The following is a 113,991-nucleotide window of genomic DNA, read 5'->3' as shown; positions in this document are numbered from 1 at the left end:
ACGACCGGCTCTTCGGGAGCGGCCTCGACCGGGGCTTCTTCCACGACGGGCTCTTCATTCAGGGCCTCGCCGGCAGCCTCTTCCAGCTTCTCGCGGAGCAGGTCGCCCAGGGTGGAACCGGCGTCAATGCCGCCACCGCCGAAGGACTTGGACTTGCCGCCGCCGGCGCGGGCAGGCTCTTCCTTGGTCTGCTTGATGGACAGGCCGAGACGGCGCTCGTCCGCGGACACGTGGATGACCTTGGCTTCGATGGAGTCGCCTTCCTTGAACAGCTCGGAGGGGGACTTGATCTTCTTGCGGCTGATCTCGGAGACGTGGACCAACCCTTCGATGCCCTCTTCCACTTCCACGAACAGACCGAAGTCGGTGATGTTGGTGACGGTGCCGGTGACCTTCTGGCCCACGGGGTACTTGGCGGGAACCTGGGACCAGGGGTCTTCGGTCAGCTGCTTGACGCCCAGGGTGAACTTCTCGTTCTCCTTGTCCACGGTGAGGACCTTGGCCTGGACGGAGTCACCGGCCTTGTAGACCTCGGAGGGGTGGCGGATCTTCTTGGTCCAGGAGATGTCGGACACGTGGATCAGGCCGTCGATGCCTTCCTCGATGCCGATGAACACGCCGAATTCGGTGATGTTCTTGATGGCGCCTTCGAGCACGGTACCCTCGGGGTACTTCTCGGCGACCACATCCCACGGGTTCGGGGAGATCTGCTTCATGCCCAGGGAGATGCGCTTCTTCTCGGGATCGACGCCGAGCACGATGACTTCGACTTCGTCGCCGACCTTGACCATCTGGGAGGGGTGGCGGAGCTTGCGGGTCCAGGACATCTCGGAGATGTGAACCAGACCTTCAACGCCGTTTTCCAGCTCAACGAACGCGCCGTAGTCGGCGAGATTGGTGATGGTGCCGGTGAAGCGGGATTCCTCGGGGTACTTCTCGGCGATGTTTTCCCACGGATCGGGAACGAGCTGCTTGAGGCCCAGGGAGACCTTCTGGCCTTCGCGGTCGAAGTTGAGGATCTTGAGCTGCAGGTCGTCGCCCAGGTTGACCATCTCCTTGGGGTGCTTGATGCGCTTCCAGGACATGTCGGTGATGTGGAGCAGGCCGTCGAGGCCGCCCAGGTCGATGAACACGCCGTATTCGGTGACGTTCTTGACCTTGCCTTCCACCACCTGGCCTTCTTCCAGGGTATCGAGCAGCTTGTCGCGCTGTTCGCTGCGCATCTCTTCCAGCAGCACGCGGCGGGAGACGATGACGTTGGAGCGGCGGCGATTGATCTTGAGAATCTTGAAATCGAACTCCTGGTTGACCAGGGCGTCCATGTCCGGGACCGGGCGCAGGTCGACGTGGGAGCCGGGCAGGAATGCTTCGACGCCGCCGAGATCGACGGTGTAACCGCCCTTGATGCGGCGGATGATGCGGCCGACGACTTCGCCGTCCTTTTCCTGAAGCTCTTCCAGTTTATCGAAAAGCTGCATCCGCTTGGCCTTGTCGCGGGACAAGTAGATGGTGCCTTCGGCTTCGTTCTTGCGGGCGACGTAGACGTCGACCTTCTCACCGATCTCGACGGTCACAGTGCCGTCGGCTTCGGTGAATTCGGACACGGGGATCTGTCCTTCGGACTTGAAATTGACGTCGACAAGCACGAAGTCCTTGTCGACCTTGACGACTTCACCGGCAACGATAGTGCCTTCGTCCAGATCGCCGAAATCAGAATTCAGATACTCGTCAAGAGCATCGGCAAAATTCATTTCCATGTCGGCCATTTCAACAGATTCGTTAGTTTTTTCCATGGGTTACCTCCACAACGGACCTCGGTCAAAGTAGATTTACGTATATTTTCAGAATGAGGATACCAGCGCTTCCGGGTCATCGTTTCCGAGGCAGGCGAGCCCCGAACGCGCGGTCGGCCATATCGGCCGGACTCCAAATCCTTACGCTCCTTTTAAGGAAGACCAGCTATTTTCGCCGGTTACGGCAAAGCTGTTCTCCCATATTATGAAGAGTCATGTACGTAGCGGAAATCGGGAGGGCTGTAAACCCTTTTCTAACAAGGGTTGCCGACGATTATCGGCGCCCCCGGGCGCAAGGGATGTTTTGATAATCGCGTCGGAGTCGTGTACCCTCTGCCCATCGTTTCGCAACCCAGTCCATGACGGAGGCTCCCCATGGCTGAAAACCGCTTTGAGATATATTTGACCGAGGCCCGCGCCGGGTGGCTCGACGCCCGGTTGGTGGACGGCGGTTCGCACTACGACCTGAGCGTGAATTCCAATTTTTCCGAACCCATAAAAGACCTTTTCCGATGCCTGTGCGACGCCCGCGGGCTGGACGCGCCGCCGGACATGGAGCGGGACTATCGCCACCTGGAGTTCGAATGGGGCGGCGAGGGCTGGCTCTATTACTGGACCGTGATCCCGAAGCCGGGCGGCGAGCTCGACCTGATCGTGGACTTCAAGGGCAAACGCGAGGTGGGCGGCGTGGAATACCCGGTCTGGAAGATCGAGACCACCACCACCTGGCGCAACCTGGCCGAACAGGTCTTCACCCAGGCCTCCGAAATGCTCTGGCAGTACGGCTTCACCGGCTACTACGACCGCTGGCAGAAGGACTTTCCCACCGGGACCATGATGCGGCTCGGGCACCTGCTCCACGGCATGCCCGCCGACACCGACGACTTTTCCCGCGAGCTGGGCTACCTGGCCGAGACGAGGTAGGCTCCTCAACACCCAAGGCAGGCCGTATGCGATTATGGACCGTGCACCCCAGGTATCTGGACGCCAAAGGCCTCACCGCCCTCTGGCGCGAGGGGCTGCTGGCGCGCAAGGTCCTGCACGGCCTGACCAAGGGGTACAAGAATCACCCTCAGCTCATTCGATTTCGCGAGCACCCGGAACCGCTGGCGGCCATCGACGCCTATCTCTCGGAAGTGTTGGCGGAATCCCGCGACAGGGGGTACAACTTCGATGCGTCGAAGATTGACGAGGCTGCCGAGGCTGCCCCCATTGACGAGACGCGCGGGCAGTTGGAATACGAGTGGGGCCACCTGTTGGGGAAGCTGGAAAGACGTGACCCGAAACGGTGGCGTCGATTGAAGAACGAACAACCCCGGGCCCACCGGTTATTCACCATCCGCGACGGTGAAATACGCGAGTGGGAACACATCTGAGCAAAAAGGGCTTCCCGCCAACGGGAAGCCCTTTCATGTTCATTGCCGCAAGCACTCTCGTCAGGCTGAAAATTTCCTTCGCAGGCCGCACAGGCCAAGGAGCCCCGTGCCGAGGAGCCAGACTGCGCCCGGAATCGGGGTGGCTGTCATGGACTTCATGGCAAGGCCCGTCAGGTCCATGTCGGCCAGCTCCTGCGTGAACTCGACCAGCTGCATGTTGTTGACCGAGTACTGGGCCCACACCTCCTGACCGCCATCCAACCACGTGATGCGTTGAATGAGCCTGAATATGCTGCCCAAGTCTTCATACTTGTGCCAATTCGCAACATTGGGCGGGTTTGTCCCCATACTCCAATCCGTGCTTACACTAATCCAGTTCGACGCCGTTTCCGTTTTTAAGGCGCCACTGCGTTCACTGCTGGACCCGTTTTTCAAATCCGCTGCGTAATTGTATTCCCACGTATCGTCACCATCCAGCGATGCCTTGAGACCGTTGTCGTAATGCAGAATGGCGTCGCCACCCAGATATTCGGCAAAATATGTGCGTTCGACATTAATGCCGGATACGTTTTCCGTGTCACCATCCACCTGAGTGGTATATCCTTCGGAAGCGCCGTCTATGCGAAACACAAAGGTGACGGAATTGCCCACACTGTAGCCCGGAGCCAGGGAACCCTGGTTCCAGACGTAAGAAATATCGCCCGTGAATTTGTAGAACCCGGCAAATGCCGTGGAACTCATAAGAAAAAAGGCTGCCGTTGCAACCAGGCATATTACCGAACGAACATTCCGCATGACAGCCTCCGAAACTGACGGGAACTGAAATTTACTCAACTGGACATCGCCGCAAGAAATGAGTTGAGATGCACATATCAATCCACCTTCGTTAATTCGCATGGTTATGCCCTCGGGATGCCGAACAACGGGAGTTTTCCGTTTTTTCCGGAACCATTTCATCCCCCGGTTCCGCCATGGCAGAGGGTTGCCGGCCAACCCCAAGCACGGCGACTTCCCGAAGAATGCGCTAATGTGCTAATGAGCCTCGAAACACGCCAAGAGAGGGCACCATGAAATCATACCGCAAGGAACTCTTCTTCGAAATCCCGACCCGGCGGGCGTTCATCAACATCACGGACGACTGCGAGCAGGCCCTGCGCGAGTCGGGCATCCGGGACGGGCTGATGCTGGTCAACGCCATGCACATCACGGCCTCGGTGTTCATCAACGACGACGAGTCCGGGCTGCACCACGACTACGAGGTCTGGCTGGAGAAGCTCGCCCCGCACGAGCCGGTGGGCCAGTACCGGCACAACGGGTACGAGGACAACGCGGACGCCCACATGAAGCGGCAGGTCATGGGCCGCGAGGTGGTGGTGGCCGTCACGGACGGGCGGCTCGACTTCGGCACCTGGGAGCGCATCTTTTACGGCGAATTCGACGGCAGACGGCGAAAACGGGTCCTGGTCAAGATCATCGGCGAATGACCGCACCGGAATATCCTTGACCAGAGCTCGCCCACTCTATTATCAGGAGAACCCAGCGCGCCAGTAGCTCAGTTGGATAGAGCATCGGCCTTCTAAGCCGACGGCCGGGGGTTCGAATCCTCCCTGGCGCGCCAATAGAAAAAGCAAATGGTTCAGGCACCACGCCTGAACCATTTGCTTTTTTTACCAGGCAGCTCAACTCCTGATTGAAGGTTTCCCGAGCTTGAAGGGGCATGCCTCCGCAGACCTGCCGTTTTGCCCCTCCTTCATGGCTGTAGTTTCCCGAGGCCCTCTCCCCCCCCCTTTGAAATTCTACAACACCAGGGTGAGACATACCCCCAACAACCTGTTATTAAATTCAAAATGGTATGATTAGTCGGCTTGATCCATGGAGGGAGGGGGACGTGGGCAGGTTTCTGAAACTCTTTGCATCCCGAAGCTTCACCATACTCCTGTTCCACTTGGGGCTGTTCTACTTCGTGGTGTTGTTCATCCTCGCCCGGTGGGTTGAAGGCAACACCATCGCCAGCCGGAAGATTTCCGGGAGCCCGATCACCTACGGGCTGTCCATTGCGCTCTTCTGCACCTCCCGGACCTTCTACGGCAGCGTCGGCAAGGCCGCCTCCTCCGGGATGCTCTACTCCACGGTCTACATAGGGCCGACCATCACCTTCATCCTGCTGTGGCAGGTCATGCGCAGGACCGTCCGGATCAAGCAACGGTACCGCCTGCTCACGGGCTACGCTCTCATAAACCGGGATTTTGCCGACGAACTGACCGGGGTGGTCGTGGATGTGGTCGGCAGGAACGCCGCGTGACGGAAGCCGACGATTTCGCCATGAACGAGAAGGCCGATCCCCCTCCGGGCGGGATCGGCCTTTTCCGTTCGGGTGAAGAAGGTGTTCAGTATCGTTCGAATTCGCCGTGCTCGTCGGCCATGTCCATGTCAAAACCGCCGGTCGGCCCGGCAGGAAGGGATTTCCTGGCCGTACGGGCGGCAACCACGGATTTTCTGGTCGGGCCATGGCCGTGGCCGTTCGAGTTCACACGGAAGAAGGTCATTGCCTGGGCCAGCATCTGGGCCTGGGCGGACAGTTCCTCGGACGTGGAGGCCATCTCCTCGGAGGCCGAGGCGTTGCTCTGGGTGACCTGGTCGAGCTGGCTGATGGCGGTGCTGATCTCGGTCACGCCCTTGTCCTGCTCAAGGCAGCTGGACGCGATTTCCTGAACCAGCTCGGCGGTCTTGCCGATCTGGGGCATCAGTTCGGACAGCATCCGGCCTGCGCGGTCGGCCACGCCCATGGAGGTCTCGGACAGCCCGCTGATCTCCTCTGCAGCCTGGCCGCTGCGTTCCGCCAGCTTGCGGACCTCGGCTGCGACCACGGCAAAACCCTTGCCGTGCTCACCCGCCCGGGCGGCCTCGATGGCGGCGTTGAGCGCCAGCAGGTTCGTCTGGCGGGCGATTTCCTGGATGATGGTAATCCGTTCGGCAATGGATCTGAGCGCATCCATGGCCTCGGTAACCGCCAGCCCGCTGTCCTTGGCCCCGGTGGCCGCCTGGCTGGCGATGGACTCGGTCTCCCTGGCGTTGTCGGCGTTGAGGCGGACGCTGGAGGTCATCTGCTCCATGGCGGCGGATATCTGCTCGATGGAAGCGGCCTGCTGGGTCACGGACTGGGAAAGGGACTGGGCCGAAGCGGACAACTCCTCGCTGCCCGCGGACACGCTGTCCGTGGCGGAATTGACCTCGCCGACCACTCCCTTGAGCTTTTCCGCCATGCCGGTCAGGGATCGTGCCAGTTGCCCGACCTCGTCGTTCTGGTCGAGGTCCACCACGGCGGTCAGGTCGCCCGTGGCCACGACGGAGGCGAAATCCATGCCCTTGCGCAGCGGCTCAATTATGCCCCTGGCAATGATCCAGGCAAGCAGGACGCCTATGACGACGGACGCCGCGCTGATGATCATGACGCCGGTCAGGGTGTTGTCGGCGGCGGAGAGCATCTGCTCGTCGGTCATGATGTTGGCGGTGATTTCCGCCGAAGACTCGTTGAGAAGTGCCTGGACCGAGGACAGCGCCTTGGTCGTGACGGTCGAGTACACGCTCTTGGCCGCGTCGTATCCTTCCTGGCGTTGGTCGTTGAGGGCGATGACCCCGTCTATGGCGGCCAGGGTCTCCTCGGCCAGGTCTTGGGTGATGTCGCGGAACCGCGCCTGCGCTCCCCTCCTATCACCACTGGCCACCAGCCTCCCTATCTCCTCTGCGGATTCATGCAGGGCCTTGTGCGGTTCGAAAATATTCTTGAGCACCGCTCCGAATTGGGGATCATCGGCCGCCTGCCGCTTCACTTCATCGGAATAAAGCCATTTGCCCAGCGCACAGTTTTCCGGGTCGGTCTGAACGCTCAGGACCCGGATCGCCGGATCAAGGAGCACGTCCTTGATGGCTCCCATCCAATTGAGATGGTCAAGCTTCTTGTCCCGCAGGAAGGAGCCGAGCTGCACGTCGGCGGGTGCATACTTCTCACCGATCTCGATGGCCGACTCATGCAGGGCGTTGTGGTGCTGTTCGATCTCCGCCAGCAACGGCTTGAGGGACGGGACCAGTTCCTCGGCCCGGGTACGGGCGTCGCTGTAGTACCACTTGCCGAAGGCGCACTTCTTGGGGTCGGTCTGCACGTCCAGGGTGTGGACGTGGGAATCCGTGAGCAACTGGTTGACCTTCTCGGCCCACTTGAGGTGGTCCACCACCTTCTGGGTGAAATTTCCCTTGAGACGATTGCCCTCGATCACCTCTTCGGCGTTGCCCACGATGCCATCTATGCCGAACGTGGACCATAGGCCGACGGCCAGCAGGAGCAACAATACGGCCCCGAATCCGATGCCGAACTTTAAACATAATTTACAATTTTTCCAGCCCATATCCCTTCTCCTCCCTCACGAGAAAACACTCCTCTCAGATTGCCGCCACATCTGCAGTTATACTCACCCCCCGTAATCCTTCCATTATATTCTCCATTATGATGGACTTCACCCGCCGGACGGGGTGGAAGTAAACCCGCCCACCTGATATAAGGGGTGCCATGACTCAAAAAATCCGCACCTCCACGCACTACCTGGCGGCCATGATCCTGCTGACCGTATACGGCGGCCAGGTCTGCCCTCTCATCGATACCCTGACCCTCGCCCACTGGGGAACGCTGGTGGCCGCCGCCTTCATCCCCATGGCCCTGCTCCGGATGTGGCTCCTGCCCCGTCTCCTGAACAGGGTCGCCATCTACGACCAGCCCGGACGGCAGTTCTTTTTCGACCTCGGCCTGTTCCTGCTGTTCGGGTCCGGACTGGCCGTCTACAACACCGTGCATCTGGGGTTCTCCGTGTTCGAGAGCGGCCCCAAGGTCCTGCTCGGCTTCCTGATCTTCGGATTCTTCTCCGGCCTGGACCTGGCCCTGGAGCGGGAACGGGCCAACGGGCTGACGATCATCCGGGAAAACATCTCCCCTCCGGAGACCGTGCGCTACACCTCCCTGACCCGGAAGTTCTCCGGCTTCGCCCTGGCCACGGTCTTCCTGGCGGGCACCGTGCTCATCCTGACCGTGGTCAAGGACGTGTACTGGCTGACCGACGTGAACTTCGCCATGGAGGGCTCCAGGGCCCAGCTCCTCATCGTGGCCGAGATCGGTTTCATCATGCTCGTGCTCAGCGGCTACATCCTGCTCATCATCGCCTCCTACACCCGGAACATCCGGCTCTTCTTCGGCAACGAGACCTCGGTGCTGCGCAAGGTCCGGGAGGGCGACCTGACCCGCAGGGTGCCCCGGTTGACCGCCGACGAGTTCGGCGAGATAGCCGGCCACACCAACATCATGATCGACGGGCTGATCGAGCGCGACCGGATCAAGAACGTGTTCGGCAAGACCGTCAGCCCGGCAATAGCCGGACGGCTCATGGACCGGGAAAAGCAGGGGCTTTCCCTTGGCGGCTCCATCCAGCCCCTGGCCATCCTCATGTGCGACATCCGGGACTTCACCGCACGCGCTGAAGGAAATCCGCCCGAACAGGTCATCGAGGACCTCAACCGCTGGTTCACCGAGGCGGTGGAGGCAACCAACAGTCACGGCGGCGTGGTGGACAAGTTCATCGGCGACGGCATCCTGGCCCTCTTCGGCCTGGACGGGGAGATGGACGCCTGCGAAAAGGCCGTGGCCTGCGCCAGGGACATGCTGGCCCGCCTGGACCGCCTCAACCAAAGCCTGGACACTCCCATTTCCGTCGGCATCGGCATCCACAAGGGAGAAGTCCTGGCAGGCATTGTCGGCTCCCCCGAACGGCTGGAATTCACGGTGGTGGGCGACCCGGTCAACACCGCCGCCCGCATAGAACGGATGACCCGGCGGCTCGATGCGGACATCCTCGTGTCCGCGGCGGCCCACAGCGACCTGCCCGAAGGCCGGGAATGGCGGGATTTCGGGGAACAGTCGTTCAAGGGAAAATCCCAAAAAATCCGGCTGTACGGCCTCTGACCCCCATCACTCCATGCCCGCATCAAATATTTCCCCCGATTCGCCCGCAACAGGCCGCCGCACCCTCCGGCTCGCCCTGGCCGGCCTGGCCCTCGTCGCCCTGCTCCTCGCCGCGACAGTCCCGGCCCACGCCCAACGGGCGGGCTACCCGGAATGGCAAAAGCCCAAACGTCTGGTCTTCGGCATGCCGTACATCGGCAACGTGATCGGCCCGGACGAGACCGGGTTGATCACCACCGTGCTCAAGGAGATATTCACGAGCAACGACCTGGACTTCGAACACCGTAACCTGCCCTACGACCGCGCCCTGGCCGGGCTGCAACAGGGCACCGTCCACTGCTCCCTGGTCCTCAAGGGCCATCGCGACATGAAAATCCAGGGGGAGGCGACCATCATAATCTACAATCTGGCCGTGGCCTACCGGACAAAGGACGGCTTCCACGGGGTGGAGGCCATGGAGGGAGAACGGGTGGCCTCCATGTACGGATTCGAACTGCAAAAGCTGCTGCCGGTAGAGGTCCTCGTGCAGACCGGGTACGACCTGACCTCCATCCTGCACCTGCTCGACCGGGGCCACGTCAAATACGTGCTCGACGAAAGTCGGCTGCTCCGGGAAGGCCTGCTGGAAGCCCAACTGCCCACCAACGAATTCGGCATACACACGCTCAGGTCGCTGGAAGTGCATCCCGTTTTCGCCCCCACCGACGAAGGCAGGGAATTCAAGGCGCTGTACGACCGACGGATGAAGGAGATGGCCGAGTCGGGTCGACTCAGGGAAATATACCGAGCACACGGCTTGAGCGAGGACAAAATAGACCACCTCTTCAAGGTCAACGGATACTAGCCGCATGGACGAGTACCAACGATTCGCCCTGCTCTACGACCCGCTGATCGGGGCCGCCCTGCGACCGATTTACCGGGAGCTGGCCGACCGGCTCAAGGGGCACGGCTGCACGTCCATGGCCGACCTGTGCTGCGGCACCGGCATGTTGGCGGGCCTGGCCGACCGGGAAGGCATGACCGCTTTGGGCATAGACCTGTCCCCGGCCATGCTCGGCGTGGCCGTCCGAAAGCACTCCGCCCGCTTCATCCTGGCGGACGCCGCCGCCCTCCCCCTCGACGACGATTCCCTGGACGGTGCCGCCCTCAGCTTCTCCCTGCACGAAAAACCCCGGGACACAGCCCGGACCATTTTGTCCGAGGCACGGCGCATCGTCCGGCCCGGAGGCGTCGTCATGGTGGCCGACTACAGGGCAAGGCCCGGCAACGGGTGGTGGACCGGGCACATGATCGCCACGGTGGAACGCCTGGCCGGCACGGCGCACCACGGGCACTTCAGGGAATACATGGACAGGGGCGGGACGGACGGGTTCCTGCGCGCGGCAGGGCTCGCGGGACGGTGCGAACAGACCTTTTTCAGCGGCTGGGCCGGGGTGTACTCGATCCCGGTCCCCGAATGATCCCGGTTGCCCCGATCAGGACGGCGCCTTCTTGCGCCGGGCCTTCTTCATGCGCAGGTTGAGGAACTCGACGAACAGGGAAAAGGCCATGGCGAAATAGATGTAGCCCCGGTCGATGTGCTTGTGGAGCCCCTCGGCCACCAGGAAGACGCCCACCAGGAGCAGGAAGGAAAAGGCGAGCATCTGCACGGTGGGGTGGTCGGACACGAAGTCCGACACCGGCCCGGAGAACAGGAGCATGACCAGGACGGCGATGACGATGGCCGCGATCATGATCTCCACATGCCGGGCCATGCCCACGGCGGTGATGACCGAATCCAGCGAAAAGACGAGGTCGAGGAGCAGGATCTGGATGATGGCCCCGGCATAGGAGTACTTGGCGTGCACGCGGCCCACCCCGTCGCCCGGTCCCTCCAGCTTGTCGTGAATCTCGTGGGTCGCCTTGGCCAGCAGGAACAGCCCGCCCGTGAGCAGTACCAGATCGCGGCCCGAGACCACGTGCTCGAACACGGTGAACAGCGGCGCGGTCAGCCCCATGATGGCCGAGATGACGAGCAGAAGCGCGATGCGCGTGACCATTGCCAGGCCGATGCCCATTTTCCGGGCCAGGTCGCGGGAGGCCTCGGGCAGCTTGTTGGTGACCACCACCACGAACACGATGTTGTCGATGCCGAGCACGATCTCCAGGCTCGCCAGGGTGACCAGGGCTATCATACTCTCGAGGGTAAACAGTCCTTCCAGCATGGGTGATTCTCCTTGGTGTGCTTGCAGGAGTATAGGGAAAGCCCCCGGTTTATGGAAGGCGCAATACAGCGACGTTGTCAGCACCAAACCAAGCTTCCCGATAACTCTTTGCCCCCCCTTCCACACCAAAGCCGGTATACCTCTCAAAGACGAACAATGGGCAAGCGGGACTTAGAGCCTGTCCAAGGCGGCGCAACGCAGCCCGAAAAGCGTTCGTTCACGAATCTTCTTTTCGGGCAGTGAAGCCGCCTACAGGCTCTTGGTCCCGCTTGCCGGAGCACAGCCCCAAAAGCGCTTTTTGCTTCCTTTTTGCCGCTCAGCAAAAAGCAAGTCGCCGTAAAGGCGAAACACTCTTTCAGGATGGCGAGTGGTTCCCCGCCGCGCATGCGCTACGGACAAAAAAAAGCCGGGAAAAGCAACGCTTCTCCCGGCTCCCATCTTCTTGGTACGGTATAACCTAAATGACCTTGTTCAGCGGGTACTCGATGATGCCCTCGGCACCGAACTCCACGAGCCTGGGGATCAGGTTGCGGACGATCTTTTCCTCGACCATGACCTCCACGGACAGCCAGTTGGGGTCCTGCAGCTCGGCCACGGTGGGGGAGTTGAGGCTGGGCAGGGTGCCGTTGAGCTCGGCCAGCTTGTCCTTGGGCAGGTTCATCTTCAGCCCGACCATCTTGCCGGCGCGCAGCGCGCCCTGCAGGAGCAGGTTGATCTCCTCGATGAGCCTGCGCTTCTCGGGATCGGCCCAGGCGTCCTTGTTGGCGATGATCTGGGTGTTGGTCTGCATCAACTCGGCAATGATCCGCAGCCCGTTGGCCCGGATGGTGGTGCCGGTCTCGGTGATCTCCACGATGCCGTCGCACAGCCCCTCGACCACCTTGGCCTCGGTGGTGCCCCACGAAAAGGACACGTCCACGTTGACGCCCAAAGACTGGAAGTACTCCTTGGTGAAGCCGACCAGTTCGGTGGAAATCTTCTTGCCGTCCAGGTCCTCGGGCCGCTTGTACGGGGAGTCGCCCTTGACGCACAGCACCCAGCGGGCCTTGCGGTTGCTGACCTTGGAGTAGATCAGGTCATCCACCACGACCACGTCGGACTTGTTTTCCTTGATCCAGTCCATGCCGGTCAGGCCGACATCGAAGGTGCCGTTCTCCACGTACATGGACATTTCCTGAGCCCGGGCCAGGGAGCACTTGATACGGTCGTCGTCGATGTCCGGGAAGTAGTTGCGGTTGTGCAGCTTGATCTTCCATCCCGCCTTTTCAAACAGCTTGATGGTCGCTTCCTGGAGAGAGCCCTTGGGGACGCCGAGTCGGAGAATCTGTTCACTCATTTTTTATATACCTCTTTGGGGTCGAAGACGTAGGGCGAGCATTCGCCGACCTCGCCGTCTTTCAATTCGCGATAAAAACAGGAGCGGTAGCCCTTGTGGCAGGCCGCGCCGCCGATCTGCTCGATGAGAATGACCAAGGTGTCGTCGTCGCAGTCGATGCGGATGGACTTCACCTTCTGAGTATGGCCCGAGGTACCGCCCTTATGCCATAACTCCTGTCGGCTGCGGCTCCAGTAATGGACCTCGCCGGTCTCCAGGGTTTTGTCCCAGGATGCTTCGTTCATGTAGGCCATCATCAGGACTTCGCCGGTCTCGGCGTCCTGTGCGATGGCGGGGACAAGTCCGTCCATTTTCTCGAAATCTGGTCTGATCACTTGCGGTACCTCGTATCAGATGATTATTGCGGTCCGGGATTGGGCCGGATGGGGTATATAGCCAATCACGATGGGAAGCGCAACTCCACCCTGCAACCGTATCCTGATTGTCACCTGCCGCCGCGCAGGTCAAGGGCCGACGGGCCGGGCCCGGAGGGGGCAACAGGGTTATTGTTATTCAAACAACCATTTGATAAAGAATATGATCCTGGCCACGAAACATATCCCCGGGCGGCACCTACGATGTACCAGAAACCTGAACAGCAGCCGGAAGTCGACGGCCTTGGCAGGCTGTCCGATCCCCAGGCCGAAAAGGATTTTCAGCGAGCCAAGCTGCCGCACACCAGACGGCGGTTGCGCTTCGTCTGTGCCATCACGGCGCTGGCCTACCTCGGAGCCGCGTACGCCGACTCCCTGGAAATCTCCGGCCCCGATCTCAACCTGCTCCTCGCGGCCCGGTGCCTGACCGCCCTGGCCGGGCTCGTCCCGTTCATCCTCACCTTCAGGGAAAAGACCGGCTCCGGCGACATGGGCATGGCCGCCGGCGTATACATGGCGATCCTGATGGCCACCGAGAGCCTGGAGCTGTACCTCAAGGCCGACGTATTCATCATGGGGGGGACGCCGATAACGGCCTTCATCGTCCTGACGTTCTATCTCTTCCAGCCGCCCCAGATATGGCAGTCGATCATCAGCGGCGGCCTGGGTTCGGTGGCCTATCTCGCGACCCTCGCCCTCTTCACCGACGCCCCGCCCGGCTATGTCGCCAACTCCTTCCTGGTCTTCGCCCTGGCCAACGGTTTCGGGCTCTATTTCTGCATCCGGTTCGGGGCGGCGCAGCGGCGGGAGCATGTGGCTCTGACCGAACTCAAACGCAAGGCCGAGACCGACGCCCTCACCGGGCTCCTCAACCGGAGGCGGGTCACGGAACTGTGCGAACGGGAATTCGAGGCCGCCAAGCGCTACGGGCACCCGTGCTCCCTGCTCCTCATGGATATCGACCATTTCAAGGACGTCAATGATTCGTCAGGACACGCAGCAGGGGACGCGGTGCTGGTCGCCCTGTCCGAACGGATATCCCGCATCCTCCGCGTGGTCGACATCTTCGGCCGGATAGGCGGCGAGGAATTTGCGATCCTCATGCCCCACGCCACAAGGGAACAGGCCCTGTCGGCGGCGGAACGCATCCGCAAGACCGTCGGCGACCTGCCGTTCGAGTTCGACGGGGTTTCCCTGAATGTCACCATCAGCATCGGGGTTTCCTCCCTGATCTCGGAAGCCGACACAATGGATTTATTGTACCGGCAGGCGGACGACGCCCTGTATGCCGCCAAGCGATGCGGCCGCAACGGCGTGCACTTCTGACCACGACCGGCCCCCCGCAATTCCCGTCCGGACAGCCGCCAACCACCGTTTACCCCCCAGCATTTATCTGCTAAATCTCGCCACACGAAACCTCTAAAAGGAGCAAACGGACATGCCTGTTCGTAGCAAGGATAATTTCCTCGTCTTCGGTGCGCCCCGCATCGAGCAGGACGAAATTGACGAAGTGGTCGCCTCCATGAAAACCGGCTGGCTCGGCACCGGCCCCAAGGTGGCCCGGTTCGAAGCCGATTTCGCCGCCTACGTGGGCGGCAGGCACGCCGCGGCCTGCAACTCGTGCACGGCGGCCCTGCATCTCTCCCTGGTGGCACTGGGCCTCAAGCCCGGCGACGAGGTCATCACCACGCCGCTGACCTTCTGCGCTTCGGTCAACGCCATCATCCACGCCGGGTGTACCCCGGTCTTGGCCGACGTGGACCCGGTCACCCAGAACATCGACCCGGACCGCATCCGCGAAAAGATCACAGACCGCACCCGGGCCATCCTGCCCGTGCATTTCGCGGGCCGCCCCTGCGACATGGACGGGATCATGGCCCTTGCCGACGAGTTCGGCCTCAAGGTGGTGGAGGACTGCGCCCACGCCATCGAGACCACCTACAAGGGACGCCACGCCGGGACCTTCGGCGACTTCGGCTGCTTTTCCTTCTACGTCACCAAGAACGTCTGCACCGGCGAGGGCGGCATGATCATCGCCCACGACGAGGCGGACATCAAGAACGTCAAGATACTCGGCCTGCACGGCATGTCCGCAGACGCCTGGAAACGGTTCTCCGACGAAGGCTACAAGCACTACGCCGTGGTCCACGCCGGGTTCAAATACAACATGATGGACATCCAGGCCGCCATCGGCATCCACCAGCTCAAGCGGGTGGAAGACTACTTCGTCCGCCGCTGCGAGATATGGGACACGTACCAGGAGGCCTTCAAGGACATGGCCGTGGGCACCCCCGCGCCCGAAGAGCCGGGCACCCGCCACGCCCGGCACCTGTACACCCTGATGGTGGACCCGGTGTACTCCGGCATCGACCGCGACCAGCTGCTGATGCGGCTGACCAAGGAAGGCATCGGCGCAGGCGTGCACTATCTGGCCGTGCCCGAGCACCCCTACTACCAGGAACGCTTCGGCTGGAAGCTCGAGGACACGCCCCATGCCGTCGCCCTGGGCCGACAGACCATCAGCCTGCCGCTCTCCGCCAAACTGACCGATGAGGACGTGGCCGATGTGATCAAGGCCGTCAAACTCTCGCTGGAGGACTAGCTGAAGGCCGTTCGTCGCCTCACCTGATTCCCGATTCCCGACCCTGCGAGGCCGCACCCCGGCTGACCCGACCATGAGGCGGGAAAGAGCCTCCAGCCATGAACAACCCGAAGACAAAGGCCCGGCGGAACCATTCCGCCGGGCCTTTGCCATGGATTTGAGAACGAACCGTGCGACTCAACAGTCGTGAAAGTCCTTGTTGATGTAAAAACAGAGATCGAACAGGTTCTGGACCATCTCGTCAACGATCTCCTCGGAGTCCGCGTCTGGAGTCTCCACGCTCATGGTCTTGTTCACGATCTTGGAAAAAAGCATGCCGATGAGCTGGTCGTCGTACAGTGTCCAATATTTGCTGCCAGAGGGAAATTTCTTGTCGAATCCGTGATAATACATATTTCGCTCGCTCCGGGATGAAAGGCGGTTATTGCGGGTGTTACCTACCCTATCGGCACGCCGGGCAAAGCTCTTTATGGCTGAAAACGGATTATTTTCATTCATCATATCAGCCGGTTGCAAACGGCTCACCCGCCACCCCGAAACGACTCCCCCGAGTGCCGGGAAAGGGGTCCCGCAGGTGGGAACCAACCGGCAATGTTGAAAAATTGTTACCCATATGTAACACTCATTGTTACAGAGTTCATGTATAGCGGACCCGAAACACTCAAAGGAGCTTCAACGTGTCAGCACAAAAAGTTCTGGTGGTCGAAGACCATAGAGATACCCGGGAACTGCTCAAATACAACCTCACCGCAGCCGGTTTCGATGTGGCCGCCGCAGAGGACGGCCAGTTCGGCATGGAACTCGCCCAGGCGTTCAAGCCGGACATCATCCTGCTCGATCTCATGATGCCGGGCGTGGACGGCCTGGAAGTCTGCCGCCAGCTCAAGGGCGACCCCACCCTGGCCCGCATCCCCATCATCATGCTCACGGCCAAGGGCGAGGAGGTGGACAAGATCGTCGGCCTCGAACTCGGTGCCGACGACTACGTGGTCAAGCCGTTTTCCCCGCGTGAACTCGTGCTCCGCATCAAGGCCATCCTGCGCCGCTACGGCGCACCGGAGCCCAACGCGCCCAAGCTCTGGGAACGCGAGGGCCTCAGGGTGGACTTCGAGGCGCACCAGATCGAGATCGACTCCGAGCCCACGGCCCTGACGGCAACGGAGTTCAAACTCCTCACGGTGCTCATCTCCGGTGCGGGCAAGGTCCAGACCCGCGACAACCTCCTGGACACCGTCTGGGACACCCATTTCGAAGGCTACTCCCGGACCGTGGACACCCACGTGCGCAGGCTGCGACAGAAACTCGGCCCCTACGCCGCCTGGATAGAAACCATCCGGGGCGTGGGCTACCGCTTCAAGGCATAGACGGAGACGACCGAACAACCCGGCCCGCCAGAATCCCCAGTGGGCCGGGTTTTTTGTTGCCCGTCCACTGCCGGGCGCGTGGATTCGCCCCCCTGACACCAACCAAGCGGTTCAAGAACGCGGGTCCGCCGCCTCACGAATAAAATGAAACAAATCCACACCCTTCATTGACATAACTTAACACTGCAAGGCGTGGATTTTGCTCGACAATTCAAAACAACCGAATTGGAGGGCAGATTCTGACATGGAAAATCCAAGCGCCGAAAAGGCAATCCAAATCATCGACGACCTTGTCAACAAGACCCTGAACACGCAGGGAGCCTTTGAAAGGGCGATCGAAAAGCTCCTTGTCGAGGCCGAGCGCATACGGGACAACGTGGAAGATGTTTCCCTGCCCCTGTCCGACTATCAGACCAAGCAGGTCCTGCTCAATGTGTCCTACATCATTCGAGAGCTCGGGATGATTGAAAAGGGTTTCGGCCCGACCACCGCCAAAACGCCGCACCCGCAGCTGACATACGAGGTCGAGTCGGAAGCCGTGAAGCAATGATGCGGACAACGGGAGAGGGGCCGAACGTTCACAGGCGGCCTGCTGTTGCAAGCCGCCCACGTCAAAAAAAATCCGCTCCCGCTGAAAGCGGTTAGTCGGTGCCGAGCGTGATCTGGAAAGCCACCGCGTAAAGATGGTCGAAGAAATCGACATATTCCACGGGGATGTGCTTCGGTACGTTGATCCTGGAAGGCGCGAAGTTGATGATGCCCTTGATGTTGGCGTCCACCAGATGGTTGGCGGCGCGTTGGGCGCGGTCGGGGGGCGTGGCGATGAGACCGATCTCGAGGTTCAGTTCCGGGGCCTGTTCCTTGAGGTGGGTGGGACAGACGATTTCCATGCCCTCGAACTCGAGACCGATCTTGTCCGGGTCGCAGTCAAAGGCCGCGCAGATCTTGAAGCCGCGCTTTTCGAAGTCGTGGTGCCGCAAAAGCGCGCTGCCCATGTTGCCCACGCCGATAAGGGCGCACTTCCAGACCCTGTCGATGCCGAGAGACAGCTTGATGGAGGTGATCAGCTCCTGCACGTAGTAACCCACGCCGCGCACGCCGAATTCACCGAAATAAGCGAGATCCTTTCTGATTTGGGAGGAGTTGACCGAACAGGCTCGGGCGAGCTTCTCCGACGAGATGACTTCGTTGCCATCCCGAAGCAGGTTTTCGAGCACCTGGATGTAGACTGCCAGCCTGCCTATGGTCGCTTTGGGGATGTGTTCGCTTTTCAATGTAACTGCCTCTTAAACAAGGAAAAAAAGCCCTATCCATGTGAAAATTTTAACAAGAAAAAGCCGGAAAAGGGGAGGCCGAAGCCTCCCCCCCAATATGCATTCGTTAGTCTGAAACTAGACGACGAAGAGCAGGATCAGGTTGACGACCAGGGCGTAAATGGCCAGGGATTCGATGAAGGCCAGGCCGAGGATCAGAGTGGTGGACAGCTGGCCACCGGCTTCGGGGTTGCGAGCGATGCCTTCACAAGCGCCCTTGACGCCCATGCCCTGACCGATGCCGCAGAGGCCGGCAGCGATGCCCATGCCGATGGCGGTGGCGTATGCTTTGGCGGACATGACGGGATCGGCGCCTTCGGAAGCGAAAGCAACGGAAGCAACCAGAACCATAGCCAGGGTGGTGAACAGAATTTTAGCGGTTTTCATTGTAAATCCTCCAAATGGATTACGTAATATGTTGTGGTCCAAGGACCATTTCCCCATTGATTGGTGCGGCAGGCTCTTAGTGAGCGTGCTCGGTGGCACCCTGCAGATAGAGCATCGTCAGCATGAAGAAGATGAATGCCTGGATGGTCTTTGCAAGGATGAACAGGAAGTACATGGGCAGGGAACCGACCAGCGGCGCCAGCATGAACATCAGGATCAGAACGATTTCCTCGCCGCGGATGTTGCCGAAGAGACGAAGCGTCAGGCTCAGCGGGCGGGCGAGATGCGAAACCGGTTCCAGGATGAGCATGAGCGGAGCCAGTGCGGGGACCGGGCCCATGAAGTGCTTGATGTAGCCTGCGCCCCACTTCTTGATACCCACATACTGGTAGTACAGGAACACGATGATGGCCATGGCGGCCGGGGTGTTGATGTTCGCGGTGGGAGCATCACAGCCCGGAACCAGACCGATCCAGTTCATGCCCAGGATGAAGATGAAGATGGTGCACAGAAGCGGCATGAACTGACGGCCTTCCTGGCCGACGTTTGCCACGACGAAATCTTCCAGACCGCCGATAATGGTCTCGAAAACGTTCTGGAGGCCGCCGGGAACCAACTGAAGGCGGCTGCGGACGATCAGGCCGAGAGAAAGAATGATGGCCATGACCAGCCACATGTACAGCACATGGTTGATGGACTGCACGCCGAGTGCATGTTCAACCGTTGCGCCCCAATGGCCGATGCTTTTCAGCATGTCCATGTAAAGAAGAGGGTGAGCTAATCCACCTGAAAAACCCATATCCGAGCCTCCTTGAAAGCAGCTAGGCTATTTTTTCCCCAACTGAACCAGGCCGGTTGCGGTGATGTTTACCACCACGGTTCCGAGACCTGCTATCAGCCCCCAGTGGGGAACTCGTTCGACTCCGATCAGCCACCAGAGGACCAGCCCGCTCAGAGTCATTTTACCCATGAATATAACAAACAGGAGATACGGTCCCTTGCTCCGGTCGTGAACCAAAGACTGGACTACGCGGGCGAGAGTCCAGAAATTGACCAGGGCAAGCATTGCCCCTGCCAGATACGCAAAAGACCATCGGGAAAAAAGTGTTACCAGCATGATCACTAGAGAGGTCCCCAGCGACACATAAATCTGATTGCGGACAACGATGCGTACGTCGGGCTTGTCGAATCCGCCCCAAACGAGCAAACGCTCAAGCCTTTGGTTCATCCTGCCCAGCACCTTCTTCTCCATCCTGTTTCAAAGAACTTGCTTTTCGCGCCTCTTCCCGTCGTTGCAGCTTCCGGAAATCCTCGAAGACCATCTTGAACCCGGCCACGACCCCCACGATGAAGAAGATCATGATCATCCAAGGCTTGGTCCCGAAGTAATCATCCAGGAAGTACCCTATGACGAGTCCGACGATGATGGCGGAAACGAGGTGTAATCCCAACGTTCCTGCAGTGCCGCCCAGTTGCGTTATCTGCACCCATCGTCCGTCTTTAGAAAAGAGCATGTTCACACCTTGTGAGAGTGGTTACACGGGTCCCGGGAAAATGCGCCCCCGGAAGGCAACTCGTGCAATCCTTCACAAGTGGAGGAGGAGTAGCACAGGCTGTCATTTCCCGTCAATGCATTTTTCCGAAAAACCGCCCTGTTCGGAACTTTGTCCCGCAGCGGGGAAAGCTTTGCTTGCCAAGGCTTCCGCCCCGATTCTGCCGCTGCATGTGAAATTACCCCCAAAATTCTTTTTTCGCCACAAAAAAGCGGGAGAACCATGTGGTTCTCCCGCCGGTAATTCCGTTTTCGGACAGGGTTATTGGGGGTCGCCGACGTCCACCACCTTGACCATGAATTCCTTGACTCCGGTCGGAGGCTGGAAAAACACGGCCATGAACGGCGTGGACGCGCCGGGCCGGATAAAGGTGTTGTTGGACAGGATGCCGACTTCGCTGTCCAGGCCGTCCCTGATCTCCTTCTCGGTCTGCACCTGAAGCTGGAATTGAGAGAGCACGTTGCCGCACAGGAAGGACTGGGAGGTCAGAACGTTGTTGGTATCGTCGTACAGGATGACCTCGACCTTGATCCGCTCCTTGGGCTTGGCGAACTTGTTGACCGCCTTGCCCTCGACCACGAACAGGTTGCCCGCCTTCTCGTTGGCCACATAGTACTGCTTGACGTTCTTCAGCTCGATCTTGCGCACCCGCTCGGCCGGGGACTCGCCGGGATCGGTCTCTTCGCCGCCGCCGGTCTCCTCCATGAACATCTGGCCCACGAACGGTACGTTCTTGAGCATGTCGCCCAGGTTGATGCCCATGTAGGTCCAGACCTTGAAGTAGATGGCCGCGCCCAGTCCCAGGGCAATGACGAGCATGACGATCAGGCAGCCCAGGGACTTGCGGCTCCCCTTGCCCTTGTCGTCGTCCAGCTCGAGGGAGTCGCCGAACACGTCGCCGCCCTCGTCGTTCTCGTCCTCGTCCTCCTCGACGCCGCCGTCCTCGAAGGGATCCTCGTCATCGTCCTCGAACAGGTCGTCGTCGGAGTCGTCGCCGGTGTCGGCAAAAATATCTTCCTCGACGGACGCTTCCTCGTCCTCGTCGTCATCATCGTCGAACAGGTCGCCGCCGAGATCGTCGTCCTCGTCCCCGGACAGGTCTTCGTCCGCCTCGGGCATATCGTCCGCAGATTCGTCGAACAGGTCGTCGGCGTCAGGCGTTTCTTCGGTCTCGGGCAGGTCCTCGTCCGGTCCCTCGGGGGACCCGTCGTCGAGCTCCGCGCCCTCTTCTTCATCGTCGCCGAACAGGTCGTCGTCCAAGCCGCCATCCCCGGCAGGCTCGTCCTCCGGCTCCTCTATCTCGTCGCCGCCCGCTCCGGCCCCTGCGGCCACGTCTTCGAAAGTCTCGTCGAAATCGTCACCCGCCTGGGTGTCGCCGCCGGCGCTTTCCTCTTCCAGCAGGGCCTCGACTTCCTCCTCCGGGGTCTCCGGAGGCAACTCGGCCTTGAACACCTGGCCGCACTTGGAGCATTTGACCTTGGCGCCCCCGGCCGGGATTTTCTCGTCAGGAAGGTTGTAGCGGGTGTCGCAATTCGGACAGGTGAGGATCATAGTTCGATCTCCAGGGAATCCGGGTTATTATTCTTACGCTTCCGTGGACAGCTCATAGATGCCGCCCAGTTCGCGGTACCGTTCGGCATAGTCCAGGCCATAGCCCACAATGAATCCTTCAGTGAGCTTGAATCCGGCAAAATCGACCTGGATCTTCTTTTCCCGTCGTTCATGCTTATCAATAAGTGCACAAATTTTCAAACTCTTTGGATTTCTCATCCGCAGGACCCGAAGGAGGAAATCCATGGAATGGCCGGTATCGACGATATCCTCGATCACGAGCACGTCCTTGCCCTCGATGGAAATCTCCAGATCCTTGGAAAAGACTATGTCCTCGGACCGGGACGTGGCCGTGCCGTAGCTGGCCAGGCGGACGAAATCCACCTCGATGTCGCGGTCGATCTGCCGGACGATGTCGGAGTAGAAGAGAAACGCGCCCTTGAGCACGCAGATGCAGACCAGGGGTTCGCCGCCGTCGTAGCTCTTGGTGATCTCCTGCCCCAGTGCCTTGTTCCGTTCCGCTATCTGCTCCGCGGTGATGAAGGGTGTGAGTTTATGTGCCATTTTTCCGAATGGTTACAGGTTGATGGTCATGGCGACCTCGTTGCAGAGATCCGGGAACCTCGGACAGTTGAGACAGTCCAGGAATATTTTTTGATTGAGGGACTCCATGCCTTCCTCCACAAAGCCCAGGCGGGCGAAGAAGCCGGCCACCTCGGTCAGGGTATACACCCTGTATATGCCCAATGTCACGGCTTCGCTCAGGCAGGCCTCCACCAGCTTGCGGCCCAGGTGCTTGCCCCGGTGTTTCGGGGAAACCACCAGGGAGCGAATCTCGGCCAGATCTTCCCAGATCAGGCTCAGGGCGCAGCAGCCGATGACCTCGCCGTCCTCCACGGCCACCACGAAATCGCGCAGGTGCGAATACAACTGGCTGAAGGAGCGCGGCAGGACCAGCCCGTCATGCTCCTCGGTGTGCATGAGCAGACCGTGAATCGCCCTGACATCCTTGATGCGTGCCTTGCGGATCATGCGGCTACCCATTCACCAGCTTGTCGGCCATGGCTCCGAGCATGGATGCGGGGAACACGCCGGGCTGGCCGAAGATCTTCTTGCCGGACTTGTCGAAGATGAGCAGCGTGGGGATGGCCTCCACGTTGTGATCCCGGGCGATCTGCTGGTCGCCCCAGGCCACCGTCAGGGCCATGGGCTTCTTTTCCAGGTAGCGCTCCAGCGCCTTCCTGTTCTCGTCCACGGACAGGGCGATGATGTTGACCGTGTCGCCGTGGGTTTTTTCCAGCTGCTCCAGTTCGGGAATCTGCTGCTTGCAGGACGGGCACCAGGTGGCCCAGAGCATGACCAGGGTGGGCCTGCCCGTGTTGGCGGCCAGATAGTCCTTCAGCCCGGTCGAGTCCAGCTCGAGGATGTCGCCGCCGTCCGTGGCTGCGGCCTTGACCGCCTTGGCCGGGGCCGCTGCCTTGAAGTCGGGCTCCTGCGCCTTGTCCCCGGACGGCTCCTCAGCCCCCGAGCAGGCCGCCAGGGCCACCAAAAGCAATGATATTATCGTAATATACCGGAATATATGCATGGGTCTCCTCTTGTTCGTTGAATACGCGACGATACCAGAGAAGCCGGTCAAATAAAAGAGCTGGAAAGGAGAGTATTTCCGAACCGCCCGGAAGACCTGCACCGCATCGAAACAACGCCGAAAAGATTTGGGAAAAGGGAGGGATGGGGGGCCGGGGGAAGGGGAGGAAAGGACCCTTTCCAAAGGGTTTTTCCTCCCCTTCCCCCGGGAATATCTATTGCGTCAACCGCTGGGCCAGCTTGACGGCGGCCACCGCGTCGGTGGACCAGCCGTCCGCGCCGATGGCGGTGCAGAACTTTTCCGTCACCACCGCGCCGCCGATGATGACCTTGGCGTCCAGGCCGCGTTCGGCCACCAGCTTCACGGTGTCTTCCATGCGCACCATGGTGGTGGTCATGAGCGCGGACAGCCCGATGACGGCCGCGTTGTGCTCGGCGGCGGCGGCCACGATCTTTTCGGCAGGCACGTCCTTGCCCAGGTCCACCACCTCGAAGCCGTAGTTCTTGAGCATCAGGCAGACGATGTTCTTGCCGATGTCGTGGATGTCGCCCTCCACGGTGGCCATGACCACCACGGGCTTTTCGCCTGCGGAGCCGTCCTCTTCCAGGAGCGGCTGGAGACGCTGGAAGGCGGTCTGCATGGTCTCTGCGCTCTGCAGGAGCTGGGGCAGGAAGTATTCCTTTTTCTCGTACTTGTCGCCCACGGCCAGGATGCCGGGAATGAGCAGGTCGTTGACGATGTTCATGGCCGCCATGCCGTTGGCCAGTTCGGTCTCCACCAGGGCGACGACCCCGTCCTTGTCTCCCTTGATCACGGCGGCCTGCACAGGCGGCAGCCCGGCCGTGTCGCCTCCCTTGGAAGCGGCGGACGACGGAGCGGAAGCGGCTGACGAACCGCCGGTCCAATCGGAGTATTTGTCGATGTAGCGCTCGGCCTGGGGGTCGCGGTTGAGCAGCACCTCGGCGGCGTGCAGCGACTCCTGGATGCGCGCTGAGTTGGGGTTGGCGATGAACGAGCAGAGCCCGGACGCCATGGACAGGGTCAGGAAGGTGGAGTTGAGCAGCTCGCGGGCGGGCAGGCCGAAGGAGATATTGGACAGCCCGATGGTGGTGGGCAGGTTCCACTCGTCCCGGCAGTGGCGCATGACCTCCATGGAATGGCGCGCGGCCTCGGGCTTGGAGGAGACGGTCAGGGCCAGGGCGTCCACCATGATCAGACGGCGCGGGATGCCCAGGGCGTCGGCCTTGGACAGGAGGCCCTCGATGACCTCGATCCGCTCCGCAGCCGTGACCGGCAGCTTGTTGCCCACGATGGGCAGGAGGATGAACGGCGCGCCGAAGAGCTTGCACAGGGGGCCGAGTTCCTCCATCTTGCCGGGCTCGCCGGAGATGGAGTTGACCAGCGGCGAGCCTGGGTAGCCCCACAGCCCGGCCTCAACGGCCTTGGCGTCGTTGGAATCGATGGACAGGGGCGCGGTGAACCGGCCCGTCAGGGAGATGGCCAGCTCGGGCAGGAGCGCCACCTCGTCCACCATGGGCGCGCCCACGTTGACATCGAGCACCGGAGCGCCCTGCTCCACCTGCTCGGCCGCGAACCGATGGGCCTCGGTGAACACGGATTCCTGGAGTTCTGCGGTCAGCTGCTTCTTGCCCGTGGGGTTGATGCGCTCGCCGATGATCACGCCGGGATGGTCGAACCCGATGGGCACGGAAACCGACCGGGAGGTCAGCACCAGCTGCGCGTTGTCGGTCTTTTGCGGGCGGACCCAGGTTGCGTCGCCCACCTTGGCGCGCAGGGCGCGGATGTGGTCGGGCGTGGTGCCGCAGCAGCCGCCGATGAACTTGGCCCCCAGCTCCACGAACCCGGCGGCCTGTTCGGCGAACGGCTCGGGCGGCAGCCGGAACGAGGTGTTGCCGTCGGCGTCCAGCACGGGCAGCCCGGCATTGGCCTCGGCAAAGGTCGGCGTTTCCAGCCGGGGGGCCCAGGCGCGCAGGGTATCGTGCATCTGCTCGGGCCCGGCGGAACAGTTGGTGCCGATGAGTTCCACGCCCATGTTCTGCATGGTGTCCACGAAAGTCTGGGGCGAGGTGCCGGTCAGGGAGGCCGGTCCCTCAAAGGTCATGGAGACGGCCACGGGCAGGTCGCAGACCAGGCGGGCGGCGACGACCACTGCCTTGGCCTCGGCCAGGTCGAAATGGGTCTCGCCCAGGATGAGGTCGGCTCCGCCGTCCACGCACCCCTTGATCTGCTCCTTGTAGATGTCCACCAGCTCACGGAAGGTCAGGTCGCCCAGCGGCTTGACAAAATGGCCGGTGGGGCCGATGGAGGCGGCGACGAAGGCCCGGTCCCCGGCCACCTGGCGGGCCAGGGCGGTCATGGCCTTGTTCAGTTCGTAGGGATCGGCGTCCAGTCCGAGCTTGGGCCGGGACCCGCCGAAGGTGTTTGTGGTCAGGATATCCGCCCCGGCGTCCAGGTAGTCCTGATGAACGCCGCGGATGACCTCGGGCGCCTTGAGCCCCCAGAGTTCGGGCGACAACCCGGCGGGCAGCCCCCTGCTCTGCAGAAGCGTGCCGTAGCCGCCGTCGAAATAGTAGATTCTGTCGTCGTCGAGTATGGACCTGAAATCGGGCACTGTATCCTCCCTGGAACGGGCCGCAAAGGGCTGCCGAATCGCGTATTCTTATATCAAGATGTCTTGATATAGACCCGGAGACGCCAGAAATCAAGGCTTTTTTCGCACCCTTCGTCTGGAGCCTGGTTTGCATGGGCATGTTTTTGCACAAACTTGGCCCAAGTGAAAATCATTGCCTAGGGTAGCCAAAATCTATAGTGTCAATTTCTTGCTCTTAATATTAAGTATTGAACCGGGCGCACGCCGCCCACCCAAGCATACAATGATATCGAACGACGAAACAACCGTGATCGAACCGGAAATCGTTGAACCCGGCGAAGATGATCTCGACCTTGACGGGCCCAACGCGATTCCCGTCAATCCCCCGGCCAAGGCCGGCAGTGCGGAGGAGAAGCTCCCGGCGCTCAACCTCACCCCCTCTTCCAAGGCGGTGCAGGTCCGCGACCCGCTGCAGCTCTACCTCAAGGAGATCGCCCGGTTCCCCATGCTGGAGCCGGAAGAGGAATACGAACTGGCCAAGCGGGTTCAGGAGGAGAACGACCAGGACGCGGCCTTCAAGATCATATCCTCCCACCTGCGCCTGGTGGTCAAGATCGCCATGGACTTTCAGCGTCGCTGGATGCAGAACGGACTGGACCTGATCCAGGAGGGCAACGTCGGGCTGCTCAAGGCCGTGACCAAGTTCGACCCGGAAAAGGGGATCAAGTTCTCCTATTACGCGGCCTTCTGGATCAAGGCGTACATCCTGAAGTACATCATGGACAACTGGCGCATGGTCAAGATCGGGACCACCCAGACCCAGCGCAAGCTCTTTTACAACCTGAACAAGGAAAGGCAGCGGCTCCAGACCCTGGGCTTCGACCCGTCCACCGAGGTCCTGAGCGAGCGGCTCGGGGTGTCCGAGGCCGAGATCGAGGAGATGGACCAGCGGCTTTCCAAGAACGACATGTCCCTGAACGCGCCCCTGGGCGACGACTCCGACACCACCAAGATGGATTTCCTGCCGTCTCTGGCCCCTGGCGTGGAGGAGTCCATCGCCAACGGCCAGATCGTGGACCTGCTGCTCGACAATATCAGGGAGATTCGGCCCACCCTGAACGAGAAGGAAGAGGCCATCCTCGACCGGCGGCTCCTGTCCGAGGACCCCGTGACCCTGCGCGAGATCGGCGAGGAATTCGGGGTGACCAGGGAGCGGGTGCGCCAGATCGAGGCCCGGCTGCTGGCCAAGATTCGCGAGCACATGGCCGGGCGGGTCAAGGGCTTCTCCAAGGAATGGGTCCTGGAACACGATTAGGCATTTCACTCAAACGGAAGAACGGATGCAGAGAACACACCGGTTTTACAGACGCGCAACAATGGCGGCCATGATCCTCATGGCGGGCCTGGTCCTGACGGGCTGCGCCTCCGGACGGGGGGCCGCACCGAAGTACCGGGCCTACCCCATGACGCCCGAGGCGCAGGTGAACTACGACTACCTCGTCTATCTGGACCGGTTGCAGCAGATCCAGCGCGAACTCAGCCGCGGCGACCGCAGCACCATGAAGCTGAAAGAGGCCCGGCAGCTGCAGGACGCCACGGTCGAGGCCCTGGACAAGGTCATCGCCGTGGCGCCCTCTCCCCAGCTCTACGTCGAAAAGGCCGGGCTGTTCTGGAATCACAGCGAGGGCACGGCCCGATCCCGGGCCATCCTCAAGGAAGGCCTGGCCAAGTTCCCCGGCGACCGGCTGCTGACCGTGTACCTGGCCAACTCCTACGTGGCCGACGACCGGGTGGACGACGCCATCGCGATCATGGACGAATTCCTGAAGGACAACCCCGACGACATCCAGTCCCGCGAGAAGCTGGGCCAGATGTTCATGGACGCGGGACGCGACGCCGAGGCCCTGGACGTGCTCAAGGGCATCCCCGAGGCGGAGCGGGGGCCCGACGCCCTCTACTCCATGGGCCGGGTCCAGGGGAACCTGGGCATGCGCAAGGCGGCCATCGCCAACCTCAAAAAGGCCGTCAAGATGGACCCGGAGTTCACCGAGGCCCAGGTGGAGCTGGCCTACCAGTATGAACTGGCCAAGGACTACGCGTCCGCCGAGGCCATCTACACCGCCATCCTGGAGCAGAACGAGTCCTTCCCCGAGGCCCGGCTGCGGCTGATCAACCTCGACCTCAAGCTGAACAACCCGGACAAGGCCCTTAAGCTCGCCCTGGACGGCCCGCCCACCAAGGATTTCGTCCTGGACGCGGTCCTGACCTTCATCAACGACGGGTTCTACGCCCAGGGGTCCACGGTGCTGGACATGCTAACCTCGGACGGCTCGGTCCCGGCAGAGTACTACTTCTACAAGGCCGTCATCGCCAACGAGGGCGAAAACGACATGGAAAAGGCGCTCGGCTTCCTGGGCATGGTCGACAAGACCGACCGCCTCTACCCGCACGCCCTGCGCTTCCGGGCCCAGATTCTCAGCGCCCAGGGCAAGGCCGAAGAGGCCCTGAACATCGCCGTGGACGGCAAGAAGCTCTACCCGAACGCCCCCATTTTCTACATCCTCGAGGCCTCCCTGCTCAAGCAGGAGGAGGACTTCCGGGGAGCCGAACGCACCCTGAAGGAAGGGCTCAAGCGGCTGCCGAACAACCCGGAGCTGACCTACGAGCTGGCCCTGGTCTACGAGGTCCTGGACCGGCGCGACGAGGGGCTGGCCCTGATGGAGAGCGTCATCCGCGCCCATCCGGATCACGCCAACGCCCTGAACTACGTGGGCTACACCCTGGCCGAGGAAGGCAGGGAGCTTGAACGGGCCCTGGTCCTGGTGACCAAGGCGTCCTCCCTGGAGCCCGAGAGCGGCTACATCCTCGACTCCGTGGCCTGGGTCCACTTCAAGATGCAGGACCTCAACAAGGCCTGGGAATACATCCGCCACGCCATCGACCTGGTGGACACCGACCCCACCATCTGGGAACATTACGGCGACATCGCCGCCGCTCTGGGCAAGAAGGCCGAGGCGCGCAGGGGATACAACCTCTCCCTGAAATTCCACGCTGCCGATCCCGAAGCGGTGCGGAGCAAACTCGGAAATCTGTAATGACCCGACCCCGGCCGACTTCCCTGCCCGCCCTGCTGGCCGCCCTGCTCCTGCTGGCCGTGGCAGGCTGCACGCCCAAGACGCCGCCCGGCACGGTGCTGCACGCCCCCAAGGCGGCCTGGAAGTCCTTCCGCGCCAACTACTGCGTCCGGCCCGAGGCGCCCGCCGTGAAGGTCAAGGCGTCCCTCTATTATTCGCAGATCCGGCCCCGCAAGCGGACCAACCGCACCCTGACCACCCTGTGGGGCGACTTCGGCGGGGCCATGCGCATGGACGTGTCCGCCTCCATCGGCAAACTGCTGGCCCACATCCGCGAGAACGGCGACGGCCTGCTCGTCTTCTATCCCTCGGACAACGAGGCCTACACCCACGTCAACCCGGTGCTCGGCGCGACCCGGCTGGGCATGCCCTTTCCCTTCTCGCTCAAGGTGCTGGCCGCCGTACTGGCGGGCGACTTCTCCGACCTGGCCGCCAGGGGTTACGCCGCAGCCCGGCAGATCGACGGCAACAACCCCGGCTTCGTCTTCGACCTGAAGGACGGCCTGGTCACCCGGATCACCCTGGACGTGGTCGGCCGCCCGGTGCTCGTCGAGGGCCTCACCTCCAAATCCTATGCCGGGGCCAGGACATGGCGGCTGGAGATCAACCGCTACCAGGAACCCGAGGGCAAAAAGGCCCCCCTGCCGAACAAGGTGACGCTGGCCCTGGACAACGGGGAGAAGGGCGTCTTGCACATAAAGTCCCGGGAGCTTATGCTGAAACCCTGGCCTGCCGAGTCCCTGGACCTCGCCCTGCCCGACGGTGTCGAGCCCGTCCGGCTGGACAACGGCTACAACCACGAATCCACAGGGGAAATCCCCGTGATCTACGAGGACAAATAATGGACGCTCAGCCCCAAAAAGAAACGGTCATGGACATCTTTCTGCTCGGTCTGAAGACCTGGCTGGCCGAAATGAAATGGCTGACCCGGGCCCAGCTCGGGAAGTTCGAGATATCGAGACTTGAAAAAGAACTCGATCGAGAATATGGCATCCTCGGGCGTATCGCGGAAGCGCCGCGGGGCCGCAAGGAGGAAAAGGAACTCTGCCTCAAGCAGATCGCCTTCCTCAAAGAGGAGATCGCCACCCTGCGGGACGAGCTGGCAGGAGACCGCGAAGAACGGATGAAGAACGTCCGCAACTCTTAACACGATGGAATCGGGGGATCATATCGTGAGCAAAACCATTGTCATCGGCTCCGACCACGGGGGCTACAATCTCAAATCCGTGTTCATCGCAAAGCTCAAGGAGTGGGGCTACGCCGTGGAGGACGAAGGCCCGGACTGCCTCGACTCCTGCGACTACCCGCTTTTCGCGGCCAAGGTCTGCAACAATCTTGCGAAAGACGAATCCAAGCTCGGCGTGCTCATCTGCGGCACCGGCCTGGGCATGTCCATGACCGCCAACCGGATGGGCATCCGCGCCGCCCTGTGCAGCAACGAATTTCACGCCCGCATGGCCCGCGAGCACAACGATGCCCGCATCCTGTGCATGGGCGAGCGCGTCACCGGCCAGGGACTGGCCCTGGAAATTCTCAAGGTTTTTCTCGAAACCGAATTCGGGGGCGATCGGCACCAGCGGCGCATCGACCTCATCGACACCGTCTCAAAATAACCAACCTTCAAAAGGAAACCATCATCATGAGCACCATGACGGACAAGACTGTTGCCGTGGTCAAGGGACTGATCATGGACGGCGTTGCCAAAGCCAATTCCGGCCATCCGGGCGGCGCCATGTCCTCCGCCGATTTCGCCACCATCCTTTTTTCCGAATTCCTGAATACCAACCCGGACGACACTGACTGGTTCAACCGCGACCGCTTCGTCCTGGCCGCAGGACACGAGTCCATGCTGCTGTACAGCCTGCTCCATCTGAAGGGGCTGCTCTCCGCGGACGATCTCAAGTCCTTCCGCCAGCTCGGCTCCCTGACCCCCGGTCACCCGGAAGTGGACATGACCCCCGGCGTGGAAGCCACCTCCGGCCCCCTGGGCCAGGGCTTCGCCGTTTCCGTCGGCTTTGCCGCAGCCGAGGCGTTCCTGGGCGACAAGCTCGGAAGCGACGTCATGGACCACTATACCTACGCCCTGTCCTGCGACGGCGACATCCAGGAGCCCGTGGCCCTGGGCGCGGCCTCCCTGGCTGGCCTGTGGGGCCTAGGCAAGCTCATCGTCTACTACGACTCCAACAAGATTCAGCTGGCCGGGCCGTGCTGCAAGGTCGACTGCACCGACCACCGCAAGGTCTTCGAAGGGCTGTGCTGGCAGGTGCTCGAAGTGGACGGCCACAACCATGACGAAATCCGCAAGGCCATCAAGGACGCCCAGCTCGAGACGAGCAAGCCGACCCTGATCATCGGCCACACCACCATGGCCAAGGGCGCGGCCACCATGGAAGGCAGCCACAAGACCCACGGTTCCCCCCTGTCCGCCGAAGAGATCACGGCCACCAAGGAAAAACTCGGCCTGCCCGCCGAAGACTTTTACGTTCCCGAGGACGTCATCGCCCATTTCCGCTCCCGCGACGACGGCCTGCGCCAGAACGCAGCCGAGTGGAAGGCCATGGTCGAGTCCAAGATGAGCGACGCCAAGTTCGCCGAATTCTGGGGGCACGTGACCAAGCCGCGCGCGGAACTGTCCATCGACTGGCCCGAGTTCACGCCGGGCGAGACCATGGCCACCCGCAAGGCCTGGGGCGCGTGCCTGAACACCGTGTCCGCATCCCTGCCCACCCTGGTGGGCGGCTCCGCCGACCTCGACCCGTCCAACCAGACACAGGTCTTCCGCGACACCTACGGCGACTTCGGCGTGGACGGCTACGGTTCCCGCAACCTGGCCTTCGGCGTGCGCGAGTTCCCCATGGCCGCCATCATGAACGGGTTGCAGCTGCACGGCGGCGTCATGCCCTTCGGCGCGACCTTCCTGACCTTTGCCGATTACTGCCGCAACGCCATCCGCATGTCCGCCCTGCAGGAACTGCCCGTGCTGTACGTGTTCACCCACGACTCCTTCTGGGTGGGCGAAGACGGCCCGACCCACCAGCCCATCGAGCACATCAGCTCGCTGCGGCTGATCCCGGACCTCATCGACCTGCGCCCGGCCGACGCCAACGAGACTGCGGTCTGCCTGGACATCGCCCTGAAGCAGGAAAAGCACCCGTCCACCATCTTCCTGACCCGCCAGGGGCTGCCGGTCCTCGATCCGGCCGAGTACCCGGCCCTGCCCGAGGGCCCGCGCAAGGGCGCATACGTGCTCAAGGACTGCGACGGCACCCCGGACCTGATCCTCATAGGCTCCGGCTCCGAGGTCTCGCTCTGCCTGGAAACCGCCAAGCTCTTCAAACGCAAGGTGCGGGTGGTCTCCATGCCGTCGGCCAAACTGTTTGACGACCAGCCGGATTCATATAAAAATGAAGTATTGCCGCCGGAAGTCACGGCCCGCGCCGCTGCCGAGGCAGGCCGCACAGGCCTGTGGTACAAGTACGTCGGCCTGAACGGCGTGGTCCTGGGCCTCGACCACTTCGGTGCGAGCGCCCCCGGCAAGGTCCTGTCCGACAAATACGGCTTCACGCCGGAGAACTTTGCCCGGATGATCCGGGAAAAATACTAGGAGTCAGCCATGGAAGCACCACAGAAAAATCTCGCCCTGGACCTGGTCCGCGTCACCGAGGCCGCAGCGCTTGCCTGCGCCCGCTGGCTCGGCAAAGGCGACAAGATCTCCGCCGACCAGGCGGCTGTCGACGCCATGCGCCTGAGCTTCAACACCCTGGAAATCGAAGGCCAGATCATGATCGGCGAAGGCGAGAAGGACGACGCCCCCATGCTTTACGCCGGTGAAAAACTCGGCCTGGGCCATGGCCCCAAGGTGGACATCGCAGTGGACCCGCTGGAGGGCACCAACCTGCTGGCCAACGGCCGCCCCAACGCCATCTCCGTGGTGGGCGTGGCCCCGGCGGGCGCCATGTTCGATCCGGGCCCGTCCTACTACATGCAGAAGCTGGTGGTCCCGTCCAAGGCCAAGGACGTGGTGGACATCGAAGCGCCCACCGGCCACAACCTCAAGCTCATCGCCCGCGCCCTGGACAAGGACGTGGACGACCTGGTGGTCTTCGTCCTGGACAAGCCCCGCCACAAGAAGCTCATCTCCGAAATCCGCGAGGCGGGCGCACGCATCCAGCTGCACACCGACGGCGACATCACCGGTTCGCTCATGGCCATCGACCCGCGCTGCGAAGTGGACGTCATGATGGGCACCGGCGGCACCCCCGAGGGCGTGCTCTCGGCCATCGCCATCCGCATCATGGGCGGCGAGATGTTCGCCAAGCTCGACCCCCAGAAGCAGAAGGAAAAGAACGCCCTGTCCGAATTCGGCATGGATATCCGCCGGGTCCTGACCGTGTCCGACCTGGTCAAGTCCGACGACCTGTTCTTCGCGGCCACCGGCATCTCCGGCGGCACCTTCCTCAAGGGCGTCACCTACCACGGCCACGGCGCGGAGACCTCCTCCCTGGTCATGCGCGGCAAGACCGGCACCATCCGCTACGTTGAAGCCATCCACAACTGGGAAACCCTGATGCGCATCTCCGCCGTGGAATACGACTAGACCGCCGAACCACTCGAATCAAAAAAGGGCCGGGATGCTTGTGCATCCCGGCCCTTTTTTGCCTCCGGCGGCCGGGGGAAGGGAGGGAAAAACCCTTTGAAAAGGTTTTTTCCCTCCCTTCCCCCGGACCCCCATCCCTCCCTTTTCCTAAACTTTTTGTGGCGCATTCGCGCAGCATGGTGGAGGCGGTTGAGCGTGCTGCCGGGCGGGCGGATATGGATCGGGCGGCAGGGCCGGGGGGAGGCTTTTTTCATCTGCCCGACTGTGCTATGCTGGCCATGGAGGAAAACGCCATGTCCGATGAAAAACGCCGCTCCACCCGCATCGATGCCGGATTCGAGGCCTATGTGACCATAGGCGACGTGGTCATCCCCGTATCCACCCGCAACCTGAGCCTCAAGGGGGCCCTGCTCAAAGGGTGCGAAGACTGCAAAAGCGGCACCCTGTGCGAACTGCACCTGCCCCTGTCCCCGGGCATCCGCATCGTGGTGGAAGGCGAGATCATCCGCCGCGGGGGCGGCTACGCGGCCATGGCCTTCAAGGAGATGGACGAACTGAGCTTCACCTTCCTGCACCGGCTGGTCACCCTCAACGCCGACGACCCCGACGAAGTGGATGAAGAGCTTCTGCACGTATTCGAAAAGATGTGAGGAGTCAGCCTGCGGCTGATTCGGAAGCCCGCTCTTTCAGGCCGCTGCGCCCCAGGAGCAGAACGCCGAAGACGATGAGCGCCCCGCCCCCGATGGTCCACATGTCCGGGACCTCGCCCAGAAACATCATGCCCCACGTTGCCGCGAACACGATCTCCAGGCAGGAGACGCCGCTGATCCGGGCGGCGGACTCGATGGCATACCCCTTGGTCATGTAATACTGCCCCGCGTTCATGAACAGCGCCACGCCGAGCACCGCCAGCCATTCTTCCGGGGTGGGCATCAGCCAGCCCTCGGCGAACAGGGGGGCGAACAGGGCGATGAACAAAGGCGGGTAGACCATGACCACGGCCGGGTGCTCGGTTTTGGCCAGGGCCCGGACAGTGAGCACTGCGGCGGAAATCAGGATGATGGCTGCAAAGGCCACGGCCAGGGCAACGGGATCGAGCGACGCCGTTGCCGTCCCGAACAGCATGGCCGGACGGCAGACCAGGAGCACCCCGACCAAGGTGGCGAGAATGGACAACAGCGCACCGGCGGACAGCTTCTCGCCCAGCAGTATCCAGGCGAACAGGGCCACCACCATGGGGTGGGAGAAAAGCAGCACGAGGGCATCGGCCAGGGGGAGATGGACGATGGTGTAAAATTCGGCGAACAGGGCCGCGAACCCGAGCAGCCCGCGCATGAACAGCAGGAACTTCCGCTGTCCGAACATGCCCGCCCCGGCACGGCGCAGGATGTACCAGCACAGGGCCACGCCCACCACGCCGCGCACGAACAGAATCTCCATGGAGGGAAGGCGGACGCCCGCCACCTTCACCAGCAGCGAGCCGATGGAAAAGAGAAAGGTTCCGAGCAGCATGAGCCGCATGCCGGGAGTGAGGAGGTTCATGGCCGGGAGACTATGCCATTCCTTTCGGGAGTCAAGGCCAATGTGGGGGACGCTATTGCGGCAGGGAGATTTTGCACGGCATCACGTGCATGGTCTTGAACACGGCAACGGCCTCTTCCAGAAGCGCGTCCAGCCTCCCCTCATCCCGCATCTGCCGCAGGACATTGTCGATGGCGGGCACAAGGTCCGCATGCTTCTTGTGGAGATAGTGGTACATCGGGGTGCTGGCCAGGGGCGGGGAAAGCAGGCGGATGCCCCCGAGGTCGACGTCCCGCAGGCTCGGCAGAGCGTCCAGGTAGGCGACCACGGCCACGTCCAGACGGTCGTTCTCGAGCATGGCGAAGAGCTGGCCGTAACAGGAGACAAGGACGCGGTCGTAGGCGCTCGTCTTCTTTTCCACGAACTTGTACCCGAGAAGGGACCCTACACGGTAAGGGGCAAGCACGTCCCACCCCCGGGCGGGGTCTATGTCCGTTTTCTTGGAATAGGCGACCACGGTATTGACGTACAGGGCGGTGGGCACCCGAACGAGGTTGGGGCACGACTCCTCGACGACCGGAGCCCGGGCGTCCATGCCGTCGCAGTGCCCCTGGTTGGCCAGGACCAGGCCGCGCTCGGCCGGGGCCTTCAGGACTTCAACGTCAACGCCGATCCGCCCGTAGGCTTCGACCAGGATTTGCCTGAACAGCACCCCCATGCCGTCGCTCGGAAAGGTGGTGAAGACGAGCTTGGGCCGACTGCCCTGGCCACGGGCCGCACACGGAGAATCCAATGGCCCGGCCAACACGGCCAGACAAAGGGCAATGACCGCCACAGTCCTCATGCATGCATGCATTTCCGACACTCCCTCAAGAGTTCGACCGCGCACACTCATACACCAATGAACGGTATTTGGCTAGTTCAACTTCTATAACGCGAAGACGAATGGGAACGCCACGGCCTACAGGCCGAAGAACCGGCGCGCGTTGTCGCCGGTGATGCGCCAGACGTCTTCCAGGGAGCGGCCCTTGATCTGGGCCACGCGCCGGGCGGTGAACACGGCCAGGGCCGGATGGTTGCGCTTGCCGCGCCACGGCTCGGGCGCAAGGTAGGGGCAGTCGGTCTCGATCATGAGCCGGTCGAACGGGATGCGGGCCACGGCGGCCTGGACGTCGTCGCTCTTCTTGCGGAAGGTGACCGTGCCGGGGATGGAGACGTGCCAGCCGTTGGCAACCACGGTCTCGGCCAGGTCCATGCCCGCGCCGAAGCAGTGCCACAGGACCGGGTAGTCCCTGAACCCCTGTTCTTCGAGGACGGCCACGGTGTCGGCGTTGGCGTCGCGGGAATGGATGACCACCGGCAGGGAAAGCTCCCGGGCCAGGTCGAGCTGTTTGATGAAGGCACTCTTCTGCACGTCGTGCGGAACGCGCTCCCAATAGTAGTCCAGCCCCACTTCGCCCACGCCCTTGAGGCGCGGGTCCGCCTTGAAGTGGACCCGCATGCGGTCGAGCACGTCGTCGGTCAGCTGGTCCGCGTCGTTGGGGTGCACGGCCATGAGAAAGGAAATCTGCGGGTGGGAATCGAACAGCCCCCGGTTTTTCTCGTAGGCGTCCGGACCGAGAAAGACGTTCATGATCTGGCTGAACCCGGAGGCCGTGGCCCGCTCTATGATCGCCTCGCGGTCCTCGTCGAAGTCGTCCAGGTCGAGATGGGCATGGGAGTCCACCCCGGCCAGAGGCAACTCCAGGGATTCGGGTTCAGGACGTTTGGATTTGGACATGCGGCTTCTATCCTACAACTCGTCCCACAATGCCAGGACGGCGTTTTTCTGTTCTTCCAGCGAGTAGGCGTCGGCGGTCTCCCGGCACGCATCCAGGCCGGCCCGGAGGGGGAGGCCGCCCTCCTCGACCATCTGCGCGGCCTCTTCCAGGCACAGGGCCGCGTCGAGCACGTCGCCGTCCGCGCACCACAGGCCGTTGCCCGACCAGGAACATTCCCGCAGGGTCATCCACGGCGTGTACCGGGGCTCCCGCTGAAGCTGGCGCATGTAGTCCCATCCGCCGATGCCGGTGAAGCCCACCGGCAGGCAGCCGCAGGCCATGGCCTCCAGCGGCGGCAGTGGGCATCCCTCGGGGAATCCGGTGGCCAGGAAAATGTGGGCCGAGCGCAGGGTGTCGGCCACCTGGCGGGCGTCCATGCCCTCGATGGGCAGCCAGTTGACGCGGTCAGGGCCGCACCGGTGGAGCTGGATGGCCCTGATCTGAGCGGCCAGGGCCTTGTTCTTGCGCGGCATGTAGGCCACGTTGATCCTTCCCGAGGGCTTGGCGTCGGGCGCGAAAAAAATGGACCGGTCAATGCCGGGCCGAAGGACGGTCGCGTCCTTGAAGGTCGTTTCCTTGATGAATCGAGAGACCGGGTCGGACACGGCGAGGAACTCCACGGGCAGGGTGTGCCAGTTCACGCCCTCGGGCAGTGCGGAAAAAAGATAGGCCCAGTTCTGCACGTAATTGAAACAGGTCGCCCCCGCCTCCAGCCCCGGAGCCAGGGCGTTGACCCACCCCTCGGGCACCAGCCAGACATCGGAACCGGTCAGCTTCATGTCCGCCCACTGGATGACGGGCGCGGCGTCGGCCAACCCTTCGGGCTTCCATCCGCCCTGTTCACGGGCCACCAGAAAGGCCTCGTGCCCGGCCTGGTGCAGGATGTCGGCCATCTGCCGCAATACGGTGACGCCCCCGGTCGGTTTCTTGACCGGCGGCAGGAAGATGTATGTTTTCATGCTCTTCTTCTGGAAACCATAAACCGGCAGGTTTGGCAAGGCGGCTGACGACCGTGCACTGATCGATCGGCCCGCCCGGGAGAGAGCGGGACGGGCTTGGAGATGGGGAGGCCCGCCCCGCTCGCCGGAGGGAAGGAGTTCTGTGCTTGTTCCGTCTGCGGGCAGACTACGCTCCGGCGGGCGTGGAATCTTTTCGGCTTCGTGGAGGATGTGCGACGAATGGGCAACGGATCGAATCGGCCTGCCTTGCCAAAGCAGATGGCGTTGGCTTTTATGACAAAGGTCTGATAGAGTAATCGTCCTATGACCCTCGAAGCATTGCAACCTTTTCTGAAGGAACTGGACGCCTGGCAAAAGGCGGGCCGGACCGTTGAACTGTGGTGGCGGGACGACAACGCCACCGTACCCACCGTGGAGCTGGACCGGCTGATAAGCGTTTCCAACCGGCACGAGATTCCCTGCGGCCTGGCCGCCATCCCTGCCGGGGCGGGCGAACCGCTGCGCAAGGCGGTCTCGGACGCGGCCCATGTCTGGGTCCTTCAGCACGGCTTCTCCCATGCCGATCACTCGCCCGACGGCAGCGAGCACTTCGAGCTGGGCCTTCACCGGCCCAAGTCCGTGGTCCTCGACGAACTGCGCCAGGGCATGCTCAAGTTCAACCAGCTTTTCAAGGTCCGTTTCGTTCCGGTCCTGGTGCCGCCGTGGAGCCACATCGACTCCCAGCTCCTGCCCTACCTGCCGGTCATGGGTTTCCGGGGACTCTCCTGCGTCCACCGCGAACAACGCCCTGTCCCGCCGGACGATCTGCGCATGGTCAACGTGCACTGCGACGTCCTTGCCTGGTCCGAGAAGGGAGACGCCGGATTTGCCGGTGCCGACGCCTGCGTGAAGGACATGGTCGACCACCTGCGGGCCAAACGCACGGGCGAGGCCGACGAGACCGAGCCCACGGGCATGCGCACCCATCACCTGGACATGGAAGCCGACGCATGGGAGTTCGTGGAGACGCTGTTCGAGCTGACCCGCGACCACCCGGCCGTCCGGTGGCTGTCTCCCGCCGGAATCTGGCCACTGCCCGAATAGACGTTCTTGCCCAAAACGTTCAGGAGGGGTACCACCTGCCTATGACTGAAGAACAATCCTTTCCCGTGGCCCTGGACGCTCCCGACGCCGACGTCGCTCCCATGACCCTGAAAATGGTGGGCCAGTTGCTCGCCATGTCCCGCGAGAGCCCCCGCCTGCGCATGCTGCAAAAGATTCACAAATCGCACGACAGCGGCGTGCAGCGCATGTTCAACGCACTCCAGCCGGGCACCTACATCATGCCCCACCGGCACCTGCACCCGCGCAAGGAGGAGACCGTCATGGTGGTGGCCGGGTCCCTGCTCTTCGTCGAATTTTCGGACCAAGGCGTGGTCACGAACACGCTCCTGCTCCAGCCCGGCACCGAGAATTTCGGCGTGGACGTGGCCCCCCACGTCTATCACACCTACATCCCCCTCAAGCCCGACACCCTGATGTTCGAGATCAAGGACGGCCCCTATTCGGCCACCGACGACAAGGACGTGCCCGGCTGGGCCCCGCGCGAAGGGGCTCCCGAGGCCGAGCCCTACCTGCTCAACCTGATCAAGGACTTGGCCGAACGGGCCAACACCGCCGCCGAAGAGGCCAAGGCGGCAGAAGCGGCAGGCACCGCCGAATAATCCCGCCCGGTCCTTGCGGCTGCAGGACGAATGCAGTAAACGGGATGATCTTTATCAGGGAGATCACATCTTGCATTCACGCACACTTCGGGCCGATGTCCTGCTCTTCGTCACCGCCGCCATCTGGGGGCTTGCCTTCGTGGCCCAACGGGTGGGCATGGACCATGTGGGGCCGCTGACCTTCAACGGCATCCGCTTCGCCCTGGGCGCCCTGGCCCTGGTCCCGCTCATCCTGTCCCTGGAAAAAAAGCGCGGCTTCGTCACCGAAAACGCCGACAAGAAGCGCATGGCAGTGGGCGGCGGGCTGCTCGGCATCGCCCTGTTCGCGGGCGCGTCCCTGCAGCAGATCGGCCTGGCCGGTCCGCAACTGGCCGAACTCGGCCTCGAAGCTTCCACTGCGGGCAAGGCGGGCTTCATCACCGGACTGTACGTGGTCTTCGTGCCCATCTTCGGCCTGGCCCTGGCCCAACGCCCCGGCTGGGGAACCTGGCTGGGCGCGGGCATGGCCGTCATCGGCATGTACCTGCTCTCGGTCACGGCCGACCTGACCATCTCCTTCGGCGACCTGCTCATCCTCATCGGCGCGCTCTTCTGGGCGGGCCACGTCCTGCTCATCGGCAAGCTGTCTCCGGGCATGGACGCGGTGGACGCCATCAAGCTGTCCACCATCCAGTTCGCGGCCTGCGCCGTCCTCTCCCTGATCGGGGCCGTGATCACCGAAGAGATCACCCTGCCCGGCGTCATGGGCGCGGCCCCGGCCATCGCCTACGGCGGCCTCATGTCCGTGGGCGTGGCCTACACCCTGCAGGTCATTGCCCAGCGCGACGCGCAACCCGCCCACGCGGCCATCATCCTGAGCCTCGAAGCCGTCTTCGCCGCCCTCGGCGGCTGGCTCATGCTGGGAGAGGTGCTTTCCGTGCGCGCCCTGATCGGCTGCGGATTGATGCTGACCGGCATGGTTCTGAGCCAGCTCAAACCGTAGAGAGTGCCCCGGCTTTCGATAGCGGCGCATCTGACCCACTCTCGAAAGCCTCACGCCGTTGTTGCCGAGCGCGGAAAGCTCTTCGTTGACGAATGCCCTCTGTTCGGGGCAGTGGACGGCAACCCGTCGATCCGATTAGCTGGATAGGCTCTATTGGAGATGGTTAAAGACCCATCTCAAATCACCCGATCATCGGAACCTCTTCAAATAAACAGCCAAAGCGACTCGGGTGCCAAGGGCACCCGACAGCGGGTCACCGCGCACCGCACCTTACGAAGCAATTCCAACTTCGAAGGTCGTACCCCCATAACGCGATGAGGCTTTCGAGAGTGGTGCAGATGTGCATTTTCTCCGGCGTAGACGCCCCGCAGTCGTAGCCTAGCTACGGCGAGGACGCGGCTCGCCGGAAAAATGTGCAGATGCGCCGCTATCGGAAGCCGGGTCACTTTCCTGGCTGGCCAAGCATGAAGATGCCGAACGTGGCGAACAGGTTGGGCAGGAAGGTGATGACCGTGCCCTTCTCGTCGTGGTGATGCGTGGATATGGCGACCTCCTTGACGATGGGGACGCGCATGTTGGCACAGAAGCGGCGGAAGTCGATGATCGGCACGACCCGGATGTTGGGCGTGTTGTACCACTCGTAAGGCAGCTCCTTGGACATGGGCGCACGCCCGGTGAAGAGCATCTGGAGCCGGTTCCTGTAGTGGGTGAAGTTGGGGAACGAGACCACGCAGAGCCTGCCCACGCGGAGCATCTCGCGGATCAGGGTCTCGGGATCCATGACCTGCATGAGCGCCTGGGACAGGATGACGTAATCAAAGGCGTTGTCCGGGTAGTCCTCGATCTCCTCGTAGATGTCGCCGTGGATCACGGACAACCCCTTGGCAATGGCCTCGCCCGCATGCCCCTCGTCGATCTCGATGCCGGTGCCGCGAATGGACTTGTGCTCGGTCAGGTAGGCGAGCAGCGAGCCGGTGCGGCAGCCGAGGTCGAGCACCTTGGAGCCGGGCTCGATCCAGGAGGCGATGACCTGCAGATCAAAGCGCATGTTCCCCCCCGATGTTGCAGCCTGTGCAGATGCGGTCCAGGAATCCCCGGATCAGGCCGTTGAACCGCTCGTTGGGCAGCAGGAACGCATCGTGCCCCCAGGGGGCCTCGATCTCGCAAAACGAAACGTCCAGCCCGTTCTTCTTCATGCCCTTGACCATGGCCTTGGACTGGTAGGTCGGATAGAGCCAGTCCGAGGTGAAGGAGATGACCAGGTACTTGCAGGACGCCCGGGAAAAGGCGGCCACCAGCGAGCCGTCGCCGTACTGGTTCTCCAGGTTGAAGTAATCGGCGGCCTTGGTCAGGTAGAGAAAGGAGTTGGCGTCGAACCGCTCCACGAACTTGTTGCCCTGGTAACGCAGGTAGGATTCCACCTGGAAGTCGGCCTCGAAATCAAAGGACAGCTCCACCCGGTCCTGAAGGCGGCGGTCGAACTTGTGGCGCATGGACTCGTCGGAAAGATAGGTGATGTGGCCGATCATGCGGGCCACGGCCAGCCCGTGCTCCGGCCTTCCGGTCTCGTAGTAGTCGCCCCGGTTCCAGGTGGGGTCGGCCATGATGGCCTGGCGGGCCACCTCGTTGAAGGCGATGGCCTGGGCCGAATGCTTGGTGGTGGTGGCCAGCGGGATGGCCGCGTGCACCCGGTCGGGATAGCGCACCGACCACTCCAGCACCTGCATGCCGCCCACGGACCCGCCGACCACGGCCAGCAGCGTGTCGATGCCCAGATGGTCCACCAGGCGGCGCTGGCAGCGGACCATGTCGCCGATGGTCACCACCGGGAATTTCGCCCCATACGGCTGGTTGGTCTCCGGGTTGCGGGACACGGGCCCGGTGGAGCCCATGCAGCCGCCGATGACGTTGGAGCAGATGATGAAGAACTTGTCCGTGTCCAGCGGCTTGCCCGGCCCGACCATGAGGTCCCACCAGCCCGGCTTGGGATCGTCCTCGGAATAGTACCCGGCAACGTGCGAATCCCCGGTCAGGGCGTGGCAGATCAGGATGGCGTTGGTCCTGTCGGCATTGAGCGTGCCGCAGGTCTCATAGGCCAGGGTCACCGGGGCCAGGGTGCGCCCGCTGTCCAGGACCAGGCCCTGCCCGGACTCGCCGAAGGTGAACGCCTGCTTCCGGACCAGCCCCACGGACCGGCCGGTGTCGTCGTGGTCAATATACTCGCTCATGCCCGGAAAGGTAAGACACGGCGCAAGGGCGGTCAATAAGAGATAGCCTCCGGCGGCCCCTTCGGGGAGAGCAGGGCGCTGCCCTGGACCCCTATGTCGCCTGCGGCGAGAGGCGCGCCGGGGCGGAGGGGACGCTCGGGATGGGAGGAACGGAATGTCCCGAAGTCTTCGCGTTCAAGGGCAAGCGGAACGCCGCCTTGCCCTTGAACGCGAAGACTTCGGGACAGTGCCCACGCCACAAGCGTCTCCTTTCGTCATCGAAAAATACGTGTGGTGGCGTGTTGGAAAGAGTTTTGAAAAGAGGCTTGCCCGATCTCAACCCCAACCCGCGCGGATGCGCATAAAAAAGTTTAGGAAGGGAGAGGGGTTGGGGGTCCGGGGGAGGCATCCCCCCTAAAACTCGCGGTTCATGACGGTCAGGCAGCGCAGGAAGGCCTCGCGGTCCTCCTCCGGGCAGGCGGAAATGAGTTCTTCGGTCAGGCGGTGGTGGAGGCGGTCGTGTTCCTCGAACAGCTCAGCCCCCTTGGCGGTCAGCTCCACGTTGATGGACCGGCGGTCGGACTCGTGGGGCACGCGGCGCACGCAGCCCCTGTCCTCCAGGCGGTCCACCTGCACGGTCAGGGTGCCGGTGGTCACGCCCATGGCCTCGGCCAGCTCCTTCATGCGCATGGAGCCGTGGATGCCGAGCACCTCCAGAGTGTGCATCTGGGGCAGGGTCATGCCCTTTTCGCGCACCACGTCGTGCTCCCAGGACGACAGTTTTTCAAAGAATTCGACTATGGCGTGGTTGATCTTTCCGATCATGATTCCTCCCCTCTAGAGAGACGTATACAGGGCGTAGCCTGCAAAGCCAATGGTCATCACCCCGGCGATGCGCATGACCAGCGGTTCCACCCATTCCTGGCTCAGGGTGCGCACGAAGCCGGCCGCCTTGTAGATGGCGTAGATCACGCCCGCCAGGGCGATGGCCGTGCCCAGGGCATAGGAGGCGAAGACCATGGTCCCCTTGTACACGGACCCGGAATCCAGGGCATAGCTGTACATGATGGCCAGGGTCGGGCAGGGCACGATCATGTTCAGGAACCCGATGGTAAACAACCCCCAGAAGGTCACGGACCGGGCAGCGGACCTGGGCTGGTCGTGACTGTGGCAGCCGCACCGGCCGCCTTCATGGCCGTGGTCGTCGTGCGCATGGTCGTGATGATCGTGGTCGTGATGGTGATGATCGTGATCATGGTCGTGGTCATGATGATGGTCGTGGTCGTGGCTGTGCAGCAACTCCGGCTTGACGATCAGGGTCAGGCCCAGGGCCAGCAGGATCACGAAGGTGATGACGTCCACGTAGAAATTGAAGGACGGCGGGATGGCCAGGGAGATGGACCCCAGGGTCAGCCCGATGCCCAAACAGGCAAGGGTGGTGCCGAGGATGAAGGCCGCAGTCAGGGAAAAAACGCGCCTGCCCCGCTTCTCACCGTAGACGAACGGGGCCAGCACCAGCCAGGAATGGCCGCACGGGTTCACCCCGTGCACCAGCCCGAGGATGAGGCTGGACTGAAGGGCCACCCAGAAGATCGATTCGAATTCCATTGCGTTCTCAACTTTGTTTGAATGAGGTATTGTTTGAAGTTCAAACTTTCTAATGGCAGCTTAGTTTGATTGTCAAGATAAATTTTCGGACCACTGCGGACGGACGGCGGAAACCCGTCCCGGGTCAGGCCAGCAGGGAGCCGAGGGTATCGATGAAGCCGCGCAGGTCGCCCTCGTCGATGGTCAGGGCCGGGTCGATGCGCAGTACGTCGGAACCGGGACGAAGGGCGCAGATGAACCCGCTGTGCACCAGGCTCTCGTGGAGGGAGGCCGCATCGGCCGGGTCCATGCCCAGCTCCATGGCCGCCATCAGGCCCCGGCCCCGCACGGTGACGGTGCGCGGGGAGGTTTCGGCAATGGCCTGCAGGCCGGAGAGCAGGATATCGGACAGGTCGGCGGCCCGCTCGAGGAGGCGCTTTTCCTCGAACTCGCCGATCACCGCCCGGACTACTGCCGCGCCCAGCGGGTCGTTGAGGTGGGACTGGCCGTAGGGGATGGGCTTGCCGCCGAGACGCGAGACCACGTCCGCATTCAGGGACGAGACCGACACGGGGTAGCCGTTGCCCACGCCCTTGCCCAGGGCCGCGATGTCAGGGCGCACGTCGTAGTGCTGATGGCCGAACCACCTGCCGGTCCTTCCCATGCCAGTGGTCACCTCGTTGACCATGAACAGGCCGCCCTTTTCCTTCAGGGCCCTGTTGATGGACTCGATGAGCCTGGCGGGCGGGAACCGGACGAACCCGGACGAACTGCCCGGCTCGAAAAGAAAGCCGCCGATCTGGTCAAGGGGGATGAACGCCCACCGGGGGCAGTCGGCAGTGCAGGCCTCCCGCCCGCACCCCTCACAGCCGAACCAGTCGAAGACGAACCAGCCGTCCCTGCGACTGGCCGCGTCGCCGTAAGCGCCGAAATAGGAGTCGGCCATGGTCATGATCCCGGCCCCGTCCAGCACGGCCCGCATGGCGCGCACGCCGTATTCCACGGCCTCGCTGCCGGAACAAAGAAAGGCGCACCGCCCGCCTTCGTGGCCGAGCAGCCCCTGCACGGCCCCGGCGGCCTCCTCGACCACGCTTGAGCCGTAGCAGAACCCCACATGGGCCACGGCGTCCAGCTGTTCGGAGATGGCCGCCTTCACGGCCGGGTTCCCGTGGCCCGCCGGAGTGCACCACACCCCGGATTCCAGGTCCACGTAGCGGTTGCCCGCGGCATCGAACAGGGAGCAGTTGTCGGCCCGCACGATTTCGGGCAGGAGCATGGCGTGTCCGGGAAAGGGAAAGGTCTTCATGGCTGTTCCTCGCGGGAGAAGGCGGCATAGCTTTTCAGGCGCTCGATCATTTTCCCGACTCTGTATCGCCGCCGGTCAGTTTCCAGGCGAGCATGCCCCAGGTCAGGTTGCGCACGTCGGTGTAGCCGCCCTTTTGGAGTTGGCGGGCAACGGGCGGTGAGCGGTGGCCGGTCATGCAGACCACGACCACGGGTTTGGTCGGGTCGGGAGAGACTGCGGCCAACTCGGCCAGGGAGACGGGATAGGGCAGATTGACCGCGCCCCGGATATGAAAGAAGTCGTATTCCGCCGGGGTTCGCACGTCGATGACGGTGGGGGGATCATCCCGCCGAAGAGCCTCCCGCAGGGCAAAGGGACTCAGGGGCGGTACGCCGAAGCCCAGCCACCACCCCAGGTCCCACAGGGCCAGGACGGCCAGGAGGACGAGGATGGGGGCGAGGAAGCGCACGGGCTACTCCCCGCCGTCCTTCTCGATCTTCACGGCGATGGCCGAATCCGGCTTGATGTGCACGTCGCGTTGCGGGAACGGGAACTCGATGCCGTTCTCGTGAAAAAGACGCCAGATATTCAGCATGACCTCGCTTCGCACGTTGGTCACGCCTTTGTCCGCGTCCGCGATCCAAATACGCAACTCCAGATCCACAGAGCTGTCGCCGAAACCGACCATACAGGCAAGGGGAGCCGGAGACCGCAGGACACGGGACACGCCCTCGATTGCGGACGGAAGGACCGCCAGAGCCTTCTCCACGTCCGACCCGTAGGATATGCCCACAGGCACCTTGAGGCGGACGTTGGTGTCGGAATACGTCCAGTTGACCACTTCGTTGGACACGAGCTGCTGGTTGGGAATGAGATACTCCGTCCCGTCACGGGTCAGGACCGATGCGTACCGCCCGAACATGCCGCGCACCACGCCGTACACGCTTCCCACCTCAATGGTATCGCCCGGCTTGATGGACCGGTCCATAAGCAGGATGACACCTGCCACGTAATTGGAAATGATGGTCTGAAGGCCGAAGCCTATGCCCACGCCCAACGCACTGGAGAAGATGGCCAGGCTGGTCAGATCAATACCCACGCTGGACATGGCGGCCAGGACCGCGGCGGTGAAAAGCACCACCTTCACAGCTTTGATCATCAGCACCCGAAGCGACGGGGACAAATCCCTGATCCGCTGGATGCGCCTATCCGCGAACTGTCCGGTGATGGCGGCGGCTTGAAGAAACACGGCGGCCAGGGCCAGCCCCTTGACGGCTTCCAGGGCGTTGAAGGAATTGTCGCCGACGGAAAAACTCAAACCGGCCAGGAAATCGGTGATCGGGGAAAGCAGGCCGAACACGTTGAGCGCAGCCACGGCCCAGACCAGGGCGGCCACCCCGCGTGCCAGGGCCCGGTTGGGCATCATGCTCGTCACCAGCCGGATAACGATCCAGGCCACGGCCAGATCGCTGGCCGCATCGATGACGCGGGGCACATACTCCATGACCCGGAAAACTGACGCGCAAATCTGCATGAACAGGATGAACACGGCCACGTTCCCCACGTCCACCAGGGCGCGGAGTAGCGACCGACCCAGGCCGGTCTCGAATTTTTCGTCTACCCGGGCGAACAGCCGCCGCTCCAGGCCGCGCCACAACAGCGCGGTCACCAGGTACGCACCCACAACGCAGGACCACTGGACGGCGGTGTTCCAGGTCAGGACGTTGGCTTTGAGCCAATCGGTCAGGAATGCGATGGCGAAGTCGATCTTTTCTTGCATGATCCCCTCAATACCCGATTCAGCTCCCCACGGCCAGATCGATGACCACGGCTATGAACAGGGCCACGGAGATGACGCCGTTCATGGTGAAAAAGGCAACATTGACCCGGCTCATGTCGTCCGCGCTGACCAGCAGATGCTCGGCCATGAGGATCACGCCCACGGCCAGGGCGGCCACGAAGTACACGCCGCCCAGCCCTGCGGCCCAACCGGCCAGCAGGAAGAACGCGGCCGTGGCCATGTGGCTGACCGTGGAAATGCCGAGCGCCGCCCGGATGCCCAGCCGCGCCGGGATGGAATGCAGCCCGCGCTTGCGGTCGAACTCCGCGTCCTGGCTGGCGTAGAGCAGGTCGAACCCGGCCACCCACATGGTCACGCCGCAGAAGAGCAGGACTGCGGGCAGAGTGAACGTCGGGTCCACGCACAGCCAGCCCGCCACCGGGGCCAGGCCCAGCACCGCGCCGAGCACGAAGTGGCACCATTTGGTGAACCGCTTGCAGAAGGAATAGAAGGCGGAAAGGCCCAAAGCCAGGGGCGACAGCATCAGGCAGAGCGGATTCATCAGCCCGCAGGCAACGATGAAGACCACGGCCGTGCCGATGATGAAGCCCAGGGTGAACCCGGTGGACAGTTCGCCGGTGACCAGCTCGCGTTTCTGCGTGCGCGGGTTTTCCCGGTCGATGTCCAGGTCCGCGTAGCGGTTGAAGGCCATGGCAAAGGAACGGACCGCGACCATGGCCACGGTCAGGGCCAGCAGGTTCCACAGGCCGGGCCAGCCCCCGGCGGCCAGGAAGGCCCCCATATAGGCGAACGGCAGGGCGAAGATCGAGTGCTCGATCTTGATCATCCTGCAGACTGTCTTGAAATTATTGATGAAGCTCACGAAAAACCCACTCAATATTTGTTGATCAACATGGCCCCGACAATGAGGAGCACCACGCCCGCCACCCTGGGCCAGGAGACCTGATGCACGTCATAACCGACCAACCCGAAATGGTCGAGGACCAAGGCGGCCAGGAACTGGCCCGCCAGGAGCCAGGCCATGGAGGACGTGGCCCCGAGCTGTCCGGCCAGGACGATGATGGCAAAGACGAAGAACGCGCCGAGCATGCCGCCCGTCCACGACCACCACGGGGCGCTCGAGACCATGGCCATGGACGGTGCCGACCGCAGGGCGAAACCGTAGATGCCGAGTACCACGGCTCCCACGGCAAAGGACACGAAGGCCGCGAACACGGGGTCGCCGAGGGACTCGCGCAGCCGCAGGTTGACGCCCGCCTGGACCGGCATGGTCATCCCGGCCACGAGCCCGAAGAGTATATAAATCCATTTCATGTCCGCAGGATACCCGGCTTTCTCCCCATCGTCCACGGGTTTGCCCCCCGACATCGCCGAATTGTCTACATGTTGTCACCGCAACGCCACCCTCCCGCATGCGGGAAGGCATAAACAGGAAATCGAACAATCCTTAAAGGGAGGCACTCCATGACTGAACATCAGCTCAAAGAGATAAAGACCCACCTGATCCGGGGACTCGGCTCGATGACCGGACAGGAGCCCGTGGAAATCATGGCCGTGGAAGGCTGCCCGGACGAGACCGACTTCGCGTCCCAGCTCGTCCAGCAGGGCATCAACATCGCCATGCACCGCCGTCAGGTGGCCCGCATGCACGAACTGGAGACCGCGCTCAGGAGGCTGTCCGAGACCGACTACGGCATCTGCGAGGAGTGCGGCGAAGAGATCGGCGTGGCCCGGCTCAAGGCCAACCCCTCGGCCCGGCTCTGCGTGTGCTGCCAGTCCGACCTCGAAGACGGCCTGCTCCACTGCGCCTAACCCCCACCCGGAGACGAAAATGGCTGACTTCAGGTTCAAGGTGGACATGCACGTCCACTCCCGGTTTTCCACCCGCCCCTCGCAGTGGATACTGCAAAAGATCGGCTGCCCCGAAAGCTTCACCGAACCGATCGACCTCTACAACATCGCCCGTGCCCGCGGCATGGACATGGTCACCATCACCGACCACAACACCATCGACGGCGCGCTGGAGATCGCGGACCTGCCGAACACGTTCATCAGCGAAGAGATCACCACCTACTTCCCGGAAGACCGGTGCAAGCTCCACGTCCTGGCCTACCACATCTCCGAGGCGCACCACGAGGAGATACAGCGACACAGGGAGAACGTCTTCGACCTCGTCCCCTACCTCCGGGACCAGGGCATCGCGCATGTCCTGGCCCACCCGCTGTTCGCCGTCAACGACCGCCTGACGCCTGCCCACTTCGAGCAGGCGTTGCTGCTTTTCGACGTGTTCGAGGAAAACGGCACCCGCGACGCCCGCCAGAACCAGACCCTGCGCGACATCCTGACCCGGCTCACGCCCATGGACATCGAGCGGCTGGCCAACACCCACGACATCGAACCGTATGGCGACGCGCCGTGGGAAAAGGGCATGACCGGCGGGTCCGACGACCACAGCTCCCTGAACATCGCGCGCATGCACACCCGGTTCAGGGGCCGCGCCTGCGTGGCCAACGTGCTCACGGGCATCCACGGGCACACCACCAGGCCCGCAGGCTCCCCGGCCACGCCCCGGACCATGGCCCACAACCTGTACGGCATCGCCTACCAGTTCTACCGCTCGCGAACGGGGTCCATGTCCCCCGAGGTGTCCGAACACCTCTGCTTCCGCTTCCTCAAGTCCGCGCTCGCGCCCGGCAGGGAGGAGAAGCCCACGGTCGCCAACTTCTTCCAGCGGCTCATCGGCCGGGGCAAGGCCACCCTGCACCGGGAATACGGCCCCGACGACTCGGTCCAGGACATGCTGCTCAAGGAGGCGTCCGACATCATCGCCCACGACCCCACGCTGATGAAGATCGCGCGAGGACAGGTGGACGACGTCACGACCCTGGAAAAGGAATGGGCGCGCTTCGTGTCCCTGGCCGCCAACCGCGTGCTGTCCCAGTTCGCGGACCGGACCCTCAACTCCGTGCTCGGCGCAAATCTCTTCGACGTGTTCCACTCCATCGGCTCGGCGGGCTCGCTGTACGCCCTGCTCGCGCCCTACTTCGTGGGCTACGACCTCTTCTCCACGGAGCGCAGGTTCTCCCGCGACTGCCTGGCCCGGTTCCGGCACAGGCAAAAGGGGAAATCCGGCGGCGACCTCAAAATCGCCCACTTCACCGACACCTTCGACGAGATCAACGGCGTGGCCCGCACCATCCGCCAGCAGCTCGAAATGGTCGCCCGGCACGGCAAGGACATGACGGTCATCACCTGCGGGGCCTCGGCCGACGTGCCCGGCGCGGTCTCGTTCGAGCCGGTGGGCCGGTTCGCCATCCCGGAGTACCCGGAGATAACCCTGGCCTACCCGCCGTTCCTGGATATGCTGACCCACTGCTTCGAGCAGGAATACGACTGCATCCTCGCGGCCACGCCCGGGCCGGTGGGACTGGCCGCCCTGGCCATCTCCAGGATACTGAAGCTGCCCTTCCACGGCACCTACCACACGGCCTTCCCGGAATACGTGGGTGCCTTCACCGAGGACGCGGCCCTGGAAGAGGGATGCTGGCGGTACATGAGCTGGTTCTACAACCAGATGCAGGTCATCTACGCCCCGTCAGAGGCCACCCGGTTCGAACTGGCCGAGCGGGGCATCGACCCCGGCAAGATCGTCACCTACCCGCGCGGCGTGGACACGGACCGGTTCCACCCGGACAAGCGCAACGGCTTCTACTCCAGATTCGACGTGGGCTCGCGCACCAAGCTCCTGTACGTGGGCCGGGTGTCGCAGGAAAAGGGGCTGGACGTGCTCACCGAGGCCTTTCGCCAGGCCGCGAAGATGCGCGACTCCCTCCAGCTCATCGTGGTCGGCGACGGCCCCTATCTCGCGGAGATGAAACGCAGGTTGCGCAACGCGCCGGTCACCTTCACCGGCGTGCTCAAGGGCGACGACCTGGCCCAGGCATACGCCTCTGCCGACCTCTTCGTGTTCCCGTCGGCCACGGACACCTTCGGCAACGTGGTCCTGGAAGCCCAGGCCTCGGGCCTCCCGGTCATTGTCACCGACAAGGGCGGCCCGGCGGAAAACGTCCTGCCCAACGAGACCGGCCTGATCGTCCCGGCAAACAACCCCGACTCCCTGCTCCGGGCCATCATCCACATGGTCGACACCCCCGAGCGCATCCAATACATGCGCCTCAAGGCCAGGGCGCATGTGGAGACGCGCACCTTCGATTCCACCTTTTTGAAAACGTGGGAAATCTTCGGGAGCCACGTGGCTGCGTAGCCTTCCTCCGAGGGGGAATAGCGGATTAGCCCGGCTATTAGACGAGGACTGCTCCGATTCTTTGTTCCTTCGAGAACGCAGGCTCTTCCTCGCTGCTTAAGCGAAGCGGAAAGCAGCCTTACTCGCAACACCGCGAGGCTTTCGAGAGTGGGTCGAATGTGCATTTTCTCCGGCGAAAATCACCGCAGGCGTAGCCGTCTACGGTGAGGATGGTTTTCACCGGAAAAATGTGCAGGCGGCCCGCTATCGGAAGCCGGGTCCCCCTCTACTCGCTGAGAATGGGGATGATCCGCTCCAGCGCCCAATCGATGTTGTCCTTTGTGATCACCAGCGGCGGGGCGAAGCGGATGATGGTCTCGTGCGTCTCCTTGCACAGCAGCCCGGCGTCCTTGAGCCTCTCGCAGTACTGACGGGCGCCGCCCGCGTCGTCGGAGAATTCCACGGCCAGGAGCAGGCCGCGTCCGCGCACCTCTTTGATCTTGGGGTTGTCTATCTTCTTGAGCCCTTCCTTGAAGTACTCGCCCAGGGTGGCGGCGTTCTCGATGAGCCCGTCCTCCTTGAGCACCTTGAGGGCGGCGCGGGCCACGGCGCAGGCCAGCGGGTTGCCGCCGAAGGTGGAGCCGTGCTCGCCGGGCTTGAGCACGCCCAGGACCTCGGTGTTGGAGAGCACTGCGGAGACCGGGTAGAAGCCGCCGGACAGGGCCTTGCCTATGAGGGTCAGGTCGGCCTCGATGCCTTCGTGTTCCTCGGCCAGCAGCTTGCCCGTGCGGCCCAGGCCGGTCTGGATCTCGTCCAGGATAAGGACCACGTTGTGCTCGTCGCAGATGCGGCGGACGTCCTTGAGGTAGCCCTTGGGCGGGATGACGACCCCGGCCTCGCCCTGGATGGGCTCCACCAGGAAGGCCACGGTATTTTTCGTGATGGCCGCCTCCAGGGCTGCGGCGTCGCCGAAGTCGATGACCTTGAAGCCGGGGGTGAACGGGCCGAACCCGGCGGTGGAGGTGGGGTCGGTGGAAAAGGAGACGATGGTGATGGTCCTGCCGTGGAAGTTGTTGCGGCAGACGATGATCTCGGCCTTGTCCTCGGGCACCCCCTTGACCTGGTACCCCCACTTGCGCACGGCCTTGATGGCGGTCTCCACGGCCTCGGCCCCGGAGTTCATGGGCAGGACCTTGTGGGAGTTGGTCAGCTCGCACAACTCCTTGTACAGCGGCCCGAGCTGGTCGTTGCGAAAGGCGCGGGAGGTCAGGGTGAGCCGCCTGGCCTGCTCGAACATGGCGGCCATGATCTTCGGGTTGCAGTGGCCCTGGTTCACGGCGGAATAGGCGGACAGGCAGTCCATGTATTTCCTGCCGTCCACGTCCCAGACCCATACGCCCTCGCCGCGCTCGATGACCACGTCCAGCGGCTTGTAGTTATGTGCTCCGTACTCGTCTTCCAGCAGGATGAATTGATCCGATTTCATGATTTCCCCGGCAAGGTTTGAGTTGGCCGACGGCGAGTCGGTGATGTGTACTTCCGAATGTACCTGTCGGAATGGGATTCCTCAAGGTTCGACTTGGGAAAATAGCCCTTTATTTGTGGAAAAAAAAACTGCTCTCACCTATTGTGACAAAAACCAAACATCCCGGAACAGACTCATGACCAACCACGGCTCGCGAAAAAACACACCCGCTCCCACCGAAGATTTCCGGTCGGGCCGCGATGCCGATTTCGCCATGAGCCGCGAGTGCTTCACGGGCATGTACACTTCCATCAAGGAAGGCATGGCCTACACGGACCCCGTGGGCACCATCGTCCGCGCCAACCCCGCCTTTTGCGACCTGCTCGGGTACACCGAAAAGGAACTGGTCGGCAGGACCATGTTGAGCATCACTCCCGAAGGTGAGCGCGAGGAAGAAGCGAAAACCATACTCGCATTCATCAACGGAGGCGCCACCTCGGGAGAACTGGAAAAAGAGTTCATACATCACGACGGACACACCGTTCCCGTGCGGGTGAACTTCTGGCTCAACCGCAACGATTCAGGGGAGCCGCTCGGGATGTGGGGGCTGGTCTACGACCTGTCGGGACAGCGCGAGTTCGAGAAGCAGGTCTCCATGACCATGGAACAATACCGGTTCCTGGCCGACAACTCCGAAGACGTGATCTGGGCCCTGAACGGCCGGTTGGAATACATCTACGTCAGCCCTTCCGTGGAACGGCTCAGGGGTTATGTCCCGGAAGAACTCCTTGGCGCCAGCATCGCCGAATCCATGACGCCGGAATCCTTCAGTGCCGTCCAAAAGGCCATAGGGAACACTCAAAACCGATCTTCCACTGACCGCGATATCCTTGCCGACCAGTTGGTCCTGCAGTTCAAGCACAAGGACGGCAGCTCCTTCTGGGCCGAAGTCATGGCCAAGGGTATGCGGGACAAAGAGGGAAACTGGTTGGGCGTGGTCGGCTCCACCCGCGACATCACCGCACGCAAGAAGGTCGAGGAAAAGCTCAAGACCAACGAGGAATACCTCAACGCGCTGGTCAGCGCCACCAACGACTCGGTCGGGCTCTACACGCCGGAGGGCACCATCCTGACCGTCAACGCCAGGCTGGCCAAGACCCTGGATTCGGACCCCGAAGAGGTGGCCGGCCAGTCCGTGTTCGATTTCGTGCCCGGCGAATACGAGGCCCAGGCCCGCGACCTGTTCGCCGAAGCCGTGTCCACGAAGAAACCCGTGAACAGGGAAGTGGTCTGGGCGGGCCGTCTCATGGAGGCGAACATCTATCCCATCGTGGGCGAGGGCGGCTCGGTTTCCGCCCTGGCCTCCTACATGCGGGACGTCACGGACGTGCGCATGGCCGAAAGGGAGCGAAGAAAAACCCAGGAACAATACCGGCTCATCGTGGAAACGGCCAACGAGGGCATCCTCGGCCTGGACGCCAACCAGCGCATCACCTACGCCAACGACATCATCGCCGACCTCTTCGGCTACGACGTCAGCGAAATCATCGGCCGACCCATCACCGATTTCATCGAGCCGAGCGAACTCGAAGAGAACAACAAACGCCTGGCCCAGCGCAAACAGGGGGACAAAGACCGGTACGAACGGCAGTTCGTGCGCAAGGACGGCTCCCATGTCTGGGGACTGGTGTCGGCCTCTCCGCTGATCGGCGACGACGGCAGCTTCCTGGGCGTCTTCGCCATGATCGCCGACATCACCGAGGTCAAACAGGCCCATGAACGGATGCTGACGATCCTCAACGGCATGGACGCCGACATCTACGTCTCGGACCTGGACACCCACGACATCCTGTTCATGAACGACCACATGCGGGACAAATACGGATCTTTCGAACCCGGCGCCAAATGCCACAAGCATCTCCGAAAACTTGACGAGCCGTGCCCGTTCTGCCGGAAGCCCGAACTCCTGGACGAGCATGGACGCCCTGTGGGCACCGTGATGGACGAACGCTATCACGAGGGCGTCAAGCGCTGGCACCTGACCCATGACCGGGCCATCGAGTGGCTGGAAGGCAAGATCGTGCACATGTACCTGGCGGCGGACATCACCGAACTCAAGAACATGGAAGACGAGCTGAAACAGGCCATCATCGAGGCCGAGGCCGCCAACCTGTCCAAGAACGAGTTCCTGGCCAACATGAGCCACGAAATCCGCACCCCTCTCAACGGGCTTCTCGGCATGCTGCAGCTCATGGAGCTGACCAGCCTGGAGCCGTTGCAGCGGGAGTATCTGACCACGGCCCACGAGTCGGGGCGCAATCTGCTCAAGATCCTCAACGACATCCTGGACCTGTCCAAGGTGGAGTCCGGCAAGCTGGAGCTGGAGGAATCCGACTTCGAACTGGGACAGCTGCTCGACTCGGTCCTGTCCGTCTTCCGCCACCAGGCAAAAATGCGCGGCATCTCCATGTCGTGGACCATCGACGAATCCCTGCAACGGTATTTCGTGGCGGACAAGGGGCGGCTCCGGCAGATTCTCTTCAACCTGGTGGGCAACGCCGCCAAGTTCACCCAGTCCGGGTCCATCGCGGTGGAGGCCTACCCCCTTGAATCGGGACGCAGGCCGGACTCCGAACTCATCCTCTTCGTGGTCCAGGACACCGGCATCGGCATCCCGCACGACAAGATCGATTCCGTGTTCGACCCCTTCACCCAGGTGGACGGCTCCCTGACCCGCAAATACCAGGGCACGGGCCTGGGCCTGGGCATCGTGCACCGGCTGGTCCAGCTCATGAACGGCACCATCACCATTTCCTCCAAGGAAGGAGCGGGGACCACCATCGCCTTCACCATACGGGCGAAACCCTTACGGGGAAAAAAGCCCGGAGAGACCACTCCGCTCTACAAGGCGGGGGGAACGAGCCTGCGCATCCTCGTGGCCGAGGACGAGCGGGTCAACCGCGTCGTCATCGACCGCATCCTGACCAAGCTGGGACACGAGACCACCTGCGTGGCAAGCGGCGAGGAGGCCCTGGACATCCTCAAGGGACACTCCTTCGACCTGATCATGACCGACATCCAGATGCCGGGGTTGGACGGCGTGGACACCGCCCTCGCCATCCGGAATCAGCTCGACATCGACACGCCGATCATCGCCCTGACCGCCCACGCCATGAAGAACGACAGGGACCGGTTCCTCAAATCGGGCATGGACGGATACATCGCCAAGCCCTTCGAGCTCAATGAACTGCAGGCCGAGATCGACAGGGTCATGGTCCAGGCGTCCGAAAAAGATATTTCCTAAACTATGAACAGGGCGGGACGCCCTTGTTCGCGGGCATGGGCCGTGCCCACGTGCGCGGGCTGGTCGCCCGCGTCCTCGAGCATGCTCATGGCCTGGTCGAGCTGGCCCGGCTTGACCGCCAGGAGCAGCCCGCCCGAGGTCTGGGCGTCGAACATCAGGTCCAGCCGGATGGGATCGAGGCCGTCGGCCGCCTCGGCGTGGGGCAGGTAGTGGTTGCGGTTGCAGATGGACCCTGCGGGAAGCATGCCCATGGACGCCATGTCCAGGGCTCCCGGCAGCAGCGGCACGTCGTGCATGCGCAATTCGATGCGCACCCCGCTCGCTCCGGCCAGTTCGAGCAGATGCCCGCCCAGGCCGAACCCCGTGATATCCGTGGCCCCGGTCACCCCGAGTTCGCGAATGACCGCTCCGCCCGCCTTGTTCAACCGTCCGCAGGTCCTGAAAATCAGCTCCTCGATCTCTTCAAAGCCCGGCATCTCGCCCTTGACCGCCGTTGCCAGCACGCCCGTGCCGATGGGTTTGGTCAGGATGAGCTCGTCGCCGGGTTCAACGCCCCGGTTGGAGGCGAACCTGCCCGGATCGACCAGGCCGGACACGGACAGCCCGTACTTGATCTCGTCGTCCTCCACGCTGTGCCCGCCGCTGGGGATGGCCCCGGCCTCGGCCACGGCATCCGCGCCGCCGCGCAGGATCTCGGTCAGGACCTCCATGGGCAGCTTCTTGGCCGGAAAGCAGACGATGTTCATGGCCGCCCACGGCTCCCCGCCCATGGCATAGACGTCGGACAGGGCGTTGGCCGCCGCAATGCGCCCGAACCGGTAGGGATCATTGACCATCGGGGTGAAGAAATCCACGGTCTGCACCAGGGCCTTGCCCGCGGGAAAAGACACGATCGCAGCGTCCTCGTTGTCGCCGGGCCCCCCGGCCAGCACGCGGTCGTCAAGCTGGGTCTTCAGCCCCGAAAGTGCGCTCTCCAGGTCCCCTGGAGCGATCTTGGCCGCTCAACCGGCGGCTTTGACCATCTGCGCGAGCTTGTACTCTTTCATGTCTTCTCCTCGGCCTTTCCCACTATCAGAATCCATACGCGCAGGCAAAGGCCATCTCAATATAGCCATGCGGCAGCGCACGAAAAAAGCGGGCCGGAAAACCGGCCCGCTCAAATGTCATTTGCCTTCAGTCACACCTGAAGGCTTGGGAGAGTGGGGCAGCTGTGCATTTTTCGGGTGCCGACCGACCGGAGGCGTAGCAGCGCTACGGTGAGGATCGGACGGTGGCCGAAAAATGTGCAGATGGCCCGCCATCACAAGCCGTCGCTACGCGCCGACGTGCATCTTGAACGCCTCGAGGGTATTGACCATCAACTGGGCGATGGTCATGGGGCCGACGCCGCCCGGGACCGGGGTGATGGCGTGAACCTTGTCCTTGAGCGCATCGAAATCGCAGTCGCCCGCCAGACCCTCGTCCGTGCGGTTGATGCCCACGTCCACGACAACGGCGCCCTCCTTGACCATGTCGGCGGTCACGAAGTTGGGCTGGCCGATGGCGGCGAAGATGTAGTCCGCTTCCAGGCACTCGGCCTTGAGGTCCGCAGTGCGGGAGTGGCACAGGGTGACCGTGGCGTTGGCGCAGGGGCCGCTTTGGGAGAGCATCATGGCCAGGGGCTTGCCCACGATGTTGGACCGGCCGATGACCACTGCCTTCTTGCAGGCCGGGTCCAGGCCGTAGCGCTTGAGCAGGTTGATGACGCCCGCCGGGGTGCACGGCTTGAAGCCGGGCAGGCCGAGGGACATCTTGCCCACGTTGACCGGGTGGAAGCCGTCCACGTCCTTGTCGGGGTCGATGAGATCGAGGATCTTCTGGGAGTCGAGCCCCTTGGGCAGGGGAAGCTGGACCAGGATGCCGTCCACGCTCACGTCGCGGTTCAGTTCCTGGATCAGCCCTTCCAGTTCCAGCTGGCTGGCCGTCTCCAGCCGGTGCGGGATGGACCGGATGCCGCAGTCCTCGCAGGCCCGTTCCTTGTTGCGCACGTAGACCTGGCTGGCCGGGTCCTCGCCCACCAGCACCACGGCCAGGCCGGGCGTGCGCCCGTACTTGGCCTCAAGGCCGACCACCTCTTCCTTGATCTCGGCGCGAATGGTCGCCGCCGTTTCCTTGCCGTCGAGAAGAATCATCTTTGTTGCCTCCGGCTTCCGGGAAGAGGTTCGCAAATAACGGACCCCGCCCCGGACTCACCTTCCAAAACGTTTTGTATAAAACGGTGACGGGCCCTCCGCCCTCAAAAAAAGTGACACACCGTTTTGGGGTGAAACGCATAAAATCCCTTTCATGCCCGCAAGAACACCCTCGCCATTGCCTGTCGCGTTGCCCGCTACCTAAAGAAAAAGGCCGATATATGCAACCCGCATATACCGGCCCGACAATGTTGACTCATTCCCCCGAAAAGCGGCCCCGCCCCCCCAACTGTCGTGCACCCGCGCGAATGCGCATGCAAAAAGTTTGGGAAGGGGGTCCAGGGGGGAACCCTTTTCAAAGGGTTCCCCCCTGGCCGCCGGAGGCACTCTCTATTCGCCGAAGAAGGATTCGCCCAGGACCGGACCGTAGTAGATGCCGTCCTCGTCGAGTTCCTCTTCAATGCGCAGCAGCTGGTTGTACTTTTCCAGCCGGTCGGACCGGCACAGGGAGCCGGTCTTGATCTGGCCCGCGTTGACCGCCACTGCCAGGTCGGCGATGAAGTTGTCGCCGGTCTCGCCGGACCGGTGGGAGACCACGTTGGTGTAGCTGGCGCACTTGGCCAGTTCGATGGTGTCCAGGGTCTCGGACACGGTGCCGATCTGGTTGAGCTTGATCAGGATGGAGTTGCAGATGCCCCGGTCGATGCCTTCGGCCAGGATGTCCGGGTTGGTGACGAACAGGTCGTCGCCCACCAGTTGGATGCGCTCGCCCATCTTGTCGGTCTGGAGGGCCCAGCCGTCCCAGTCGGCCTCGGCCAGCCCGTCCTCGATGGAGATGAGGGGGAACCTGGAGCAGAGGTCGTCGTAGAAGTCGATCAGCTCGGCGGCGGACAGGGTCTTGCCCTCGCCTGCCAGCACGTACTTGCCGTCCTTGTAGAACTCGCTCGCCGCGGCGTCGATGGCGAAACCGATGTCCTTGCCCGGCTCGTAGCCGGCGGCCTCGCAGGCGCGGGTGATGTACTGGAAGGCCTCGGCATGGGACTTGAGGTTCGGGGCGAACCCGCCTTCGTCGCCCACGCTCGTGACGTGGCCGTCCTTGTGCAGGATCTTCTTCAGGTTGTGGAAGATCTCGGCACCCATGCGCAGGGCCTCGGCAAAAGTGTCCGCGCCCACGGGCATGATCATGAATTCCTGGATGTCCAGGTTGTTGGGCGCGTGCTCGCCGCCGTTGATGATGTTCATGAGCGGCACGGGCAGCACCTTGGCGTTGGTGCCGCCGAGGTACTGGTAGAGCGGCAGGCCCAGGAAGCTGGCGGCGGCGCGGGCCGTGGCCATGGACACGCCGAGCAGGGCGTTGGCGCCCAGCCGGTCCTTGTTGTCGGTGCCGTCGAGGTCGATGAGGGCGTTGTCCACGGAGACCTGGCGCAGGGCGTCCATGCCGATGACTGCCCCGGCGATCTCGCCGCGCACGTTCTCCACGGCCTGGAGCACGCCTTTGCCCATGTAGCGGTCTTCCTTGTCGCGCAGTTCCAGGGCCTCGCGGGACCCGGTGGACGCGCCGGACGGCACGGCGGCGCGGCCGATGTCGCCGGACTCCAGCAGGACTTCGCATTCAACGGTGGGGTTGCCGCGGGAATCGAGAATTTCGCGCGCCCATACGCCGGTGATGATACTCATGATCGCATCTCCTTTATAATCAGGTAAAAAATGACGGTTTGAACGCGGGAAGTGTAAACGAATTCCCCGCGATGCTCAATTCTATAAACTAGGTGGCGCGGGAAGCGCAGTTATTATTTGGTTCCGGTCCGTTTCTTCACGATAAAGACGGCAAGAGAACCCATAAGCGAGGCGATGACAAAAGAAAAAAATACGATCGGCCCAACGCCTGTGAACGAATTCAAAACCCCACTCACTGCCGAAAGCGACTCCGGAACAGCGAGTTCGGGATTGATCACCAGGGAATCGGCAATAGCCCTGACTTGTTCGTGAGAACTCTCGCAGCCGGCCTTGTTGTACCCAAGGACCTGGATAAAACCGTTTCGCACATAGTACGCAGTATAGCCGAAAAGGGTAAATCCGTCGCTAATGGGGAGCTCGAAACGCAAAGTGCCGGAGGCCTCATCGAACACATGGCTGAATTCACCATATTGCCCCGCCATAGCCCGGACACTCTCTGCCGCCATCCCAGCCAAACCACCCTTGTCTATGTCTTTTGTCACTATTCTCTGGATGACGACTAGAGGTAATTCGTAAGGCTGGTCAGGGGTGGTGCTGAACCCCATCTGCCATGGGATGCCTTCACCGGAAACATTTTGCGTCATCTCATTAAGCGCGTCCGGGGTCATTTCAGACCAACCGTCTGGCAGGATAAGGGAAAATTCATCAGCCTTATACTGTGACGAGGCCAGCGCCTGCTGAAAGGACAGGGCAAAGACAAGAATAACCGCAAAGAGAAGTTGTTTCATTTGCTTCCTAGCGATTGAAATACGCCATCCACAGCCCTTCCATGACCAGGTCGGGGCGGAGTTCGTCGATGGTCTCGGACACCTGGGCGATGGTCCGGGCAAGGCCGCCGGTGGCCACCACAAAGGGGTTGTCGAGGTGCCGGGACAATTTTTCGACCAGGCCGTCGACCATTGATGCAAAGCCGAATACAAAGCCTTGATTGAGGCACTCATCAGTGGAAGTTCCCCATACGAGGGCGTCGGACTTGACCGTGAGGTCCACTTTGGGGAGCTTTGCCGTGCCCCCGGCCAGTGCGCTTGCCGAGGACAGGACGCCGGGGCAGATGAGGCCGCCCTTGAAGGCCGTGCCCTGGACGCAGGCCAGGGTGGTGGCCGTGCCGAAATCGATGACTATGAGGTTCTCCTCGTCGTAGGTCATGCGGGCGGAAAAGCAGCCGGCCAGGATGTCCGCGCCCACCTGCTCGGGCCGGGCGTACTCGTTTTCCAGGTCCAGGGGCAGGTCGCGGGGGACAAAGACCGCCTCGCAGCCCAGGAAGCGGTCGGCCATGCCTTTGATGAGCGGGTCCAGGGGCGGCACCACCGAAGAGATGACGCACGCCTCGACCTCCTGCGGGTCTACCTCCTCGCGGCGGAGGATGGACGCGATCTTGAGCCCCCAGTCGTCTGCGGTGTTGGCCGGGCGGGTGGGCAGGGTATAGGCCTCTCCCAACCCCTGGTCGTCGGCCAGGCAGAGCTTGGTGTTGGTGTTGCCCGCATCAAAAAGCAGAATCGTGGACATCGTGATCTCCTTACCCGGCGTTTTTCCCCTTTTTTCAAACAAAAGACAAGGCCCGCACCGTGACGATGCGGGCCTGTGATTCATGATTGATCGCGCCTAGAACCGCTCGAAGTCCTCGTCGGGACCGCCCATGTCCAGGTCCATCCCGCCTTCCGGCCCCTCGGGTCCGGCCTCGGGCAACGGCTTGGGGGCGCTCCTTTTCACGGTGGCGACATGCCTGCCCGCTCCGCCGAGCCTGAAGTAGCCGATGGTCTCCTGCAGTTGCGCGGCGTGGCTGGCCAGGGTCTCCGAAGAAGCGGCCACCTCCTCGGATTCGGCGGCGTTCTGCTGGACGACCCGGTCCAGTTCGAGGATGGCGCTCTTGATCTGGCCGGAGCCGGAGGCCTGCTCGTCGCTGGCGACGGAAATCTCCTGGACCAGCTCCGCCGTCCTGGTGATGTCGGGGACCATCTTGTCGAGCATCTTGCCCGCCTCCTCGGCGATATCCACGGATTGGCCGGACAGCCCGCTGATCTCGGCGGCGGCCACCCCGCTGCGCTCGGCCAGCTTGCGCACTTCGGAGGCCACGACGGCGAAACCCTTGCCGTGCTCGCCCGCACGGGCCGCTTCGATGGCCGCGTTCAGGGCCAGCAGGTTGGTCTGCCGGGCGATCTCCTCGACGATGGCGATCTTGTCCGCGATCTGGCGCATGGCCGCCACGGTCCTGACCACGGAATCCCCGCCCTTCTCGGCATCGCCGGCGGCCTGCCGGGCGATCTTCTCGGTCTGCTGGGCGTTGTCCGTGTTCTGTTCGATGTTGGCGGTCATCTCCTCCATGGAGGAAGAGACCTCTTCCACCGCGCTGGCCTGATTGGCCGCGCCGTCCGCCAGGGATTGGGAGGTGTTGGCCAACTCGGCGCTGCCGTTGGTCACGCTCATGGCCGCGGCCTGGACGCCCGCAACGACGTGGCGCAGCCGTTCTCCCATGGAGTTGACCGACTCGCCGAGATCGTCCATCTCGTCGCGGAAACGATTCCTGACCACAGGCAACTGCGGCACGTCCAGGTTGCCGTCGTTGATTTCGGACAGAACGCTCACGGCCTTGCCGATGGCTCCGCTCAACCTCCTGGCGAACCAGAAGAAGACCAGGACGCTGAGCACGAGCATGATCGCGCCGATGGCCATGGTCCACCACTGGATGGATTGCAGGGCGCTGTCGGCGGCCCGCTGGCCCGCCATGAACTCCTCGAGATTGCCCCGGCCGAGGATCACCCAGTCCCAGGGCTTGAAATAGACACCGCTCAGGATGGTCTTCCCGCTTCCCGACGCCCCGCCCAGCAGGGCCTCGACGGTGACGGGCCTGCCGCCCGCACCCTTGGCCTGCTCGATGACGTCCCGGTACACGGGCTTGCCTCCAACGTCTTTTTCATCAAGGACGCTGGTCCCTTCCTTTGCGGCGTCCTTGTGAATCTTGATCACGCCTTCGTTTGCGCCGGAACCGCCCAACACGGACAGATACCCCGTTTCACCGAGCACCACCGACTTGAAGCCCTCGCGCAACTGCTGCACGCCCTCCTGGAGGATGCCCACGTACAGACAGCCGATGACCGCGCCGCTCGCGTCCTTGATGGGGCGGTACTGGGTCAGGTACCAGGCGTTGACCACGTAGGCCGTGCCCCGGAAGGTCTCACCGGATTTGACGGTCCTGGCCACGACGGAAGAGTTGGGGATGAACGTGCCCACGGCGCGCTGCCCGTCCGTCTTGAGGATGTTGGTGGCCACGCGCAACAGGTCGCCCTGCGCGTTCATGGTCTGGAACACGGTACAGGTGGTGCCGGTCAGTTTCATGAGTGCGTCCACCATGGGCGTGGGCGTGCCCGGATCGGCGTTCTGGCCGAACCAGGTGTCGCCGAGAGCCATCTTCGACAGGGCCACGGTGGACTGCTCCTTGGTGATCTGATTGACCGCCGACCAATCCACCGTCTCGTCCATCAGGCGGAACCCGCCGCCGCGCTCCACGATATCGAGCGCCACCTGCATGTCGTTTTCCAACTGCTTGGTCAGGGTGGCGTGCTGGGTCGCCAGCAGGTTCTTGGCGTCCTCAACGGCCAGCTCGACCTCGTGCCGGGCCTGCTTGTCGAAATTTTTCTCCAGCATCAAAGCCAGGTTGGAGCTTTGCCACAACATTATTCCAAGCACACAGAGCGTGGTCAACCCAATCAACAGCACACCGAGAATCGTTAATTTGGCTCCTATCTTCATCAGCGTCACCTCGCGATAAGGCTATTGGAATATCCCCGGACCAGAATGACCGGATCAAAAGAGTAACCGGGACGCCCACTTTCACGCCATTATATTCCGTCAACCATGCAGTGCCTGTTTTGGGCAATGAACGTAGTGTTGTACAGTCTGCCCAATTTACCTATAAGGGCACAGAAGAAACCGTGAAAGATGAAGGAGAAGGAGGAGTCCATGAATCCCGCAGCATTGATACCGGTTGCCGAACCGTTGCCCATCCATTGGGTCTGGTTCGACATCCTGCTCATCGTAACGCTGACCGCCCACCTGTTGTTCATGAACGCGCTGGTCGGTTCGGCCGCCATCGGGCTGATCCAGTCCGTGCGCGGCAAACGGGACGTCCTCAGGCAGGTCGGCATGAAGCTGCCCCCGCTGCTCGCCCTGACCATCAACATGGGCGTGGCCCCGCTCCTCTTCCTCCAGGTCAACTACGGCAACTTCGACTACGTCAGCTCCGTGCTCATGGGCGGCTGGTGGTTCGCCATAGTGGCCGTGCTCCTGGCCTCCTACTACGGTTTCTACTACTGCAAGTTCCAGTACGACAGCACGGCCCCGGGCCTGCGCACGCTGCTCTTCGCCGCCTCGCTGGCAGGCTGCCTCTACGTGGGCTTCATGTTCACCAACAACATGACCCTCATGCTCCACCCCGAATACTGGCCCGAATACTTCACGGCAAAGGGCGGGTTCCTCAACTTCGCCGACGCCACCCTGGTTTCCCGCTACCTGCACGCCATGGTCGGGGCGCTGGCCCTGGGCGGGCTGTTCATCGCCCTGCTCGGCCAGGCGCGCGACAACCGGGAGTTCGTTGATCTCGGCATGACCTGGTTCACCCGGGCCACCCTGGCCAATCTGGCCGTGGGCATCTGGTTCCTGTTCGCCCAGCCTTCGGCCATCCTCAAGGCCTTCATGGGCGGCAACGTCCCGGCCACGGCCACCCTGGTCGCCTCCCTGGCAGCCATGGCCGTCATGCTCCTGGCCGGATTCAAGAAACAACCCAAGCAGGCCGCAGTCTGGGGGACCATCACCATGTTCCTCATGGTCTGCAACCGCCACTGGCTGCGGACCCTGTCCCTTGAGCCGTGGTTCGACATCTCCACCACGCCCGTCACCAACCAGTACGGCTCCTTCTTCCTCTTCCTCGGCTTCCTGGTGGTCGGACTCGCCGCCATCGGCTACATGCTCAAACTCTATTTCACGGCACGCGGGCGGGGGGTGTAACTCATGGAATATCCAATCTGGCAACTGACAACCCTGGCCGGCGGCTTCTGGATCGCCTTCATCGCCACCGTGCACGTGTACGTGGCCCACTTCGCCGTGGGCGGCGGGATATTCCTGGTGCTCGCCGAACAGATGGCCTACCGCACCAACAACATCCACCTGCTCAACTGGGTCAAGAAACACTCCCGCTTCTTCCTGCTCCTGACCATGGCCTTCGGCGGCGTGACCGGCGTGGGCATCTGGATCACCGTGGCCCTCATCGCGCCGGAGGCGACCATCACGCTCATCCACCAGTTCGTGTTCGGCTGGTCGGCCGAGTGGGTCTGCTTCCTGGGCGAGATCGTGGCCCTGATCATCTACTACTACAACTGGGACACCATGAACCGGCGCGACCACATCATCGTGGGCTGTCTCTATTTCGTGTTCGGCTGGTTCTCCCTGTTCCTGATCAACGGCATCGTCGGGTTCATGCTCACCCCCGGCGAATGGCTTGCAACCAAGGACTTCTGGGACGGCTTCTTCAATCCGTCCTTCTGGCCGTCCCTGTTCTTCCGCACCTTCTTCTCGGCCGCCTGCGCCGGGCTGTTCGGATTCGTCACGGCCACCCGCATCCCGGACGCCCACGCCCGCATGCTGGCCGTGCGCACCTGCTCGGCCTGGACCATCCTCGGCGTGCTGGCCGTGTTCGCCACGGGCTGGTGGTACGTGACCGCGCTGCCCCCGGGCCAGTTCGAAATGATCGCCTTCAAGTCGCACCGCGTGGCCGGGTTCATGCAGTACTTCTGGATATTCGGCACGGCCACCCTGATCGGCGGCCTGCTGCTGGCCATCAGGGCCCCCATGCGCATCTCCTTCACCATGGCCCTGGTCGTGCTCCTGGCGGGCCAGGGGCTGTTCGGCGCCTTCGAATTCATACGCGAGGCGGGCCGCAAGCCGTACCTCATCTGGGACACGGTCTACTCCAGCCAGATCCTCAAGGCGCACGTGCCCGTCATCAACCAGCAGGGTGCCCTGGTCAGGGCAAAATGGGCCCCGCCCGAGCTCAAGGACGGCCTCACCGAGGACAACCGGTCGCTGGCAGGCGAGTTCCTGTTCCAGCTCGAATGTTCCGCCTGCCACTCCATCGGCGGCCCCATGAACGACATCCGCAAGCGCACCGCCCACTACGACGCCGACGGCCTCGACGCCCTCCTGACCGGCCTGGGCAAGCTCAACAAATACATGCCCCCCTTTGCGGGCACGGCGGAAGAGCGGGCCGTCCTGGCCCGGTACATCGCCGAAGACCTGAACGGCATCGAGCCCTTTGCAGCGGCGGAAACGCCCGAATTCGAACCGGCTGACCCCGCACCCTTCGATCCGGAGACCGCTGAATACGTACTCACCGCCTGGTGCGCGCGCGGCGCGGGCTTCTACGCCCGGGGCGACAACTGGACGCTGCTCCCGCCCGCCAATATCCTGCGCGCCCAGCTGGTCATGCGCGGTCCCGGCCCGGCCCTGGTCACCGAGGACGTGAAGATCACCTACGCCATGGAAGACGGCCCGGCCGGTGAACTGCTCGCCTATGCGGAAGCCCCCCGGTTCGAGGCCCCCATCGCGGCCACGGCACCGGGCAACCCGCTGCCCGTCGCCACCCTGGAAGGGCGCAACGCCGACGGCGACCTGCTGGCCACGGCCAAGGTGGTGGTCCCCGCCACCGACAAAATGGGCTGCGCCAACTGCCATTCAGGCGACCGGGCCGCCGTGGGGTCGGAAACGATCCGAAACATCCTGGCCACCCACGACCGGATGAACCGGACCTCCCTGTCCGCCGCCGACAAGGTCGAGTGCGCCGACTGCCACGACGATCCCATCCAGGGGTCCGAGGGCAACAACGAACGGCTCAACCTGTCCGCCGCCATCCACGGCGTGCACGCCATCCACCTGACCGGGCGCGAGGCGGAAACCTCCTGCATGAAGTGCCATCCCGCCACCACCCTGCGCGGCCAGCACGAACTGCTGGGATTCGTCTGCACCGACTGCCACGGCTCCATGGAAGACCACGCCCTGTCCCTGCTCAAGGGAGAAAAGGAGGCGGGCGTCGCCGCCGCCGACCGGCTGCTGGCGCTCATAACGCCCGTGACCGTGCCCAACCAGGACGCGATCAACCCGCGCCGGCCCTGGGTCAACGAACCGGACTGCCTTACCTGTCACGTGGGTTTCGAGCCTCCCGAGACCGACAAGGCCTTCAACAAGTGGACCAGCAACCCGGCGGCCCGCTACGCCTCCCGTCACGACGACATGGAGGCCATGGGCTGCGGCGGTTGCCACGGCTCGCCCCATGCCGTGTACCCGGCGACGGAGCGCGACAACGTGCTGCCGCTCCAGTACATGGACGAGGCCCAGACCATGGGCGCGAACGGCAACTGCGCCGTCTGCCACGGCGAAACCATGGAAGACCCCATCCACCACAACGGCATGGGACTGAATTAAGCGCCTCCGGCGACCGGGGGAAGGGGGAAGGGGAAGAAAAAACCTTTCGAGAAAGGTTCTTTCCTTCTCCTTCCCCCGGACCCCCATCCCCATCCTTTTCCAAAGCTTTTTTGTGCCGCTTCGCGGGGCGAGCATGTCTTTTTTTTGGGGCTTTATAATGGCTTGATCCATTTTTCGTGCTATGGGGAATGGAAACACAGAGGGAGAATCCCATGAGAAGAGCCATACAACAAATATTTACGGGCGCACCCGTGACCGAAGGTGCGGGGGTCAAACTGCGGCGGCTGTTCAGCAGCTTCGAAGCCGAACTGTTCGACCCCTTTCTGATGCTTGACGATTTCCGGTCCGACACCCCCGAGGATTTCCTCAAGGGGTTCCCATGGCACCCGCACCGGGGCATCGAGACCATCACCTATGTGCTCACCGGCGACGTGGAGCACGGCGACAGCATGGGGAACAAGGGCGACATCACGTCCGGCGACGTGCAGTGGATGACTGCGGGCAGCGGCATCATCCACCAGGAAATGCCCAAGGGCGACAGCCTGGGCCGCATGCACGGCTTCCAGCTCTGGGCCAACCTTCCGGCCTCGGACAAGATGATGCCGCCCCGGTACCGGGACATCTCCGCCGCCGACATTCCCACCGTCACCCGCCCCGACGGCACCGCCATCAAGGTCATCGCCGGAACCGTTGACGGGACAGCCGGCCCCATGGAGGAAATCGTCATCGAACCCGAATACCTGGACTGCACCGTGCCCCCCGACACCGAGTTCGTGCACCCCACCAGGCCCGGACACACGGCATTCATCTATCTCATCAGCGGCGCGGCCAAGGTGGGCGGGAAGCCCGTGTTCAACCGCGACCTCGTCCTCTTCCAGGACGGCGACGAACTCGGCCTCACCGCCATGGACAGCGGGGCCCGGTTCCTGTTCCTGTCCGGCGCGCCCCTCAACGAACCCATTGCCTGGCGCGGCCCCATCGTCATGAACACCCAGGAAGAACTCGACCTCGCCTTCCGGGAATTCCGCGAAGGGACCTTTATCAAATAGCGCCTCCGGCGAGAGGCGCACGGTCTCCCAGGTTGGCCCATACCCAAAAAATACCCCGCGATTCAGTACATAAAAAAAGACGCACCATGCCCATGCATGGTGCGTCTTGAACTCTGTCTTTTGGCCCGGATCGCCAATGGGCACGGCGGGCTTTGTCCGAAGTTTCCCTAGCCCCGCACCTTCTCCAGAAAGGCGGTCGTGGAATAGCCTTCCAGCAGCGGCAGGCTGTGCACCTGGCCGCCCGCCTTTTCGACCACGTCCGCGCCCACGATCTGGTCAACGGGCCAGTCGCCGCCCTTGACGAGAACCTGCGGGCGGCAGGCCTTGATCAGTTCCAGCGGGGTGGATTCGTGGAAGACCACGATGTAGTCCACGCAGGCGAGACCCGCGAGCACGAAGGCACGGTCTTCCTGGGGATTGAGGGGGCGGTCTTCGCCCTTGCCGAGCATCTTGACGGACTCGTCGGAGTTGAGGCCGAGGATGAGGGCGTCGCCGAGGGCGCGGGCGCGAATGAGCAGGTCCACGTGCCCGGGGTGAAGCACGTCGAAGCAGCCGTTGGTGAAGACCAGCCGGTGGCCGGGCTCGAATTCCGCCTTCCGTTTCAGGAAGGTGCGGATGGACATGAGCTTGGGATTGTCGGGCAGGGCCATGGTTATTCCTCTCCGGGTCGGGTGCCCTTGCGGCGCAGGGGCACGTTCTTGGGCTTGAGCCTGGTGGTATCCTGGAAGAGCACCAACTCGAACCAGTCCATGGCAAAGGACAGGGCCACTGCCTCGTTTTCGAGGATGGCTTTCTGCCGTTTCTCGTCCACTTCAACGCGGTCGAAGAGGTGCATCTTCTCGATGAACCCCTGGAACTCGTCGATCTTGTAGAGGGCAAGGGTTGCCATATGGCTGAGCTTGTCGGAAACGGGATGGCCCAGTTGCCGGGTGCGCGACAGGATGGTCATGTAGCGGTCATTGAAGGCCGTGTATTCCTTGAATCCCTGGTCTTCCTTCCAGGACTCGCCGGTCCATTCCTTTTTCTCGAGGAACCCCTTGCAGTGGTCTTCCTTGACGATGAAGAACTGCTCCTGCACGCCGCCCTTGCCGTCGGGCCGGGTGGCCCGACCGAGGGGGTACATGCGGCACGCCCCGGGGCGGTCGGCGTAGATGCGGCATCCCTCCTCGGTGACGAAGGCGCAGGTACGGGCCGCGTTGTCGGTCATCTTGAACTTGAAGACCGGGAAATTCGTGTCCGGCGCGCGGTGGCCCGTGGTGTAGACGCGCAGAAAGTCGATGGAGTTCATGTCCAGCGCCTGGCGCATGCGCAGCATGTCGTAGGGCGTCAGGATCATGTCCAGATCCGAGCAGCAGGCGTTGAAACATTCAATGCCGGGGTAGCATTGGAAGCAGTAGGTCTTGCCTTCCTCCAGCTCCGGCAGGGAGTCGAGGAATTCCTTGGTTTCGTCGTTGTGCATGATATCGTCCTTGGGGCGAAGCAGGCCCCTCTTTGTTTTCGGATGGCGGAATAACCCGCCAGGCGTGTGTCCTCCTAGCACTTGGCGGGACGGAACGCAAAGGGCGCCCCTCTGCTCCGAAAGCGGGGCCGGGCGGACCGGACGGCTTCCGGGCGAAGGGGCTAAAGGAGGTCGCGGAGGGCGTCTTCCAGGCCGGGAAACTTGAACCGGTATCCGGCCTTGGTCAGACGCTTGGGCAGGGCGATCTGCCCGGACAGCAGGACTTCCCGGGCCATCTCGCCGTAGAGCAGACGCAGGGCGAACTCCGGCACGGGGGTCTTGTACGGGCGATTCAGCACCATGCCCAGCATATGGGCGAACTTGCGGAAGTTGACCGGTTCGGGCGCGGTCAGGTTGTACGGGCCGGACGCGGACTCGTTGTCCATGAGAAAGCGGATGGCCCCGACCTCGTCGGCCAGGTGAATCCAGGACACGCCCTGAAAGCCGGAGCCGGGATACCCTCCGAGAAAACAGCGGAAGGGCGGCAGCATGCGCTTGAACGCGCCGCCCTGGCCCAGGACCATGCCGGTTCGGACCGTACACCGCCGCACGCCCATGGATTCAAGGACGCCGGTGGAGGCCTCCCATTGGCGACAGACCTCGGCCAGAAACCCGGTCCCGCCGGGCGCGTACTCGTCCACAGGGGTATTGCCGCACGGGCCGTAATAGCCCACTGCCGAGGCCTGGATCAGGGCGCGGGGCGGCTTCCCGGTGCTCTTCACCGCGCGGACAAGCGTCTTGCCCGCCTCCACGCGGCTGGCCAGGATGCGTTTCTTCCTGCCGCCGGTCCAGCGACCGGCGATATTCTCGCCCGCCAGATTGACCACCACGGTATCCGGGCCGAGCATGTCGACCCAGCCGTTTTCCCAGGGCATGCCGATGACGCCCTGGCCAAAGGTTTCGGCCACCCTGCCCGGGTTGCGCGACAGGATCACGATTTCCCAATCATGTTCCCTGAGTTCGGCAACCAGAGCCCGGCCGATAAACCCGGTTCCACCTGTTATTATGGCACGCACTCGACATTCCTCGTTTCATTCGGTTTGCGCGATTGTCCGCGCATGGCCTCATGCTAGCACGTGTCGGAGGCTATTTCCAGACAGGAAAGCATTTCAAAGGTTGAAACGCCTTGAGGCGGCCGGACCGTCTCCCGCTTATAATTGACAGGCCTTTGTCCTTCAGCGTAACGAGTGGTTGACTGAAAAAGCTTAATCAGGGCCGCTCAATACACAAAATGGGACACAGGAAGTTTTTCTATCTGTTGCTGGTGACACTTTGCCTGGCCGTAGCCGGCGGCAGCATCGGCCTGTTGCGCCCCGTGGCGGTCGAACGGGTGGAGCGGATTGCCCTGAGCCTTCACAACGCCACCCTCCCCACCCCCGGTGAACAAGAACAGATCGTGCTGGTCCTGGCCGAAGAGCCGACATTCCACGAACTGGGACGCTGGCCCTGGTCCAGAAAACACCATGCGCAGCTGCTCGGCAAACTGGGGCTGGCCAGGGCCGTCCTTCTGGACATCGTCATGCCCGAGGCGAGCACCCCGGACGCCGACGCACTGCTGGCCGCCGTGGTCAAGGCCATGGGCAACGTGGTCGCGGCCTGCCACCTGGCCAACGACCCTTCCGGCGGGGAGCACCTCATCTACCCTTACCCGGCCCTGCTCGATGCGGCGGCAAAAGTGGGCATCACCAACGTCAACCCGGACGTTGACGGCTACATGCGATCCATCAGACCCATCTGGGAAATCGAAGGCCAGGCCCTGGCCTCCTTTCCCATGGCCGCCCTGTCCCTGCTGGCGGACACCCCGCCGTCACTGCATCCGGCCGACCACGGATACGCCCTGCACGTGGATGGCCGACAACTGCCGCTGGACGATTTCGGCAACCTGTGGGTCCAGACCGGCACCGACGCCGTCAAGCGCTATGAATACAGGGACGTCCTGAACGGGGTTGTTCCCCCGGAGACCTTCCGGGACAAGATCGTGGTGGTGGGCGTTGCCGCCTCCGGAGCCTCGGACTTCCATCTGGTGGCCGACAGGTTCAGCGCGGAAGAGATGCCCGGCGCGGAATTCAACGCCAAGGCCCTGTCCTCCATGCTCTTCGGCAATCCCCCGGCCCGTTTGTCTCCCCTGGTCTCGGCCCTGCTGGCCGTGACCCTGGCCCTGGCGGGCGGCCTGCTCGGCACCCGGCGACCGGCCCTGGCCTACCCCGGCGTCGTGGTCGCGGGAACCGTCTTTTTCCTGGCCGTGCACGCGCTCTTCGTGGCGCAGGCCCGCTGGGCCGACTCCGCCTGGCCGCTCATGGCCATGGCCGGAACGTTCCTGGTGGTCCAGGGGCTGCGCTACTTCTTCCTGCACCAGGACTGGGAGCTGCAGACATTCTCCTTGAACAAGATCGTCAACATGAATCCCCAGACCGTCGGCCAGTTCAAGGAATTCGACGAACTCCTGAACTCCGCCTGGCCCGACATCGCCGACAACTCGGGCGTGCACCTGGTCAACGCTTCGGCCACGGCGGACGAACTGGACGAACACTTTCTCGGTAAAACCGACGAGCAACTGGCCGTGGCCCGCCCGGGCCCCCAGGGCTTCAAGGAAGGGCTGGCCCTGCCCGTTCCCCATGGCGACAGGGGCACCCGATACGTGCTGCTCGGATGGGACCGCCCGGTGGGAATGGAAACCCTCCAGCCCCTGGCTGCGGTCATCCTGTCCACCGCCTGGTACTTCTCCCACATGAAAGAGGCGGCGGACAGCAAGGCCATGCTCTTTCGCACCATCCGCTCCGTGTTCCGGGCGCTCGATTTCAGGGACCCCATCACCGGCGGGCACTCCAACCGGGTCTCGTCCCTGGCCCTGGAAATCATGGCCCACATGAAACTCAAGGACGTCAAGCAGGTGGAGGACATCTACCTCGGCGCGCTCGTCCACGACGTGGGCAAGATCGGCATCCCCGACTCGATGCTGCAAAAGGAAGGCAAGCTGACCGCAGAGGAGTTCCGCTTCATCAAGACCCACCCGGAAATCGGCATGGAGATCATGCAGTCGGTCGGCCTGCCCGAGGAGACCCTGCGCACCATGGCCGAACACCACGAACGATTCGACGGCTCGGGTTACCCGGCCCGGCTCTCAGGCAAGGAGATCAGCCTGGGCGGACGCATCACCGCCGTGGCCGACGTGTTCGACGCCCTGACCAACGACCGACCGTACCGGGTCGGATGGCCTGAAAAAAGGGCCTGCGACTACATTCTCGGCATGCGGGGAGTTCAATTCGACCCCGATGTCGTGGACGCATTTATCGACCTGAAAAATCAAACTGGTAAATCTTGATAGATAGTGGTAATACAGGAACTACTCCTAACTAAGCAGAGGTTTTTATGAAGCGTCTACTGATTGCCATACTAGCTATTTTTTGTCTGACCACAGCAGCCCTCGCCCAGGACCTGACCGTCGTGGACAATTCCGGCTCCGGGATGGTCATCACCGCCGACAACAAAATGGTCTCCCTGAATAAGCACAACACCATCGCCCCCGGGGACACGGTCATGGTTGCGGGCAAGGGGACGGTCACCCTGGCCACTTCTGACGGCATCATCTCGATCACTGCCGACGAGAAATCCCTGGTCCGGAACGACGGCCGCGACGCGACGGGCAAGCTGAACATCGACGTGCCCAAGGGTGTTGTGAACTTCAAGGTCGTTCCCGGCAACAAGCTCGACGTCAAGACGCCGCACATGGTGGCCTCGGTCCGGGGCACCGCCTTTACCGCCGACGTCGACGTCAACGGGACCGACCTGAGCGTGACCGAAGGCGTGGTCGAATGTACGGACAACGAAGGCCAGAGGGAACAGGTCCAGGCCGGTTCAGCCGTGCGCTCCCAACAGGCCGGATTCGAAAAGCAGAGCCGCGAAAAGAACCGGAACCGCAATGCAGCCGCAAACAAGTCCAAGAGCGCAAACAAGTCCAAGAGCTCAAGCAAAGGCAAAAGTGGCGGCAAGAGCAACAGCGGCGGTAACAGCGACGGTAACAGCGGTGGAAACGGCGGTGGAAACGGCGGCGGCAAGGGCGGTGGAAACGGCGGCGGCAAGAAATAGCCTCCCAGGCCCTCGGCCCGAAACGATTTCACGGCCCGTCTCTTCGGAGGCGGGCCTTTTTCGTCGGCGGACCGGGCTGCCCGGCGGTCTCGGCTGGCTCAGGCGTCCGGCAGTTCCACCACGAAGGCCGTGCCGCGCGGCTCCTTGGCCCGCGCCTTCACGCTGCCGCCGTGGTCGGAGACGATGGAGCGGACAATGGTCAACCCCAGGCCGGTGCCGCCCTTCTTATCGGTGTAATACGGCTCGAACAACCGGGAGGAATCCTTGGGCAGGCCGGGACCGTTGTCCGCCACCTCGATGACGACCACGCCCTTGTCCGGATCGTGATAGGCGGTCACGTCCACCTCGCCGTCATAGGATTCCCTGAGCGCCTCGGCCGCATTGGTGAACAGGTTGATGAGCACCTTGCGCAACCCTTCGCGGTCAAAGGGGAACTCGTGGATCGGGTTGCCGAAGAGCAGGTTCCAGTGAATCTCGCGGTGGGTGTTTTCGAACATGGCCAGGACCTCTTCCAGAAGCGGGGCCAGGAAGTCGGGCCGGGGCTGCACTTCGGGGAGTTTGGCATAGGCCGAGAATTCGGTGACCATGTTCTGCATCCGCTCCACCTGCTTGACGATCAGCTCGGTGCACTCGTCGAAGATCGGCTCGTCCACGGACCGCGCATACTTGCGCTGGAGGCGCTGGGCGGACAGCTTGATCGGGGTCAGCGGGTTCTTGATCTCGTGGGCGATGCGCCGGGCCACCTCGCGCCAGGCGGCCAGCCGCTGGATCTTTTCCAGCTCGGTGATGTCCTCGAACACGGCCACGTGGCCGGACTGGCGGCCCGAGGCGTCCTTGAGGGCGACCACGCTGACCAGGACCTTGACCATCTTGCCGCGCACGGGCAGGTCGATCTGGCGCTGCCACACCCCGGCCGACTTGGCCGTGAGCTGGGACAAAGCCTCCCGTATCATTCCGGCGAAATCCCCGGACAGGAGGTCCTGCGGCACCTTGCCCATGAGCAGGGCGCCGGGGATGCCGAGGATGTTCTCGGCGGCGGTGTTGACCGTGCCGATGCGGCCCTCGGCGTCCATGGAGATGACGCCCGAAGTGATGTTGTTGAGCACGGCCTCGATGTACTGGCCGCGCCGTTCAAGCTCCTGATTCTGCTGGGCCAGCCGCTCGTTGGCCTGCTGGACGGAATTCTGTGACGACTCCAGGTCCTCGGCCATGCGGTTGAAGGATTGGACCAGAAAGCCCAGCTCGTCGTCCGACCGGTCTTCCAGCCGCACGGACAGGTCGCCCCGCCCGATGCGCTCGGTACCTGCGGCCAGGGCCTGGATCGGGGCCGACAGCTCCTTGGCCAGCCGGAAGCCGAACCAGATGGCCCCCAGGATGATCAGCAGCGCCATGACGCCGAGCGTCAGGTAGAGATTCATCTTCCACGGGTACTTGCGCGTCTTGAGCTTCTTGTATTCGTCCAGGCCGCGCACGATCTGGTCGAGCCGGTGCAGGAGCCCCTGGCCCACGGTCTCGCCGATGATCAGGTAACCGGTCTTGCCGTCGTCGACCGGGGTCACGCCGAGCACCATGTCCGAGCCCGGCTTGGGGATGATGGTCGTCCAGGAGCGCGGGTCCGCCCTGAGCGACTGCCAGTCGATCTTCTCCTTGATCTCGGGCCAGGCCGACGCCCACTGGCCCCTGGCGTGGGTGTTCTGCTCGTTGCCCTCGGAGTTGATGACGCCCACCAGGGAAAGGTCGTACTCCGTGAACTTCTTGTTCAGATAGCTGTCCATGCCCTTGCCGCCCCAGGCGTACTCGTTCTTGATGATCTCGTTGATCATGACCGAGCCGCGCCGCTCCAGCCGGTCCTGCGCCGATCCGTAAAAGGCGCGGCCCAGCTCCAGGGCCTGCTCCATTGATTCCTCGACCTGGCCCTTGAACCAGTAGTCCACCGAGGTCTGCACGAACTTCACGGACACCAGGTAGATGAGCGCGGTGGGGATGAGCGACAGGGAGATGAAGGCCAGGACCAGCCGGGTGCGCAGCTTGGAGCCGAGCACGCGGCGGCGGCGCTCCAGCATCAGGCGGACCGCGTTGCGGGCCACGTAGAAGAGCATGCCGAGCAGCAGGACCACGTTCAGGATGAGCAGGTTCAGGATGAGGTAGTAGTCGCCGCTCAGGTATTTCAACTCGGCCCAGGTCAGGCCGATGATGAGCACCAGGAAGAACAGGGCGAACACGTACTCGCGCTTGCGCCGCTTCCTCTCCCGCTGGGTGGAGGAACTGATGCGTATGGGATCGGGTGTCACGTCCTCCCCCTAGTAGGTGAAATCCAGCTGAAAGGAATTTTCCGCGCCGGGACTCCAGGACCAGAAATAGAAATAGCTCATGAAGCCGTCCGGCGCACCCTTTTCGTTCATGGAGGTCGTCAGCCTGAGGCTGTACTTCACGCCCCGGTCCAGGAGCGCCCAGGAACCGAGTCCCACCTCGACGGCTCCCCACCCTTTGTCCAAAAGCTTTTTGATGTTCCTGTCCCTGATCGGCGGTTCGCCCCGGGACAGGGTCATGACGTATTCCCGCGTCAGGGGATCAAAACCGAGCGAGCTGACAAAGGTCCCGGACGCGACCTCGTCGTCCATCCAGTAGTCGTTGATCCGGTACAGGCCGACGTCGCAGGAGAGCACCAGTTCGAGGCCGTCGTCCAGCTCGCCCTTGAGGATGGGCAGTTCCTCCACGGCAACGCCGAACCGGGCCGTGAGCCGACCGTTTACATTGGCCAGGGAGGGCGGCTTCAGGCTCAACCCCTGGGCCAGGGCCGTCGAGGCGAGGGCGAGCACCGCCAGGAGGGCGAGGGCGCATCCTCCCATATGGTTGCGTTGCTTGGTTTTCATCGTCCCGAAGATGTATCAGCACCCAATGCAAAGAACAAGTGAACCGGCCTTGTCATATTCACGCCCCTTGCCGTACAATGGAACTCCCGACACCCCCTTTTCCACACGTGAGGACACGCCATGCAAAAGGAACTCCTGCTCGCCGTGGGCGACGAACGCGCCGCCTCCTACACCCTGCGCTATCTCAAGGAAGTCTATTCCGATTTCTGCGATCTCCGCCTGACGCTCTTTTATGCGGCCCCCCGCCCGCCGTCGCGGGAGATGTGCGACGACGGCCTGACCCCCAGCGACAAGGGGCTGCACAAGCTCGACGCGGCCAAGCGGTCCAAGGGCGGCAAGGCCATCGAGGACGGCCTCAAGTGGCTCAAGGACATCGCCGGTTGCCAGGGAGACAACGTCCGGACCAAGATCGTCCATTCCCGCAAGGGCACGGCCAACGAGCTGATCGACGAGGCCCGGGCAGGCAAATACGACGCCCTGCTGCTGGGCCGCCGGGGGTTCTCCTGGTTCGAGGAGATGTTCGCCAACTCCGTGAGCCACGAGCTGCTCTGGCAGGACATCGACTTCCCCATCTGGATCTGCCGCCGTCCGCCCAAGCACCCGCGCCGGCATGTGCTGCTGTGCATGGACGGCTCGTCCGCCGGTCTGCGCATGGTCGACCATGCGGGGTACATGCTGGCCAAGGAGACCTCGCACACCTTCACCCTGTTCCATGTAACCGGCGCACGCTTCGACACGGCCGAATCCACCCGCATCTTCGACGAGGGCCTGGCCGCCCTGGCCGAAAACGGCATCGCCGAAGAACGCATCGAGATGAAGATCGTCAAGGAGAGCAACCAGGTCAAGGCCATCCTCAAGGAGGCCGCCGAAGGCAACTACCTGGCCGTGGGCGTCGGGCGGCACGGGGAATACGAACGGAGCCAGAAACAGCACCTGTTCCCCGATTCCACCTGCGTGAACCTGCTCAGGCAGATGGAGGATACGGCCCTGTGGATCAGCAAGTAGGGGACCGGGGTGGGCGTCCGCGCCTTTTCGGCGAAGACGGGCCTACGCCGTCGCCATGAAGGGCTGAACGATGAAGTAGATCCCCAGTAGTCCGATCACCACGCCTGCGAACCGGCGAAACAGCGTCCCTCCGCGTTGCCATGCCGAATTGGCGACAAGTTTCCTGACCATGGCGGTGGAGCTCCCGGCCACGGCGATGGGGATGCAGTGCCCGATGCCGAAAAGCACGATGAAGACGACGCCCGTGAGCACCCTTTCCTGAACCGTGATGATGGCGAGGATGGGCGCGATGAAGCCGAAGGTGCAGGAACCCGAGAGGACTCCGTAGGCGAGGCCGATGACGAACGCTCCGAGCATTCCCCTCACCTTCAGCCGGGCCATCATCCCGCCGGACAGGGAGCACCCGGCCACGCCGAGCATGTCCAGGGCCACCCAGAGAAGGACCAGCCCAACGACGACGGTCCAATAGGAGCCCACGTCGCCCAGCATCCGGCCAAGCAGGGAACAGATGACGCCGATGGCTGCGATGGTGATGAACAGGCCTGTGGTGAAAAGGATCGCGTACGCCGTGGCCTGACGCCCTTGGATGACCCTGTCCTGTCCGGCCACATACCCGACGATGAGCGGGATGGAGGCCAGATGGCAGGGGCTGAACAAAACGCTGACCATGCCCCAAAGGAAGCACCCCAACGCTCCGAACAGCACCCCGCCCGTCATCCATTGATTGATGAGGATGAATATCTGGTCCATCGCGAACTTACCTGACTCCGAGTTCGGTCAGCTTCGCGACGATGCTTTCCTTGTCCAGAAAGCCTACGTGACGGTATTGCTCGTTCCCGTGGGCATCATAGAATATCTGCGTGGGGATCGAGCTGATGCCGTATTTGGCGATTTCCTCCCTGTGCCTCCACACGTCAATGAATGCGATCGCGGCTTTTCCCTCGTATTCCTTCGACAACTCCTCGATTATCGGCGTCATCATCTTGCAGGGAACACAGGCGTGCGCACCGACGTCCACCATGGTGACCATCCCCTCTATGGGCAGCAGTTGCGGCTCGCCGGAAATCAATTCCGACGCCGGGACCGCCGCGGTCGGCGCAGTCGCTTCATCGGAGCATGCGGCAAGAGTCGCTCCCGCAAGGATCAGACAGCAGGTCAGAACGAGTATTTTTTTGAGCACGCATCTATCCTTGCAGACGGTTCGAGACTTCTTCGACGACGGCAGCGATGTTTTCCCGGGAAGCCGGAGACTCGCCTTTCTTCATGCCGAGATCAGAGAGTTGGACGTGATCGAAGTCCGAAAATCCGGCCTCTTCCAGCGTCTTGCGCGCACAGTTGAGCGGGCAGCCGTCGAGAGCCACGACCCGGTCGGCGGCCTCCGTTGATTTGACGATGCCGGAGACCTTGCCCCCGATGCCCGCCAGGCAGAACATCTTGATCGCTCCCTCGCGGGACAGCGCCCGGGCGGCCTGGTCGGCCACTTCGCCGACGTCGGCGGCCCCGGAACAGGAAAACACGAATTTCGGAGCCGCTCCGCAGCCGCAATCACACTTGGACATACCACACCTCACTATGTTTATTCGGTTCTACAACCAGCTCAGGACTTCCTTTTTACTCGGGGCCTTGCCCACCACCTTGACCTCGCCGTCTATGACCACGGCAGGAGTGGAGAAGATGCCGTACTTGGCGATTTCCTGGAAATCCTTGACCTTTTCGATATCGGCCTGGACGCCCGCTTCGGCCACGGCCTCGCGGACTGTTTTTTCGGCCTGTTCACACTTGGGGCAGCCGGGGCCCATGACGAGAATCTGCATGTCTGACTCCTTGGGTATTGATTAGATGACGGCGTTGAAGAGGTAGCCCACCGCCAGGATGCCCGTGCCGACCACCGCGATGAAGATGGCGATGAGGCGGGGCTTGAGCACCTTGCGCAGGATGACCATTTCCGGGAAGGACAGGGCGATGACGGACATCATGAAGGCCAGCACCGTGCCCAGGGCCGCGCCCTTGCCGAGCAGGGCCTCGACCACGGGGATGACGCCCGCCGCGTTGGTGTACATGGGGATGCCGAGCAGCACGGACAGGGGCACGGACCACCAGGCCTCGCCGCCCATGATGGAGGCGAGCTGACCCTCGGGCACGTAGCCGTGGATGGCCGCGCCCGCGGCGATGCCCAGGACAACGAACTTCCAGACCCGGCCCACGATGTCCTTGACCGAATCGAGCGCATAGTCGAACCGCTCGGGCCAGGTCATGGCCGCGTCCCCGGCCGCCTCGCCCGCGCGTATCTCGCGCACCCAGTCCTCGACGTGGTTGTCGAGCTTCATGCGGCCGAGGACCCAGCCCGCGACAACGGCGATGGAGATGCCGGTGGCGAAATACAGGGCCGCCACCTTCCAGCCGAGAAGGCCGTAGAGCAGCACCAGGGCGATCTCGTTGACCATGGGCGCGGCGATGAGAAAGGAGAAGGTCACGCCCAGCGGGATGCCCGCGGTCATGAAACCGATGAACAGGGGCACGGCCGAGCAGGAACAGAACGGGGTGACCACGCCGAGCAGCGCGGCCAGCACGTTGCCCGCGGATTCACGGCGGCCCGCCAGAACGGATCGCGTCCAGTTGACGGTCACGAACGAGCGCAGGATGCCCACCGCATAGACCACCAGCACGAGCAGCATGACCACCTTGGGCGTGTCGTAGACGAAGAACTGGATGGCCGAACCCAGGTGGCCGCCCGAATCGAGCCCGAGCAGGGAATAGGTGAACCAGTTGGAAAAGGGTTCGAGCTGCCCGTAGACCGCGAACCAGACCAACAGGGCCGCAGCGCCCGCGAGCAGGTGCCGCAGCACGCCCTTTCCAGGCTTAGCGGGCTCGGCGTCGGGCTTTCCCGCCTGACATTTGCATGGCGCCATGTTGAGTTCATCCATGAGAATTTCTCCTATCGCTTGGCGATTTAGCCAAACGTCTCGCAAAAAAAAGAGGTGTTACGTTCTGTCCGCTTCGAGAACGGACTCGATGCACTGGAAAAAATTGAGCACGCACGGGACCTTGAGCCGGTAGTATGTCTGCTTTCCCCGCTTGTCGTCGATGACGATGCCCGCCTTGCGAAGCACGGCCAGGTGCTTGGAGACCGTGGACATGTCGTGGCCCACCAGGTCGCGCAGCTCGCACACGCACCGCTCGCCCCGGGAGAGCTCGTCGATCATGAGCAGCCGCGAGGGATGAGCCAGGGCCTTTACCACCTTGGCGCGCTCCTCGAACTGATTTCTGGTGACGATGTCGGTCTGCATGATGCCGGTTCCTCCGCGTTCTTCATTTGGCAATATAGCCAAGCGTTCCCTGATGTCAAGCGAATGGGCAAAAAAAACGGAGATCCGGTCAACTTTTGGGGAGAATGGCCGCCCGGCCCCGGCTGTAGATCAGCCTGTTGGGCTCCTCGCGGATGACATAGTCGAGGTCGGCGCTGAGGGGCGTCAGGCTGGTGATGGCCCCGCCGTCGGTGGACACGGTGACGAACACGCGCTGGCCCGGCTTGAGCTTGAAGTAGACGGTGCCCTCGGCCCGCTTCTGCCAGCGGCTCTCCAGGGTCTTGCACCCCCCGACAAAGGTCTTGGGGGTGTCGGGAGTGACCGCGTACACGCGCTTGAAGGTGGCGCGCTTGAGGGTCCCGTCCGAGTAGCTGCCCATATTCTGCACCTTGGTGACGACGGCAATGGCCTGAATCTCAGACTCCTCGGCCATTCTGGCCAGGTAGTCCGGATCGCCCGCCATGGAGGGCCACGCGGTCAGTATGAGGAACAGGCTGGCGACGAGTATGCGAAGTTTCATATATTTCAGTGCGTAGTGGGTAGATTTTCAGCCAAGTGGTGAGGCACGTTATACCAGCCAACCCATGTTTGCAAGCTGGTGCAATAATCTTTCACAAGCACCCTTCCACCCCTTTGCTGTCGACAAAAAGCCCACGTACAGGTATCTGTGGGAAGCAACCGGGAGGACGCATGGAATACTTCAATTCAATGGAAAACATCCTTTGGCTCATCTGGCTCGGCGTGGGCGTGGCCTTCATCATCGCCGAGCTGATGGTGCCCGCCTTCATCGTCATCTTCTTCGGGGTGGGCGCGCTCATCGCCGGGGCCACCGCCTTTTTCGGGTCGTCGCTCCAGGTGCAGTTGGTGGTCTTCGGGGTGTCGTCCCTGGCCTTGATCCTGCTCCTCCGGCGCACCATGGCCCGGGTCTTTACCGGGGACGCGGCCAAGGACGAAGAGGAAGCGGACCACGCCATCGGCCAGGTCGCCGAGGTGGTTGAAGCCATCGGACCGCCCCAACCCGGTCGAATCAAGTTCCAGGGCTCGTTCTGGACCGCCCGCAGCCATGAGTCCGTCCCGGTCGGCTCCATGGTCCGCATCATCAAACGCGACAACGCCGACAAGACCGCCTTTCTGGTGGAAAAGGAGAATTGATCCATGGATCCCGCAACCATGACATCCCTGATCACGGCCCTTGTATTCGTCATCATAATGGTCCTGGTCATCGTCAAGACCGCCGTGGTGGTGCCGCAAAAAAGCCAGTACGTGGTGGAACGGCTCGGCAAGTACTCCAACACCCTTTCCGCCGGGCTGCACATCCTCATCCCGTTCATAGACCGCATCGCCTACAAGCGGTCCCTGAAGGAAGAGGTCATGGACATACCCGCGCAGTCCTGCATCACCCGGGACAACGTGTCCGTGACCATCGACGGGGTGATCTACATCCGGGTCATCGACGCCATGATGTCGTCATACGGCATCGAAAATTATTACATCGCCTCCTCCCAGCTCGCCCAGACCTCCCTTCGCTCCGCCATCGGCAAGATCGACCTGGACAAGACCTTCGAGGAACGCGAGACCATCAACGCCCAGGTCGTCCAGGCCGTGGACGAGGCCGCCCAGGAGTGGGGCATCAAGGTCATGCGCTACGAGATCAAGGACATCACCCCGCCCAGCACGGTCATGAACGCCATGGAGCAGCAAATGAAGGCCGAGCGCGAGAAGCGGGCCGAGATCGCCATCTCCGAGGGCGACCGCCAGTCCCGCATCAACCGCGCGGAAGGCCTCAAGCAGGAGGCCGTGCAGATTTCCGAGGGCGAGAAGCAGAAACGGATCAACGAGGCCCAGGGCCGCGCCCAGGAAATCCTGCTCGTGGCCGAGGCCACGGCCAAAGGCCTGTCCAAGGTGGCCGAGGTCATCAACCTGCCCGGCGGCTCCGAGGCCATGAACCTCAAGGTCGCGGAACAGTACATCGACGAGTTCGGCAAGCTGGCAAAGAAGAACAACACCATGATCATCCCGGCCAATTTCGCCGACATGGGGGCCATGGTCGCCACCGCCACCGAGATCATCAAGGGTACGTCCGGAGGCCCCGGATGCGGGCAGGGCAAGGGTTCCCACAGGCAGGACGGGTCCGGGAACCCGGAACAGCCCCAATCGGTGGGCGGGTTCGCCGTCGAATAAACCTGCGAACTACTCGAGCGGGACGGCATCGCCCTCGTCAAGGGGGGCGATGCCGAGATGAGCGGCCACGGTCTGGCCCACGTCGGCAAAGGTGTCGCGCACGCCCGCCGCGCCCGGCAGCACGCCGGGCCCGAACAGGAGCACGGGCACGCACTCGCGGGTGTGGTCCGTGCCCTGCCATGTGGGATCGCAGCCGTGATCGGCGGTGATGACGGCCAGGTCGCCAGGACGGAGGATGGAGGTCAGGCCGGACATGCGCCTGTCCATGCCCTCCAGGGCCGCCGCGTACCCGGCCACGTCCCTCCGATGGCCCCACAGTGAATCGAACTCCACGAAATTGGCGAAGACCAGCGCGCCTTCCGGGGCGCACTCCACTTCCTTTTCCACCAGATCGAACAGCCCGTCCGAATCCGGGGCCTTGACCGACCGCGTCACTCCCCGATGGGCGAAGATGTCGGCGATCTTGCCCACGGACACGACCTCGTGCCCCGCCTCCTCGAGCCGGTCCAGCAACGTCGGGGCCGGCGGCGGCAGGGAATAGTCGCGCCGGTTGGGCGTGCGCGTGAACCCGCCCGGCCGGCCGACGAACGGGCGGGCGATGACGCGGCCGACGGCGTACCCCTGTTCGTCCAGCAGTCGGCGGGCCTCCTCGCACAGCGCAAGGAGCCGGTCCAGGCCGAAATGTTCCTCATGGGCCGCGATCTGGAAGACCGAGTCCGCCGAGGTGTAGCAGATGGGCTTGCCGGTTCGGACGTGTTCCCCGCCGAGTCGATTCAGGATATCCGTGCCCGAAGCCGCGCAATTGCCCAGGATGCCGGGAAGCCCGCACCGCTTGATGAGGGCGTCGGTCAGCCCGGCCGGGAAACTCGGAAAATCGGGCGGGAACAGGTCCCACTGGAAACGCACGGGCACGCCCGCCAGTTCCCAATGGCCGCTGGGGGTGTCCTTGCCCAGGCTGACCTCGCGGGCTGCCGCGAACCGCCCGCGCAGGACCGGGGAATTGAGGTTCGGCGGCACCACCCCGGTGACGAGCTGGGCTGCCAGCCCCAGCCCCAGGGAGGCCATGCACGGCAGGTTGAGCGGGCCCGAACGCACACCCTGTCGGTCCGCCTCGCCCCGCGCGCAGGCCTCGGCGATATGCCCCAGGGTGTCGGCCCCGGCATCGCCGAACCGGTCGGCGTCCGGTGCCCAGCCGATGCCCAGGGAATCCAGCACCAAAAGGAAGGCGCGGCTCATCCTGCCTCCTCCCCGGCAATGCGCTCGGCCACCACGGGCGTGGGCGCGGGCCTGTCCGGGCCGACCTGAACCGCCTTGCGGATGCGTTCGGCGGCCATGGCCGCCTGGTCCCGATCACGGGCAAAAATACGGCACAAGGCCCTGTCCGGGCCGACCCCGTCGCCGACATGGGCGAAATCCGTCATGCCCACGCCATGGTCGACCGCCTGGTCCGCGCGGGTGCGGCCCCCCTTCATGGCCACCAGGGCCAGACCTATCTCGCGGGCGTCCATGGAGACCACATATCCCTCGGTTGCGGGGTGAACAGCCACTTCCACCGGGGCGGTCTCAACACGGTCCGCAGCCTTGTCCATGAAATCCGCCGGGCCCCCGAGGGCCGCGACCATGCGCCCGAAACAATCGGCAGCGCCGCCCGACTCCAGGGCCGCGTTCAGCTTCATGACCGCTTCGCCCGTGCCCCTGGCCGCACCGACCAGCATGAGCATCTCGCAGCCAAGGGCCATGGTCACCTGGGCAAGGCGCGGCTCGCGCTTCCGGCCGGTCAGGAAATCAACCGCCTCCAGCACCTCCAGCCCGTTGCCCACGCTGTGGCCCAGGACCTCGTTCATGTCCGTGAGCAGGGCCGTGGTCGGCACGCCCGCGCCCCCGGCCACCGACACGATGGACCGGGCCAGCTCGCGTGCGGAGTTTATGTCGGCCATGAACGCGCCCGAGCCGAACTTGACGTCCATGACCAGGCCGTTCAGCCCGGAGGCCAGCTTCTTGGACAGGATCGAGGCGGTGATCAGATCAATGGATTCCACCGTGGCCGTGACGTCCCGGACCGCGTACAGCCGCCGGTCCGCCGGGGCGAGGTCCCGGGTCTGCCCGATGATGGCGCAACCCACTTCGCGCACCACCCGGGCAAAGGTGTCGAGGTCGGGCGCGCTGTCGTAGCCGGGGATGGAGTCGAGCTTGTCCAGGGTGCCGCCGGTGTGGCCCAGGCCGCGCCCGGAAATCATGGGATTCTTCACGCCGCAGGCCGCCGCCAGCGGGCCGAGGATGAGGCTCACCTTGTCGCCCACCCCGCCGGTCGAGTGCTTGTCCACCACGCACGGCATGCCCCTGGACCGCCAGTCCAGGACCTCTCCCGAGCGCATCATGGCCGTGGTCAGGTGGATGCGTTCGTCCATGGTCATTCCCTTGAGCAGCACGGCCATGGCAAAGGCCGCCACCTGCCCCTCGGAAATGGATTCGTCGGTGATGCCGCGAACGAACAGTTCGATCTCGTCCCTGTCCAGGACTCCACCGTCCCGTTTCTTGCGGATCACTTCCTGTGGAATGAAGGTCATGCTGGGGCCTCCGGCGGCTGGGGGAAGGGGAGGAAAAACCCTTTGAAAAGGGTTCGTTCCTCCCCTTCCCCCAGACCTCCATCCCCTCCTTTTCCCAAACTTTTTGTAAGCGCATTCGCGCGGGTTGGGTTGGGAGGAGCTGTTCTGTTTTGCTGCTCGGGCTAATAGTCGCCTAGTTCCGTATCGGTTTCGGCTTCGCCCAATTCCCTCAAGACGTCGTCGAGCAGGGAGCTGGCTCCGAAACGGAAGGTCTCGGGGGTGGCCCAGCCCCGGCCCATTATCTGATCGGCCAGGTAGAGGTAACCCGCTGCGTCGGCCACGGTCTTGAGGCCGCCGGACGGCTTGAAGCCCAGGGGGCGGTTCATTTTCGGCTGCATCTCCGCGATGACCGAAAGCATGACCGCAGCCACGTCGAGCTGTGCGCCTCCCGGCACCTTGCCGGTGGAGGTCTTGATGAAATCCGCACCGGCCAGGATCACGTCCCGGCTGGCCGCCTCGATCATGCGCAGGGACCTGATCTGGCTGGTCTCCAGAATGACCTTGAGCCGGGCCGTTTCCCCGCACACGGAGCGGACCTGCTCGATGAGCGAGACCGCCCGGTCGGTGTCCCCGGCCATGTACCGCTTGTAGGGCAGGACCACGTCCACCTCCTCCGCGCCCCCGGCCACCTGCGCCTTGGCCTCGGACACGGCCTTGCGGGCGTCCCCGCCCCCGTGAGGAAAGTTGCAGACCGTGGCCACCTTGACGCCGGTCCCGGCCAGCCTGCGGCGGGCCAGGGGCACGAACCGGCCGTATAGGCAGACAGCAGCGACGCGCCCGACCGGGGTGATTGCCCGGCGGCACAGGTCGATGATCATTTCGTCGGTATCGTTCTCTCCCAGGGAGGTCAGGTCCATGGACGCGAGGGTGCGCCGGGCATAGTCCCTGTCCGCCGGGACGTGTCCGGCCCCGGCTATCAAATTCTTCAATGCTGTGTTCATCTGTTCGGATTGTCGTGTTGATCGGGCCCAAAGGCTTCGGGCAGCAGTTCGTCCATGGTCATGGTCATGAGCACGTCGCGCTCGTTGCAGAAATGGATGACGGTGTCCGGCGCGGCGAATTCACGGATGCGCTGGCGGCAGCCGCCGCACGGCGGGCACGGCGCGTCCGAAGGGCCGACCACCACCAGTTCGGCGATGACCCGTCCGTTGCCGCGCACCATGGCGGCGATGGCGGACTGCTCGGCGCAGCTGCCCAGCGGGAAGGCCGCGTTCTCCACGTTGCAGCCGGAGAACGCCCGGCCGTCGTCCGTGACCAGGGCCGCGCCCACGGGGTGGCCCGAGTACGGGGCATACGCCCTGTCCCTGGCCTCCGCAGCCAGCCTGATGAGTTCCTGAATGTCAGCCATGCGTCGTACCTCGATACAGATCTTGCCGACACAATCTACGTGTCGGGCCGGGCTGCGTCAAAGGGCGACGAACACCCCCCATGGCGGGGGAGGAGGCTATTGGAACAGATCGGAAATGGCGTCCCGGATGCCGCCCTTGATCTCGTCCTTGGTGGCTTCCTTGGCGTCATAGCCGATGTCCTTGGCGTCGTCCTCGATCCCCATGTCGCTGCCGGACTGTTGCGGGGGCGTCCCGGTCTGCACCTGCTGCGAATTCGCCGGGAGCCTGTAGTAGGCGGAATCGAGATTCCTGACGGCGAGCTTGTGCAGCCGCATGTCGTCGCCCATGCGCAACATGCCGCCGTACCCCATCTTCCGGGCCTCGTCCAGGGAGTCGTCAAAGGAGTCGCCCATGGACTGGGTCATGACCTCGGCCATGGCGATCCACCCTTCGGTGAGCTTCTTGATGTTGGAATGGTTGGAAAGCACCATCTCGTCGCGGCTGACGACCTTGCCGTTCTCGAAGGTCACGGCCTCGTACACCACGCCCTTGTACCCGGCCACGGTCTCGGTGCGCCCGGTCTTTTCATACCGGACCTCGTAATCGGTGTCGCCGCCCCCGCCGAACATGGACCCCAGGCCGCTGTTCATCATGGCGCCCATGTCCATGACCTGGCACTGGCCGTCCTCGCAGTTGACCGAATAGACCTTGCCCTTTGAAAGCAGCATGTAGCTGGTGGCGGACGTGTCCATGCGCACGTGGTCCTTGTCCCGCGTGACCAGGGTGACCATGGTGCCGTCGGAATATTTGTAGGTGGCAACGATATCGGACGCGGCCAGGACGTTTCCAGGCAAAAGCAGAACCAGACATATGTACAGCAACACTCGACGCATGGGATTCCTCCTCGCAAAGACCCCTCGTTTACACGCTCCCGCTCGACCCAATGCCGATTGACCATACTCTATACATAAAAACCGCTTCATTTCCAACATTTCACACTCCCCATTCCGGGCTGGACCGCCCGGTCGGTTGGTGCTAATTGGGTCCCTTCTTTCACGATAAGGAGAACCGATGTTTGGACTGTTCGCAGGCAATTACAAGAAAGCCGCCATGCGATTCCTCCACCAGCACGACGTGGGGCAGCGCATATTTTCCCAAGGTGACGGCGGCTCCAAGATGCGCTACCTGCGCGAATGCGGCCACGTGGTTTCGGAACGGGTTTCCGAGACCCGCTGGGTGCACACCATCGTCAGCAAACCGAAACCCGGAGCGTAATCCCGAGCGCCGGGCATTGTGACGATGTCGCTGTCCGACTGCAATAATCCTTGACGAACCAGGGCCCTGTGGACAGTATAAACCTATGCTTATGTTTCTTGATACGTCCTTTACAATGGCCCCCCGCCCCACAACGATCTATATTCACGCCCTCTTCGCATTCCTGCTGTCGGCGGGGCTGTTGCTCTGCGGTCCGGCCATGGCCGCCGACTCCATCGGCGCCATCCGGTCGGCAACCGGCGAATGCAGCATTCTCCGTGACGGCGACACCCTGACCGCCGAGGTCGAACAGCCCGTCATGCTCAACGACGAGGTCTCCACCGGGGAAAACGCCCAGCTGAGCATCGTCTTCCTGGACGAGACGGTGCTCACCCTGGCCGAATCCAGCCACGCCGCCATCGACAACTATGTCTACAGCGACGACGCCTCGAACCTGCTCTTCAAGTTCACCAAGGGCACCTTCCGGACCATCACCGGCACCATCGTCAAGCAGAACCCCGAAGGGTTCAACATGCAGACGCCGCTGGCCACCATCGGCATCCGGGGCTCCGACGTCTACGCCATCGTCCAACCCGAAGGCGAGGAGGCAGGAGCCCTGCATCTGGGCGAAAGCCATGCCCTGGAAGTCTCGACCCCCCTCCAGACCGTGCGCATCACCGAAAGCGGCTTGCGCGTGAGAATCGCCCCCACAGGCCTCATTTTCGCCCCCACGCGCATTCCGCCGAGCATATTCAATACCATGCTGAACATCGGATCAGCGACCCCTGCGGCTCCTTCCGGGGGCGAGGCGGCAACGCCGGGCACAAAAAGCGCTCCCGCGAAAACGCGCTCCGGGACCACTGGCGAAGTTCCCACGACGCCCACCAAGCGAACCCCGACGCAAAAGGTGCCCACGCTCAAGACGCCGTCAAGAACCCCTTCGCCGACGTTGAACACCACGCCGATCAAGACCCCCCTGCTGACGCCGTTGCCGACCACGCCCACCAAAACGCCCACCAGGACGCCCGTCAGGACGTATCCCTGACAACAGAACTCAGCGGACGCGCCACACGCCCCCGGACCGGTAGCCGAAAGCCACCGGTTCGAAGTGGCGCGTGTCGTAGGGGAACAGGCCGAGCAGCCTGAAGAGCACAGACGTGATCATGGGCCGGTCCGTGACCGCCAGGAAGTCGGCGGTGTCGGAAAAGACGAGGTAGGGGTCCGGGACGGAGGAAAAATCCACGGTTTCCGGGTTGACGCCCGTGGCCTCGATCACGCCGCCGAAGGAATCGTATCCCTTGTCCAGCATGGCCTGGGGCACCAGCACGGACTGGCCGCCCGGCGTATATTCGAAGCCCTCTTTCGGGAACAGGTCCAGATGGTTGGAGACTGCGGGGACGGTCTCGTCGAACACGTGGGCAAAGGCATACAGAAACCCGGTGGTGGTGGCGTAGACGCGGGCCGGGAGCACCAGGGCCACGGGACCGTGACCGCCCTCACTGTTCACGATCTTTTGCGTGAAACCAGCCAGATACCCGGGCCATCTCTCCCCCTGTTCGGCCACCGTGAACTGTTTGGGCCCTGGCCCGGCGAAGTGGCGCATCCAGGCTGCGGCCACCCCCTCGTCCCCCTGCATGAGAGGGTAGGCGGCCACGAAACAGGTGCGCTCGGTCTGGGACCCGCCGTCGAAGTAGGTCTCCATGCCCGTCAGGTAGCGGAAGAAATAGCCGAAATCCCACCATGTCCAGATGACGGTTTCCGGCGGAAAGGAGTCGCGCACGGTCTCGGCCAGTTCGAAGTCGCTGCGGGTGAAATAGGACTTCGGTTCCGCGTTCACGGCCTTGGAGGCCGCGCCCAATAGCAGCAGCGGCAGGCACACTGCCAGGAGCCCGGCGCGCACCGTCTCCGGCTTCCCGATACGCCCGGCAAACGAGGCCGTCCAGGTACAGCAGGCGGCCAGGCCGTAGGCGGCAAAGAACGCGCCCACCGGCACGAACAGGGGAATGAACCGCTGGGAGAGCAGCCCGGCGATTCCCAGAGCCCAGCCCGAAATCAGGAAAACCGCTCTCCAGCGAAGACGGACCCCGTAGGCGACGGTGCCCACCACCGCCGACGGCAACAGCCAAACCGTTCCCAGTCCCTTTTCCCCGAGTCCGGCGACGCCCACCCCTTTCAGCTCCATGATGGCGCTGCTCAGCAGTGAGCCTTCTGTCGCGCCAAAGGCCAACTCAAGGTGTGAAGAGACGTAGGCCACCACCCCGGCCAGGGGCCGGACCCCGGCCACGGCCAGGCCTGCCCCGATCAGGAGGGTTGCCGTCAGGGCGGTCTTGAGGACGCGGTCCGCCCTGGTCCTTGCCGGGTGGATGAGATAGCAGAGTGCAAACCCCGCGCACAGGAAGGCCCCCGGACGCCACCAGAACCAGCAAAAAGCCGCAGCCAGCGCGTACCCCGCACCCCAGAGCAGACGGAGCTTCTCCCCCACGGTGAAGCGGTAGAGGCAGAACAGGGCGAACAGGCACACCCCCGGCACCAGGCTGTCGGTGTCCAGGAAGCCGACGTGCGTGCGCGTGATCCAGTAGGGTGACAGGAGCGCCAGCATGGAAGCGCCAAAGGCCGAGAACCGGGACCCTGCGTCCATGGCCCACGGCAGCACGGCAAGGAGCATGGACAATCCCAGCAGCGGACCCAGGTAGGCGGCCGCCAGTTGCAGGGTGTCCGGATCACCGGCCACCGAGGACAGCAGGTACGGCAGGAGCATGGATTGGCGGGAATCCGTGAACACCCCGCTGACGGGCCTGCCGGAACTCGCCAGAGTCCGGGCCTGGTCCAGATGGAAATATCCGTCGTTGTTGCCCACGTGGGGCACGCCGTGGCTGTGCAGCCCCCGGTCCACGAGCATGTCCGTGTGATGGACGGCCAGCGCCCCCGTGACGGCCAGCCCGCACAGGATCACAAAGGCGACGGTCAGGGCCGGGGAGCGGGTCATTCCAATCCCTCCAGCACGGCGGAAAGGGCGGGCCCCCAATCGTCGGTGTGGGCCACGCCGCGCACGGTCACGACGCGCACGCGGGACGGGTCGTCCATGCGGCCGATATAGCTTTCAACCACTGCCGGGGGCATGACCGCATCGTCTGCGCCGACGATGTGGATCTGGTCCACGGACTGCAGTCGGCGGGCAAAATCAGCCGGGTTCAGGGAATCCCGCAAGGGCGAAACACGGTGGAGGCCGGTCCAGAAGGCGTGATCCAGGTTCCCGGCAACGGTCACCACCAGCTCGACGTCGTCCCGCCTGGCCGCTTCCAACAGGGCGATCGCCCCGCCGCCGGAAAAGCCGACCAGTTGGAGACGGCGCGCGCCCGCCGCGTGCATGGCCTGGTCCAGGACCAGCGAAAGGTCGCTGACCACCGGTTCGGAAAACCGGGCCGAAGTCCAGAAGACCGGAGAACAGTTGCGCCGCTCATCGCTGTTGGTGAACTGGCAGGGGCGGGCCAGGTAGGCCACGGCAGGACCGGTGTCCCGGGCGGCCAGGGCAAAGGCCGTCGCCTCCGCAGGGGTGGGGTCCGTGGACGGCCTGCGCCGGTTGAGCCACGCCTTGCCGTCTCCTTCTATGTAGGCGCGGAGGACCGGGCCCGTGCCGCGCAAATACCACTTCAGATCAAAGGTAGCGCCATGGCTGACGCGCGGGACAAATCCCTGGCGACCGGCGAACCCGTCGGCGGGAAACGTCCCACGGCACCCGGACAGAAACAGGCCTGCAGCCAGCAGCAGGGCGACGCCCAGCCCCCGCCGGGCGGCACGGGCCAAGGCGGTCATCACGCCTCCTTCCCCCCGGATTCGCCGGACTCCCGTTCCTTCAATTCCCGGATTTCCGTCTCGTAGGCGGCCATTTTCTGGGCCAGTATCCGAATCTTCGCTTCCTGCCTGACTCGCTCGGCGTCCATGAACAGAAGCTTGGCGAACACGAGGCAGAGCCCTGCGCCCAGTACGGCTGCGGCCGGGCTCCCAAGGCCGAAAGCCCGCCCCAGGGCGGCCGCAGTCCACGGCACGAACCCGAGGACCAGCATGAGCGCCGCCGAAACCAGCCACCAGAGGGTCTGCAGGGCACCGAGCCGCTCCCGTCGCACCAGCAGCAGGATTCCGCCCGTAAAGAGCAGGGCCAGGACGGCGGCAGGCAGGTTAGACGGCGTCATAGTCCCTCCAGTCGCCGACCGGAGCGTCGGAACGGACCACCCGATCCGCAAGGATCAGTACGCAGGACCTGGCCATGTAGACGGCAACCGCCGCCCAACTGTGAAAGATATGGGAACAGCCGCTGGGACGGGGACGCATGGTCACGGGCACCTCCTTGAATGTCATCTGCTTCCGGCGGAGCAGGAGCAGCACGCCCACGTCCTGGTAGTCGAACACGGCACATTGGCGGGACAGGACGGCGGCCACGGCGGCCCGGTCGTAGATTCTCAGGCCGGAGGTGATGTCCCGAACCTTGAGGCGGGTCATGAAACGAAAGAAACGCCAGACAATGCGCCGGGCCAGGCTGCCCCGTTGCGGAAAGCTGCCCACGACCACGTTGGCCCCGGACCCCTCCAGGGCTTCAGCCAGGATCGGGATTGACGCCGGGTCGTGCTGGCCGTCCCCGTCCATGGTCACGAAGGCGTTGTACGCCCCTTTTTTCATGGCGTGCAGGAGCCCTGCCTGAACCGCGCACCAAGCTCCCGCGCGAAACGGCAGGGCCAGGACTTCCGCCCCGGCGCGGCGCGCCCGCTCACGGGTCCCGTCCCGGCTGTGGTCATCGACCACGAAGACGTCACAGCCCAGTTCCCGGGCACCCCCGACCACGCTTTCAATGGTCAGGGCCTCGTCCACGGCAGGGATGATGACGGCGGTCTTCCTCATGTCAGGCATGGTATGCAACTACCCTGAAACCGGGTCGGCGACAACCCGGTCCGCAAACCGATGAGATAAAAAAAGGGGTGGCTTAACGCCACCCCTTTCCGGGATTCGTTGTCGCTCAACTAAAATTCGTACCGAACGTTGAGCTGTCCGCGGTAGGCCTCGAACTGCTGCCTACCCATGGTGTTGCCCGCTTCCACGTTGACGGTCCACTGGTCCGTTGCGAACCAGTTTGCGCCGAGCACGCCGCCGAATTCGTCATAGTCGGATTCCACCGGACGGGACGAAGTGGTGGTGTCGTAGTAGTAGCGCAGGGCCGCGTAAGGCTGGATGCCGCCATCGAAATAATAGGAGATCTTGCCTTCCAGGTTGAGCTGGCCGAGGAAGCTGTCCGGGTTGCCCACGGCGGTTGCCCCGCGTGCGTAGGAGGACAGGTCGCCGTGCACGTACATGTATCCGGCGCGGCCGCTGAACGTCCACCTGTCATACAGGAAGTACTGCGAGAGGCCCAGGCTGGTCATGTAGCGGTCGGAGTCGTAGTAGCCGGTATTGGTGCCGTCGTTGTCCTTGTACCGGGAGTCGGTGTAGGCAAAGGCGAAATCGGCGATGGTCGTGTCGGTGATGTTGTACGCGGCGTACGGCATGATGGTCCATTCGTAGTCCGTCCGGAGATAGCCGGTGTCGCCGCCTGTCCAGTTGTCCTTGTCCAGGTCCAGAACGCCGTAGCCCGCAGCCACGCCCACCAGGAGATCGTCGGTGGCGCGCCAGTCGAAACCGAGCATCAGGTTGTAGGCGTCGGCATCATACTTGCCGCCCGAAGCGCTGGACTTGAAATTGGAATAGGCACCCATGCCCCAGATACCGAAGCTGTTGCCGCCATCACCGGAGGCGAGGCCCAACTCTTCGGAATCCATGGAAAAAGCAAAGTTGCCGTTCTGGTCGATCTGCTTGTTGAAGGCGACGTCGCCGTTGGGCGTCGGCGCGACAATGGAGGAAATCCGACCAACCACCATGGTCGACAGGGTCTGGCTGCTGGTGCTGACCACATCGCTTGTCGCCTGCTCCTGGCCATTGGTTTCGGCAAAGGCAAGAGAAGCAAAAGCCAGGCTGGCTGCGACCAAGACAAAAACCAAAATACGTTTCACAACAAATCCCCCATATGTAAAGCTCAAATGCACCATATAGTCTAGAATCAAGTCCAATTATCAATGAACATCCTAAAATGTCAACACATTTAATGCCATTGTTTCTACCCCTCACTGCCCCACCGGGAAAGCGTCTCCCCGACCGTCCGCGACCAGGAAAAGGAGGCCGCCCGTTTCAGTCCGTCGCGGCGCAGTCTGTCACGCTCCCCTGAGGAACCGAGAACGCCATGAATCACGCCGCCGAACGCCCGCGCGTCGGCCACGTCCGGCACGGTAACGATACTGTCTCCGCCCACCTCCGGCAACGCTCCGGCCCGAGACGCGACAACCGGGCAGCCGCAGGCCATGGCCTCCAGAACGGGCAGGCCGAAGCCCTCGTATACACTCGGCATGACGAACAATTGTGCAGTTCGATAGAGTTGCGCCAGGAGCCGGTCGGACACATACCCCAGGTTGATCGCGTCTCCCTTTTCGGTTTGGTGCCAGCCGCTCCACCCCACCGTGACCAGGGGGGTCTCCACCGCCGCCGCCTTGAGCGCGGCCCGGAGGGCATCCAGGTTCTTGCGCGGGTCGCCGCTGCCCACGAACAGGACGAATTCCCGGGGCACCCCCGCCTCGCCGAGCATGGCCTGCGCCTCCGGGTCGTCGGCGACGTTGAAGAGCTGCGGGTCGTAACCCAGGGGCGTGACCGTTATCATTTCCGGGTCCACGGGCAAAAGCTCGATCATCTCGCGGCGCGTGAATTCGGACACGGCACAGAATCCGTCCACCCGGGGCAGGCGGTCCATGAAATACCTGCGGAAATAGCGCACCCTCTCTGCGGGATGCCAGTGGGGAAAGCGCAGCAGGGACAGGTCGTGCACGGTCATGACGGTCCGCACCGGAACACGGGATTTCAGCGGGAAATACCCGGCCTCGTGGTAGACGTCAAAGCCCCGGCAGGCAGTGCCGAAATTCCGTTCGGTGAGACCATGGCGCAGCAGGCGGGCTCCGTAGGCCACCGGATGCGGCATCCGCCAGAGCAACTGCCCCAGGCGCTCCCGCCAGCCCGCGCCCCGGACGGACGGGGCATCGTCCACCACCCCGCCGCCCGTGAAATAGGAGAGGCGGACAGTGTCCCGGCACCGCGCCTCGCACGCGGCGGACAGGCCGCGCAGGTAGCGCCCGATGCCGGTGCCGACCACGGTCATGGGTTGTGCGTTGATCAGAACCTTTATCATGGAATTTCCTTCATCCACCATCCGGCTGAGGATGGCAAACCCTTTATGCCCTTGCTCCCGCCCCCGGTGTCGGGTAACCATCTCCAGTGCAATGCGCCTGCTCCACCTTGCCAAATACGCGCCCCCCGAACGGGGCGGCATGGAGACCTTCGTCCGCGACCTGACCGTGGAACAGGCCCGCCAGGGGCAGGTTGTGACCGTGCTCTGCCACCAGTCGCGCCCCCTGCGCCCGTCCGCTGCCGAGCGGCTCGACGGGGTCGAGATCATCCGCTGCGCCACCCTCTGCGCCGCCGCATTCGCCCCGCTCTCGCCCGCCTTCGGGCTGCGGCTGCGAAGCGTCATCCGCCGACAGCGTCCCGACATCATCCACATCCACCTGCCCAACCCGGCGGTCATGTTCCTCGGGCTCATACCGCGCGACATCCCGCTGGTGGCGCACTGGCACGCCGACGTCCAGGGGTCGTCCAGCCCCACGGTCCGCGCCCTGTACCCGGCCTACCGGCTCTTCGAGCAACGGTGTCTGGCCAGGGCGGACCGGATCGTGGCCACCTCGCCCCCCTACCTGGAGTCGAGCCCGACGCTGGCCCCCTGGCGCTCCAGGTGCGCGGTGGTCCCGCTCGGCCTGGACACGGGCCGCTATCCCGAAGAGGACACGGACCGGCCGCCCCGACCGCTGGTCCTCGGCGTGGGCAGGCTGACTTTTTACAAGGGGTTCGAGTTCCTGGTGCGCGCAGCGGCCCTGGTGCCGGAGGCGGACTTCGTCATCGCCGGGCACGGCCCCGAACAACGCGCTCTTGAGACCGAAATCCGCCGCCTGGACCTTGAGGGCCGGGTATCCCTGCCCGGCGAAATAGCCGACGCCGAGTTGCGCCGACTGCTCCAGGCGGCCTCCCTGTTCTGCCTGCCGTCCATCGACCGGGGCGAGGCCTTCGGCGTGACCCTGCTGGAGGCCATGCGCTACGGGCTGCCCCTGGTCTCCACCGCCATCCCGGGGTCCGGCACGGGCTGGGTGAACCGGGACCGTGAGACCGGGCGGGTGGCGAACCCGGCGGACGCGGAATCGCTGGCCCGGGCGATACGCGACGTCCTCGCGGACCCGGACACGGCCGGGCGATACGGCGAGGGCGCGCGAAAACGGCTTGAGGACGCATTCACCATCGACCGTACGGCGCGGACCCTGGACGGGATATACAGGGAAATCACAAAGGGCTGAGAACGGCCCCGCCTACCTTTTCGCCCACAGCCCTTCCACCAGACCGGCCAGGGATGGCCCGACCAGCCCCCACTCTCCCCGCGCCAGGAGCGCGGCCGGCTTGCCTGCGGTCCGGGCGGCCAGGGCCATGGGCAGCAGCAGCGGGTGGTGCTTTCGCGTGAACAGGATGGTGGACCGGGCCTCGTGGAAGGCCGCCAGCCGCGCCTGACGAGCCGTGCCGCGCCCCTTCCTGCCCACCGTTGCGCTGACCTCGTGGACGACCACGCACTCCCGGCACCAGCGCAGGCCGTATCCTGCAGCCCGCGCCCGGCGGCACAGGTCCAGCTCCTCGTAAAAAAGGAAAAAGGCTTCGTCCAGCAGGCCGACCTCCCGGTAGAGCGTGGCCGGAGCGAACAGGCTTGCCCCGTAGACATAGTCCAGCCGGGGTTGGGAAAGGTCCGGCACATCCTGGAGCGCGGCCCCGGCGTGCTGCGGACGGATGCGGGTGGTCGCGGGGTGGTATTCGGCCCCGCCCGCCAGTTGCAGCCGGTCGCCCGACTCGGCGTCGAGCACCGTTGCCCCGAGCAGGGCGCGCGGATGGCCGCCCGCCTCGCGGACCAGGGCCTGAAGGGCGCCCGGAGCGGGCCGGGCGTCATTGTTGAGCAGCCACACGTACCGGGTCGCGGGCCGCTTCAACGCCTCGCGGATACCCACGTTGCAGCCCGCCGCAAATCCGGGGTTTCCGCCGTTGTCCACCACCGTGACCGAAAAAGAGCCCATGTCCTGCGCCGGGTCATCCCCGCCTGCGACCAGCCGGACCGCATCCGGCGACCACAGGGCGGCGGCGCGGTCGGACAGGGCCCGCGCCTCCTCGGGGCTGCCGTTGCTGGACAGGATGACGGAAAGATCCGCTCCCTGCCCGGTCAGCCCCTCCAGACAGCGGGCGGTTGTCTCCACCTCGCCGTAGTGGACCACCACGACGACCGTTTCAGCCGACATGGCCGCCTCCCCTGTTGCGCCTGTAAAAATCCAGCACCGAGGCCGCGCTCTTCTCCCAGCTGAACCGGTCGGCAGCGAACGCCCTGCCTGCGACCCCGATCCTGCGCCGTGGCCCGGCCTCGTCCACCAGCGGTTCAAGGACCCCGACCAGTTCCTCCGCCGTCCCGTGGCGAAGCAGGCGGCACTCGGCCCCGTCGGCCAGATGGTTGCCGATGTTGGCGGCGGGCAGGACCACCGGACGCCCGCTGGCCAGGTACATGGGGAGCTTGCTGGGGAAACGGTAGTCGTTGAACGGGCCGGGGCGGCCCGGCTGGACCAGAATGTCCGCCGCCGCCACGAACCGGATCAGCTCGGCGGGCGGACGGCTTCCGAAAGCGATGACGTAGGGCTTGGCTGCCTCGGCCACGTCGGCGGGCAGGTCGGCATGGTCGGAGCCGGTGCGCACCAGCCTGACGCATCTGCCCCCCCGGTTCAGTTCGACCACGGCCCGGTACAGGGTGGACAGCTCGTCCCGGTTGGCCCTGTGCAGATTGCCTGTGTAGGTCAGGACCACGGCCTCCTCCGGGATGGACGCCGCCCGGCGGAACTCGCGATCCGGCTCGGCGGGCAGGTCGAAGAACTCCGCTTCGCAGGCGGGCCAGAAGGTCATGGCCGGGGTCCCGGACACGGTCTCGCACAAACTCTCGGAGATGCAGGTCACCCCGGCGCTGCGGGCCATGAACTCGCGGTATCGGTCCGGGCGGATGAACCCCCGGGGCAGCAACGCCTTGCGGAACCACGGCAGCCGGGAGGCCTGCTCGCAGGTCAGGCCGGTGTGCGTCTCGAAGACGTGCTCCTCGTTGTCCTCCAGGTGGACGAAATAGGGACACCCGGTCCGGCGGGCCGCCCCGGCGGTCGCCTTGCGCACGACCTCGCGCGGGGTCCAGGCGTGGAACACGGCCCCTTCCCGCCTGAAGGAACCGGGGCTGAGGAGCAGCCGCCGGTTGAGCCGGGCGAACCCCATGCTCCGGTAGGCGGTCGCCCCGAAGTCGTGCACGCTCTTTGGCGACCGGGGCACGCAGGCCGTGCAGGGGATGCCCATGGCCTCCAGGGCGTTGGCCAGGAAATGAATGTGGATGCCGCTGGATTCCCGGAAGGGGTGGTAGTTGATGAAATAGACGTGCATGTCATGCCCCCGGCGGAAACCAGGTCCGGACCCGGATGTGGCTGCGCAGCGTTTCCCGGCTTTCATCGCCGGTGTCCGCCGTCCCTTCAATGACGAGCCTGAGCCCGCGCCGCCCCCCGGCCAGCACTGCCCCGGCTGCGGACGGGTTGCCGCGTGCCAGGTTGCGCAGGCAGGACCCCAGGGTGAAGGCTGTCGAGGCGAGCAGGCCGCGCCCGCGCAACCCGTCGGGGAAATGGTCGAGCACGAGCCGGTAGCTGTTGGTCTCGCACAGCCGTATCCGCCCCAGCGGCATGGTTGCCGACGCGGTGGCGCCTCCCTCGTGGGCCACCCGGGCCCCGGGCACGAGATAGAGCGGATACCCGGCCCGGCGCAATCGAAACGAGTAGTCCACGTCCTCGAAATACATGACGTACCGCTCGTCGAACGTCCCCACCTCGCGCACGGCGGACGCCCTGAGAAACATGGCCGCGCCGGTTATGCCCGCCACCTCCGAGGGCTCCTGCCCGAAAGCGTCGACCAGCCCGCCCCGGCCCGCGTCCCAGCAACGGCCGCTCAGGGAGACCAGGACGCCCGCCGAGTACACGGTTTCTCCTTCATCCATGGCACGGAGCAGGGGCTGGCACCCTCCGGCCTCGGGCCGGTCGGCCATGAAACGGGCCAGCCGGGCGACGCAGCCCTGTTCCAGCACGGTGTCGTTGTTGACGATGAACAGGAACTCGGCCTCCTGGTCGAGGGCGCGCGCCAGGCCCCGGTTGTTCCCGGCTGCGTAAAAGAGATTCTGATGGTTGAGCAGATAGTCCACCCGGTCGCCGAACTCTTGGCGCACGGCCTCCACGGACCCGTCGTCCGACCCGTTGTCCACGAACAGGACGCGCAGGTTCGGATAATCCTGGTCAAGGAGGGAGCGCAGGCACCGGGAATTGTGCCGCTGCCCGTTGTAGTTGAGCACGATGGCGTGGACAGAGGCGTCGGCCATGCAGATCACCTCGCGCCGGGTTGGGTGAGCGCCTCCTGATACCGGGGCAGGACCTCGTCCGTGGGGCCGACCATCCGGGTCACGCCCTCTTCCACCCAGACCAGCGAGGAGCACAGCTCCCGCAGGATCGGCGCCTGATGAGACACGAAGACCACGGTCTGGCCGGACAGCATCTTTTGCTTCATGGCGGCGGTGGACTTGGCCCGGAAGGCCTCGTCGCCCACACCCAGGACCTCGTCCACCAGGAGCACGTCCGGGGACATCTCCAGGGCCACGGCAAAGCCGAGCCTGGCCAGCATGCCCGTGGAATAGGACTTGATGGGCTTTTCGAACCAGTCGCCCAACTCGGAGAACCGCTTTATGTCCTCCATCCGCTCCAGGGCGGTCCGGCGGGAACGTCCGCTCATCAGGGCTCCCAACACCGCGTTCTCGCGCCCGGACAGCTCCGGGGAAAATCCGGGATGCAGGGTCAGGAGGGAGATGTTCAGCGGTTCCGCCATTCGGATGCGCCCGGAGCTGGGGGCCAGGATGCCCGCCATCAGCCGGAGCAGCGTGGACTTGCCCGCCCCGTTGCGGCCGACAACGCCCACGGTCTCCCCCCGCCCGAGGGAAAAGGAGATGTCGGTCAGGGCGTCGTGGTATTTGAACCGCATCAGCCCCGCCCGGTAGCGGTAGCGGAAGGCCACGTTCTCGAATGTCAGGATGGCCGCGCTCATTGGTTGCACACCCACGGGTACGTGCGGTCCAGTTTTCTCACCAGCCAGAAGGCGAACAGGCAGAGGGCCAGGCTGAACAGCGCCACCTTGGCCAGGTAGAACCAGTCCGGCCAGGCCCCGTTGATGAGGATTTCCCGGTAGTTCCTGATCAGCCCGGCCACCGGGTTGAGGTACATGATGAACCGGTGCTCGGGCAGGACCACGTCCTCGATGCGGAAGAAGATGCCCGACCCGAAGAACAGGAGCTGCACCCCGGTGACGATGACGAACTTGAGGTCCGGCAGGAAGGGGACCAGGGCCGCGCCCAGGGTGGCCACGCCGAGGACGAGCAGGAACTGCACGGCCATGAGCGCGGGCAGGGCCAGCCAGGTGACGGTCACGGGCGTGGGATAAATGAGAAGAAAGACCAGCAGCAACGCGGTGACGAACAGCTGCTTGAAACCGTCCTGAAGGCAGACCTCCAGGGGAAAGAAGGCCTTGCGGATGTCCACCTGGAGCATGAGAGTGCGTGCGTTCAGGATGCTGGACGCCGCGTTCTGGACGCTGCGGGCGAACCAGTTCCACCATATCAGGCCGGTCAGCAGAAAGGCGACGAAGTGCTCGGTCCCCCTGTTCAGCATGATGTCGAAGATCACGTAGAACACGCCCATGGTCAGCACCGGCTCCAGCACCCACCACAGGTAGTTCAGGTGATATCGGGCTATCTCGGTGCGCAGGTTCGCCCCGGTCTTGTAGCAGAGAAGTTCGAAAAACGTGCTGTTGCGCATCCGCCTGTCCTGTTCCTATTCGATGCTGCGGCCTTCCGCTATCCCGTGTACCAGATAATGCCGAAGGGGGCAGCCCCCGTCCTCCCGGACGTCCGGGTTGAGCGCAAGGTACCGCGAAACGCTGAACCCGGCGCAGGGGTCGCGCCCTTCCCGCCAGCCGTGACGGCAGAAATGATGGAGCGGGTTGACGCCCGTCATGGAAACGTCGGGGTAGCGCAGCCTGTACCAACGGTCGTCGAAGAGCGGATTGGGCATCCGCCCCTCCAGGCTGCCGTGAAGGATGTAGTGCATGAGCGGCGGCATGCCCGATTCGCGCACGTCCGGATTGTGCTGCAGGTAGTACTCGGGGAAGAACAGCCCGGTTCGCTGCAGCGCCCCGTAAACCCGGAGCCTTCTCCAGGCATTCCTCAGGGGAACGAGCGCCCGGTGCTTGACGGCCGTCAGCAGCCGCTGAACCGTGCGCGGCGACTTCAGGTAGAGCCGGTGCAGGGCCGGGGCATCCACGCAGATATTCCAGAGGGAGAGCCGAGGCCGGACCCCGTTCCCGGCCGCATCATCCGTGGCCGCCGCCTTTGTACGCTTCGGGCGCGAGTCCGATCCGCCGCCCTCATAGCCCGGGATTTCATACGGATCAATGGGGGCGACGGCCAGCTTCATCCGCCCACGCTCCCCGACGACCTTGTGCGTGTAAAGATATTCCGGTGCCGCCGTCAGCTCCGCGCAACGCCTGTTCCGCTCGGTCCGGGGCAGGATGCGCTCCTTTTCCGCTTCGTAATCATCCAGATGGGTCGTAGAGACCTGCCCCCCCCGCATCGTGAAAACGCCCAGCGCACAAGGTAGTTGAACCAGGTTGGCGTAACGGGCGAATCGACGCCACAATTCCCAATCCCCGGCATACCTGAAGGAAAGATTCAGACCTCCCGCCTTGTTCCAAAGGCGACGGTTCCAAAATACCCCTTCCTGCTGGATGTGTGCCCAATTCTTGCCGTCGCACGCTCCGGCGCGGACCAAAGCCGTGGGAAACGAAAGCCGTGAATCCCAGACGTGCTCGCCCTGTTCATTGCGAATATTCTGTTGCCCGCAGACCCAATCCACCCCGGTCAGGGAAAGCGCTTCCACAGCCTTTGCCACGGCGTCCGGCATGAGGGCATCGTCGGAATTGATCCAGGCCATGACCGCGTCGTCCTCCATGTCAAAAGAGTCGAAGCCGCTCAAAATGGCATCGTAAATCCCATTGTCGGGCTCCGATGCACAGGTGAACGTGCAGTCAAGGGCACCGAAGGAGACCGCCCCAGACTCGACGTCTGTCTGCCATTTCCGCACCTTGGCCATGGTCTGATCAGACGACCCGCCGTCCTGAATATGATAATGGAGACGGAAGTCGCCCTTCTGAGACAAAACGCTGGAGATGCACCCGTCAAGATACTCCGCCGAATTGAATGTAGGGGTGACGATATACACCTCGGCCACGGGTTTATCCGGCGACTTCAACCCCAGAGAACCATATGCATTCCGCCCCTCGCGGGCAAAACGGTGACGAGCCTCAAGAAGGCGGGCGGTGGATGTCAGCTCCCGCTGACCGGCAAGCAGTTCGGCACATCGTCTGGCCAGTGTTTCCACCTGCGAACCGGTAAAGGACCTCGCATCCAGGCCTGCCTCGTATACGCACTCTGATACCCCTTCCCAGAAGGCATTCCTGCATATCCACTCCCGGGATATGCGCTCGCGCTGCACCACATGCAGGACACGGGCTCGTCCCGTGTAGTAAACGGACCTGCCGAGTTCCCTTATCCGGGTGTTCGCGTCCAGCTCCTCATGGCAGAGGAGCAGGTCGCCCTTCCTGCCCAGATTTTCGTTGAATCCGCCCACGGCCCGAAGCAGTTCGACGTCGTAGGCGATGCTGGCTCCCATGAGCCACCGGTCCTCCCCGAGCCGTCGGACTTCCTCGCCCAGGTCCAGCTCGTAAGGGGCCAAGAGCAGACCTTCCAGCCACTCGGGCTTGCCGCCCTCCCAGGCGGGCACGACCCTGCCGCCGACCACCCCGGCGTCCCTACCCCTGTCCGCAAAGACCCGGAGCAACCCGTCGGCCCATCCCGCCTCGACAAAGGCGTCGTCGTCCAGATAGGCTAGGTAGGGGGTTTCGCACAATTCCAGGGCCACGTTGCGCGCATAGGACAGCCCGGCCCGCTCCGTGACGACATAGCGCAGGCCGTCGTGGCGTCCCGTCAGCTCCTGCCGCGCCCGCTCGGATTGCTCCGGCTGAAGGGAATTGTCGACCACCAGCACCTTGAACGACGCAGCGTCCCGCAGGCCGCACAGGTGGTCCAGGCAGCGGGAAAGGACGTCGAAACGTCGATAGGTGCAGACCGCGACCGTCAGTTTCGCCTCTGCCTCCGAGAAAGACCGGCTCATCGCGCACCTCCGTTTCCGGCGTCCGCGCCCAACCGGGCGTGCAGGTCGAACCAGCCGTCCCGGGCATCGTCGTGATCAGGGTTCTTGGCCGACCCCTCGGGGTCCCACACGCGGGAGATGGCCTGCCGCGCGGCCTCATAGCCCAGCCACGGCCCGGGGGCCTCCTCGCCGAAGGGGCCGCTCGCCCCTATCGGAAACTCATGGTCGACGCTCACCCCTTCCTTGGCGGGGACAATGGCCCGCGAACCCGGCACGTCACGCTGCTGCACGTATTTAAACTGCGAATACCCGGCCTTCGCAAGCAGCCCCAACATACCCTCATTGCCGTTTTCCACGGAGACGTGCAGGGGCCGTATGCCCGCCTCGATCATGGACCGCAGGGCCATGGCGTCGTGCCCCTCGATGTCGATCTTCACGTAATGGGGTGCCCCATGCTCCCGGATGATGCCCGCCAACGAGCGGCAGGCCACCTTCTCGACATGGTGAGGGTGGCCGTCCCGCAGGGCTATCTCCTTCACGAAGGACGACCACTCCGAGTTGACCTCGTTGACGTAGAAGTCCAGCGGACCGGCACCGTCTTCCCGGGCTATGCCCACATTGAGGAGGGTCAGCCTGCCCGAGGCGACGAATCGCTCGAACCGCTTTGCCGCCGCCCCCACGCATTCCGGATTGGCGTCCACGGCGACCACGTTGAAGCCTTTCTTCAAATAAAACTCCGTGTCCTGCCCGTCGTGCAGTCCGATGTCGTACACGAGCAGGTCGGGTTTCTCGGTCTTGACGCTGCCCGCCTTCCTGTTCTCGCCCGGCCTTGACCAGTAGTCCACGAAACCGCCGATCTCCTCGGGGCTGAAGAAATGGGTTACGCTGCGGTGCGAGAATATCTCCTCAAGCTCCTCCGTCGGCAGGGTGAACGTCTCCCGCATCCTGCGGTAGCTCTCGGCATAGGACACGCCGTTCACGACGATATCCTTCTCCGTTCCGACGTTGGCGTTGATGAGCCCTGCACCCTTGATCCCGAGAAACTCGTCCACGGCCACGGTGAACAGGGACGGGAGCATGTCCTGACGAAAAACCAGCAGGGACAGGTTCCCCTGCCGCATGATCGTGTATCCGGCTTCCCGGTCGAAGGGGGTCCGATAGGGGGCCAGGCCGATCTCTCCGAGTTCGTTTGTCATGTGGTTGTTGCGCCAGCGCAGCAGCACGGGGAGCGCCTCCCTGACGTCGTCCATGGACGGCTCCCCCCTCTCCTTGAAATATAGCTCGTAGTAGGACGAAAGGAGGAAGGAGATCGGCTCCCGGACGCCGCAGATGAACTTCCAGTCCAGGTCCTCCCGGTGGTCGTCGAACACCCGGCGGAGGGCCTGCCCCGAGAGGAGATGGTACGCGGCCTCCTCCTGCGGGACGGCAAGTTTCTGCTTGAAGTTGTGCAGGTGGTAGACCGGCATGTTCCAGCCGCCTTTCTTGGACAACGCCTCCAGGGTGTGGCAGACCGCCGAGCTGCCCACCTTCCCGTGGCTCAGGAAAACCACGACCGGGTCGCCCTTGACCAGCCGGTACTTCCCGGGGTCGACCTCGGACCCCCCGTCCGCGATGAGGTCGTACTCCGTCGATGGAAGGAATATCCCGCCGCCTTCTCCGTGGGCTGCCTCCCGCTCCCTCCGGTCGTAGCCTTCCAGTTGCCTGCGCCGGTACTCCTGCCGGAACTCTTCGGGCTGCGTCTGCAGCAACTCGTCTATGAAGGCGAAATTCCCGGGCGTCCAATACCCTGGCCGGGACTGCTCCTTCACGGTCCGGGTGTCCCTGGTGTTCATGAACACCCCCAGCACCCGGTCGATCTTCCTGGTCTGCAATTCAAAGTGCTGGGCGGCTTCCATCAGAAAGGCGAGGTCCATCTTGGCCCCGTTCTCCTCCCTGTAGGGAATCCGCTCCTGCACCTCCCGCCGATAGAAGTACCCCACCGGATTGACGCAGAAGGCGTTCATCTCCCAGTGGTGCAGGATCGACTTGAAATCCGTACGCGGCTCGTTGGTCCACCACTGGCCGCGAGCCTCGTCGTAGACCTCGATGTTGCCGTAGACCATCATGGTCTCATCGGTGAATTCGGCCATGACCGCGGAAAACGCTCCCGGCTCGTAGTAGTCGTCGGCGTTGAGGTAGGCGATCACGTCGCCCGAGGCCATTTCAAACCCCTTGTTCATGGCGTGGACCTGGCCGTTGTCAGGTTCGGAAACCCAACACAGGTGTTCGTATTCATTCAGGATATCCAGAGTCCCGTCAGTGGAGCCGCCGTCAACCACGATATGCTCGACGTTGGGATAATCCTGGGCCAGGACGGACTCCACGGCCCGCTTGAGGGTGTCGCCGCTGTTGAAGGACGGGGTGATCACGCTGATCTTCAGATCGCTGTGCACGGCCCTCCCGGAAGGCTCTTTCTCCAACCGGAGCGACTCGGGGATTTCCGGCAAGGACACCCGGGGAGAAAGGAGTCGGCCAAGGAGCCCGCTCCTCGCTGCAGCGTCCCGGGCGTGCAGGGCTATGGCCAGGTTCCGGCGTTCGACGAATTCGGCATCGAGCGCGGTGGCGTACTTTTCCACCTTGGACGAAAGAGACCTGTTCAGTCCCAGCTGGGCCGCGAGCCGCCGGTTCAACTCTGCGGTTTCCTTTTCAAACCGGCTTGAAAGGGACTTGTTCCGTTCCTCCTGCGCGGCCAGCTCCGCTTCCAGGGCACGGATCACGGCTTCACTCTCTTGCTGCGCCCGCTCCAGCCTGCCGTAATCCACGCCATCAAAAATCCCTACCGGGATCGAAAAAAGGCCCTTCCTCTCCGCGTGCTCCCGCGCCAGATAAAACCGGTTCAGCCCGTCGAAATAGGTGAAATCGTATCCCACCGAGGCGAGGTATCCCTCGAACCCGTGCCAGGCGGCCTGGTCTTCCGGTGAAGCCGTGGCCAGGGGGTTCGCATTGGGTTTGGTCGCCTCAACAACCAGAACAACCGGGCGGTACCGATTGAAATCAGCGCTCTTGAGGACGATTTCTTCGTGACCTTCGGTATCCACCTTCAGGAAGTCGATGCCCTGCCCTTCGGGTACATGACTCTTACAGATATTCTTCAGGGAATCGACTTGAACCATGATCTTATTCGTGACGAGGCCGTATTCGACACACAGCCGTCGGGCCAGTGCCTCATCAAATGTGGACAGAGCCGAAGCATCGTAACCCGTGGGCAGGGCACCTTCAAGCTGATGGAAAATCCGCTCGCCCTTCCCCTCGGCAACCGCCATCTGCAGGTTGACGTCACCGGGCCGAGCCTGCTCAAACTTCTTGATGCAGGCGGGCAGGGGCTCGATGTTGACGCCCCGCCATCCCCGCTCATAAAACTTCCGCGTCACCGAGATGTCATAGGGATCATGAGCGCCGACGTCGATATAGAACCCGGTCTCCTTGTGCCTGAAAAACCGGTCCAGGATGATGTCTTCGTAGTTCTGGGAATAAGTGAGCATACAGTTCGTCCGCTGGTCCTTGAATCGGGAATGATGGTTCCTTCGCGGCCCCCAGCTCGTTTCACCGGGACCGCCCCCTCGCCGCCAGGCTCGGCACCGGGCAGGATTGGCCGACAATAGATGAGACACCGCCTCTGATCAATGTTTTTAACTTTTCACGTATTCCCGCGCGGATTGCTCCGTGCCGGGATTTGTACTACCTCACGTACAGCCGGATCATCCGACCGGCCCGGACGATAAAGGGGCTCCCTTTTCAGGGACGCCGACGGAGAACGGCATGTGGGTGTTTGCAGGCGGCATGCAGCGGGCAGGTTCGACGCTGCAATATCAGATGGCCGGCGGTATCGTTGAACACTGCGGTTTGGGCCGCCGCGTCACCTGGCATGACCCCGGAGACCACGAGCGTGTTCTGGCGGACGACGGCGGCGACGAGCTCCTGGTCTTCAAGAGCCACGAGCTGACCCCTGCCATCCGCAGGGCCGTGGACGCGGGACGCGGGCGATGCCTCTACATCTACCGGGATCTGCGGGACGTGATCAGTTCCATGATGGACAAATTCGGCTGCCGGTTCACGCCGGAACAGGCCGCGACCACCGCCCGCTCCCTCATGGCCGCCCACGCGGCATGGACGTCAATACCCGACACCCACGTGGCCCGCTACGAGGACGTGATCAACGACATGGCAACGGAGATCAACAGCCTGGCCCGTTACCTCGGCGCAGCCGTGGACGCCCCTTTCGCGGCCCGCTTGGCCGCCGACCTGGCTCCGGCCAGACAGGCGGAGCGCATCAGGCAGGCGGCCCAATCCGATACGATGGTCCGGGTCAGCGAAAGCATCGCCTACCACCCGGACACCCTGCTGCACGAAAACCACCTCCTGGACGGGCGACCGGGCCGGTACAGGGACAGGCTCTCTTCGGAGCTCGTGGAAGCCGTGGAAGGACAAGCCGCCCAGTGGCTCCGGGAGCACGGGTACGCGGTCTGATACGAACCGCGATCATATCCACACAACAAAAAAGATCCCCGGCAAACTCCGCCATGAAATTCGTCCTCACGACCTGCGGCATACCTTCGCCTCAAGGCTCGTCAGCACCGACAAGGTCGACCTCTACACGCTCCAGCATATTCTCGGGCACAAAACCGTGAGCATGACCCAGCGATATGCCCAACTGGCCGATGAGTCGGTCAAAAGGGGGATGTCGGTGGCCGATGACCTTTTCGTGCCCACGGGCCGGATATCTTTCGAATCAGATCGTTCTTGAGCGACCGCTTCCCTTCTGCTAGAGTCTGGAGAAATTCAAGAAATCGCCATGAAGCATAAACTGATCGATCTCTTCTCCGGTTGCGGAGGCATGACACTGGGGTTCGTTCATCCCGATTACTGCGGGAGGTTCGAGTCCGTCTTCGCGCTCGACAACGATCAGGCCGCCGTGAACAGCTATATCGCCAACTTCGGTGACCATGCTGTTTGCGATGATATCGAGAAGTGGACTTCGGGCGAACTCGCCGAGAGAATTCCGGCAGCCGACATCGTGATTGGTGGACCGCCATGCCAAGGGTTCAGTCTGCTCAACAAAAAGCGAAAGGGCGATGGCCGACGGTCTTTATGGGAGCCGTACATGGACATCGTTGCCCTGTCTGGTGCCCGTGTCTTCGTCATCGAAAATGTGCAGGGACTGCTCAGGGCGGATGAGAAGAGGCAGATCGAGAAGAGGGCCAAGACACTCGGATTCGAGACGACATCGGCCCTTCTCAACTCGGCCGATTACGGAGCACCGCAGACCCGGAAACGGGCCTTCATCATCGGGTGGAAGATGTCGGAGGTCGAAGCCGTGTCCTTTCCTCCCGAACCGACGCATTCCGCCAACCCGGAGCGGACGGGGTTGCCTCGGTGGCGTACCGTTGCCGACATGATCGCCGATCTTCCGGCACCGCAGGAGTTCGAGATCAGGGATGTCCCGGCACCGCTCAACCTGCATTTCCGACGCAACCCGACGGCCAAAAGCCTGAAGCGGTACAAGGCCGTTCCTCCGGGAGGCAACAGATTCGACCTGCAACGCAATGCGCCCGAGATCACTCCTCCCTGTTGGATCAGAAAGACCTCTGGCGGTACGGACCTCTTCGGCCGTTTGTGGTGGGATCGTCCCTCCGTGACCATCAGGACGGAATTCTTCAAGCCGGAAAAGGGACGGTATCTGCATCCGGAACAGCATCGTCCCATCACCCACCGAGAGGCCGCAAGATTGATGGGATTCCCCGATCATTTTGTTTTCACCGGGACGAAGATCGAGGTAGCCCGCCAGATCGGCAATGCCGTACCACCGGACATGGCCGCCGCCGTGGCTAGGGCCGTTGCCGATGTGCTTGAGATGAGGGCCAGAAGGGCCGCCTAGTCGTTCTCGCCCTTGCGGTGCCGCTTGTCGTGGCAGATGTTGCAAAGGGTGACCAGATTCCCCACCGTGTTTTCGCCGCCGTCTACATGATGCTTGATGTGGTGCGCTTCCAGATGTCTGGGGTCGGAGGGATTCCACTTGTTGTGATTCCACCCGCAGTCTTGGCAGGTGTGCTCGTCGCGCATATACACTTCTCGACGAACAGCATCCTTGATGGTCCGATCATGCTCGGGTGCCTGACGGTCCTCGACCAGCACGTACATGCTTACGGCAAGCTCGGGCATGCCGGTGCTTTGGGTCATGATGGGCCAGCCGTATTCGGTGCGTAATTCACGGGTGCGCCGTGCCCACTCGCTTTTGTTGTTGGCCACATATCGAAGTTCTTCCCCGGACACTTCCTTGCCAACGTTGCTGCGGAAGTATTTGAGAATTTTGTCGCGGACGGACAAGTCCTTTTCCTTGCGTATCTCATTGGCCACGTTCCAGCGGTAGGCCGCGTCACGATCCTGCTCGTCCGAAAGAAGCAGGTAGTCGTCTGGCTTCATTGAGTCGAGTTCCTCTCCGAAGCCGTTTTCCTCGTCGGCCTTCATGTCCTTGACCGTGTAGCCTGTGATGAGCTTCCAGCCATGCTCGACGCGAAGTTCCCGGATGCGGCGGGCATATTCGCTGATGCCGCCGATCACCATGAGTTCTTCCCCATCGATGACCTCGCCGACGTACTTGAGCAGATAACGGAGTATGCGTTCCCGTGCCGCCTTTGCGGACTCATCGCGCAGAAGAGAACTCCCGAGATCGCGAAGGAGATGGTTGGCCGGGATGAGTTCTCGTACCTGTTGCCGGAGGCTGCTGCTCTTGAGATGGTTCTCGAAATCGGTCAGGAGTTCAACCAAGGAGGAGCGTAGGGCTTCGGGGTCGCCGATGGAGGATCGTCGTGCCATGTGGATGTCGCCTTATCGCGGCAGGAAGGCTATAAGCCTGTCCGCCAGTTCGTCGAGGTTTTTGGTCTCGCATTCCCAGATTACAAGACTCCTGTACCCAAGCTCCCGGAGTTGTTCAATGCTCTTGGCGTCTCGGACCACATTGCCCTTGAGCTTCTTCTTCCAGAATTCGACATTGGTCTTGGGCATGGTCGCCCGCTTGCACCCCTCATGGACATGCCAAAAGCAGCCGTGAACGAAGATCACGGACTTCCAACGGGGCAGGACGATGTCGGGGGTGCCGGGAAGGCCCTTGCGATGCAGGCGGAAACGGTAGCCGAGGGCGTGGAGGAGTTTGCGGACACGGAGTTCTGGCTTGGTGTCCTTGGGGCCGATGCGGCTCATGACCATGCGCCGCGTTTGAGTGTCGAAGACATCACTCATTGATCAAACAATACCTCGCTCGCCACCTATTTCAAGGTTTGCACCCAGCTTCACTGATTAGTGTCGAGTACGATTTTCACTCTCGGTCGACACGCTCTCAATATTTACTTGGAAATAATGAAATCATACTGGAATGCGCGGGGGGGTCAACTATGGTTGCTGGTGCTATATTGATCGGCTATCATGTTGCTGTTCTTCGTCAACAACGGGGAGGAACACCGGGAACAGTTTACCCCCCCCATGAAAAAAGGCTTTCGTCGAATCCGACGAAAGCCTTAATTTCCTAGTGGTGCTCGGGGACAGAATTGAACTGCCGACACGGGGATTTTCAGTCCCCTGCTCTACCGACTGAGCTACCCGAGCAACCGGTCGAGAAGTTGGGGTTTACCGAAATGGCGGACGGTTGGCAACCACTTTTTTGGATGCTTGGCCGGTTTTTTTAATCGTCTTCCTTGTCCCCGGGCTCATCGACGGGGGCGCCCATTTCGAGGATTCGGGCCGCGTAGCCCGCCCGGAGGGCTTCCATGTAGTCCGTATCGAGCGGGCCCTTCCAGGTGGTGATCTCGGTGTACCGCTTGGGAATCCTGACCTTGTCCGGACGGTAGCCCATCCGGAGGCGGAGCCGCCAGCGGAGCTTTTGCACGCGTGCGCCGATCTCGGCCACGGAGCCGTGCAGTTCGCCATAGCCCACCGAGGCCATGGCCTCGGCCAGCAGGTCGTCCTTGTACACCCCGCGCGAGAACAGGCAGCCCACCATGCAGTTGAGCACGATGCGCTCGCGGCCGTCCTGGACCAGGAAATCCAGCGCCCTTTTCACGTCCTTGTCCTCGTGCTTCTGGTCGTAGGCGTAGCCCCCGGAGTCCAGGTGGGAGTGGCGGAAGCCCAGCCCCTCGGACACGAAGAAGACCTCGCCCGTGGCGTAACCTGCCATCTCCTGGCCGAGCACGCAGGCGAAATCCTGGCCGCCGTATCGTTCGGCGCAGCGCATGGTGCCCTTGGCGATCAGCGCGTAAAACTCGTTGGGCGGACGGCTGATCAATTCCACGGCCTTCATGTAGGTCTCGGCGTCGCCCCACTTGAGGTCGAGCACGGTCTCCTCGGTGGAGACCACGCCCTTTTCCAGGGCCTCGGTGGCCCAGGCCAGGGCCACGCCCGCGGACATGCAGTCCAACCCTTCCTTCTCGATGACGTCCAGGATGCGCAGGACATCGGACGCGTCCGTGACCTCGAGCATGCCGCCGCAGGAGAAGATCGGCTCGTAGTCGTAGCCCACCTGGCGGTACAGGTACTGGTTGTTGGTCTGGAACTGCTCGCGCACGAAGCCCACGTGGATGCAGCCCACCGGGCAGCCCGCGCAGGCCGCGTTCCTGAGCAGCGTATCGTCCGCAAAGGTCTCGCCGGAAATGCCGTCGGCTTCGGGGCTCGACGTCTGCTGCAGGTTCTTCCAGGGCAGGCTCTTCAACTCGTTGAGCGGGTTGATGTTCACCGCCGTGCCCAGGCCGTGATACTTGGCCATCATCTCGGTGGTGGTCAGCTGCTTGAATATTTCCTTGTACAGCTTGGGGTATTCCTTGCCTTCGGGCAGGCCGAAGCCCCGGTCGCCCAGGATGCAGATGCCCTTCAGGTTCTTGGCCCCCATGGCCGTGCCGCCGCCCATGCGCCCGAAGTGGCGGAAGGTGTCCACGTTGATGCAGGCGTAGGAGGACAGGTTCTCGCCCGCCGGTCCGATACGCAGGATGGACCGCCGACCGGAGCCGGGGAACATCTTGCGCAGCACGCGCCCGGTGTGGATGGCGTCAAAGCCGCGCAGGTACTCCACGTCGCGGGTCTCCACCCGGCGGGACCCCACGCAGAGCGCGGTCAGCCGCTTGGCCCGGCCCGTGACCACCAGGGCGTCCAGGTCGGCAAATCGCAGGGACAGGGCGGACTTCCCGCCAGCGTAACTCTCGGTATACTGATTGTGGTACGGGGAGCGAAAGGCGCAGCACG

109 protein-coding genes and 2 tRNA genes (2 of these 111 cut by a window edge) are annotated in these 113,991 nt (G+C 63.2%); 40 read left to right on the top strand and 71 right to left on the bottom strand.

Annotated elements, in window-relative coordinates:
* Positions 1–1,793 carry the 5' portion of a 30S ribosomal protein S1 gene (locus OO730_RS10150; protein WP_264981352.1) on the bottom strand. Its footprint begins 109 nt before the window's first position, so 1,793 of the gene's 1,902 nt are visible here — the first part of the coding sequence; it begins with the start codon at positions 1,791–1,793; its stop codon lies beyond the left edge, outside the window.
* Positions 1,794–2,168: 375 nt separating this feature from the next.
* On the opposite strand from OO730_RS10150, the gene OO730_RS10145 reads away from it, so the two are divergent.
* Positions 2,169–2,717: a hypothetical protein gene (locus OO730_RS10145; protein WP_264981351.1), complete on the top strand. Its 549-nt coding sequence runs from the start codon at positions 2,169–2,171 to the stop codon at positions 2,715–2,717.
* Positions 2,718–2,743: 26 nt separating this feature from the next.
* Positions 2,744–3,169, top strand: coding sequence for a pyrimidine dimer DNA glycosylase/endonuclease V (locus OO730_RS10140; protein ID WP_264981350.1), 426 nt, complete (start codon positions 2,744–2,746; stop codon positions 3,167–3,169).
* A gap of 60 nt (positions 3,170–3,229) precedes the next feature.
* Here the strand turns inward: OO730_RS10140 and OO730_RS10135 are convergent, their stop codons facing one another.
* Positions 3,230–3,964, bottom strand: a complete 735-nt coding sequence (locus OO730_RS10135; protein ID WP_264981349.1) for a hypothetical protein — start codon at positions 3,962–3,964, stop codon at positions 3,230–3,232.
* 272 nt (positions 3,965–4,236) lie between these two features.
* Between OO730_RS10135 and OO730_RS10130 the strand changes: the two genes are divergently transcribed.
* The 3 genes from OO730_RS10130 to OO730_RS10120 all read left to right on the top strand — a co-directional run bounded on the left by OO730_RS10130 (position 4,237) and on the right by OO730_RS10120 (position 5,471).
* Positions 4,237–4,653: a secondary thiamine-phosphate synthase enzyme YjbQ gene (locus tag OO730_RS10130; protein WP_264981348.1), complete on the top strand. Its 417-nt coding sequence runs from the start codon at positions 4,237–4,239 to the stop codon at positions 4,651–4,653.
* A 57-nt stretch (positions 4,654–4,710) separates the two neighbouring features.
* Positions 4,711–4,787, top strand: a tRNA-Arg gene (locus OO730_RS10125).
* Between the two features lie 270 nt (positions 4,788–5,057).
* On the top strand, positions 5,058–5,471 hold the full coding sequence (locus tag OO730_RS10120) for an SLC5/6 family protein (protein ID WP_264981347.1): 414 nt from the start codon (positions 5,058–5,060) through the stop codon (positions 5,469–5,471).
* 85 nt (positions 5,472–5,556) lie between these two features.
* Here the strand turns inward: OO730_RS10120 and OO730_RS10115 are convergent, their stop codons facing one another.
* Positions 5,557–7,572 (bottom strand): methyl-accepting chemotaxis protein, encoded by a 2,016-nt coding sequence (locus tag OO730_RS10115; protein ID WP_264981346.1) that lies wholly within the window; start codon positions 7,570–7,572, stop codon positions 5,557–5,559.
* Between the two features lie 161 nt (positions 7,573–7,733).
* Between OO730_RS10115 and OO730_RS10110 the strand changes: the two genes are divergently transcribed.
* From OO730_RS10110 to OO730_RS10100, 3 genes are read left to right on the top strand one after another with little or no spacing between them, the layout of a single operon-like run.
* A complete protein-coding gene (locus tag OO730_RS10110) occupies positions 7,734–9,173 on the top strand; it encodes an adenylate/guanylate cyclase domain-containing protein (RefSeq protein ID WP_264981345.1) in 1,440 nt (479 codons plus the stop codon).
* Between the two features lie 13 nt (positions 9,174–9,186).
* Positions 9,187–10,017 (top strand): transporter substrate-binding domain-containing protein, encoded by an 831-nt coding sequence (locus OO730_RS10105; protein ID WP_264981344.1) that lies wholly within the window; start codon positions 9,187–9,189, stop codon positions 10,015–10,017.
* Between the two features lie 4 nt (positions 10,018–10,021).
* Complete coding sequence (locus tag OO730_RS10100) at positions 10,022–10,633, top strand: class I SAM-dependent methyltransferase (RefSeq protein ID WP_264981343.1); 612 nt, start codon at positions 10,022–10,024, stop codon at positions 10,631–10,633.
* 15 nt (positions 10,634–10,648) lie between these two features.
* On the opposite strand, the gene OO730_RS10095 is transcribed toward OO730_RS10100, so the two are convergent.
* The 3 genes from OO730_RS10095 to hisI form a co-directional block, all read right to left on the bottom strand.
* Complete coding sequence (locus OO730_RS10095; protein ID WP_264981342.1) at positions 10,649–11,377, bottom strand: TerC family protein; 729 nt, start codon at positions 11,375–11,377, stop codon at positions 10,649–10,651.
* A gap of 457 nt (positions 11,378–11,834) precedes the next feature.
* Entirely contained in the window at positions 11,835–12,713 is an 879-nt protein-coding gene (gene hisG, locus OO730_RS10090; RefSeq protein ID WP_264981341.1) for an ATP phosphoribosyltransferase, read from the bottom strand.
* Complete coding sequence (hisI, locus tag OO730_RS10085) at positions 12,710–13,087, bottom strand: phosphoribosyl-AMP cyclohydrolase (RefSeq protein ID WP_264981340.1); 378 nt, start codon at positions 13,085–13,087, stop codon at positions 12,710–12,712. The genes hisG and hisI overlap by 4 nt, the downstream gene beginning before the upstream one ends.
* 243 nt (positions 13,088–13,330) lie before the next feature.
* Here hisI and OO730_RS10080 point away from each other — a divergent pair, with 243 nt between their 5' ends.
* Together OO730_RS10080 and OO730_RS10075 are read left to right on the top strand one after the other, a co-directional pair.
* Positions 13,331–14,452 carry a GGDEF domain-containing protein gene (locus OO730_RS10080; protein ID WP_264981339.1) on the top strand — a complete coding sequence of 374 codons (1,122 nt, stop codon included), beginning with the start codon at positions 13,331–13,333 and terminating at the stop codon, positions 14,450–14,452.
* A gap of 112 nt (positions 14,453–14,564) precedes the next feature.
* Entirely contained in the window at positions 14,565–15,728 is a 1,164-nt protein-coding gene (locus OO730_RS10075) for a DegT/DnrJ/EryC1/StrS family aminotransferase (RefSeq protein ID WP_264981338.1), read from the top strand.
* Positions 15,729–15,905: 177 nt separating this feature from the next.
* Here the strand turns inward: OO730_RS10075 and OO730_RS10070 are convergent, their stop codons facing one another.
* Positions 15,906–16,121: a hypothetical protein gene (locus tag OO730_RS10070; protein ID WP_264981337.1), complete on the bottom strand. Its 216-nt coding sequence runs from the start codon at positions 16,119–16,121 to the stop codon at positions 15,906–15,908.
* A 284-nt stretch (positions 16,122–16,405) separates the two neighbouring features.
* Here OO730_RS10070 and OO730_RS10065 point away from each other — a divergent pair, with 284 nt between their 5' ends.
* Entirely contained in the window at positions 16,406–17,092 is a 687-nt protein-coding gene (locus tag OO730_RS10065) for a response regulator (RefSeq protein ID WP_264981336.1), read from the top strand.
* 244 nt (positions 17,093–17,336) lie between these two features.
* Positions 17,337–17,642 (top strand): hypothetical protein, encoded by a 306-nt coding sequence (locus tag OO730_RS10060; protein WP_264981335.1) that lies wholly within the window; start codon positions 17,337–17,339, stop codon positions 17,640–17,642.
* A 91-nt stretch (positions 17,643–17,733) separates the two neighbouring features.
* Here the strand turns inward: OO730_RS10060 and OO730_RS10055 are convergent, their stop codons facing one another.
* From OO730_RS10055 to OO730_RS10010, 10 genes are all read right to left on the bottom strand, one after another.
* On the bottom strand, positions 17,734–18,366 hold the full coding sequence (locus tag OO730_RS10055; RefSeq protein ID WP_264981334.1) for a redox-sensing transcriptional repressor Rex: 633 nt from the start codon (positions 18,364–18,366) through the stop codon (positions 17,734–17,736).
* Positions 18,367–18,483: 117 nt separating this feature from the next.
* Positions 18,484–18,792: an ATP synthase F0 subunit C gene (locus OO730_RS10050; RefSeq protein WP_264981333.1), complete on the bottom strand. Its 309-nt coding sequence runs from the start codon at positions 18,790–18,792 to the stop codon at positions 18,484–18,486.
* A gap of 76 nt (positions 18,793–18,868) precedes the next feature.
* Positions 18,869–19,591, bottom strand: coding sequence for a F0F1 ATP synthase subunit A (gene atpB, locus OO730_RS10045; RefSeq protein ID WP_264981332.1), 723 nt, complete (start codon positions 19,589–19,591; stop codon positions 18,869–18,871).
* 27 nt (positions 19,592–19,618) lie between these two features.
* Positions 19,619–20,044 carry an ATP synthase subunit I gene (locus tag OO730_RS10040; RefSeq protein ID WP_264981331.1) on the bottom strand — a complete coding sequence of 142 codons (426 nt, stop codon included), beginning with the start codon at positions 20,042–20,044 and terminating at the stop codon, positions 19,619–19,621.
* Positions 20,004–20,306, bottom strand: coding sequence for an AtpZ/AtpI family protein (locus OO730_RS10035; protein WP_264981330.1), 303 nt, complete (start codon positions 20,304–20,306; stop codon positions 20,004–20,006). The genes OO730_RS10040 and OO730_RS10035 overlap by 41 nt, the downstream gene beginning before the upstream one ends.
* Positions 20,307–20,606: 300 nt before the next feature.
* On the bottom strand, positions 20,607–21,896 hold the full coding sequence (locus tag OO730_RS10030; protein WP_264981329.1) for a DUF3426 domain-containing protein: 1,290 nt from the start codon (positions 21,894–21,896) through the stop codon (positions 20,607–20,609).
* Positions 21,897–21,929: 33 nt separating this feature from the next.
* Positions 21,930–22,460: a hypoxanthine phosphoribosyltransferase gene (hpt, locus tag OO730_RS10025; protein WP_264981328.1), complete on the bottom strand. Its 531-nt coding sequence runs from the start codon at positions 22,458–22,460 to the stop codon at positions 21,930–21,932.
* A gap of 12 nt (positions 22,461–22,472) precedes the next feature.
* A complete protein-coding gene (locus tag OO730_RS10020; protein WP_264981327.1) occupies positions 22,473–22,928 on the bottom strand; it encodes an N-acetyltransferase in 456 nt (151 codons plus the stop codon).
* A gap of 4 nt (positions 22,929–22,932) precedes the next feature.
* Positions 22,933–23,484, bottom strand: coding sequence for a TlpA family protein disulfide reductase (locus OO730_RS10015; protein WP_264981326.1), 552 nt, complete (start codon positions 23,482–23,484; stop codon positions 22,933–22,935).
* 214 nt (positions 23,485–23,698) lie between these two features.
* Positions 23,699–26,116 (bottom strand): homocysteine S-methyltransferase family protein, encoded by a 2,418-nt coding sequence (locus OO730_RS10010; protein WP_264981325.1) that lies wholly within the window; start codon positions 26,114–26,116, stop codon positions 23,699–23,701.
* Between the two features lie 262 nt (positions 26,117–26,378).
* Here OO730_RS10010 and OO730_RS10005 point away from each other — a divergent pair, with 262 nt between their 5' ends.
* From OO730_RS10005 to OO730_RS09970, 8 genes are all read left to right on the top strand, one after another.
* Positions 26,379–27,410, top strand: a complete 1,032-nt coding sequence (locus OO730_RS10005) for a sigma-70 family RNA polymerase sigma factor (protein ID WP_264981324.1) — start codon at positions 26,379–26,381, stop codon at positions 27,408–27,410.
* A gap of 61 nt (positions 27,411–27,471) precedes the next feature.
* Positions 27,472–29,190, top strand: a complete 1,719-nt coding sequence (locus OO730_RS10000; RefSeq protein ID WP_264981323.1) for a tetratricopeptide repeat protein — start codon at positions 27,472–27,474, stop codon at positions 29,188–29,190.
* Positions 29,190–30,071, top strand: a complete 882-nt coding sequence (locus tag OO730_RS09995; protein ID WP_264981322.1) for a hypothetical protein — start codon at positions 29,190–29,192, stop codon at positions 30,069–30,071. The genes OO730_RS10000 and OO730_RS09995 overlap by 1 nt, the downstream gene beginning before the upstream one ends.
* Positions 30,071–30,376 (top strand): hypothetical protein, encoded by a 306-nt coding sequence (locus OO730_RS09990; protein WP_264981321.1) that lies wholly within the window; start codon positions 30,071–30,073, stop codon positions 30,374–30,376. The genes OO730_RS09995 and OO730_RS09990 overlap by 1 nt, the downstream gene beginning before the upstream one ends.
* A 25-nt stretch (positions 30,377–30,401) precedes the next feature.
* The gene (rpiB, locus tag OO730_RS09985; RefSeq protein WP_264981320.1) at positions 30,402–30,842 is read left to right on the top strand and encodes a ribose 5-phosphate isomerase B; all 441 of its coding nucleotides are present in this window, start codon (positions 30,402–30,404) and stop codon (positions 30,840–30,842) included.
* Positions 30,843–30,868: 26 nt separating this feature from the next.
* A complete protein-coding gene (tkt, locus tag OO730_RS09980) occupies positions 30,869–32,833 on the top strand; it encodes a transketolase (RefSeq protein WP_264981319.1) in 1,965 nt (654 codons plus the stop codon).
* Positions 32,834–32,842: 9 nt separating this feature from the next.
* Positions 32,843–33,826 carry a class II fructose-bisphosphatase gene (gene glpX, locus OO730_RS09975; RefSeq protein WP_264981318.1) on the top strand — a complete coding sequence of 328 codons (984 nt, stop codon included), beginning with the start codon at positions 32,843–32,845 and terminating at the stop codon, positions 33,824–33,826.
* 293 nt (positions 33,827–34,119) lie between these two features.
* Entirely contained in the window at positions 34,120–34,476 is a 357-nt protein-coding gene (locus OO730_RS09970) for a PilZ domain-containing protein (protein WP_264981317.1), read from the top strand.
* Positions 34,477–34,480: 4 nt separating this feature from the next.
* On the opposite strand, the gene OO730_RS09965 is transcribed toward OO730_RS09970, so the two are convergent.
* The 4 genes from OO730_RS09965 to OO730_RS09950 all read right to left on the bottom strand — a co-directional run bounded on the left by OO730_RS09965 (position 34,481) and on the right by OO730_RS09950 (position 38,126).
* Positions 34,481–35,368: a DMT family transporter gene (locus OO730_RS09965; RefSeq protein ID WP_264981316.1), complete on the bottom strand. Its 888-nt coding sequence runs from the start codon at positions 35,366–35,368 to the stop codon at positions 34,481–34,483.
* 52 nt (positions 35,369–35,420) lie between these two features.
* On the bottom strand, positions 35,421–36,203 hold the full coding sequence (locus tag OO730_RS09960) for a substrate-binding periplasmic protein (protein WP_264981315.1): 783 nt from the start codon (positions 36,201–36,203) through the stop codon (positions 35,421–35,423).
* 105 nt (positions 36,204–36,308) lie between these two features.
* Positions 36,309–37,127 (bottom strand): TatD family hydrolase, encoded by an 819-nt coding sequence (locus OO730_RS09955; RefSeq protein WP_264981314.1) that lies wholly within the window; start codon positions 37,125–37,127, stop codon positions 36,309–36,311.
* A 12-nt stretch (positions 37,128–37,139) separates the two neighbouring features.
* Positions 37,140–38,126 carry a glycosyltransferase family protein gene (locus OO730_RS09950; RefSeq protein WP_264981313.1) on the bottom strand — a complete coding sequence of 329 codons (987 nt, stop codon included), beginning with the start codon at positions 38,124–38,126 and terminating at the stop codon, positions 37,140–37,142.
* 303 nt (positions 38,127–38,429) lie between these two features.
* On the opposite strand from OO730_RS09950, the gene OO730_RS09945 reads away from it, so the two are divergent.
* The 3 genes from OO730_RS09945 to OO730_RS09935 all read left to right on the top strand — a co-directional run bounded on the left by OO730_RS09945 (position 38,430) and on the right by OO730_RS09935 (position 40,811).
* Positions 38,430–39,209, top strand: coding sequence for a polysaccharide deacetylase family protein (locus OO730_RS09945; RefSeq protein WP_264981312.1), 780 nt, complete (start codon positions 38,430–38,432; stop codon positions 39,207–39,209).
* A gap of 41 nt (positions 39,210–39,250) precedes the next feature.
* Positions 39,251–39,829 carry a WbuC family cupin fold metalloprotein gene (locus OO730_RS09940; RefSeq protein ID WP_264981311.1) on the top strand — a complete coding sequence of 193 codons (579 nt, stop codon included), beginning with the start codon at positions 39,251–39,253 and terminating at the stop codon, positions 39,827–39,829.
* A gap of 70 nt (positions 39,830–39,899) precedes the next feature.
* Positions 39,900–40,811 (top strand): DMT family transporter, encoded by a 912-nt coding sequence (locus OO730_RS09935; RefSeq protein ID WP_264981310.1) that lies wholly within the window; start codon positions 39,900–39,902, stop codon positions 40,809–40,811.
* Positions 40,812–41,253: 442 nt separating this feature from the next.
* Here OO730_RS09935 and metW read toward each other — a convergent pair whose 3' ends face one another.
* The 9 genes from metW to OO730_RS09890 all read right to left on the bottom strand — a co-directional run bounded on the left by metW (position 41,254) and on the right by OO730_RS09890 (position 49,005).
* On the bottom strand, positions 41,254–41,859 hold the full coding sequence (gene metW / locus OO730_RS09930) for a methionine biosynthesis protein MetW (protein ID WP_264981309.1): 606 nt from the start codon (positions 41,857–41,859) through the stop codon (positions 41,254–41,256).
* Complete coding sequence (metX, locus tag OO730_RS09925; RefSeq protein WP_264981308.1) at positions 41,849–43,039, bottom strand: homoserine O-acetyltransferase MetX; 1,191 nt, start codon at positions 43,037–43,039, stop codon at positions 41,849–41,851. The genes metW and metX overlap by 11 nt, the downstream gene beginning before the upstream one ends.
* A gap of 393 nt (positions 43,040–43,432) precedes the next feature.
* Positions 43,433–43,843, bottom strand: coding sequence for a MarR family winged helix-turn-helix transcriptional regulator (locus OO730_RS09920; RefSeq protein WP_264981307.1), 411 nt, complete (start codon positions 43,841–43,843; stop codon positions 43,433–43,435).
* Between the two features lie 12 nt (positions 43,844–43,855).
* Positions 43,856–44,626 (bottom strand): urease accessory protein UreH domain-containing protein, encoded by a 771-nt coding sequence (locus tag OO730_RS09915; protein WP_264981306.1) that lies wholly within the window; start codon positions 44,624–44,626, stop codon positions 43,856–43,858.
* A 124-nt stretch (positions 44,627–44,750) separates the two neighbouring features.
* Positions 44,751–45,911, bottom strand: a complete 1,161-nt coding sequence (locus OO730_RS09910) for an aminotransferase class III-fold pyridoxal phosphate-dependent enzyme (protein ID WP_264981305.1) — start codon at positions 45,909–45,911, stop codon at positions 44,751–44,753.
* A gap of 46 nt (positions 45,912–45,957) precedes the next feature.
* Complete coding sequence (locus tag OO730_RS09905; RefSeq protein ID WP_264981304.1) at positions 45,958–46,359, bottom strand: rhodanese-like domain-containing protein; 402 nt, start codon at positions 46,357–46,359, stop codon at positions 45,958–45,960.
* A gap of 3 nt (positions 46,360–46,362) precedes the next feature.
* Positions 46,363–47,670 (bottom strand): mechanosensitive ion channel family protein, encoded by a 1,308-nt coding sequence (locus OO730_RS09900; RefSeq protein WP_264981303.1) that lies wholly within the window; start codon positions 47,668–47,670, stop codon positions 46,363–46,365.
* Between the two features lie 19 nt (positions 47,671–47,689).
* A complete protein-coding gene (locus tag OO730_RS09895) occupies positions 47,690–48,553 on the bottom strand; it encodes a UbiA-like polyprenyltransferase (RefSeq protein WP_264981302.1) in 864 nt (287 codons plus the stop codon).
* An 11-nt stretch (positions 48,554–48,564) separates the two neighbouring features.
* Positions 48,565–49,005 carry a DMT family transporter gene (locus tag OO730_RS09890; RefSeq protein ID WP_264981301.1) on the bottom strand — a complete coding sequence of 147 codons (441 nt, stop codon included), beginning with the start codon at positions 49,003–49,005 and terminating at the stop codon, positions 48,565–48,567.
* 150 nt (positions 49,006–49,155) lie between these two features.
* On the opposite strand from OO730_RS09890, the gene OO730_RS09885 reads away from it, so the two are divergent.
* Together OO730_RS09885 and OO730_RS09880 are read left to right on the top strand one after the other, a co-directional pair.
* Positions 49,156–49,503 (top strand): TraR/DksA family transcriptional regulator, encoded by a 348-nt coding sequence (locus OO730_RS09885; protein ID WP_264981300.1) that lies wholly within the window; start codon positions 49,156–49,158, stop codon positions 49,501–49,503.
* Positions 49,504–49,522: 19 nt separating this feature from the next.
* Positions 49,523–51,955, top strand: coding sequence for a glycosyltransferase (locus OO730_RS09880; RefSeq protein ID WP_264981299.1), 2,433 nt, complete (start codon positions 49,523–49,525; stop codon positions 51,953–51,955).
* Between the two features lie 265 nt (positions 51,956–52,220).
* Here the strand turns inward: OO730_RS09880 and rocD are convergent, their stop codons facing one another.
* Positions 52,221–53,420, bottom strand: coding sequence for an ornithine--oxo-acid transaminase (rocD, locus tag OO730_RS09875; RefSeq protein ID WP_264981298.1), 1,200 nt, complete (start codon positions 53,418–53,420; stop codon positions 52,221–52,223).
* A 175-nt stretch (positions 53,421–53,595) separates the two neighbouring features.
* On the opposite strand from rocD, the gene OO730_RS09870 reads away from it, so the two are divergent.
* Positions 53,596–56,703: a PAS domain-containing hybrid sensor histidine kinase/response regulator gene (locus OO730_RS09870; protein ID WP_264981297.1), complete on the top strand. Its 3,108-nt coding sequence runs from the start codon at positions 53,596–53,598 to the stop codon at positions 56,701–56,703.
* Here the strand turns inward: OO730_RS09870 and selD are convergent.
* From selD to OO730_RS09840, 6 genes are all read right to left on the bottom strand, one after another.
* A complete protein-coding gene (gene selD / locus OO730_RS09865) occupies positions 56,700–57,749 on the bottom strand; it encodes a selenide, water dikinase SelD (RefSeq protein WP_264981296.1) in 1,050 nt (349 codons plus the stop codon). The two genes, OO730_RS09870 and selD, sit on opposite strands and share 4 nt — an antisense overlap.
* Positions 57,750–58,016: 267 nt before the next feature.
* Positions 58,017–58,874 (bottom strand): bifunctional methylenetetrahydrofolate dehydrogenase/methenyltetrahydrofolate cyclohydrolase FolD, encoded by an 858-nt coding sequence (gene folD, locus OO730_RS09860; protein ID WP_264981295.1) that lies wholly within the window; start codon positions 58,872–58,874, stop codon positions 58,017–58,019.
* A 390-nt stretch (positions 58,875–59,264) separates the two neighbouring features.
* On the bottom strand, positions 59,265–60,551 hold the full coding sequence (gene eno, locus OO730_RS09855; protein WP_264981294.1) for a phosphopyruvate hydratase: 1,287 nt from the start codon (positions 60,549–60,551) through the stop codon (positions 59,265–59,267).
* A gap of 113 nt (positions 60,552–60,664) precedes the next feature.
* A complete protein-coding gene (locus OO730_RS09850; RefSeq protein WP_264981293.1) occupies positions 60,665–61,339 on the bottom strand; it encodes a hypothetical protein in 675 nt (224 codons plus the stop codon).
* A gap of 7 nt (positions 61,340–61,346) precedes the next feature.
* A complete protein-coding gene (locus tag OO730_RS09845) occupies positions 61,347–62,117 on the bottom strand; it encodes a type III pantothenate kinase (RefSeq protein ID WP_264981292.1) in 771 nt (256 codons plus the stop codon).
* Between the two features lie 96 nt (positions 62,118–62,213).
* Positions 62,214–64,358: a methyl-accepting chemotaxis protein gene (locus tag OO730_RS09840; protein WP_407681891.1), complete on the bottom strand. Its 2,145-nt coding sequence runs from the start codon at positions 64,356–64,358 to the stop codon at positions 62,214–62,216.
* A gap of 210 nt (positions 64,359–64,568) precedes the next feature.
* On the opposite strand from OO730_RS09840, the gene OO730_RS09835 reads away from it, so the two are divergent.
* The 3 genes from OO730_RS09835 to OO730_RS09825 all read left to right on the top strand — a co-directional run bounded on the left by OO730_RS09835 (position 64,569) and on the right by OO730_RS09825 (position 69,130).
* Positions 64,569–65,612, top strand: a complete 1,044-nt coding sequence (locus OO730_RS09835; protein WP_264981290.1) for a hypothetical protein — start codon at positions 64,569–64,571, stop codon at positions 65,610–65,612.
* Positions 65,613–65,615: 3 nt separating this feature from the next.
* A complete protein-coding gene (locus OO730_RS09830) occupies positions 65,616–68,081 on the top strand; it encodes a cytochrome ubiquinol oxidase subunit I (protein WP_264981289.1) in 2,466 nt (821 codons plus the stop codon).
* Between the two features lie 212 nt (positions 68,082–68,293).
* Positions 68,294–69,130: a pirin family protein gene (locus tag OO730_RS09825; protein WP_264981288.1), complete on the top strand. Its 837-nt coding sequence runs from the start codon at positions 68,294–68,296 to the stop codon at positions 69,128–69,130.
* A 167-nt stretch (positions 69,131–69,297) separates the two neighbouring features.
* Here the strand turns inward: OO730_RS09825 and rfaE2 are convergent, their stop codons facing one another.
* The 3 genes from rfaE2 to OO730_RS09810 form a co-directional block, all read right to left on the bottom strand.
* Positions 69,298–69,780: a D-glycero-beta-D-manno-heptose 1-phosphate adenylyltransferase gene (gene rfaE2, locus OO730_RS09820; protein WP_264981287.1), complete on the bottom strand. Its 483-nt coding sequence runs from the start codon at positions 69,778–69,780 to the stop codon at positions 69,298–69,300.
* 2 nt (positions 69,781–69,782) lie between these two features.
* A complete protein-coding gene (locus OO730_RS09815) occupies positions 69,783–70,589 on the bottom strand; it encodes a YkgJ family cysteine cluster protein (RefSeq protein WP_264981286.1) in 807 nt (268 codons plus the stop codon).
* A 161-nt stretch (positions 70,590–70,750) separates the two neighbouring features.
* Positions 70,751–71,644, bottom strand: a complete 894-nt coding sequence (locus OO730_RS09810) for a TIGR01777 family oxidoreductase (RefSeq protein WP_264981285.1) — start codon at positions 71,642–71,644, stop codon at positions 70,751–70,753.
* Positions 71,645–71,892: 248 nt separating this feature from the next.
* Between OO730_RS09810 and OO730_RS09805 the strand changes: the two genes are divergently transcribed.
* Entirely contained in the window at positions 71,893–73,950 is a 2,058-nt protein-coding gene (locus OO730_RS09805; RefSeq protein ID WP_264984154.1) for a CHASE2 domain-containing protein, read from the top strand.
* A 47-nt stretch (positions 73,951–73,997) separates the two neighbouring features.
* Positions 73,998–74,714 carry a FecR family protein gene (locus OO730_RS09800; protein ID WP_264981284.1) on the top strand — a complete coding sequence of 239 codons (717 nt, stop codon included), beginning with the start codon at positions 73,998–74,000 and terminating at the stop codon, positions 74,712–74,714.
* Positions 74,715–74,812: 98 nt separating this feature from the next.
* On the opposite strand, the gene OO730_RS09795 is transcribed toward OO730_RS09800, so the two are convergent.
* Together OO730_RS09795 and OO730_RS09790 are read right to left on the bottom strand one after the other, a co-directional pair.
* Positions 74,813–77,005, bottom strand: coding sequence for a sensor histidine kinase (locus OO730_RS09795; RefSeq protein WP_264981283.1), 2,193 nt, complete (start codon positions 77,003–77,005; stop codon positions 74,813–74,815).
* Between the two features lie 9 nt (positions 77,006–77,014).
* Positions 77,015–77,563 carry a DUF4390 domain-containing protein gene (locus OO730_RS09790; protein WP_264981282.1) on the bottom strand — a complete coding sequence of 183 codons (549 nt, stop codon included), beginning with the start codon at positions 77,561–77,563 and terminating at the stop codon, positions 77,015–77,017.
* 144 nt (positions 77,564–77,707) lie between these two features.
* On the opposite strand from OO730_RS09790, the gene OO730_RS09785 reads away from it, so the two are divergent.
* The gene (locus OO730_RS09785; protein ID WP_264981281.1) at positions 77,708–78,592 is read left to right on the top strand and encodes a universal stress protein; all 885 of its coding nucleotides are present in this window, start codon (positions 77,708–77,710) and stop codon (positions 78,590–78,592) included.
* A 42-nt stretch (positions 78,593–78,634) separates the two neighbouring features.
* Here the strand turns inward: OO730_RS09785 and OO730_RS09780 are convergent, their stop codons facing one another.
* The 7 genes from OO730_RS09780 to OO730_RS09750 form a co-directional block, all read right to left on the bottom strand.
* The gene (locus tag OO730_RS09780) at positions 78,635–79,342 is read right to left on the bottom strand and encodes a cytochrome c biogenesis CcdA family protein (RefSeq protein ID WP_264981280.1); all 708 of its coding nucleotides are present in this window, start codon (positions 79,340–79,342) and stop codon (positions 78,635–78,637) included.
* A 7-nt stretch (positions 79,343–79,349) separates the two neighbouring features.
* A complete protein-coding gene (locus tag OO730_RS09775; RefSeq protein WP_264981279.1) occupies positions 79,350–79,772 on the bottom strand; it encodes a thioredoxin family protein in 423 nt (140 codons plus the stop codon).
* Between the two features lie 4 nt (positions 79,773–79,776).
* Positions 79,777–80,151, bottom strand: coding sequence for a putative zinc-binding protein (locus OO730_RS09770; RefSeq protein ID WP_264981278.1), 375 nt, complete (start codon positions 80,149–80,151; stop codon positions 79,777–79,779).
* A 27-nt stretch (positions 80,152–80,178) separates the two neighbouring features.
* Positions 80,179–80,406: a thioredoxin family protein gene (locus tag OO730_RS09765; RefSeq protein WP_264981277.1), complete on the bottom strand. Its 228-nt coding sequence runs from the start codon at positions 80,404–80,406 to the stop codon at positions 80,179–80,181.
* A gap of 21 nt (positions 80,407–80,427) precedes the next feature.
* Positions 80,428–81,516: a permease gene (locus tag OO730_RS09760; RefSeq protein ID WP_264981276.1), complete on the bottom strand. Its 1,089-nt coding sequence runs from the start codon at positions 81,514–81,516 to the stop codon at positions 80,428–80,430.
* Between the two features lie 57 nt (positions 81,517–81,573).
* Positions 81,574–81,879, bottom strand: coding sequence for an ArsR/SmtB family transcription factor (locus OO730_RS09755; protein ID WP_264981275.1), 306 nt, complete (start codon positions 81,877–81,879; stop codon positions 81,574–81,576).
* Positions 81,880–81,967: 88 nt separating this feature from the next.
* A complete protein-coding gene (locus OO730_RS09750) occupies positions 81,968–82,417 on the bottom strand; it encodes a hypothetical protein (protein WP_264981274.1) in 450 nt (149 codons plus the stop codon).
* Between the two features lie 170 nt (positions 82,418–82,587).
* On the opposite strand from OO730_RS09750, the gene OO730_RS09745 reads away from it, so the two are divergent.
* On the top strand, positions 82,588–83,049 hold the full coding sequence (locus OO730_RS09745; RefSeq protein WP_264981273.1) for an NfeD family protein: 462 nt from the start codon (positions 82,588–82,590) through the stop codon (positions 83,047–83,049).
* 3 nt (positions 83,050–83,052) lie between these two features.
* Positions 83,053–84,078 (top strand): SPFH domain-containing protein, encoded by a 1,026-nt coding sequence (locus tag OO730_RS09740; protein WP_264981272.1) that lies wholly within the window; start codon positions 83,053–83,055, stop codon positions 84,076–84,078.
* A gap of 9 nt (positions 84,079–84,087) precedes the next feature.
* Here OO730_RS09740 and OO730_RS09735 read toward each other — a convergent pair whose 3' ends face one another.
* The 5 genes from OO730_RS09735 to OO730_RS09715 form a co-directional block, all read right to left on the bottom strand.
* The gene (locus OO730_RS09735; RefSeq protein WP_264981271.1) at positions 84,088–85,314 is read right to left on the bottom strand and encodes a phosphopentomutase; all 1,227 of its coding nucleotides are present in this window, start codon (positions 85,312–85,314) and stop codon (positions 84,088–84,090) included.
* Positions 85,311–86,645, bottom strand: a complete 1,335-nt coding sequence (gene deoA / locus OO730_RS09730) for a thymidine phosphorylase (protein WP_264981270.1) — start codon at positions 86,643–86,645, stop codon at positions 85,311–85,313. The genes OO730_RS09735 and deoA overlap by 4 nt, the downstream gene beginning before the upstream one ends.
* A gap of 161 nt (positions 86,646–86,806) precedes the next feature.
* The gene (gene deoC / locus OO730_RS09725) at positions 86,807–87,613 is read right to left on the bottom strand and encodes a deoxyribose-phosphate aldolase (protein ID WP_264981269.1); all 807 of its coding nucleotides are present in this window, start codon (positions 87,611–87,613) and stop codon (positions 86,807–86,809) included.
* 8 nt (positions 87,614–87,621) lie between these two features.
* Positions 87,622–88,032, bottom strand: coding sequence for a cytidine deaminase (locus tag OO730_RS09720; protein WP_264981268.1), 411 nt, complete (start codon positions 88,030–88,032; stop codon positions 87,622–87,624).
* Positions 88,033–88,128: 96 nt separating this feature from the next.
* Complete coding sequence (locus OO730_RS09715; RefSeq protein ID WP_264981267.1) at positions 88,129–88,905, bottom strand: hypothetical protein; 777 nt, start codon at positions 88,903–88,905, stop codon at positions 88,129–88,131.
* A gap of 178 nt (positions 88,906–89,083) precedes the next feature.
* On the opposite strand from OO730_RS09715, the gene OO730_RS09710 reads away from it, so the two are divergent.
* A complete protein-coding gene (locus OO730_RS09710) occupies positions 89,084–89,287 on the top strand; it encodes a hypothetical protein (protein ID WP_264981266.1) in 204 nt (67 codons plus the stop codon).
* A gap of 85 nt (positions 89,288–89,372) precedes the next feature.
* Positions 89,373–90,311 (top strand): FecR family protein, encoded by a 939-nt coding sequence (locus OO730_RS09705; RefSeq protein ID WP_264981265.1) that lies wholly within the window; start codon positions 89,373–89,375, stop codon positions 90,309–90,311.
* 9 nt (positions 90,312–90,320) lie between these two features.
* Here the strand turns inward: OO730_RS09705 and OO730_RS09700 are convergent, their stop codons facing one another.
* The 6 genes from OO730_RS09700 to OO730_RS09675 form a co-directional block, all read right to left on the bottom strand.
* Positions 90,321–92,252: a hypothetical protein gene (locus OO730_RS09700; RefSeq protein WP_264981264.1), complete on the bottom strand. Its 1,932-nt coding sequence runs from the start codon at positions 92,250–92,252 to the stop codon at positions 90,321–90,323.
* Positions 92,249–93,079: an alpha/beta fold hydrolase gene (locus tag OO730_RS09695; RefSeq protein ID WP_264981263.1), complete on the bottom strand. Its 831-nt coding sequence runs from the start codon at positions 93,077–93,079 to the stop codon at positions 92,249–92,251. The genes OO730_RS09700 and OO730_RS09695 overlap by 4 nt, the downstream gene beginning before the upstream one ends.
* Positions 93,079–93,456, bottom strand: coding sequence for a DUF2304 domain-containing protein (locus tag OO730_RS09690; protein ID WP_264981262.1), 378 nt, complete (start codon positions 93,454–93,456; stop codon positions 93,079–93,081). The genes OO730_RS09695 and OO730_RS09690 overlap by 1 nt, the downstream gene beginning before the upstream one ends.
* The gene (locus OO730_RS09685; RefSeq protein ID WP_264981261.1) at positions 93,443–94,168 is read right to left on the bottom strand and encodes a glycosyltransferase family 2 protein; all 726 of its coding nucleotides are present in this window, start codon (positions 94,166–94,168) and stop codon (positions 93,443–93,445) included. The genes OO730_RS09690 and OO730_RS09685 overlap by 14 nt, the downstream gene beginning before the upstream one ends.
* A gap of 110 nt (positions 94,169–94,278) precedes the next feature.
* Positions 94,279–95,202, bottom strand: coding sequence for an autotransporter outer membrane beta-barrel domain-containing protein (locus tag OO730_RS09680; RefSeq protein WP_264981260.1), 924 nt, complete (start codon positions 95,200–95,202; stop codon positions 94,279–94,281).
* Positions 95,203–95,405: 203 nt separating this feature from the next.
* The gene (locus OO730_RS09675; protein ID WP_264981259.1) at positions 95,406–96,521 is read right to left on the bottom strand and encodes a glycosyltransferase family 4 protein; all 1,116 of its coding nucleotides are present in this window, start codon (positions 96,519–96,521) and stop codon (positions 95,406–95,408) included.
* A gap of 91 nt (positions 96,522–96,612) precedes the next feature.
* Here OO730_RS09675 and OO730_RS09670 point away from each other — a divergent pair, with 91 nt between their 5' ends.
* Positions 96,613–97,734 carry a glycosyltransferase gene (locus tag OO730_RS09670; protein ID WP_264981258.1) on the top strand — a complete coding sequence of 374 codons (1,122 nt, stop codon included), beginning with the start codon at positions 96,613–96,615 and terminating at the stop codon, positions 97,732–97,734.
* A 12-nt stretch (positions 97,735–97,746) separates the two neighbouring features.
* On the opposite strand, the gene OO730_RS09665 is transcribed toward OO730_RS09670, so the two are convergent.
* From OO730_RS09665 to OO730_RS09635, 7 genes are read right to left on the bottom strand one after another with little or no spacing between them, the layout of a single operon-like run.
* Complete coding sequence (locus OO730_RS09665) at positions 97,747–98,712, bottom strand: glycosyltransferase family 2 protein (RefSeq protein ID WP_264981257.1); 966 nt, start codon at positions 98,710–98,712, stop codon at positions 97,747–97,749.
* Positions 98,702–99,877: a glycosyltransferase gene (locus tag OO730_RS09660; RefSeq protein WP_264981256.1), complete on the bottom strand. Its 1,176-nt coding sequence runs from the start codon at positions 99,875–99,877 to the stop codon at positions 98,702–98,704. Before OO730_RS09660 ends, OO730_RS09665 begins: the two co-directional genes overlap by 11 nt.
* A gap of 1 nt (position 99,878) precedes the next feature.
* Positions 99,879–100,853, bottom strand: coding sequence for a glycosyltransferase family 2 protein (locus OO730_RS09655; RefSeq protein ID WP_264981255.1), 975 nt, complete (start codon positions 100,851–100,853; stop codon positions 99,879–99,881).
* 5 nt (positions 100,854–100,858) lie between these two features.
* Positions 100,859–101,569, bottom strand: a complete 711-nt coding sequence (locus OO730_RS09650) for an ABC transporter ATP-binding protein (protein ID WP_264981254.1) — start codon at positions 101,567–101,569, stop codon at positions 100,859–100,861.
* On the bottom strand, positions 101,566–102,336 hold the full coding sequence (locus tag OO730_RS09645) for an ABC transporter permease (RefSeq protein ID WP_264981253.1): 771 nt from the start codon (positions 102,334–102,336) through the stop codon (positions 101,566–101,568). Before OO730_RS09645 ends, OO730_RS09650 begins: the two co-directional genes overlap by 4 nt.
* Before the next feature lie 15 nt (positions 102,337–102,351).
* Positions 102,352–104,748: a glycosyltransferase family 2 protein gene (locus OO730_RS09640; RefSeq protein WP_264981252.1), complete on the bottom strand. Its 2,397-nt coding sequence runs from the start codon at positions 104,746–104,748 to the stop codon at positions 102,352–102,354.
* Positions 104,745–108,248: an FkbM family methyltransferase gene (locus OO730_RS09635; RefSeq protein WP_264981251.1), complete on the bottom strand. Its 3,504-nt coding sequence runs from the start codon at positions 108,246–108,248 to the stop codon at positions 104,745–104,747. Before OO730_RS09635 ends, OO730_RS09640 begins: the two co-directional genes overlap by 4 nt.
* A 277-nt stretch (positions 108,249–108,525) precedes the next feature.
* Here OO730_RS09635 and OO730_RS09630 point away from each other — a divergent pair, with 277 nt between their 5' ends.
* Genes OO730_RS09630 through OO730_RS09625 form a run of 3 tightly spaced genes read left to right on the top strand, consistent with a single transcriptional unit; the run spans position 108,526 to position 110,641 of the window.
* A complete protein-coding gene (locus OO730_RS09630; RefSeq protein ID WP_264981250.1) occupies positions 108,526–109,233 on the top strand; it encodes a sulfotransferase family protein in 708 nt (235 codons plus the stop codon).
* 16 nt (positions 109,234–109,249) lie between these two features.
* Positions 109,250–109,510 (top strand): tyrosine-type recombinase/integrase, encoded by a 261-nt coding sequence (locus tag OO730_RS16305; protein WP_407681921.1) that lies wholly within the window; start codon positions 109,250–109,252, stop codon positions 109,508–109,510.
* Between the two features lie 48 nt (positions 109,511–109,558).
* Positions 109,559–110,641, top strand: coding sequence for a DNA cytosine methyltransferase (locus OO730_RS09625; protein WP_264981249.1), 1,083 nt, complete (start codon positions 109,559–109,561; stop codon positions 110,639–110,641).
* Here the strand turns inward: OO730_RS09625 and OO730_RS09620 are convergent.
* The 4 genes from OO730_RS09620 to OO730_RS09605 form a co-directional block, all read right to left on the bottom strand.
* Positions 110,638–111,579, bottom strand: coding sequence for an HNH endonuclease (locus OO730_RS09620; RefSeq protein ID WP_264981248.1), 942 nt, complete (start codon positions 111,577–111,579; stop codon positions 110,638–110,640). The two genes, OO730_RS09625 and OO730_RS09620, sit on opposite strands and share 4 nt — an antisense overlap.
* Positions 111,580–111,591: 12 nt before the next feature.
* Complete coding sequence (locus tag OO730_RS09615) at positions 111,592–112,002, bottom strand: very short patch repair endonuclease (protein ID WP_264981247.1); 411 nt, start codon at positions 112,000–112,002, stop codon at positions 111,592–111,594.
* A gap of 287 nt (positions 112,003–112,289) precedes the next feature.
* Positions 112,290–112,365, bottom strand: a tRNA-Phe gene (locus tag OO730_RS09610).
* 76 nt (positions 112,366–112,441) lie between these two features.
* Positions 112,442–113,991, bottom strand: the 3' portion of a protein-coding gene (locus OO730_RS09605; RefSeq protein WP_264981246.1) for an aldehyde ferredoxin oxidoreductase N-terminal domain-containing protein. The gene runs 220 nt beyond the window's last position; 1,550 of the gene's 1,770 nt are visible here — the last part of the coding sequence; its start codon lies beyond the right edge, outside the window; it ends in the stop codon at positions 112,442–112,444.

This window comes from Pseudodesulfovibrio portus (genome assembly GCF_026000375.1).
GTDB lineage: Bacteria > Desulfobacterota > Desulfovibrionia > Desulfovibrionales > Desulfovibrionaceae > Pseudodesulfovibrio > Pseudodesulfovibrio portus.
This window is presented reverse-complemented; position numbering and strand designations above follow the sequence as displayed.

Excerpts from the sequence above, each read along its gene's own strand:
- OO730_RS10105 (WP_264981344.1), top strand. The coding sequence starts at position 9,187 with ATGCCCGCATCAAATATTTCCCCCGATTCGCCCGCAACAGGCCGCCGC.
- OO730_RS10030 (WP_264981329.1), bottom strand. The coding sequence starts at position 21,896 with ATGATCCTCACCTGTCCGAATTGCGACACCCGCTACAACCTTCCTGAC.
- OO730_RS09640 (WP_264981252.1), bottom strand. The coding sequence starts at position 104,748 with ATGAGCCGGTCTTTCTCGGAGGCAGAGGCGAAACTGACGGTCGCGGTC.
- OO730_RS09745 (WP_264981273.1), top strand. The coding sequence starts at position 82,588 with ATGGAATACTTCAATTCAATGGAAAACATCCTTTGGCTCATCTGGCTC.
- OO730_RS10015 (WP_264981326.1), bottom strand. The coding sequence starts at position 23,484 with ATGCATATATTCCGGTATATTACGATAATATCATTGCTTTTGGTGGCC.
- OO730_RS10110 (WP_264981345.1), top strand. The coding sequence starts at position 7,734 with ATGACTCAAAAAATCCGCACCTCCACGCACTACCTGGCGGCCATGATC.
- OO730_RS09670 (WP_264981258.1), top strand. The coding sequence starts at position 96,613 with ATGCGCCTGCTCCACCTTGCCAAATACGCGCCCCCCGAACGGGGCGGC.
- OO730_RS09635 (WP_264981251.1), bottom strand. The coding sequence starts at position 108,248 with ATGCTCACTTATTCCCAGAACTACGAAGACATCATCCTGGACCGGTTT.
- OO730_RS10000 (WP_264981323.1), top strand. The coding sequence starts at position 27,472 with ATGGCGGCCATGATCCTCATGGCGGGCCTGGTCCTGACGGGCTGCGCC.
- OO730_RS10095 (WP_264981342.1), bottom strand. The coding sequence starts at position 11,377 with ATGCTGGAAGGACTGTTTACCCTCGAGAGTATGATAGCCCTGGTCACC.
- OO730_RS09850 (WP_264981293.1), bottom strand. The coding sequence starts at position 61,339 with ATGAAACAACTTCTCTTTGCGGTTATTCTTGTCTTTGCCCTGTCCTTT.
- OO730_RS09890 (WP_264981301.1), bottom strand. The coding sequence starts at position 49,005 with ATGAAATGGATTTATATACTCTTCGGGCTCGTGGCCGGGATGACCATG.
- OO730_RS09655 (WP_264981255.1), bottom strand. The coding sequence starts at position 100,853 with ATGGCCGACGCCTCTGTCCACGCCATCGTGCTCAACTACAACGGGCAG.
- OO730_RS09740 (WP_264981272.1), top strand. The coding sequence starts at position 83,053 with ATGGATCCCGCAACCATGACATCCCTGATCACGGCCCTTGTATTCGTC.
- atpB (WP_264981332.1), bottom strand. The coding sequence starts at position 19,591 with ATGGGTTTTTCAGGTGGATTAGCTCACCCTCTTCTTTACATGGACATG.
- deoA (WP_264981270.1), bottom strand. The coding sequence starts at position 86,645 with ATGACCTTCATTCCACAGGAAGTGATCCGCAAGAAACGGGACGGTGGA.
- OO730_RS09965 (WP_264981316.1), bottom strand. The coding sequence starts at position 35,368 with ATGAACCTCCTCACTCCCGGCATGCGGCTCATGCTGCTCGGAACCTTT.
- OO730_RS09815 (WP_264981286.1), bottom strand. The coding sequence starts at position 70,589 with ATGCACAACGACGAAACCAAGGAATTCCTCGACTCCCTGCCGGAGCTG.
- metW (WP_264981309.1), bottom strand. The coding sequence starts at position 41,859 with ATGCGCTTTGATCTGCAGGTCATCGCCTCCTGGATCGAGCCCGGCTCC.
- OO730_RS09955 (WP_264981314.1), bottom strand. The coding sequence starts at position 37,127 with ATGTCCAAATCCAAACGTCCTGAACCCGAATCCCTGGAGTTGCCTCTG.
- OO730_RS09685 (WP_264981261.1), bottom strand. The coding sequence starts at position 94,168 with ATGCCTGACATGAGGAAGACCGCCGTCATCATCCCTGCCGTGGACGAG.
- OO730_RS09960 (WP_264981315.1), bottom strand. The coding sequence starts at position 36,203 with ATGCATGCATGCATGAGGACTGTGGCGGTCATTGCCCTTTGTCTGGCC.
- OO730_RS09710 (WP_264981266.1), top strand. The coding sequence starts at position 89,084 with ATGTTTGGACTGTTCGCAGGCAATTACAAGAAAGCCGCCATGCGATTC.
- OO730_RS09915 (WP_264981306.1), bottom strand. The coding sequence starts at position 44,626 with ATGGAATTCGAATCGATCTTCTGGGTGGCCCTTCAGTCCAGCCTCATC.
- OO730_RS09845 (WP_264981292.1), bottom strand. The coding sequence starts at position 62,117 with ATGTCCACGATTCTGCTTTTTGATGCGGGCAACACCAACACCAAGCTC.
- OO730_RS09800 (WP_264981284.1), top strand. The coding sequence starts at position 73,998 with ATGAAGCGTCTACTGATTGCCATACTAGCTATTTTTTGTCTGACCACA.
- OO730_RS09620 (WP_264981248.1), bottom strand. The coding sequence starts at position 111,579 with ATGGCACGACGATCCTCCATCGGCGACCCCGAAGCCCTACGCTCCTCC.
- OO730_RS09790 (WP_264981282.1), bottom strand. The coding sequence starts at position 77,563 with ATGGGAGGATGCGCCCTCGCCCTCCTGGCGGTGCTCGCCCTCGCCTCG.
- OO730_RS09765 (WP_264981277.1), bottom strand. The coding sequence starts at position 80,406 with ATGCAGATTCTCGTCATGGGCCCCGGCTGCCCCAAGTGTGAACAGGCC.
- OO730_RS09780 (WP_264981280.1), bottom strand. The coding sequence starts at position 79,342 with ATGGACCAGATATTCATCCTCATCAATCAATGGATGACGGGCGGGGTG.
- OO730_RS10100 (WP_264981343.1), top strand. The coding sequence starts at position 10,022 with ATGGACGAGTACCAACGATTCGCCCTGCTCTACGACCCGCTGATCGGG.
- OO730_RS09990 (WP_264981321.1), top strand. The coding sequence starts at position 30,071 with ATGGACGCTCAGCCCCAAAAAGAAACGGTCATGGACATCTTTCTGCTC.
- tkt (WP_264981319.1), top strand. The coding sequence starts at position 30,869 with ATGAGCACCATGACGGACAAGACTGTTGCCGTGGTCAAGGGACTGATC.
- OO730_RS10140 (WP_264981350.1), top strand. The coding sequence starts at position 2,744 with ATGCGATTATGGACCGTGCACCCCAGGTATCTGGACGCCAAAGGCCTC.
- OO730_RS09885 (WP_264981300.1), top strand. The coding sequence starts at position 49,156 with ATGACTGAACATCAGCTCAAAGAGATAAAGACCCACCTGATCCGGGGA.
- OO730_RS10035 (WP_264981330.1), bottom strand. The coding sequence starts at position 20,306 with ATGCTCTTTTCTAAAGACGGACGATGGGTGCAGATAACGCAACTGGGC.
- OO730_RS09995 (WP_264981322.1), top strand. The coding sequence starts at position 29,190 with ATGACCCGACCCCGGCCGACTTCCCTGCCCGCCCTGCTGGCCGCCCTG.
- OO730_RS09665 (WP_264981257.1), bottom strand. The coding sequence starts at position 98,712 with ATGTCGGCTGAAACGGTCGTCGTGGTGGTCCACTACGGCGAGGTGGAG.
- OO730_RS09705 (WP_264981265.1), top strand. The coding sequence starts at position 89,373 with ATGCTTATGTTTCTTGATACGTCCTTTACAATGGCCCCCCGCCCCACA.
- OO730_RS09945 (WP_264981312.1), top strand. The coding sequence starts at position 38,430 with ATGACCCTCGAAGCATTGCAACCTTTTCTGAAGGAACTGGACGCCTGG.
- OO730_RS10070 (WP_264981337.1), bottom strand. The coding sequence starts at position 16,121 with ATGTATTATCACGGATTCGACAAGAAATTTCCCTCTGGCAGCAAATAT.
- eno (WP_264981294.1), bottom strand. The coding sequence starts at position 60,551 with ATGAGTATCATCACCGGCGTATGGGCGCGCGAAATTCTCGATTCCCGC.
- OO730_RS09970 (WP_264981317.1), top strand. The coding sequence starts at position 34,120 with ATGTCCGATGAAAAACGCCGCTCCACCCGCATCGATGCCGGATTCGAG.
- OO730_RS10080 (WP_264981339.1), top strand. The coding sequence starts at position 13,331 with ATGTACCAGAAACCTGAACAGCAGCCGGAAGTCGACGGCCTTGGCAGG.
- OO730_RS10145 (WP_264981351.1), top strand. The coding sequence starts at position 2,169 with ATGGCTGAAAACCGCTTTGAGATATATTTGACCGAGGCCCGCGCCGGG.
- OO730_RS09630 (WP_264981250.1), top strand. The coding sequence starts at position 108,526 with ATGTGGGTGTTTGCAGGCGGCATGCAGCGGGCAGGTTCGACGCTGCAA.
- OO730_RS10135 (WP_264981349.1), bottom strand. The coding sequence starts at position 3,964 with ATGCGGAATGTTCGTTCGGTAATATGCCTGGTTGCAACGGCAGCCTTT.
- glpX (WP_264981318.1), top strand. The coding sequence starts at position 32,843 with ATGGAAGCACCACAGAAAAATCTCGCCCTGGACCTGGTCCGCGTCACC.
- OO730_RS09645 (WP_264981253.1), bottom strand. The coding sequence starts at position 102,336 with ATGCGCAACAGCACGTTTTTCGAACTTCTCTGCTACAAGACCGGGGCG.
- OO730_RS09755 (WP_264981275.1), bottom strand. The coding sequence starts at position 81,879 with ATGCAGACCGACATCGTCACCAGAAATCAGTTCGAGGAGCGCGCCAAG.
- OO730_RS09720 (WP_264981268.1), bottom strand. The coding sequence starts at position 88,032 with ATGGCTGACATTCAGGAACTCATCAGGCTGGCTGCGGAGGCCAGGGAC.
- OO730_RS09950 (WP_264981313.1), bottom strand. The coding sequence starts at position 38,126 with ATGAAAACATACATCTTCCTGCCGCCGGTCAAGAAACCGACCGGGGGC.
- hpt (WP_264981328.1), bottom strand. The coding sequence starts at position 22,460 with ATGGCACATAAACTCACACCCTTCATCACCGCGGAGCAGATAGCGGAA.
- OO730_RS09900 (WP_264981303.1), bottom strand. The coding sequence starts at position 47,670 with ATGCAAGAAAAGATCGACTTCGCCATCGCATTCCTGACCGATTGGCTC.
- OO730_RS09835 (WP_264981290.1), top strand. The coding sequence starts at position 64,569 with ATGAATCCCGCAGCATTGATACCGGTTGCCGAACCGTTGCCCATCCAT.
- OO730_RS10050 (WP_264981333.1), bottom strand. The coding sequence starts at position 18,792 with ATGAAAACCGCTAAAATTCTGTTCACCACCCTGGCTATGGTTCTGGTT.
- OO730_RS10020 (WP_264981327.1), bottom strand. The coding sequence starts at position 22,928 with ATGATCCGCAAGGCACGCATCAAGGATGTCAGGGCGATTCACGGTCTG.
- OO730_RS10005 (WP_264981324.1), top strand. The coding sequence starts at position 26,379 with ATGATATCGAACGACGAAACAACCGTGATCGAACCGGAAATCGTTGAA.
- OO730_RS09825 (WP_264981288.1), top strand. The coding sequence starts at position 68,294 with ATGAGAAGAGCCATACAACAAATATTTACGGGCGCACCCGTGACCGAA.
- OO730_RS10060 (WP_264981335.1), top strand. The coding sequence starts at position 17,337 with ATGGAAAATCCAAGCGCCGAAAAGGCAATCCAAATCATCGACGACCTT.
- OO730_RS09870 (WP_264981297.1), top strand. The coding sequence starts at position 53,596 with ATGACCAACCACGGCTCGCGAAAAAACACACCCGCTCCCACCGAAGAT.
- OO730_RS09770 (WP_264981278.1), bottom strand. The coding sequence starts at position 80,151 with ATGTCCAAGTGTGATTGCGGCTGCGGAGCGGCTCCGAAATTCGTGTTT.
- metX (WP_264981308.1), bottom strand. The coding sequence starts at position 43,039 with ATGAGCGAGTATATTGACCACGACGACACCGGCCGGTCCGTGGGGCTG.
- OO730_RS09700 (WP_264981264.1), bottom strand. The coding sequence starts at position 92,252 with ATGACCCGCTCCCCGGCCCTGACCGTCGCCTTTGTGATCCTGTGCGGG.
- OO730_RS09625 (WP_264981249.1), top strand. The coding sequence starts at position 109,559 with ATGAAGCATAAACTGATCGATCTCTTCTCCGGTTGCGGAGGCATGACA.
- OO730_RS10040 (WP_264981331.1), bottom strand. The coding sequence starts at position 20,044 with ATGGAGAAGAAGGTGCTGGGCAGGATGAACCAAAGGCTTGAGCGTTTG.
- OO730_RS09750 (WP_264981274.1), bottom strand. The coding sequence starts at position 82,417 with ATGAAACTTCGCATACTCGTCGCCAGCCTGTTCCTCATACTGACCGCG.
- hisG (WP_264981341.1), bottom strand. The coding sequence starts at position 12,713 with ATGAGTGAACAGATTCTCCGACTCGGCGTCCCCAAGGGCTCTCTCCAG.
- rocD (WP_264981298.1), bottom strand. The coding sequence starts at position 53,420 with ATGAAATCGGATCAATTCATCCTGCTGGAAGACGAGTACGGAGCACAT.
- OO730_RS09940 (WP_264981311.1), top strand. The coding sequence starts at position 39,251 with ATGACTGAAGAACAATCCTTTCCCGTGGCCCTGGACGCTCCCGACGCC.
- OO730_RS10115 (WP_264981346.1), bottom strand. The coding sequence starts at position 7,572 with ATGGGCTGGAAAAATTGTAAATTATGTTTAAAGTTCGGCATCGGATTC.
- OO730_RS10130 (WP_264981348.1), top strand. The coding sequence starts at position 4,237 with ATGAAATCATACCGCAAGGAACTCTTCTTCGAAATCCCGACCCGGCGG.
- OO730_RS09830 (WP_264981289.1), top strand. The coding sequence starts at position 65,616 with ATGGAATATCCAATCTGGCAACTGACAACCCTGGCCGGCGGCTTCTGG.
- OO730_RS09675 (WP_264981259.1), bottom strand. The coding sequence starts at position 96,521 with ATGATAAAGGTTCTGATCAACGCACAACCCATGACCGTGGTCGGCACC.
- OO730_RS09660 (WP_264981256.1), bottom strand. The coding sequence starts at position 99,877 with ATGCACGTCTATTTCATCAACTACCACCCCTTCCGGGAATCCAGCGGC.
- OO730_RS09735 (WP_264981271.1), bottom strand. The coding sequence starts at position 85,314 with ATGAGCCGCGCCTTCCTTTTGGTGCTGGATTCCCTGGGCATCGGCTGG.
- OO730_RS09840 (WP_407681891.1), bottom strand. The coding sequence starts at position 64,358 with ATGAAGATAGGAGCCAAATTAACGATTCTCGGTGTGCTGTTGATTGGG.
- folD (WP_264981295.1), bottom strand. The coding sequence starts at position 58,874 with ATGATTCTTCTCGACGGCAAGGAAACGGCGGCGACCATTCGCGCCGAG.
- OO730_RS09785 (WP_264981281.1), top strand. The coding sequence starts at position 77,708 with ATGCAAAAGGAACTCCTGCTCGCCGTGGGCGACGAACGCGCCGCCTCC.
- OO730_RS09615 (WP_264981247.1), bottom strand. The coding sequence starts at position 112,002 with ATGAGTGATGTCTTCGACACTCAAACGCGGCGCATGGTCATGAGCCGC.
- OO730_RS09650 (WP_264981254.1), bottom strand. The coding sequence starts at position 101,569 with ATGAGCGCGGCCATCCTGACATTCGAGAACGTGGCCTTCCGCTACCGC.
- OO730_RS09690 (WP_264981262.1), bottom strand. The coding sequence starts at position 93,456 with ATGACGCCGTCTAACCTGCCTGCCGCCGTCCTGGCCCTGCTCTTTACG.
- rfaE2 (WP_264981287.1), bottom strand. The coding sequence starts at position 69,780 with ATGGCCCTGCCCGACAATCCCAAGCTCATGTCCATCCGCACCTTCCTG.
- OO730_RS09760 (WP_264981276.1), bottom strand. The coding sequence starts at position 81,516 with ATGGATGAACTCAACATGGCGCCATGCAAATGTCAGGCGGGAAAGCCC.
- OO730_RS09880 (WP_264981299.1), top strand. The coding sequence starts at position 49,523 with ATGGCTGACTTCAGGTTCAAGGTGGACATGCACGTCCACTCCCGGTTT.
- OO730_RS09910 (WP_264981305.1), bottom strand. The coding sequence starts at position 45,911 with ATGAAGACCTTTCCCTTTCCCGGACACGCCATGCTCCTGCCCGAAATC.
- OO730_RS10075 (WP_264981338.1), top strand. The coding sequence starts at position 14,565 with ATGCCTGTTCGTAGCAAGGATAATTTCCTCGTCTTCGGTGCGCCCCGC.
- OO730_RS09695 (WP_264981263.1), bottom strand. The coding sequence starts at position 93,079 with ATGACCGCCTTGGCCCGTGCCGCCCGGCGGGGGCTGGGCGTCGCCCTG.
- OO730_RS09920 (WP_264981307.1), bottom strand. The coding sequence starts at position 43,843 with ATGATCGGAAAGATCAACCACGCCATAGTCGAATTCTTTGAAAAACTG.
- OO730_RS09715 (WP_264981267.1), bottom strand. The coding sequence starts at position 88,905 with ATGCGTCGAGTGTTGCTGTACATATGTCTGGTTCTGCTTTTGCCTGGA.